Origin of the sequence: Clostridium sp. 7_2_43FAA, assembly GCF_000158375.2 — a bacterium.
Classification (GTDB): Bacteria; Bacillota; Clostridia; order Clostridiales; family Clostridiaceae; genus Clostridium; species Clostridium tertium.
In genome coordinates this window covers 2,456,548-2,551,641 of sequence record NZ_JH815222.1, presented here as the reverse complement: position 1 = coordinate 2,551,641, position 95,094 = coordinate 2,456,548, and the positions used below count along the sequence as shown (strand labels likewise).

Here is a 95,094-nt window from a genome sequence, read left to right as displayed (position 1 = left end):
ATAGTTTATAATCCATTAGAAAAGGGATTTGCAAAAGAAAATATAGCAGCAACAGAACTTAATGGAAATACAAGAGATGGTGCTATAAGCTTTGAAAATATTCGTGATTATACACTTCAAGGTGAAGTTCATGATGAAAAAGCTTATTATTCAATGGATGGAGTTTCTGGACATGCAGGCTTATTTGCCAATGCAGCAGACTTAGCTAAATTGGCACAAGTTATGTTAAATGATGGTGGATATGGAGATAATAAATTCTTCTCTAAAAATACTGTAGAGGAATTTACAAAGAGAAAAGCTTCTAGTCCAACATGGGGATTAGGTTGGTGGAGAGAAGGAGATAATGGTAGAGTATGGTACTTTGGTACACAGTCATCTAGTAATACATTTGGACACCAAGGATGGACAGGGACTTTAACTGTTATAGATCCAGAAAGTAATTTAGTTGTTGTTTTACTAACTAATAAAATTAACTCACCAGTTATAGATAATACTATAAATGCAAATACTTTTGTTGGAAATAAATTTACTACAGCAACTCTTGGTACAATACCAACACTTGTTTACGATTCTATTGAGCATGGTAATGATAGTGCAGTAGATGCTAATCTTGCAACTATGGTAACTGAAAAGTTAAAACTTTATAATCCTTCTAATTACCAAGGAGAAGCAGTTTTAAAATCAGCTTGTTCTATTGTTGAAACAATGGTTACAAGAGCAGAAGAGCGCAAAGTAAAATCTACAGTTGACTATGCTAAGGAATCAGTAAAGGAACTTGAGACTTTAGTTAAAGATAAAGACATTATAGATGAATTTAATAGAAGAATTAATAATATTTCAGTAGGTGAAGAAGCTTCAGTAGATTTATCTAAAATTACTTTCACAAAGTTAAGTGGAGATCCAAGTGCGGAATGGCAAGCAGATATTGCTTTCCCAGATTGCTTAGGATATGTTGATGATACTTTAATAGTAAATAACTTATATACATTCAATGGATATGAAAATCAAGGAAAGCTATATATTAAAGCTAATCCAGGAGTTACATCAGCAAGAATCTTTATAAATGGAGTTGAAATGGATACTACAGAAATTTGTAGTAATTCAGGCTCAACATTCGAAGTAGATTATTCAATGGTTGCTAAAAATGGAAGAAATACTATCCAAGTTACAAATATAGATCCTAAAAACACTGAAGTTGAGTCAGGAATATCAGTGAAAATACCATACCCTGAAGTTATAGATGGAAGTGCAGAATCTGTTGGTATGAATAAAAATACCTTAGATTTAATTGACACTTTAATAAATAATGATGTTAAAAATGGATTTACAAGTGCTCAATTAGCAGTTATTAAAGACGGTGTCATGGTAAAAAACAGCGCTTATGGAACAGTAAATGCTTATAATCAAGATGGAACACCAAAAACTGATTCACCAAAGGTTACAACAGAAACACTATATGATATAGCATCAAATACAAAAATGTATTCAACTAATTATGCTATTCAAAAGTTAGTAAGTGATGGAACAATAAATTTATCAGATAAAATAACTAAGTTCTTCCCAGAGTTTATAGATGGAGAAAATGATCCAATAAAGGGAAAAGCTAATTTAACAATACAGCATATATTAGAGCATCAAGCTGGATTCCCAGCAGATCCACAATATCATAATAATAAGTTCAATCAAGAAACTCAAAAGCCAGATCAAAATGTGGATAATCCTTTGTATTCACAAGATAAGGCAACGACTAAAGAAATGATTTTAAAGACTCCATTACAATATGAACCTGGAACAAAGACAGTTTATTCTGATGTAGATTATATGTTACTTGGATTGATTGTAGAAAAAGTTACAGGAATGGCTTTAGATGAGTATGTTGAAAATACATTTTATAAGCCATTAGGATTAAATAACATAGTTTATAATCCATTAGAAAAGGGATTTGCAAAAGAAAATATAGCAGCAACAGAACTTAATGGAAATACAAGAGATGGTGCTATAAGCTTTGAAAATATTCGTGATTATACACTTCAAGGTGAAGTTCATGATGAAAAAGCTTATTATTCAATGGATGGAGTTTCTGGACATGCAGGCTTATTTGCCAATGCAGCAGACTTAGCTAAATTGGCACAAGTTATGTTAAATGATGGTGGATATGGAGATAATAAATTTTTCTCTAAAAATACTGTAGAGGAATTTACAAAGAGAAAAGCTTCTAGTCCAACATGGGGATTAGGTTGGTGGAGAGAAGGAGATAACGGTAGAGTATGGTACTTTGGTACACAGTCATCTAGTAATACCTTTGGACACCAAGGATGGACAGGGACTTTAACTGTTATAGATCCAGAAAGTAATTTAGTAGTTGTTTTATTAACTAACAAAATTAACTCACCAGTCATAGATAATACTATAAATGCAAATACTTTTGTAGGAAATAAATTTACTACAGCAACACTTGGTACAATACCAACTCTTGTTTATGAATCTATAATTCATAATAATGATGATGCAGTAGATGCTAATATTGCACAAATGGTGTCTGAAAACTTAAAATTATATAATCCTACAAGCTATTTAGGAGAATCAGTATTAAAATCTGTTTATTCAAAGATTGATACAGCTATTACAAGAGCTGAAGAAAGACCAACAGATTTAAATTTAGATTATGCTGAAGAAGCAGTTAGAAGATTAGATGTTGAAAAGAATAGAAAAGAAATAATTAAATTTAATGAAAGACTAGTAGCTATTGGAGCGAATCCGATAGAATTACCAGATTACAGTACAGAGTTAGAAGCATTAAAGACTCTTATTAATGAATCAAAGAAAATAGTTGATGAAGGACAAGATATAGGGGAACATATACATTATCAAACTAGTTCTTGGAGCAAGTTTAATGAAGTTTATGAAAATGCTATTAAGATAGCTGAAAAAGGTAGTGAAGCTAATAGAGAAGAGTTAACTTTAGCAACAGAAGAATTATTAACAGCTAAAGAAGGTTTAGTAAAATTAGATAAAACTAATTTAAATAAGGCAATAGAAGCTGCTAATACTAAAGTTGAAGAAGGAATATTAGAAGATATAGAAGAAGAAATTAAAATTTCATTTAATAAAGCATTGGACTCAGCAAAAGCTGTATATGCAAATAAAGATGCAAGTATTAAAGATATAGCAAAGGCATATAATGATATTTTAGTTGAATATAAGAAAATAGGTATTCCAGTAGGAGATAAGGATAATTTATCCGATTTAGTAAATATGGCTGAAGCTATTAATCTAGATAGATTCTTAAGTAAGGGACAAGAAGAATTCAAAAATGCTTTAAAGGCAGCTAAAGATATTTTAGCTACAGAAGAACCATCTGAAATAGATGTATATAAGCTTTATGAAGCATTATATAATTCAATGATGAATTTAGAATTAAAAGCAGAGAAGGGTGAATTATGTAAGACTATTATTGAAGCTGAAAAAATTAACTTGAATTTATATACTGAAAATAGTAAATCAGAGTTGTTATCAGCAATAGAAGCAGCTAAGTTAGTAAAAGAAAATCAAGAAGCTACTCAAGAAGAAGTTAACAATGCTTTAGAAAGATTAAGCAATGCAGTAAAGGCTTTAATAGAAGCTGCAGATAAGAGTGATCTTGAATCATTAATAAAGAAAGCAGAAGCTATAGATGAAAGTAAGTATACTAGCGAAAGTTTAGATAATCTAAATAAAGCTTTAAGTGCTGCTCATGATGTTATGGTGAATAACAATATAGCAGTTACAGAACAAGGTATTGTAAATGAGGCTGTAAAATCTTTAAGTGATGCAATAGAAGGCCTTAAGTTAAAGGGGTCACACCCAGGAAATAATGGAAATGGGGCTGGAAATGGTAACGAAGAGGATGATAAAAATCAAGAAGATACAACTACAAATAGTAATAATACAAATAACGGGGGTAGCAATAATGGTAATGTAAATAACGGTAGCGAATCTGGAAAAGGTAATTCTAATTTACCAAGTACAGGGGGAAATTCACCTATAGTATTAGGCGCTATCGGAATATTAATCATAGCAGCAGGTATATTTGTATTTAAAAAAAAGAAAACACAAGTATAAGTAAAAGATAAATTAAATATAAAAAATGGGATTTATATTCTTTTTGAGATTAAGCTTAAAGGGTATAAATCCTTTTTTTATAGATAGATATAAGTTAATAAAAAATATAAGTTAAATAAAAGGTTAAAAATTGATAGATTTTATTATAGAATATATAATGAAGAAATGACTGGAGGAAAAGTGTAATGGAAAATTTAAAACTAGTAATATTTGATATGGATGGATTAATATTTGATACAGAAAGACTTTCTTATGAGTCATGGAAAGAAGCTGCAAAGGAATTTAATATAGATTTTGATTTAAATTTATTATATAAATTACTGGGAACTAATCATGAAAGTGTTAGAAATACTTTACATAATGAGTTTGAAAATAAAATAAATGTTGATAATTATATAATGGAAAGAAATAATATTTATTTATCTAAAATAATGAATGGTGAAGTAGAAAAAAAGAAAGGTATCGAAGAGCTATTAAAATATTTAACTGATAAAAATATAAAAAAAGCAGTTGCTACATCTTCAAATAGGGAGATAGCATACAAACTTTTAAAGGATGCAGGTATATATGATTACTATGACTATATATTATGTGGAGATGAAGTTAAAAAATCTAAACCAAATCCAGAAGTATTTTTAAGGGTTGCAGAAAAACTAGATATACCTGCAAATCAATGTATGGTACTAGAAGATTCAGAAGCTGGAACTATAGCTGCAAGTAGGGCAAAAATGACTCCAGTTATTATACCTGATTTAAAAAATCCTAGTGAAGATATCGAAAAATTAGCATTTAAAAAGCTAAATAATTTAGAAGAAGTAATAAATCTAATTGAAGATTCATTTTAATTTTGAAGAAAAATATTAAATTAATAAGTTGCAAAATTATTGCAACTTATATAGCAAAATTATTTGAAATATTATAGGTGGTGTACTAATGGAATATATAAATGATATAAATATACAAGAGGCTGTTATACATATTGTTGATTCTAATGGCGAGGAACCAGTCTTAAATGAATATAAACTTGAACTAAATGAAGATACATATAAGTTTCTTTATAAGCATATAGAAAAGTGTTTTAAAGATGAGGAGTTAAAGTATGCCGTATTTAATCCAGAAAGAAATATAGTAAAAGAAGTAGTTCAAGATTATTTAAATGGGATAGATAATAATTTAATTGGACTATCACAGGAACTTGCAAGACAATTATTTATAATAATGAAGGCTAACGTAAATATCCCTTCATGTGATTTAATAGTAGTTTCATTAATTACAGATCAAGGGCCAATGATTGGGATACTTAAGATGGATTATGTTAAGAATTTTACTCACCAAGTTGGGTTTAAAGAAAATAAAATAGGAATAGATATAGTTCCACAATCAGCAGGGCTTCCGGGTAGTAGTCAAAGGATACAAAAAGCAGCTTTTATTAAACCTATAAGAGAAAATCAAAGATATGATTTAATGGTTATAGATAAGCAGAAAAAAAGTAAAGATGAAGAAGAATATGGAGCAAATTACTTTATAAGCAACTTCTTAGGATGTTCAATAATTAGTAGTGAAAGAGATATGACTAAGACATTCCTAAAAGCAGCTGAAAATTGGACTAGAAGTAACATAGTAGAAGATGCAGATAAAGCAGAGAGAATAAGGACTACTGTTAAAGCAAAACTAAAAGAAGAGGATACTATAAATATAGATGAGCTTTCCAATGAACTATTTAAAGAGAATCCACAAGTTATAAATGATTTTTCAACATTCGTAAAAAGTCACGGTTTGGAAGAAGAAGTTGCTATAGATAAGCAATGGGTTGAAAAAAAATTAAAAAGAGTAAGATTAAAAATCGATAAAGATATAGATTTATATATAAATGAAGAGGCTTATCATGATAATACTAGATTTGAGATACAAAGAAATGGTGATGGAAGCATCAATATGATAATAAAACATGTTATTAATTACTTAGAGAAATAAATTGCGCAACAATTTATTTAGTGAAAAGTTAAGAGTGAAAAGTTGAGAAGGTTTTGCTATGCAAAACTTAAATTACAACTGTTAGAAAGCACTTTCGATAAAAAATGGACAGTAGCTAGATTAGTTTTACATAAATCTAGCTACTGTCCTATTTGTCACTTTTTAAATTTTTATGATTCAACATAGTTGAATTGTATCACTAACTATTTAACTTTATCCTTTTTGCTTAACTAAATATTACCACTGTCCAGGGTAAGCAATAATAGTAACAGTAACCGTTCTTCTTCCAAATGAAAGGCACTCTGCTTCAGAATTCATATATAAGTCTATTTTGTTACCTTTAATAGCACCACCTGTATCAGAAGCTATTGCATATCCATAGCCTTCAACATGGACCTTTGATCCTAGAGGAATTACACTTGGATCAACTGCAATTGTACTTAGTCCATTAGGGTCACGCACTGGTTTAAGACCTGTTGCAGTAAATCCATTTCCAGTATAAGCTGTAGCAGTCATAGAGTAAGTTGCTAAATTATTACTATTACTGACATCCCCCAGAGAATTGGAAGTTGGCGGTGGAGTTTCACTTAAAGCAATTTTTTCATTACCTAAAGCAATTGCATCATTTGCTAATCCTATAACATAATCACTATTAAGTTGAGGTAACATATATTGTAATGTGTTAACTGCGTCCTGAACTTCAGAAATTGATGCAGAATCTGAATTTATAATTGATAATGGATGAGAAATTAACTTCTCTTCATTAGCTTCAATTATACTCATTATTTCATCTTTTCTAGAATTTAAATCATCTAAAAGTTTTTGTTGTTCTTCTTTTTTATTGTTTACTTTACCTAAGCTACTTTCAATTGATTTTTTAAGCTTTTTTAGGTCAGATTGTTTTTTTTCAATTTCTTTTGCATTTTTATCAAGAGTTTCTTTCTTTTCATTTATTTCAATAATCATTTGTTTATCAACTGAAATTATTCTACTTATAGCTTGTACTCTATCAAGCATATCAAAAATATTTTCAGAAGTTACTAAGTAAACAATCATATCTGTAGCCATATTACTTTTATACATGGAACGAACACGTCCATCTATGGTTTTTTGTGTTTCTTCAATTTCTAGCTTTGCTTCTTCAATTTTGTGGTTAATAGTAATTATTTCATTTTCAGTATCTTCTATTTCAGAATTATTTTTAGCCAATTGATTATTTAAATTGTCTATTTCTATATTTAACTTACCAATTTCAGCATCTAATTCCATAGTTTCATCATCTAGTTGTTCATATTTAACTTTATTCTCTTGGATAGCTTGGGTGTCCGAAGAGTTTGGGTCTGCAAATACTATATTGCTATTATTGAAAAGTAATAACAAAATCATACCAACAGATAATAAAGCTTTTTTTGTCAAAAATATACACCTCCAATTAAAACTAAGCAAAGGCTACATTAAATTATACGGTATTGCTCATATAATATTCTTATGATAGTGTATATCCTACAATAAATATTGAATATTGGCAAGTTTTATGGAGATATAATGGAATAAATGGTATATAGTGAGAATTTGTTATAATATATTTTAATTATAATAATAGTTATTCATCAATAGATATTGAAGCAATTTTCCAAGAGGTATTATCAAAGATAAACTTAACATTTAGTGTATATATTCTATCAGAATATTTTGGTTCATTTTTGTATCCAGAATCTAGGATTTCATAAATAGAAATATATTCATTTTCTGATATTAAATCAAAAGCTCTTTGTCTTAAATTTATATCAGTATCTGGAATAATAAATTTAATATTTTTATTTGTTTCTTCATGATTAAATATTATGGAGGAGCCAGTGAACTCACAGTTTTTATAGAAGTTATTTTGAATTGTTTGAAAGTCTTTTTGAATTAAAGAGTTAATAGTAATGTGAAGCATATTATCCAGCTGATTTCTTAAGTCATAAAGCTCATTGCTTTTATCTGATTCATTTTTGAAATTTAGTAAATCATATTCTAAAGCTGATATTTTATTTTTAGCTTTTGATAAGTGATAGACTGTAAATATATTTGTGAGAGTTATAAGTAGTAAGATAATAAAGATAAACTTCCTATTTATAATGCACCTCTTATATAATTAATATATATTAATTATATATTGATTGATGCTAGTGAAGTATAATATTGTTTCGACATATTATTATTGTGACAGTATAGATTATTATATAAATAAAAATATAAAATGAAAAGTCTAAGAAATACTTATGGAATATCTTAGACTTTTTTAAAAATTTACTTTACTAATTTAACTAAAATAGCTTTTTGGACATGAAGTCTATTTTCAGCTTCTTCAAAAATTGTATCTGCATGCTTTTCTAGTATTTCTTCAGTTATTTCTTCTTCTCTATGAGCAGGTAAGCAGTGAAGAACTATAGCATCATCTTTAGCAAAAGACATAATTTTAGAGTTTACTTGATAAGCAGAAAAGTCAGCTAGTCTTTTATTAACTTCATTTTCTTTTCCCATACTAGCCCATACATCAGTTATAACTACATCAGCATCTTTAATAGCATCTTCAGGATTATTAACTATAATAAAATTTAAATTATTATTTTTAGAAAGTTCTTGTCCTTTTTTTATATAATAGTCTTTAACCATATAATTTTGAGGAATGGCTAAAGAAATATTCATTCCAACGGTTAAGCAACCAACTATAAGTGATTGGGCCATATTATTACCATCACCTATATAAGTTACTTTTAAGCCATCAAAAGTATTTTTCTTTTCTCTAATAGTCATTAAGTCAGCTAAAACTTGGCAAGGATGTTCGTCATCAGTAAGGCCGTTTATTATTGGAATACTAGAAGATTCAGCAAGGCTATTTACTTCATCTTGAGCAAATGTTCTTATCATTATGCCATTTAGATATCTAGACAATACTCTAGATGTATCTTGAATAGGCTCACCACGGCCTATTTGTAAATCACTTGAGCTTAAAAATAATGGGTATCCCCCAAGTTGATACATACCAGCTTCAAAAGAAACCCTTGTTCTGGTAGATGATTTTTCAAATATCATACCAAGAGTTTTTCCTTCAAGATGATGATGCTTAATACCATGCTTTAATTCATATTTTAATTGATCCCCAAGATTCAAAATATCAAGAATTTCATCTTTAGATAAGTCCTCCATTTTCAATAAATCTTTATTCATAAAAACCCCCTATTTATACAATTGATAATTGACAATTAATAATGGATAATTATCAATTGATATTATGCATTACTTATTATTTCATTAATTATATCTATTCCTTTTTTTATTTCTTCTTTGGATATTATCAAAGGTGGAAGTAGTCTAACTACATTTGGGCCAGCTGTTAATACTAAAAGTCCTTTTTCTAGTGCTTTTTGCTGGATTTCTGAAGATTGTATTTTTAGTTCTAATCCTACCATTAGTCCTTTGCCTCTAACTTCTTTAATTAAATTTGAATTTATATTTTTGAGTAGATATATGAGATATTCACCATTTTCAGCTATTTCTTTTAATTTAGAATCTGTACAAATGATATTTAAAACAACTAAGGCACCAGAGCAAGCTACTGGATTTCCACCAAATGTTGTACCATGATCACCAGGTTTAAAAACATTTGATAATTTCTCATTACACAAAAAACCTCCAATAGGTAAACCAGCACCTAACCCCTTAGCAATAGTAACTATATCTGGATTTATATCAAAGTGTTGATAGCCAAATAGTTTCCCAGTTCTTCCTATTCCACATTGAACTTCATCAAATATTAAAAGAATATCTCTTTCTTTACATATTTTATAAACTTCTTTAACAAATTCATGATCCAAAGGATAAACTCCACTTTCACCTTGAATTGCTTCCATCATAACAGCACAAACATCATTAGATAATTTATCAATGAAATGATTTATATCATTTGCCTTAAAATAATCAAATCCATCAGGAAAAGGGAAAAAGTAGTTGTGAAATTTATCTTGTCCAGTTGCTGTTAAAGTTGCTAAAGTTCTGCCGTGAAAGGATTGCCTTAATGTAAGAATTTTATTTCTATTAGCTCCATACTTATCAAAACTATATTTTCTAGCTAGTTTTATAGCACCTTCATTAGCCTCAGCACCAGAGTTACAAAAAAATACTTTACTCATTTCTGAGAGATTAGTTATTTTATCAGCTAATTTTAAAGTGCTTTCATTAAGAAAAATATTTGATATATGTTGCAAATTACATGCAGCATTAGAAATTGCTTTAGTCCATTCAGAATTACAATATCCAAGACTATTTACCCCAATTCCACTTGCAAAATCTATATATTCATTGTCGTTATCATCATAAAGCATACAGCCATTGCCCTTAATTAAATTCACAGGCAAGTAAGAGTAAGTTGACATTAAAGATAAATTATTAGACATATAAAAACCCCCTTAATAGTAATGAGAAAAATTAAAGAATTAATAATGAAGAAATTAGAGGAGATAAAAATACTAGTATTTTTATAACATATTTAATTTTATAATTTTACATAGTCAAGTTATTTTATAAATTCTTTCATTCTTTCACTTTTAATATATCATCGTTCCTATTCCTTCTTTTGAAAGTAGTTCTAGAAGTATTGAGTGGGGGAGAGTGCCATCTATTATATGTGCTTCTTTTACTCCCATTCTTATGGCTTCTACACAACAATCAATTTTAGGAATCATACCACTTTTTATTATTCCATCCATTTGTATTTTTTTTATTTCATGTAGTCTTAGTGAAGAGATTAATGTAGCTTCATCATTTGGATTTATCATTAATCCAGGAACGTTTGTAAGTAGCATTAATTTTTCAGCTTTTAGTGCTGAAGCTAATTTAGATGCACAGATATCTGCATTAATATTGTAAGTTTGAGTACAATCTTCATTTGTTGCAACTGATCCTATAACAGGAATGTATCCTGATGATAATAAAGTAGTTAATAAAGTTGTATCGATAGATGTTATTTCACCTACAAACCCGAGATCAACTGAGCCTTCTAATTTTTTTGCTTTTATAAAAGAAGCATCTATGCCACATAAGCCAAGGGCTTTTCCACCAACACTTTCTATTAAGCTTACTATGTCTTTATTTACTTTACCGCCTAGAACCATTTGAACTATTTCTATAGTTTTCTCATCCGTATAACGGAGACCATCTATAAATCTACTTTCTTCACCTATTTTATTTATAAACTCTGATATATGAGGTCCACCTCCATGAACTATAACAGGTTTTATTCCTACACATTGTAATAAGACTATGTCAGTTGCAACGCTTTTCCTTAGCTCATCACTAGTCATAGCATTTCCACCATATTTTATTAATACTATTTTACCTGATAATGATTGTATATATGGAAGTGCTTGAGTTAATACTTTTGCATGTTCAAAATAATTCAAAACTTTTATACCCCCAGTTAACTTCTATAGTCACCATTAATTTTTACATAATCATAGCTTAAATCGCATCCCCAAGCAGTAGAGGAGAAGTTGCCATCATTCATGTTAATATGGATAGTAATCTCATCTTGCAATAGGATTTCTTTTGCTTTGACTTCATCAAAGGAAAGTCCCTTACCACTTTTGCAAACATCAATTTTATCTACAGAGCTTTCAAATGTTAAATCTATTTTGTTTGGATCAATATTAACCCCTGAATAACCAAGAGCACATAATATTCTTCCCCAATTAGCATCACTACCAAACATTGCTGTTTTTACAAGAGGAGAGTTTATAACTCCTTTAGATAAGATTTCTGAATCTTTTGCTGATTTACAATTATAAACTATACATTCAATAAGCTTACTTGCACCTTCACCATCTTTGGCAATCATTTTAGCAAGAGCTATATTAACTTTGTTTAGTGCCTTGAGAAATAAATAATAATTAGAATCTTTTTCTTTAATTGTCTTGTTGTTAGCTAATCCATTAGCTAGTATCAACATCATATCATTGGTACTTGTATCCCCATCTACACTTACTCTGTTATAGCTTATTTTTGTACTTTCCTTTAAAGCTTCATGAAGTAGCTCTCCAGAAATATTCAAATCTGTGGTCAAAAAAGATAGCATAGTTCCCATATTAGGTTCTATCATTCCAGAACCTTTTGCCATAGCTCCAATAGTTATTTTTTTGTTATCAATCGTAAATTCTAATGATAGCTGTTTTTTATAAGTATCAGTTGTCATTATTGCAGTAGCAGCATCATTAAAGCCATCCTTTGATAATCTATCTGTAAGCATAGGAATTCCATTTTTTATAGCATCTATATTTAATGGAATTCCTATAACACCTGTTGATGCAACTAGAACATCACCTGTTTTAAGTTTAAGAGCCCTTGCTTGAATTTCAGTCATTCTTTTAGCTTTTACTAATCCATCATCTCCATTGCATGTATTAGCATTTCCACTATTTATTATTATTGCTTGAGCTTTTTTATTAGATAAATGATCCTTAGTTATATAAATAGGAGCTCCTTTAACTTTATTTTTTGTATATACTCCAGCAGCTGTAGCTGGGACAGTTGAATAAATAAGTGCTAAATCTAGTTTTAAATTATTTTTCTTAAGGCCACAATGAATTCCAGATGCAAGGAAACCTTGAGGAGCAGTGATGCCTTTAGTAGTAATTAATTGCAATTTTAAAACCCCCTTTTTGTAATTGGAAAATTTAAGAGTTAAAAAGTGAAAGAGTTAATGGAATAATCCAGCAAAGCTGAATTATAGGACTATTTTCTTGAAAATCTTGTATAAGCACTAAAAAATCTAAAAATAAAGCGATAGATGATTATATTGCTGAAATTTATAACAATAATTATAGTGAGGTGATTAGGTTGAGTAAAAGTGTAGTATTGGATAAAAGTTTTAATTTTGGATTAAAGATAATAAAGTTATATATGAAATTAAGAAGCAAAAATGAATTTACTTTATCTAATCAATTAGTAAGATCAGCTACATCTATTGGTGCTAATATTACAGAAGCTCAATATGCACAAAGCAGAAAAGACTTCATTAATGAAATGAGTATTGCACTAAAAGAAGCTAATGAAACAGAATATTGGCTCAAATTATTGTCAAAATCAGATATCATAGAAGAAATAGAATATGAAAATTATATTAAAGAGTATCTAGAAATAAAAATGATTTTAATAAGTATAGTAAAATTATCAAAAGACTCATTAATTCACCGAAGGTGAATTATTTCCTAAACTCTTTCACTTTTAACTCTTTCACTTTTTCACTTTAAAATTAATTGTTTGTAGCAATTAATCTAAGCCCTTCTGTTTCTTCAAATCCCATAACTATATTCATGTTTTGCATTGCTTGTCCAGCAGCTCCTTTTATCATGTTGTCTATTGTACTGACTATTATTAATCCATCACCTCTATGGTTTAAATGTAGTGAAATATTGCAGTTGTTTGTGTATTTAACATCTTTTATAGATGCTGTATCGCCAAGTGGAAGTATATTTATAAAAGGTTCTTCTTTATAAAAGGTAGAGTATAAATTATGAATATCTTCAATATTTATTTTTTCTTTTGGATAACAGTATATAGTAGATAAAATTCCTCTATTTATTGGAATTAGGTGAGGGGTAAAGGTAACATTTACAGTATCTTTAGCCATATCTGATAGACATTGTTCTATTTCTGGAGTATGTCTATGAGCTCCTATTCCATATGCAGAGAAGTTTTCGTTTAATTCTGGATAGTGGGATTTTAGTGTAAGACCTCTGCCAGCACCTGTTGCCCCTGATTTTGAATCGCATATTATATTATCTAATTTAATTAATGACTTTTTAAGTAGTGGCATTAGGCCAAGTTCAATTGAAGTAGGGTAGCAGCCAGGATTAGCTATTATTTTATGCTCTTTTATTTTTTCTCTATTATGCTCAGGAAGGGCATAAATACTTTTTTTGTGAAGATATTGGTATAAAAAATCTTTTCCATACCAATCTTTATAATCTTCTGCACTGTTTAATCTAAAGTCTGCTCCAAGGTCTATAAGAACTTTACCTTGCTTATAAACTAAATCTGCAATTTCCTCACTAAGACCATGAGGAAGTGCAGCAAATATAACATCGCATTTATTTATAACTTCATTTTGGTTTTCACAAATTAAATTTGTTACGCCATATAGGTTTTTATATATAGAAGATATTTCTTCACCTTCATAAGAAACTGAACTTATAGATTCAATAGTAACCTTAGGATGATTTAATAAAAGTCTAAGTAATTCAGCTCCAACATATCCAGTTGCCCCAATTATTCCTACTTTAAGCATTTTAAATCCTCCTTAGTATTTTTTATTGATTCTAAAAGCAAATCTAATTGAATTTTTACTGAAGAGGAACTTGGACCACCAAATACTTTTCTTTCTTCAACACAATTTACTAAATCTATTGTAGAATATATATCTTCTTCAAAAATAGGCGAAAAGCTATTAAATTCATCTAATGAAAGATCGTCTATAGCAATATTTTTCTTTATGCAATAAAGAACTATTTCACCAACTATTTCATGAGCGGATCTAAAAGCCAATCCTTTTTTTACTAGATAATCAGCAACATCGGTAGCATTTGTAAATCCATTAGAAGCTCCTTTTTTCATGGTATCTTTATTTATTTTCATAGTATCTAACATTCCAGTGAAGGTTTTTAGTGAGATACTTGTTGTATCTAAAGCATCAAATAATGCTTCTTTATCTTCTTGCATATCTTTGTTATAAGCAAGGGGAAGTCCCTTCATAACTGTAAGAAGTGTTATTAAATCGCCATAAACTCTTCCTGTTTTACCTCTAACTAATTCTGCAACATCAGGATTTTTCTTTTGAGGCATTATGCTGCTACCAGTGCTATATCCATCAGATAATTCTATAAAGCTAAATTCATTTGTTGCCCAAAGAATTATTTCTTCAGAAAATCTTGATAAATGCATCATTATCATAGATAAGGTTGATAGCGCTTCTATTGCATAATCTCTATCTGAAACTGAATCTAAGCTATTTGAAGTAAGAGAAGCAAACCCCAAGTCTTTTGCTATCATATGCCTATCAAGTTTATAAGTTGAAGTAGCAAGAGCACCACTCCCTAGAGGCATTTGATCCAATCTTTTATAGCAATCAAATATTCTACCTAAATCTCTTTTAAACATTTCAGAATAAGCTAATAAATGATGAGCAAAGGTTATAGGTTGTGCCTTTTGCATATGAGTATAGCCTGGCATTATGGTATTTATATTATCATTAGCTTTTTTGTATATAACTTCTTGAAGAGATACAATATCATTTCCTAAATCTTTTAACACATTTTTTAAATATAGCTTTGTATCAAGAGTTACCTGGTCATTTCGGCTTCTTCCAGTATGAAGTTTTTTCCCTTCATCACCAATATAGTATGTTAAAGTTCCTTCTATAAAGCTATGAATATCTTCAGAAGATTCATCTATTTTTATAACTCCATTTTCTATTCTTTTTAATATTGTTTCTAGGCCAGAAACTATTTTTATACTATCTTCTTTAGGAATTATATTTTGCTGTCCTAACATTTTTACATGAGCTAAGCTACCTAAAATATCTTCTTTATACATTCTTGAATCTACTCGTATTGATGAGTTAAAATCATTAACTAATGAATTAACTCCCTTTTCAAATCGTCCGCCCCAAAGTTTCATATTTATTTACCAGCTTTCTTTAATGCTTCATTCATTTTTGCTTTAACTGTTATAGGCAAGCCAAATAAATTTATAAATCCAGCAGAATCCTTTTGATCATATACAGCATCTTCTCCAAAGGTTGCATATTCCTGGCTGTATAAAGAATAAGGAGAAGTCATTCCAGCATTTACAATATTACCTTTATATAATTTAAGCTTTACTTCACCAGTAACAGTTTCTTGAGTTTTTTCTATAAATGATGATAAAGCTTCTCTAAGGGGAGTGAACCATTGGCCATTATATACAATTTCTGCAAATTTTAAAGCTATTATTTCTTTATAGTGAGAGGTTTCTTTATCAAGACAAAGTTCTTCTAAATCTTTATGAGCTTTATAAAGAATAGTCCCAGCAGGAGTTTCATAGACGCCTCTAGATTTCATTCCAACTAATCTATTTTCAACCATATCAATTATTCCAATTGCATTTTCTCCACCTAGCATATTAAGCTTTTCTATTAAATTGACTCCATCTAGCTTTTCACCATTTAATTCAACTGGAATACCTTTTTCAAATTTTAAAGTTATATAAGTTGCCTTGTCAGGTGATTTTTCTAATGTATTTGAAAGCTCTAAAATTTTATCATAGTTTGGCTCATTATTTGGATCTTCTAAATCAAGGCCTTCATGACTTAGATGCCATAAGTTTTTATCTTTACTATAATTAGTTTCATAACTTATTGATATTGGTATTTCTTTATCTAAAGCGTATTTAATTTCTTTTTCTCTAGATTTGATATCCCAAATTCTCCATGGAGCTATTATTTCCATATCTGGTGCAAAAGCTTTAACAGCAAGCTCAAATCTTACTTGATCATTTCCTTTACCAGTGCATCCATGACAAATAGCATCAGCTCCTTCAGCTAAAGCTACTTCAACTAATCTTTTACCTATTATTGGTCTTGCAAAAGATGTACCAAGAAGATATTTTCCTTCATAAATAGCATTAGCTTGAATAGTGGGGAAGATATAGTCATTAACAAACTCATGAGTTAGATCTTCTATATAGCACTTTGATGCCCCAGTTTTAAGTGCTTTTTCTTCTAATCCTACAAGCTCATCTTTTTGACCAACATTACCAACTACAGCAATAACTTCGCAGTTATAAGTTTCTTTAAGCCAAGAAATAATTATTGATGTATCTAGTCCTCCTGAATAGGCTAGTACAACTTTATTGAATTTTTTCATATATTAAAAGCCCCCTTATATATTGCTATAAATAAAATTTATTTATATACAGCAATATTATATTTATTTTACTTATAAGAATAATTTTTAAGATATACATGCATCAAATAAATGTTAAATTATTACTTGTATTTATTTGACTTATAAAAACTATGTTTATAATTATACGGTTATTGGTATAATTATGCAAGGGTAAATTTAAATATTTATTCATTATTTATGTATAAATATTTAAAAGTGCAAGTGGTTATGAGCTGGGTATGCATTTTTATGAAATAGGCTATGAGAAATTTTACTGGAATCATAAAAAAACCATAGCGAAAATAATTTGGCTATGGTCAAGTTTTTACTATTTCTAATAAGCTTTATAGTATTCATAATAAAGACTAAATTCAAATAAGATTAAATTTATAATAAATTTCTAAGATTAGGTTTTTGCAAATCCTTCAAATGTTCAGCTGCATATCTTACTACATGAAGAGTTGCTAATGATTCAGCTTTATCATCACCTTTTATATAAAGGGTTAATTTTAGAGATTCGTTCATTAATGAATCATAATCAACATGATTTAGATATATTGCAGGAATATCAGCTTTTCCTTTTATCAATCCTAATAGTTCGACTGAACTTTCATATGCTAAATATTCTTCATTTTCATCTAAAAGCCCTTCTATTTCTTCACATTTTATCATTATATCATCACAAAGGGATACAAATTTATTATCAAGAAAAAATAGTCCTGTAACTAAAGCTATAAAAAGGAGTACAGAAATAATGCTATTTTTCATTAATTATCCTCCTTATCATTATGAAGTTGGTAAATAAACTTACCTTTAGTGTCTGTCATTGCAATTAATACATCTTTAATTGAATTAACTTTGTGTTTCCTTAATTCATTTTGAACCCATTCATCAGTTTTATTACCAGAAGTTAATGCATTTCTATTTATTCTGCCATCTAAAACATAAATAATAGGTAGCCTTGGTTTTGATGAACTAGTATTTTGAGAATCTGAGCTTCCATCACTAGATTTAGTAGAAGTTAAAAATGACATTTGTCCATTATTTTCTAATATACCAAATTCAATTTCACTTAAGTCAAAATATCCAGCAAGCCTTATTTCTTCCATAAGTTCATCTAAATTAATTTGCTGTCTTTTTAGTGTTTCAAAATTTATTTTTCCTCTATTTATCAATATACAAGGTTCACCTTCTAAAATTTTTCTTGCCTTTTGACTTTTTAGTTGAATTAATGATAGTACTGTTTTAATAAATAATAAAGTTAGAATAGGTATGACACCTAATATTAACGGTAATCTTGTATCTTGCATTGGTAATGCAGCTAAATCTGAAATCATTATAGTAATTACAAATTCATAAGGTTGTAATTCTCCAATTTGTCTTTTTCCCATTAATCTAATTACAAATATAACTAAAGCATAAAGAAAAATTGTTCTTATTAGTACAATAAACATAAAACCACCTCGTATGAGATATTATTTGTATAGATGGATAAATTTATTCTTATATTAATCAAAGGGAGTATTAAATTAGCATAAATAAAGAAAATAGTATAAGAGATATTTTTATAGATTTTTTGAATATTCAGTATATAATATTAAATAAGGATATTTAGGAAATATTGACAAAACTTAGCTGGAGGATGTAAATATGAGCGTTTTTAAAATAAAATACCAGGGCAAAGAATATGATGTGCAAGAGGGTATTACTTACAAGGAATTTATAGACACTTCACTAAATATAAATTCAACTGATGTAGCATTATGCAGATTAAATAGAAAGTATCATGAATTATTTAAAGATATAGATAGCAATGGGGAAATTGAACTAATAATGTTTGATAGTCCAATAGGATATAAAATTTATACTAGAACATTACAATTCATTTTTATAAAGGCTACTTTAGACCTTTTTGATAATTCAGTTATAACAATTGAACATAGTATTGGAGAAGGAGTATTTGGTGAGCTTCATAAGGAAGAAGCTTTAAGTTCTGAAGATATAGATAAGATAAAGTTAAGAATGAAGGAGATTATTGAAAAGGACTTACCTATAAATAAGATAAAAGTAAAAATAGAAAAAGCTATTGAAATATTTAAAGAGTATGGAATGGATGATAAGGTTTCTTTATTAAATCAGGTATCTTTTGAAAATGTAAATCTATATGAATTAGATGGAAGATATGATTATTTTTATGGGCAAATGGCATATTCAACAGGTGTAATTAAGGCTTTTGATTTAATGTATTATGATCCTGGATTTGTATTAAGATATCCAAAGAAAGATGATTTAAATGTTGTATCTAATTTTAAGGAAAATAGGAAGTTGTCTCAAATTTTTATGGAAACAGAAAGATGGCTTAATATTCTAGGAGTTGGCGAAGTTGGATCATTAAATGATAAAGTTAAGAATAAGGAATTTAGAGATCTGGTTATGGTTTCAGAAGCTCTTCACGAAAAGAAGATAGCTCAAATAGCTGATATGATAAATGAAAGAAAAGAAACTAAAGTTGTATTAATAGCAGGGCCTAGCTCTTCGGGTAAAACTACTTTTGCCAATAGATTATCAGTTCAGCTTAGGGTAAATGGTCATGTACCAATTCCCATTTCATTAGATGATTATTTTGTAGATAGGGAACACACACCAAAGGATGAAAATGGAGAATATGATTTTGAAAGTGTTTATTCTTTAGACTTGGAATTATTTAATTCTAATTTAAGCGGTTTATTAAAAGGAGAAGAAGTAGAAATTCCAAGCTTTAATTTTAAAAAAGGTGAAAGAGAATGGGTTGGGCATAAACTAACTCTCCCAAGTAATGGGATATTATTAATTGAAGGAATTCATGGATTAAATCCAATTCTTACATCATCAATTTTAGATAAACAAAAATTTAAAATATATATATCTGCACTAACTCAATTAAATTTAGATAATCATAACAGAATAGCAACTACTGATATAAGACGAGTAAGAAGAATAGTTAGGGATTATTTATCAAGGGGTTATGGAGCAGAAGAAACTTTAAAAATGTGGCCATCTATTAGAAGAGGAGAAGAAAGAAATATTTTTGTTTTCCAAGAAGAAGCTGATGTAATGTTTAATTCAACTTTAGTATATGAATTATGTGTATTGAAAAGATATGCACTAGAAGAATTAGATAAAATTAGTCCAGATAGTTCAGTTTACTTAGAAGCAAGCAGATTAAAATCATTTTTAGGTTTCTTTAAAGAAATAGATAAAGATTATGTACCAATGAATAGTATATTAAGAGAATTCATAGGTGGTAGTGTATTTTATAAATACTAGAAAGGAAGAAGAATGAAAAAATGAAAGAATTGAAGAAAAAATCCTTAAAGGATTTTGAAAGATAAAGTGCAGCGCAGAATTTTAAGATTATTTTGCAAAGCAAAACAATCTTAATTTTTTCATTACTTAATTTTTTCATTCTTTAATTATTATATGGGGGTTTTATGGTATTAAAAAATGACTATAACAAAGTTATTATACAATTAACTAATGATGAGTTTATTTATAAAAGTATTTTTAGACGGGTAAAAATAAAAAAATCAGATATTAGAAGTGTTTTTTATGATGAAGGATATTTAGGAATATTGACTTATAGCGGAAGAATTTATTCATTAAGTTTAGGTTCTCTTTTATGGAGTGAAAGAAATAAGCTTGAAGATTTAAGAAAAGAGTTAAATAAGGAAAATATATTATTTGATTATACTATTTCTAGAGCTATGGGAAAAATTTTTCCTTATTATATTATTTTTATACCTATGTCAAATATGATAAAAGATATTAGAATTAGTATAATAATATTATCGATATATATTATAGGAGTAATATATATTAAAAGAATTTCTATATTTAGTAATACTGTATTCAATATTGATAAGGATGAATTAGAAATTATAAATAGAAGGAATTCATTAAAGTATAAAAGACATGAAATAGATAAAATTGAATTAAAAAGATATTATGATGGTATAACTACTATTGAGTTTAAGAAAAATGAAAATAAGCATAGCATTTCTTTTAAAGATACTCCATATTTAATAAAAATATATGATTTAAGTTTAGTTAAACTTTTTGGTTAATATATTTTAATCTAGTAATTTATATGATTAAATAAGTATATTAAACATATAATATACTTATTTAATTAAAAAGTAAGATATTTATATTTAAGTTTTATATAAATTAGTAAAATACTAAATTTCTTCATATACTATAATTTATTTAGATATTTTATTTGAGTATTAAATCTTATTGTATCTTATATAGATTTTTACTTAATTCCACTATATAATATGTATAGCAAAATTTAATTTAATACTAAAGGAGAAATAAGCATGAGTGGCATGGGTGTTTTTGATATATTAGGGCCTATTATGGTAGGACCATCTTCCTCACATACTGCAGGAGCAGCAAGATTAGGTAAAGTTGCTCGTGCAATTGCAGGTGATGATGTTATAGAAGTCACATTTTTATTACATGGATCTTTTGGAAAAACATATAAAGGGCATGGTACTGATAGAGCTTTAGTTGCAGGAATAATGGGGATGGATCCGTCAGATGAAAGACTTAGAGATTCGCTTGAAATTGCAAAGGAAAAGGGAATAAAAATAACATTTAAGGATGAGGATTTAGGTGATTATCATCCTAATACTGTTAGATTCTTAATGAAATGTAAAAATGGTAAAGAGAGTGATGTTATAGGCAGTTCAGTAGGTGGCGGAAATATAGAAATAGTTGAGATAAACGGGAATAAAGTTAAGTTTACAGGTGCCTATGCAACTATAATAACTTCTCATAGAGATATACCGGGAACCGTAGCAAAGGTTACAAATATTTTATATGATAATAAAGTCAACATTGCATTTTTAAACTTAGGTAGAAGTCAAAGAGGTAAAAATGCAACTATGACATTTGAAGTTGATAGTAAAATTTCAAATGAATTAATAGAGAAAATTAAAAAGGTTGAAGGAATAGAAAAGGTAATCCTTATTAATAAAGTTGAGGAGGGTGAATAGTTTGGATATAGCAAAATCTGGAGAAGAACTTGTACATATATGCGAAGAAAATTCAATTTCATTAAGTGAATATGCAATTATAAGAGAAATGGAAGATAAAGATATCTCAAGAGAAGAGGTATTTCTAAAAATGAAAAAGACTTTAGATGCAATGAGAAACGGTGCGACTGAAGCAAGAGAAAAAGAAGTATTTTCAGTTAGTGGTTTAATTGGTGGAGATGCATATAAAATGCAACAATATTTAAAAAAAGGAAACTCTTTAACAGGGGATACTATGGTTTTAGCAATGGCTATGGCATTATCATCATCAGAAGTAAATGCATCAATGGGAAAAATAGTTGCATGCCCTACAGCTGGGTCTTGCGGAATTCTACCTGCTGTTATTTTAACAGCAGGGGAAAAGCTAGGAAAAAATGATGAAGAATTAATGAGAGCCTTATTTGCATCAGCAGCAGTTGGAATGATTATTGGTAGAAATGCAACTTTTGCAGGTGCAGAAGGTGGGTGTCAAGCTGAATGTGGATCGGCAGCAGCAATGGCATCAGCAGCAGTTGTAGAAATGATGGGTGGAACTCCTAAAATGTCACTAGATGCAGCAGCTATAGTATTTAAAAATATATTAGGATTAGTTTGCGATCCAGTTGCTGGATTAGTAGAAATTCCATGTGCTAAAAGAAATTCTTCTGGAGCTATAAGTGCTTTATGCACAGCAGATTTAGTTATGGCAGGTGTAAAGTCTAAAATACCTTTTGATGATGCATTATCTGCTATGTATAAAGTAGGGAGAAGTTTACCAGCTGCCTTAAGAGAAACTGCTCAAGGTGGTGTAGCAGTTACTAAAGCTGGATTAATGTTAAAGAAAAAAGTCTTTGGAGACAATTAAATATAGGGCAAAGATAAATAGAGTATGATCCATAAGCTATATGCTTATTCACATGCTCTATTTATCTTTATACACTAATATTTATTAATAAAAAGATTAGGAGGTGAAAAGTTAATAGTGAAAAGGTAAGTGTGTTTTTCTGCGAAAAACTAGAAAATTAATTTGTGCAAAGCACAATATAACTTCCAAAATTCTTTAAGGGTTTTTCCCATAATTATTTCACTTTTCATTATTTCACTATTTCACTTTAATTTAGTTTTAATGAATTATTTCCACAATTTTTTCATTCTTTCGATCCTTCATTTTTTCATATTTTAATTTCTCTGTCCATTTTATCAATATATTCTTCTCCATAATTATGCATAGCCTGAAGTACAGGTATTATTTTTTCTCCAACTTCAGTCAATCCGTATTCAACTTTGGGTGGAACTACAGGATAAACTTTTCTATAAATTAAATTATCTTCCTCTAGGCTTCTAAGTTGATTTGTAAGCATTTTTTGAGTAACATTAGGAAGCTTTCTTTTTAAATCACTAAATCTAAGTGGTTCTTTGCATAAATACCATAGTATTAGTATTTTCCATTTGCCAGAGATTAACTTATGTACTAAAATCATTGGACATATCTCATGAGAATTATTTGATTCGTTTATATAACAATCATTATGGTTTATTGAAAATTTCTCCATATAACTTCTCCTTATCTATAACATAAATTTAACAAAAATCAATCATAATAAATATATAAGTTATACTATTAAATTGAGAAGCAGTATCAATTTAGATACTATGTATAAAAAAAGTGTCTACTTGAAAAAAATTTATATATAAATTACTATTTATATTATAGCAAAATACAAGTATATTACCAATGGTAATTACTAATGGGAGGATAAAATGAATAAAGTATTATATATAAAAGCAAACATTAAACCAGAGGGACAATCAAGAACATTTAGAATATCAGACAATTTTATAGAAGAATATAAGAAAAATAATCCAAATGATGAAGTAACAGTTTTGGATTTATATAAAGAAGGAATTGATTTCTTAAGACCAGAAGATTTACAAGCTGTATTTGGAGAAAAAACAGAAGAAAGCAAGAAACATCCAATTTTAAAATATGCGTATCAAATAGCTGAAGCAGATAAGATCGTTATTGCAACACCTATGTGGAACTTAGGAACACCAGCAATAGTTAAAGCTTACTTTGACTATGTAAGTGTAACAGGAATAACTTTTAAATATACAGCTCAAGGTCCAGTAGGATTATGTAGAGCAAGTAAGGCTTTAATAGTTTCAGGTAGAGGTGGAGATTATTCAAATCCAATAACTAAGGAACTTGAAATGGGAGAAAGATATTTAAGAGCTATTTTAACATTCTTTGGTGTTAAGGATATTAAGAGTGTTGCTGCTGAAAACTTAGATGTAATTGGAATTGATGTAGAAAAGATTGTTACAGATGAAATTTCTGAAGCAAAAGAAATAGCAAAGAATTTTTAATTTAGAGATTTAAGAAGAAATTTTAAGAATTGCTAAAATAAATTAAACTCATCACCTTAAAATTGTTTTATTTAATGAATAGTATAATTTATAAAGCTAATAATAACTTTGTAAGGTGGTGATTTTAATGGATAAGAACCCAAGCATAAAATGTACAGTCGAACAATGCAAGTATAACAATACAAGTGAAAAATATTGTACATTATCAATGATTCAAGTTGGAACACATGAAAAAAATCCAACTCAAGTAGAATGTACAGATTGTGATTCCTTTGAATTAAGATAATAAATTTTTAGAATCACAGACTGGATATACAGATTTATATTAAATAAATCTAAGAGAAAAGAGAAAGGATAATTCCTTTCTCTTTTTAAATTGTTGAAAAAACTATATTTTTTAGTAATATAACTAGTTAAGCTAATGCATCTTATTGTAAATATATTAAGTATTATGATAAAGAAAGCAATGTATTTTATAAAGTACTACAAGAAGTATTAAGTTCATAAAATGGATAAAAATAAAGAATATAGGTAAAAATAATATTTGATATAAAAAAATGAAAATGTTATTTAAATTTATAGTTAACATTTTATAGAAATCCTTTTAGGAGGAACTATGAAAGAAATAGAAGATATTTTTGCAGAATTATTAAAAGTAAGTATAAGTAAATATATCATTGCAGGGATAGTTATAATTCTAGCCTTATGTATAAATAAATATATAGTAACTAAGATTTTTGATTATATAATTAGGATAGTAAAAAGAACTAAAACCTTTGCAGATGATAGTCTAGTAAGAGCGTTGGAAAAACCAATTAAGTTATATATAATGTTATTTTCTTTTTATGCATCGTTAAAAATCATAGACTTTGATGGGTTAAATGTTAATGCAGTTACAAGTGATAGATTAAAAAAGATATTTATAGTTATAGTGATTTGTTATTTCTTTTATAATTTAACTCTAGAAAATTCTTTCTTATATACTAGAATGCATAGAAATGATGGTGGAAATACAATAGTATTTCCTTTTGTATCTATAATAATAAGATTAGTTATTATAGTAATAGGAATAAGCTGTATAGCTAGAGAATTTGGTTTTACAGGATTTATAACTGGTCTTGGAATTAGTGGTGTGGCCTTTGCACTAATGGCACAAGATACTTTTTCTAATTTATTTGGTGGAGTTATAATAGTATTAGATAGGCCTTTTGCAATAGGTGACTGGATACAAACATCGCAAGTTGAAGGGATAGTTGAAGACATAACATTTAGAAGTACAAGAATAAGAACTTTCTCTATGGCAGTTGCAACTGTACCAAATTCAAAGCTTGCAAACGAAAATATTATAAACTGGACACAAAGAAAGTTAAGAAGAATACACTTTAAATTTACTATTAAGTTTGATACTGAGGTTGAAAAAATTAAAAATTGTGTTAATAGGATTGAGGAATTATTAAAAAGTCATGAAAAAATAGATAAGGATTTAATTATTGTAAGTTTTAATGAATTATCTACTTATGGATTTGGAGTTTTTGTTTATTTCTATACAAATGAATTAAATTATACTTTATATGAAAAGTTAAAAGAAGAAATAAATATGGAAATACTAAGAATACTTAGAGAAGAAGATGTAGAGCTTATGTTCTTAACTTTTAATTTTGGAAATGGACTTGAGCATAGAGGAGGAAATTGCGAGACTGAGTGTACGGAATTAGAGTCAATAAGAAATATAACTGAAGAAGAAAGAGGAAAATAGGAAAATTCAAAGGAAATGTAAAATTAAATAAATTAGAATAAGCAAGATAGAGGGAATATTATATACTCTTTAAACTTTATAACTTAAGTAGACATATGTAAGTTTCTAAAACATTATAAATAGGATAGAATAGTAAACTTATACATGTCTACTTTTTTTATAAAAATTTAGTGGTATAATTTAATTATTAAGTAAATTATATGGAATAAAATAGATGAATATATAAGAGGTGTTTATATGGAATTAAATAATAAAAAACTTACACAATTATCAACAAGATGTGGCTGTGCTGGTAAGTTTACTCCAGAAGGATTAGCAAAGGTTTTAAGTCATATAGAAGCCAAAGCAGAAGATAGAGATCCAAATTTAATTGTAGGATTTGATAAATCAGATGATGCTGGTGTTTATAAAATATCAGATGATTTGGCATTAGTTCAAACAGTAGATTTTTTTACTCCAGTTGCAAATGATCCATATACATTTGGACAAATAGCTGCAACGAATGCCTTAAGTGATGTTTATGCAATGGGTGGAAAGCCATTAACTGCATTGAATTTAGCTTGTTTTTCAGCCACTATAGGACCAGAAATATTAGCAGAGATATTAAAAGGTGGGGCTGATAAGATAAGAGAAGCAGGAGCAACAATAGCTGGTGGACACACAATTACAGATGAAGAAATAAAATATGGAGTTTCAGTTACAGGAATAGTAGATCCAAAGAAAGTAATAACGAATTCAGGAGCTAAAGAGGGTGATGTTCTTATATTAACAAAGCCTATTGGGTGTGGAGTTTTAACTACAGCTTTAAAGATAGAATTTATTACAGATGAGGAATTTGAAGAAGCAGCAAATGTAATGTCAACTCTTAATAAAATTGCTTCAGAAGAAATGCAAAAAGTAGGGGTTAATTCTTGTACTGATATTACAGGTTTTGGATTTATTGGACATGCATATGAAATGGCAAATGGAAGTGAAGTTGAAATAGAAATAGATAGTAAAAAAGTACCTATAATGAATAAAGTAATAGATTTAATAAAAGAATATTGTCTTCCTAGTGGAGCATATTCTAATGAAAAATATTTTGAAGAATGGGTAGATTTTAGTCCTGAAATTTCTGAACAAATGAAACTTGCACTTTTTGATCCACAAACATCAGGAGGATTATTAATTTCAGTTGAAGAAAATAAAGCTGATGAGTTATTAGAAAATATAAATAGCAGAAGTAAAATAAAAGCAGAAATAATAGGTAAGGTCGTTAAAAAGGGAACTAATAAAAACATAATCACAGTAATATAGATAAAAAATAAGTGAAGATTAAAGTCTTCACTTATTTTTATTATAAAAATTTTAAGTAATATATTGAAAATTATCAATATTAAGGCATATTTATATATCATTTATAGATAAAACTCTATAAAATCTAAAAATTAATAAAAATATGTTCAAATATTTAACAGATATACTATTTATTATATAATTATATTGGAAGAATAAATTATGTAAATAAAAATTAATTAGAATGGGAGATAAATTTAATTGAGTTTAAAGGAAATTATAGGTATAAAAAATAACTCTATAATATCTATAGTTGGATGTGGTGGAAAAACAACTTTAATGTATTTATTAGCCAATGAGCTTAAAACTGACAATAAGGTTTTAGTTTCAACTACAACTAAAATTTTTAGCCCAACAAAAGATGAAGTTGATTATTTAGCTATTGGTGAAAATGAATACAATTCTATGAAAGTTAATATGAAAAATGGAGTATATGCATATGGAAAATCTATAAGTAAAGAAAATAAACTTATAGGTATAGAAAAAAATTTTATAAAAACGTTAACAAAGGATTTTAAATATATATTATTAGAAGCTGATGGCTCTAAAAGAAAACCAATTAAGGGATGGAATGATACTGAACCAGTAATTTGTAAAGAAACGAATTTAACTATAGGAGTTATGACTGTTGAATCATTAGGGTTAGAAATAAATGATGATAATGTACATAGGGTATGTGAATTTAATAGCCTTACTAATAGTTTTCCAGGAGAAATTATAAATATAAATCATTTTCTAAAAGTAATATTTAATAATGAGGGTTTATTTAAATACTCTAAGGGGAAAAGAATATTATTTCTAAATAAGATGGAAAAGATCGATGAAAATAATTTAAAGTTACTTATTAAAGAAATTATTAAAAGAAATGAAAAGGACAAACTATTAGATAAAATAATATATGGAAGCTTAAAAAATAAAATTTATAACAAAATTATCTAATTAATGGTTTATAGGTTATAGATTAGATGATAGTAAATATTAGTTATATTTGCTTAAGTAAAATGATAAAGTTGAAATCATATATTTATTTTAATATAAATCATAAGAAAGATGGTGAAAACTATGGATTTAAGGACTGTAATAGTAAGAGGTGGTGGAGACATAGCATCTGGAACAATACAAAAGTTATATAGAAGTGGATTTAATGTATTAGTTTTAGAAATAGAAAAGCCAACAGCAATTAGAAGAAATGTGGCATTTAGTGATGCTATATATAATGGAGAAGCTACGGTAGAAGGAATAAAAGCAATTCGTGCATATAATTTGAATGATATAAATAATGCATTTAAAAATAAATATATTCCAATAGTGGTTGATGCTAAGGGAGATTTTATTAATAAAATTAAACCATTTGCAGTAGTAGATGCTATATTAGCTAAAAAAAATTTAGGAACAAATAAAAATATGGCACCAATTACAATAGCACTAGGGCCAGGCTTTGAAGCAGGTGTTGATGTTGACGTTGTTATAGAAACAATGAGAGGACATAATTTAGGAAGATTGATATTTGATGGATATGCAATGCCTAATACTGGTGTCCCAGGAGAAATAGCTGGATATTCAAAAGAAAGAGTAATATATAGTGAAGCAAATGGAATTATAAAAAATTTAAAATCTATAGGTGACATAGTTAAAAAGGATGAAGTTTTAGCCTTAATAGATGGTCATAAAGTATTGGCGCCTATAGATGGGTTACTTCGAGGTCTTATAAAAGATGGCACAATGGTTCGAATAGGATTAAAAATAGGAGATATAGATCCAAGACTTAAAGAAATAGATAATTATACTACAATTTCAGATAAAGCTAGAAACATAGGAGGAGGTGTGCTAGAAGCTTTATTAATGATTAAATATAAAAAGGGTATATAAAACCTTTATTAATTATAATTGTGTATAAAAATAATTGCTAATTAAAGTATAAGAATTATACAAGGAAGGTATTGATTTAATGATAACAGCTGGAATAATAACTGTTAATGATAAAGGATATAAAGAAGAGGATGATTATAGAGGGAGAATAATAAAAAGATATTTAGAAAATAGAGGATATCAAATATTAAAATATAAGATTTTAAAAAGTAATCAAGTAGATTTAGAAAATGAAATGAAGTATATGAGTGATGAATTAAAAGTGAATTTAATACTGACAACGGGAGGAATTGCATGCCGTCCTACAGATATTGTTCCAGAGGCAACCAAAAATGTAATTATGAAAGAAGTAAGCGGTATTGCAGAAGGAATAAGATATTATAATTTGCAAAGGAGTAAAAATGTAATGCTATCAAGAGGGGTTTCTGGTATTAGAGGAGAGACATTAATAGTTAATTTACCTGAGAATCCTAAGTATTTAATTTCATCATTAGATTTTGCTTTAGAAACCATTGAATATGGAGTAGAAATGGTAATTAATAAAATAAAAGATTGTGTTATATGATAGAAGAGGTGAACATATGAAGGTTATAGATGTAAGAAAAGCTATAGGATGTACTTTATGTCATGATATTACTAAAATAGTTCCAGGAGAATTTAAGGGTGTAGCCTTTAAAAAGGGACATATAATTGAAGAAAAGGATATAGATGAGCTTTTATCAATAGGAAAAGATCATATTTATATATGGGATGAAGATGAAAATTTAGTTCATGAAAATGAGGCAGCAGAATTTCTTAAGGATATATGTGCAGGTAATGGATTAACTTTTTCAGAAGTTAAGGAAGGAAAAATTGAGTTTTTTGCTGCTATAGATGGCTTGCTTAAAATAGATTTAGATTTGCTAGTTGAACTAAACTCTATAGATGAAATTATTTTATCAACTATTAAAAATAATACAGTTGTCAAAAAGGGAGACAAAATTGCAGCAACTAAGGTTATTCCATTAGCAATTAAGAAAGAAAAGTTATTTGAAGCTCAAAGTGTCACAAGTAAAAAGATAATAAATGTTATTCCAATTAAACCAAAAAAAGTTGCAATAGTTACAACTGGAAATGAAGTTTATTATGGAAGAATAAAGGATGCATTTAAGGATGCTATAGAAAAAAGAGTATATCCATATGGTTGTGAGATTGTTGGACAAACAATAATAAAAGATAATTTAGAAGAAATAAAAGAAGCAATAAATTATTGGCTAGAAAATGGTGCAGAAATGATTCTTTGTACTGGAGGAATGTCAGTTGATGCTGATGACTTAACTCCTAAAGCAATAAGAGAAATTGGAGCAGAAATTGTTTCTTATGGAACGCCTATTTTTCCAGGTGCAATGTTTTTAATTTCTTATAAAGGGAATATACCAATATTAGGATTACCAGGAGGAGTAATCTTCTCTAAAGGTACTACTTTTGATGTAATATTACCAAGAGTTTTAGCTGGAGAAAAGTTAACTAAGAACGATATAGCAAGCTATAGCCATGGAGGTTTATGTATTATTAATGATTACATATAGGTAATAATAAGGATTTAAAATTTTAATAATATATAGTTTGAGCTATAATTAAAATATAATATAAAACAAAGTATAGTAGATTATAAAATAAAGAGGTGGCAGTATGAATATTATAGATTGTAAGGGGCTAGCATGTCCTATGCCTGTTATAAAAACAAAAAAATATTTTGATTTAGAAGATTCAAAGGAAACTTTAGTAATAGTAGATAATGAGGTTGCTAAAAACAATATATTAAGATTAGCTAAAGGGTTAAAGCTAAATAGTAGTTTTGAAGAAGAAAATGGATTATATACAATTCAATTATCAAAAGGTGAATTTACTAAAATAAATCAAGAAGTATATCAAGAAGAAATTGTTAATAAGACAGTTGCTCCAACCATATTAGTTTCATCAAATTTACTTGGTAATGGTGATGATAGATTAGGGGAAACTTTAATGAAAGTTTACATTAATACTTTGGCAGAAGCAGAAGTATTACCAGAAATTTTAATGTTTATAAATGGTGGAGTAAAGCTAACTTGCTCTGGATCAGACGTTTTAGATAGCTTAAATTCTATGAGAGAAAAGGGTGTAAACATAATAAGCTGTGGAGCATGCCTTGATTTCTATAACTTAAAGGAAGAACTTAAAGTTGGAGAAATAGGAAATATGTATCAAATTATAGACTTAATGAACAAAAGCAGAAATACTATAAAACTATAGAGAAATGAAAGAATGAAAAAATGAAAGAGTGAAAGAATTAAGGAAAAAATCCTCGAAGGATTTTTAAATAGAAAATGCGGTGCATTTATATTTTTTAGTTTTGCGTAGCAAAACAACCTTAATTCTTTTATTTTTTCATCTATACATTTCATATTTTAATAGTATAAAGTTATTAGGTTTGGTAAATTTTGTAAGACAGAAAGGGGATCACGTTTTGGTCATAACCCTATTATGTAGACAATCTATTTAATAGAATTGTTTAATTTTGTGATTGAATTTTTCGTAAAGTTTAATCATGTCTAGCTCTGTTGAATAAATTCCAACTTCATCTATTGGTATCCATTTAACACCGCTATTTTCATCCTCTTTTATAATAAGCTCATCATTTTCATCAGCTTCTAATAAATAAGCAATTGATAAATGTAAGTGTGAAGCTATTTCTTTACCTCTTTTTGTATGCGCAGGAACAGGTAAAACATCTAGTGAAAAAATCTTATTATCTAATGCTTTGATATTTTTAACACCTGTTTCTTCTTTAGCTTCTTTTATAGCTACATAAAGTAAATCTTCATCCCCATCAGCGTGTCCACCAGTCCAAGACCAAGAGTTATATATGTTATGATAAATCATAAGGACTTTAGTTTTATCTTTATTCACTATATAACCAGAACTAGTGATATGAGCAAGAGGGTTTTCCCTAGTTAAAAGATTATTAAAACTATCTATTGCATATAAAATTGCTTCTTTATCTGATTCTTCTTGCTTAGTATAAGGTGTATATCTTTTTATTTCTTCTATCCAACTCATAAATTTCTCCTTTGAATTACAAATTTTATTAATTTCAATTATATAACAAAATATGTGATTAAACTATTAATATATAGAAAAATAAATATGTAACATATGAAAATACAGTCGAATAAAATATATAGATGTAATATATATAATAGAAACATCATTATAATTTAAGTTCAGGATGTAAGAGAGGATACAAAATGCAAATTGGTATAAGGGCATTAGACGAGAGCTTGAGCTTGCAGAAAAAAAAGCACCCTCTTATACACTGTATCTCTAATTCAGTTTCAGCAAAGGATTTAGCACAAGGAATTTTATGCTATAATGGTAACCCTATAGTTGCTAATTCTACTGAAGAAGCACCAGATGTAACTTCTAAATGTGATTGTCTATTAATTAATTTAGAAGATTTAAATGGAGCAATAGTAGAGACAATGGAAAAATCAATTAGAGTAGCAAGACGAAAAGGTATTCCTATAGTTTTAGATATAACTGGAGTTAATTTTTCTTTTTTTAGAAAGGAAATAGCATTAAGATTCATAAATAGATACAATATAAATGTTGTTAAGGGAAAGTTAGAGGAATTTAAAGTATTAATCCAAAGTGATGATAAATTAAAGAGCAATGACTTTACTTTATCAAAGGTAAAAGAAAATATAGAGGTTAGAGTGAGCTTAAGAAGTTTTTCGAAAAGATATAACATCATAGTAGTTGTTCAATATGAGGATTATTATTTAACCGATGGCTTTAGTGAATTTTATTTAGAAGGTGATCAAGAGCGGTTTAATAATATACTTGGTATTGAAGTAATATTATGTGGATTAATTTCTGTAGGGGTTGCATCTGCAAGCAACAATGAGCAAATATTTAGAGCCGTCTTAGTTGCTATTATGACTATAGCAGTAAGTGAAAAAACAGCTGTACAAAAGAACTTAGAACCTGAAAAAAAAATATGGTTAAAAGAGTACTTATTAGATGAAATAGAGAATATAAATGCAGATAAGTTAAATAGATTAGCAAAAGTTGAGTATTCATTTGTAAGATAAAAAATGATTAGAAATAATGAAAAAGCTTTGGAAAAATCCAAAGCTTTTTTGGTTGCGGGAGCAGGACTTGAACCTACGACCTTCGGGTTATGAGCCCGACGAGCTGCCAACTGCTCCATCCCGCGATATTAAGTTACTAATTTTAATTAGCAAATTAAGTATATCATTATTATAACAGAAAGTAAAGGAGAATATGTGAAAATTTTTAGAATATTTTTTAAAAAACTACTTGAAAAACGTTTACAGATAGTTTATTATATAGTTAACCGATTTAGTAAACCGATTTACTAAAAATAATTGTTAGGAGAGAGATTTATGAATAAGATATGTGTACTTGGAAGCATGAATATGGATTTAGTTTTAAAGGTTAAGGATATACCACAAGTAGGAGAAACTATTTTATCAAAATCTTTTGAAAAGATATCAGGTGGAAAGGGAGCAAATCAAGCAGTAGCTGCTAAGAGAAGTGGCTCAGAAGTAACAATGATATCTAAGATAGGTAAAGATGATAATGGCTTAATACTTAAAAATAAATTAAAAGAAGATAATATAGATGTAAGTTTTATATATGAAGATGAAAAAGAAGCAACTGGAATGGCAATTATAATGGTAAATGAAAATGGAAATAATTCAATAATAGTTGTTCCAGGATCAAATATGACAATAAATGAAGGAGAAATTGATAAATCAGAAAAGGCATTAAAAGAAAGTGATATATTGATATCTCAATTTGAAACACCAGAAGAAATTACTTTAAAAGCATTTAAAAAAGCTAAGGAGTTTGGAAAAGTAACAATATTAAATCCTGCACCAGCTAAAAAAATAGATGAAGAGCTTTTAAAGGTAACAGATATTATAGTTCCAAATGAAACAGAAGCAGAAGTTTTAACTGGTATAAAAGTAGAAAATTTAGAAGATGCAAAAAAAGCAGCAGAAGTTTTCTTAAATAAAGGAGTTAAATTTGTAATTATAACTTTAGGATCAAGAGGAGCAGCAGTAATAGGAGAAGATTTTAGTGAAGTAGTTCCTGCATTTAAAGTAAATGCAATTGATACAACAGCTGCTGGAGATAGCTTTATAGGAGGATTAAGTTCAAAATTAGATGTTAAAAGCCTTAATAAAGAAAATCTTATAAAAGCAGTGACATTTGGAAATAAGGTTTCATCAATAGCAGTTCAAAGAAAAGGAGCACAACCTTCAATACCATATTTAAAAGAAGTGGAAGAGGTTTATGGAGAGGAGTAATACAAATGAGAAAAACATCATTATTAAATAGTAATTTAAGTTCGGTAATATCAAAAATGGGACACACAGATATGTTAGCAATAGGAGATTGTGGATTACCAATCCCGAGTGTAACTGAAAGAATAGATTTAGCATTAATAAACGGAATACCAACATTTATACAAACTTTAAAAGCAACATTAGAAGAACTACAAATAGAAGAAGTAATATTAGCTAAGGAAACAGAAGATATAAGTCCAAAGCTTTTTGAAGAAATAAAAGATATTATAGGCGATGTGAAGATAACATTTGTATCTCATGAAGAGCTAAAAAGAAGCTTAAAGGAATGCATGGCAGTAGTTAGAACAGGTGAACAAACACCTTATGCAAATATAATTTTAAAATCAGGAGTTGTATTTTAGTTAAGGAGGGTATTTATATGAGTAAAAGAATACCAATGCTAAGAATGGAGGGGGTATCTAAGATATTCCCAGGGGTTAAGGCCCTAGATAATGTTGATATAACAGCTTATGGAGGAGAAGTTACAGCTTTAATGGGCGAAAATGGAGCTGGTAAGTCTACACTAATGAAGATATTAAGTGGAGTTTATCAAAAGGATGAAGGTAAGGTATTTATAGATGGAGTAGAGGCACATATAAAAGGAATAAAATCAGCAGAAGAATATGGAGTTACTATTATCCATCAAGAAATGAGCGTTTTAAATAATTTAACAGTTGCAGAAAATATATTTTTAGGAAATGAAAAATTTCATAAGTTTACAGGAAAAATAAATAAAAAGGAACTTGTGGAAAGAAGTAAATTATTCTTGGATCAAATAGGTGCAAATATAAATCCTAATACTCTTGTTTCTAGCCTTAATGTTGGAGAAAAACAAATGGTAGAAATAGCAAAGGCTTTAACTAAGAATGCAAGAGTAATAATAATGGATGAGCCAACTACAGCTTTAACAGAAGTAGAAACTAAGAATTTATTTAAGGTAATAGATAGTTTAAAGAAAAAAGGTATTGCAATAATTTATATATCCCATAGGATGGAAGAAATATTTGCTATATGTGATAGAGTTGAAGTTCTTAGGGATGGAAAATATGCAGGAAATGCCTTAATAAAAGATATTGATAATGATAAATTAATTTCAATGATGGTTGGAAGAAAAATAGAAGATCAATTCCCTTACAGAGAGGTAAAGAGTGGAAAAGACATTTTAGAAGTTATGAATCTTAACGCAAATGTTGGAATAAAGGATATAAGCTTCAATGTAAAAGAGGGAGAAATCTTAGGAATAGCTGGTCTTATGGGGTCAGGAAGAACAGAAGTTGCAAAAACAATATTTGGAGAATATAAGAAGACTTCAGGATCTATAAAAATAAAAGGAAAAGAAGTTAATATAAAGAATATTCAAGAAGCAATAGATAATGGAATTTGTTATCTATCAGAGGATAGAAAAAAAGAAGGATGTGTTTTAAGTTTATCTGTAGCTGAAAATATGATTTTATCTAATTTAAAAAAATATGAAAGTAAAATGATGTCTATAGATAAAAATAAAGCAATAAAAGATGTTGATTATTATATAGATAAAATTAAGATAAAAACACCAAATAGAGATCAATTAATAAAAAATTTAAGTGGAGGTAATCAACAAAAGGTTATACTTGCAAAATGGCTTATGCTATCTCCAGAAGTACTAATAATAGATGAACCTACAAGGGGGATAGATGTAGGAGCAAAGAAGGAAATATACGAATTACTAAATGAACTTAAAGCATCTGGAAAGGCAATAATAATGATATCTTCAGATTTACCAGAAGTTTTAGGAATAAGCGATAGAATAATTGTTATGAGTGAAGGAAGAATATCAGGAGAATTAAAAAGAGAAGAAGCTTCACAAGAAAGCATAATGAAATTAGCTGTTGGAATGAATAAATAGTTGGGAGGATACAATTATGAATATTAATATAAAAGAAACTGCATCTAAATATAAATCTCTTATAGGGCTAGTGTTACTATGTGCGATAATTACATTTGTTACACCATCATTTTTATCACTATCAAATATTACTAATGTTTTTACACAAGTTTCAGTTAATGCAATAATTGCAGTAGGTATGACTTTTGTTATCTTAACTGGTGGAATAGACTTATCAGTTGGTTCAACTTTAGCAATTAGTGGAGCATTATCAGCATCAATTATTAAATCAACAGGAAGTGTTACATTAGCAATAATAGTTGCAGCATTAGTTGGTATAGCAATTGGTTTAGTAAATGGACTTTTAATATCAAAAGGTAAGTTACAAGCATTTATAGCAACACTTGCAACAATGACAATATTTAGAGGTGCTACTTTAGTATTTACAAATGGAACTCCAATTTCTAAGTTACCAGAAAAATTTGTTAATATAGGTAATGGGAAAATAGGATTTATGCCAATTCCAGTTATAATCACTGTAATCGTTTCTATAATAGCAATTTATGTTTTATCACAAACAAGATTTGGTAGATATCTTTATGCACTAGGTGGAAATGAAGATTCAGCTAGACTATCAGGTATAAATACAGATAAAATTAAGACTTTAGTGTATGTAGTTTCAGGTTTTGCATCATCAATAGCAGGGGTAATTATAACTAGTAGAATAGCATCAGCTTCACCAAATGCAGGAACAAGTTTTGAATTAGATGCAATAGCAGCAGTTGTTATTGGAGGTACATCACTAGCAGGTGGAGAAGGTAAAATAACAGGAACATTAATAGGTGCTCTTATTATAGGAGTATTAAACAACGGATTAAACTTAATGAACGTATCACCATTTTATCAATCAATAGTAAAAGGATTAGTTATCTTAATAGCAGTATTATTAGATAAAAAGAGCAGAAAGAAAGCATAATTGAAATAGGAGGAGATAACATGAAAGGTATAAAAAAGATATTAGCATTTTCTCTAGTAGCCATAATTTCAATGAGTTTCTTTATTGGATGCTCAAATAGAAAGAGTGACAAAAAAGTTGGAATAGTTTTATCTACTTTAAATAATCCTTTCTTTGTCAGTATGAAAGAAGGAGCAGAAAAAGAAGCAGAAAAGCTAGGATTTGAATTAATAGTATTAGATTCACAAAATGACCCAGCTAAGGAAAGATCTAATGTAGAAGATTTAATACAACTTGGTGTAGTAGCTTTATTAATAAATCCAACAGATAGTGATGCTGTTGTTAAATCAGTAGAAGTTGCAAATGAAGCAAATATACCAGTAATTACTTTAGATAGACAATCAAATGGAGGAGAAGTTACAAGTCATATAGCTTCAGATAATATAAAGGGTGGAGCTATGGCAGCAGAATTTGTTTTAGAAAAGCTTGGAACTGAAGCAAATATAAATGTAGTTGAACTTCAAGGTATTCCAGGAGCATCAGCAACTAGAGATAGAGGAGCAGGTTTTCATAGTATCTTAGATGATAAAACAAATGTTAAGTTTGTTTCAAGTCAAGCAGCAGATTTTGATAGACAAAAGGGTTTATCAGTAATGGAAAATATACTACAAGGAAACTCAGATGTTCAAGTAGTATTTGCTCATAATGATGAAATGGCTCTTGGAGCAGCTAAGGCTATTGGAACAAGTAATGTTAAGGCAATGGTTATTGGTTTTGATGGAAACGAAGATGCCTTAGATGCAGTTGAAAAAGGAGAAATGATTGCAACTGTTGCACAACAACCAGATTTAATTGGTGCATTAGGAGTTGAATTAGCATTGAAAATATATAATGGGGAAGCTGTAGATAAAGAAATAGCAGCTGATCTAAAAATTGTTAGTAATCAAAATTATTAGTAAATTTGTCAAATAAATATTAGTAAATTATGATATAATCTTATATGTAAGACTGCAATAAGGAGTGGAATTTATGAGCAAGGTAACTCTTCTAGATATCGCAAAATATGCAAATGTATCTAGGACCACAGCATCGATGGTATTAAATAATAAAGATATAAATGTATCAGAAGAAACAAGAAATAGAGTTTTAGAAGCAGCAAAAGAACTTAACTATATACCCAATTCATTAGCAAGAAGTTTAAGTACGAAAAAAAGTTATACCATAGGTTTTGTTATTCCAGATATAGAAAATCCATTCTTTGCAGAGATGGCAAAAGCTATTGAAATAGAAGCAGAAAAACATGGATATAGTATAATCTTATGTAATACATTCAATAGTAGTAGAAAAGAAGAAGAGTATATAAGATTATTAATAAGCAAACTAGTTGACGGAGTAATAATCGTAGCAAGTGGTAAGAAAAGTAATTCTATAAATATGCTAAAATCTAATGAAGTACCATTTGTTGTTGTTGATAGGCACATTGATGAAGAAGAAAATGTAAATGGTGTCTTTTGTGATAACGAAGAGGGAATAAAAATAGGTTTGGATTATTTAATAGGAAAAGGATATAAGAATATAGCTTTTGTAGGAGCAACTCAAAATGAAGTAAGCTCAAATTCAAGACTTAGATACTTTGAAAAAATATCTAATGAGTATAATATTTTTAATGAACTTTTATTAGAAGAGGATGAAATTTCATTACAAGGGGGAATAAATGCAACTGAAAGACTCATGACGAAAAATAATAATATTGATGTAATATTTTATAGTAGTGATATTATGGCTATTGGTGGAATCAAGTGCCTCATTAGAAAAGGTTTAAAAGTACCAGAAGACATAGGAATATTAGGTTATGATAATATAGGAATATGTTCTTATATAGAGCCAGAACTAACTACAATTGCACAACCCATTTATAATATGGGAAAGGAAGCCTTTAATTTATTAATGGATGTTGCAAGTAATAATAGTAAAGAAAATATTATTAATTTAAAACCGTATTTAGTAGAAAGAAAAACAGTAAAATAGATTAGGTGGTGTAAAATATGAATAAAGAAAATTTAATTTCTATTTCTAAGAATGTTAGAAAAAATATAATAGAAATGCTTTGTGAATCAAAATCTGGACATCCAGGTGGATCATTATCTTGTGCAGATATAGTAACATATTTATATTATGAAAAGATGAATATAGATGTAAATAATCCTAAGTGGGAGCAAAGAGATAGATTTGTATTGAGTAAAGGACATGCAGCTCCAGCACTTTATTCAGTATTAGCTGAAAAAGGATTTTTCCCTAAGGAAGAATTAAAAACTTTAAGAAAAACGGGTGGATTACTTCAAGGACATCCAGATTCTAAACATGTTCCAGGAGTTGATGTTTCAACAGGATCACTTGGACAAGGAATATCTAATGCTGTAGGAATGGCTTTAGGATTAAAAGCTCAAAATAATAATGCTAGAGTTTATGCAGTATTAGGAGATGGAGAACTTCAAGAAGGTTTAGTTTGGGAAGCTTCAATGGCAGCTGCTCATTATAAATTAGACAACTTAGTTGCAATAGTTGATTTTAATGGATTACAAATAGATGGTAAAAACGAAGAAGTTATGGGAATTAGTCCTTTAGATGAAAAGTTTAGAGGTTTTGGATTTAACGTAATTGAATGTGATGGACATGACTATGAAGAATTAGATAAAGCTTTTAAAAATGCAGAAGAAACAAAAGGCAAGCCAACTGTAATAATAGCTAAAACAGTAAAGGGTAAGGGCGTTAGCTTTATGGAAAACCAAGCAGGATGGCATGGACAAGCACCTAACAAAGAACAAACAGAACAAGCTATTACTGAAATCATGAAGTAGGAGGTATTTATAATGGGTAAGGCAACAAGAGAATCATATGGAATGGCTCTAGTAGAATTAGGAAAAGAAAATGAAAAAGTTGTAGTTCTTGATGCGGATCTTTCTAAGTCAACAAAAACATGTGATTTTAAAAATATGTTTAAAGATAGATTTTTTAATGCAGGTATAGCAGAGCAAAACTTAATGGGAATGGCAGCAGGTTTTGCTAATGTAGGAAATATACCATTTGCTAGTACTTTTGCAGTATTTGCTACAGGTAGAGCATTTGAAGTAATAAGAAATTCAATATGCTATCCAAAAATGAATGTTAAAATAGCTGCAACTCATGCAGGAATAACAGTTGGAGAAGATGGTGGTTCACACCAATCTGTTGAAGATATTGCACTTATGAGCGCACTTCCAAATATGACTGTAATAGTACCAGCAGATCATAGAGAAGCTATGCAAGCTACAAAAGCAGCAGCAAATTTTGTAGGACCAGTATATTTAAGATTTGGTAGATGTAATACAGAAGATATATTTGACGATAACTATAAATTTGAAATTGGAAAAGGTGTAGAGCTTAGAGAAGGAAATGACGTAGCTATAATTGCAACTGGAATGATGGTTCAAAAAGCTATAGAAGCATCTGATAAATTAAAAGAAGAAGGAATAAATGCTAGAGTTATTAATATTTCTACTATTAAGCCAATAGATAAAGAATTAATAATAAAGGCAGCAAAAGAAACAAAAGGAATAGTTACAGCTGAAGAACATTCAATAATAGGTGGACTTGGAGCAACAGTTTCTCAAGTTGTAACAAGCAATCATCCTACAGTAGTTAAAACAGTAGGAATAAAAGATACATTTGGTGAATCAGGAACTCCTGATGAATTAATGAAGAAATATGGCTTAACAAGTGATGAAATAATAAAAGCTGTAAAAGAAATTATTTAATATAGGATTAAAATAAAGGTTTAACATTTATATAATTTACTTAAATGGAAAAGATACCTCAATTTACATAGGTATCTTTTTTATTGTATGGGGAAATATAATATTATTAAAATTACAATCAGTTATGAAAAAAAAGAGTTAATGATAATAAGTAAAACTTATAACTTATGATTAAGTCAAAAAGGTTCATTTAGACAAGCTTTTGTTAATAATTGCATTAAAATTAATTTTGTAACAACTAATAAATTCTAATTTTCATATTAAATAGAAAATATATTTTTTATTTTTTAGAATACAATTTAAAAATATGCAATATTATGATAAATTATAAGTAGAGGAATTATTTAGGGGGACAGTCGTAATGGATGTTATAATATATAGACTAGTTTTAAATTACTTAGATGAAAAAGTAACAAGTGACCTGAAGGATGAATTTATAAATGCATCATTACATTTTAATATAAATAATGATATTTATAAAGAGTATTCACCAGTACAAATTGAATGCATGATAAATAAAATATCATCAGAAGAAATAATAGATTATGTTGAGTTATGTTCAGTATATGGCTATATATTATGTAGAGCTATAGAACAAAACAAACTTAATTCTGAAGATAGAATAGAAGTTCTTCAAATAGCTTTAGAAATAAGTAATTCAATTACGAATTATTTAAGAGGGACAATAAATGAAAATGAGTTATTTGGAAAATTGTTAAATATAATAAAAAAACTTAATTTAACTAAGGAACAAAATGAAAAGGTAATTAAAATGTTAAATTAAGATTTATGTAAAGGTTAACGTTATATTTTGCGAAGCAAAATAGTGAAGAGTGAAATAGTTAATAGGGAAAAAGTTAAGGAGAAAATCCTTACAGGATTTTTTTTAATAAAAGATGCTTTGCACTTATAGATTAAATTTTGCGTAGCAAAATAGCCTAAGATTTTCACTCTTTCACTCCTAACTTTTCACTAATAAATTGCTTCGCAATTTACAACTAAGGCGAAGATAAACAGATATGTAAAGAAGTATTAGATATATGCTTATTTCACAGTCTATTTATCTTCGCTATTGTTATATTACAGCATAAATAGCGAAGAATGAAGAGTGAAAGAGTTAAGGGGAAAATCCTAAGGATTTTTGAATGTAAAATGCTATGAATAACTTTAATTTAAGTTTTGCATAGGCAAAACATCCACAATTCTTTCATTTTTTCATTCTTCATTAATAAATAGTGTTTTAATAGTTAAAAAATATGGTAGAATTTTAAGGAGAAAGGAGTGATTAACATTATGAATAAAGCAATGGAAGTTTTAGAAAAATACTTTGGATATAACTCCTTTAGAGAAGGGCAAAGTGAAATAATATCAAATATTCTAAGGGGAAGGGATAGCCTTTGCATTATGCCAACTGGTGGAGGAAAATCAATTTGCTATCAAATTCCTGCTTTAATTTTTAATGGAATTACTTTAGTTATATCTCCTTTAATATCTCTAATGAAGGATCAAGTTGATTCAATTAATGATATAGGAATAAAGGCAGAATATATAAATAGTACTCAAAGTTTAGATGAAATAAAAGAAATATTAAAAAGATGCTATGATGGAGAAGTTAAACTTTTATATATAGCACCAGAAAGATTAGAAAGTGAATACTTCAATAAGATGTTAAGAAAGCTTTGGATAAGTCAAGTTGCAGTAGATGAAGCACATTGTGTTTCTATGTGGGGACATGATTTTAGAAAAAGTTATAGATATATAGCTCCTTTTATAAAAAGCCTAAATGTTAGGCCTGTAGTTACTGCATTTACTGCTACGGCAACTACAGAGGTAAGAAAAGATATTTTGAACCTTTTAGAACTTATTAATCCATATTCATATTTAGGAAGTTTTAATAGGGAAAATTTATCAATATGCATACATAAGGAAGAAGATAAAGCTGAGTTTGTAAAAGATTATATAAGAAATCATGAAGAGGTTTCAGGAATAGTTTATTGTGCAACTAGAAAAGAAGTTGATGCTTTATACTATTACTTAAAAGAAAGAGGAATAGAAGTAGTAAAGTATCATGGTGGATTAAAAGATGATGAAAAAAATTATTATCAAGAAGAGTTTTTAAAAGATAATTTCAATGTAATGATTGCAACAAATGCCTTTGGTATGGGAATAGATAAGTCCAATGTAAGATATATAATACATTTTACTCTATGTAAGAATCTTGAAAATTATTATCAAGAAATAGGTAGAGGAGGCAGAGATGGAGAAAAAACAGAATGTCACCTTCTATATAATAGGGAAGATATAAGAACATTAGAATATTTAATATATACTACAGTAGGTAATACGAGAAAAGAAATTGAAATAAAAAAACTACAAAGTATGGTTGATTTTTGTGAATCTGATAAATGTTATAGAAGCTTTATTTTAAATTACTTTGGTGATAAAGATGCAAAACCGTATTGTAATAACTGTAGCAACTGTTTAAATAATGAAGAACTTAGAGATTTTACAATAGAAGCTCAAATGATTTTATCATGTGTATATAGAACGAGAGAGCAATATGGAATTTCAGTATTAGTTGATATCTTAAGAGGATTTAAAGGGCCTAAGATAATTCAAAATAATTTAGATAAATTAACTACATATGGAATCATGAAGGAATATAGTAGTAAATTCATAAGAGATTTAATTAAAACTTTATTAGACCTAGGATATGTTAATTTAAAAGAGGGTACATATTCAATGCTAAAATTAAATCCTAAATCAATTCGAGTATTAAAATCCCAAGAAAAAGTTATTTGTAAACTAAGTGAAGATATTGAGGAAAAGATTGAAAATAAAGACTTATTTAATAAGCTAAAATTGTGGAGAAAAGAAAAAGCTAATATTCTAGGAATAAAACCATATATTATATTTTCAGATTCAACTCTTATTGAACTTGCTAACAAAGTTCCAAAAGATAAAGAGGAATTGCTAAGAATTAGAGGGATGGGAGAAAAGAAATTTGAAAAGTATGGGGATGAGGTTTTGAATATAATAAATAAATGATTGTATAGAAGTCTTTTAAGTATTGAAAAACTTAGAAGTTTTTTGATTGTATTAAAGTAGAAAAATATTATGGAAATATGCACATAAACTATACAATTGTATATTAGATATATCTATTATCATGTATAATAATAGATAGAAGTTATGAAAATTATATTTTGGATATAGAAAGATATTTAGAATATATAAAGTTTGCTTTATTAATTAAATGTGAATTATATTCAATTAATAAATTTAAATTATATGATAAATAGAAATAAAAATAAAAATTTAAAAATAATATGTAGAAATATTGTACTGTGTACCTTTAGTATGGTAAATTAATAAGGAATGAGTTATATGATAGAAAAATTAATATATAGATTTGTTGACAGTTTAAGTGAATATAATAATTATAATGAAGAGCAAGTTGAACAAATAAAATATTCTCTAAAAGTTATAGTATATGAACTAATAAAAATAATACTTTTAATCATAATATTTTCAATTTTAGGATATTTTAAAGAAAGTTTATTGATTCTTTTTATAATGTCAATTACTAAGCCTTTTATTGGCGGTTATCATGAAGATACACAATTAAAATGTTTTACTGCAACATTGATTTTAATAGTAATTATAATAATTTTATTCGAAAACAATAAATTAAATTTAACTAGTTCAAGTATATTAAATTTTATTAGTATATTTTCTATTTATAATAAGGCACCAATTATAAATGACAAAATGCCTATTACAAGGGAAGACCTTATTAGAAAAAATAGAAAAATTGGAATTACAAATGTAGTATTGCTTGCTCTATTATCACTTATTATGTTTAAAGTTAAGTGGATTTCACAAATAATAGTTTGGACTATTTTAGTACAAGCTATATTAATGTTTAATAAATATAAATATGTAGGAGGGAAAGGTAAATGAAAATGAAAAAGTGGCTAGGATCATTAATGTTATTATTATCAGCAGTTTTAATAAATGTTGGTCCTACATCTGTAATGAGTGTAGGTGTAGAAGAAATGCCAGATTCAATTAAAAAACTAAGATAGGGGACAAAATATGCTTACTGGATTGATCGATATCATAATTAGTATTATTCAAAGTGTTATGTTTATTATTGCATCAAATTATTGTGTGAATAAACAATATAAAAAAAGTAAATTACAATTAATTATTTTAATAGCAATAACATCATTTTTTGTAATATTTAGTACTTATTTATTAGGAAATTCAAGTTTAGGAATAATAGTAATACATATTGGACAATTATTATTAACAAACTTAATGTTTAAAGATGATAAATTAGGAGCTACTATTGGGTTTAGCATAATATATTCAATAATTGGAATAAGTGCTAATTTATCCTTTGTAATATTTACAATATTTAATAATATTTCAACTTATGATAATATATATGCAATTATAATAATTTTGTACTTTCCTCAATTTATTATTTCATATTTTGTATTAAAGAATATGAAGTTTATTCATAAGATAAATTTGATAATTAAATCAAGAGTTTCGTCTATAATTACTTTAATAATAGGAACTGTAGTGTTTGATTTTATAATGTCATTTTCACGTATTATTAGTGATAAAGACAATCCAGTATTCAAAGAAATAATTTTTGTATTATTAGGTGGATTTATTATTTTTATTGCTTGGCATTTTATAAATATAGATAAAAATTCCAAGCAAGTATATATATTAAATGAAGAATTAGAAAGTAAGATTAATGAACTAAAAAAAATAAAGCATGATTATGGTTCACAGATTTCATATTTGTATGGAGCATATCTAATGAATAATTATGAAAAATTAGGTGAATTATTAAAAGGGATAATAGAGGGAAATGATATTTCAACTCAAGTGAAAGTTTTAAGCACTGAGGATTCTATTATAGCTCAAGTAGTTAACTCAACTGATTTAAAAGAAGTAGATGTTCTAATAGATGAAAAGGCTGAATTAAAAGATACTAATATAAGTGAGTTAGAACTTCATAAAATTATTTCTAATATAGTAAGAAATTCTATAGAAGCATTAAAAGGAAGAGGGTTATTAATGATTAATAGTTATTACTCTTATAATCATGTTATAATAAGCCTTCAAAATAATGGACCGGAGATTGATAAGAATATAATTGATAGAATTTTTGAAGAAGGATTTTCTACAAAGAAAAATAAAAATGGAGATAATGGATTTGGATTACATATAGTAAAAGAAATAGTTGATAAAAATAATGGACATATTAGTGTAACAAGTAATAAAGAAGTAACTAAGTTCGTTATAAAACTACCTTTACATATTTAATAGTGATTTAATAGTAAAAAATAAAACATACATAATATAAATAATTAAAAATAGAATGAAAATAATTACTTTAATAAAAATAAGGGAGAAGTACAAAAGCTTCCCCCTTATTTTTATATATTATTAAATTTAATTTTTTATTAATTCCAGACAGAATTATTCCAATAATCAATAATATAGGAAATATGCTTGAGAATAAAATTCCAATCTTTATATTATCATTAAAAATACTAGATAATCTACCTACAATTGTTGGGCCAAGTGAGCATCCTATATCTCCTGCAAGTGCTAAAAAAGCAAACAGTGCAGTTCCACCCTTCTTTAGTATTGATGAAGATATACTAAAGGTTCCTGGCCATAAAATACCAACTGAAAATCCACAAATACCACAGCATATAAGAGATAATAATGCCCAAGGTGATAGGGAAATAATAATATAGCTTATAAAGCAAAGCAAACTACAAAATATCATTGATAGTTTTAGATTTATTTTCTCGCCTAATTTGCCATATACTGTTCTAGATATACCCATCATTATTGCAAAAAACATTGGACCTGCTAAATCATCAAGAGATTTATTACCATTAAGGGTTTTTTCTGCAAAAGTAGATGCCCATTGACTAATAGACTGTTCACTTGCTTCATCACATATCATTAAAAATATCATTAGCCAAAATATTTTATTTGAAAGTAATTCTTTAACTGTTAAACTATTTTCACCATCTTCTATTAAATGCAAAATAGGAATTTTTATGAAAAGAAAAATATTAAATATTGGTATTAGGGACTAGAATATTGCAAGGTACTTCCAATTTAAAATTCCAAATACACTAAAAAATATTGTTGATATTAAAACTACAGAAATGTGTCCCCAGCAATAAAAAGAATGCAATAGGCTCATTGCAGCTTCTTTATTATCTGTTGGACATGCTTCTACTATAGGACTTATTAAAACTTCAATTAATCCACCACCAATAGCATAAATCATAACTGAAATTAGTAATCCAATAAAAGGATCGCTGAAGAGTTCTGGAAGAATAGTTAATGATATTAGTCCTAGTCCAGCACAAATATGAGCTATTATTACAGAAAGCCTATAGCCTATTTTATCTATAAATCCAGCAGAGAGAAAATCAATTAATAATTGAAATCCAAAATTGAAAGTAACTAAAAAAGTTATTTTTGATATTGGAATATTATAAGATGATTGAAAAGTTAGAAATAATAATGGAATAAAATTATTTATTATTGCTTGTACAATATAGCCAATGAAAGAAGCATACATTGTATGTTTATAAGTAAAAGTCATGTTATCCTCCATTTTATAAATTTAAGTTAAAGATTACAAAGTATATTATAGAATAAATGAATATATTTTATTAGTATCATGTTGAAAATATTAACATATTAATAAGTATTTAGTAAAATATATATAATATGAACAATATATGTTGATGTACTTAGCAATGCTTTTAAAAGTATATTCTTATATAAGTTACTACATAAAGAGTGGAATATTTTATTTAGTGCATCTTTGGGATATACAACGCTTAAGATAATTTATGCAAATAAAAATTTAACTGTAGAGTTTGATGCTTATTAAAGATATTGAACAATTCTAAAAGATAAAATAAATACGTCTAGCAATAAAACCTTAATAGGGGGAATTATGAAAACAATTGTTATTTACAAATCTAAATCAGGGTATACAGAAACATATGCAAAATGGATTTCAGAAGATCTAAATTGCGATTTAAAAGTAGCTGATGATATAACAATAGAAGAACTTGAAAAATACGATGTAATTATTTATGGTGGCGGACTTTATGCTGTGGGCATTAACGGATTAGCATTAATAAAGAAAAATTATGATTTATTATGTAACAAGAAAATTGTTATTTGGGCAACAGGGGCAAGCACAGGAAGAGAAGAAGAGCTTCAACAAGTATGGGATTATAATTTTAATAAATAGCAATCAAATTCTATTAAAACCTTTTATTTGAGAAGTGGATTTAATTAGGTATGTAAAAGGGTTAGATGAGTAATAATTTGTCAATTCTATTAATTATAGTAGGATTAATACTTATTGTTATAGGATTCAGAAAAGAAGAAGTTTAATGAATAATTTTAGAATAATACGAAGAGAAAATTAAAAATACTGCATACTCACTCATGAATAATGCGGTATTTATATGATTGTATAGTAGAGGTTATCTAATGAGTTGAAAATGATATCGCTACTTCGCCCTTACCAACTATTGCTATTATTTTTTTTGTTGCAATATTACGGAGATAAAATTTGTAATTATATGGAATTTTGCTAATAAATTCATCAATATTCATTTCTTCATCAAGAATCATAATTTTAGTAGGAACGTTGGTAATTAGTGTTAATCCTATATCAACATCATTTGTATTCTCCTTTGTTTTTTATTAGTTTTTGATAAAAAAAATTATTTATACTTACAAAGTAAATTTCAAAGCTTATTTAGTTCGAAATTTAAATACATTATGCAAATATACATAATGAAATAAAATCATATTTATAAAGGGAAAAAGGGGATTATGTTGTGTTAATTAAAACAAGGGATAATATGAAACTTATAGATATAAGAATGTTATCTATTAAGGAAGAAAGATTAATTGTAAGAAGATATATTCTGGAAGGAACTTATGGGTTTAACTTCTTTTTAGTAGAAATACTATTGAGCTAGGAAACTATGAAAATGAAGAAGAAGCAATAAAAGAATTAGATGAAATTGAAGATTTTTTATAGAAAATCCTAATGGAATTTATAAGATGCCAACATATGCAGATACAGATAAAATTAAATAAATATGAGAGTATAAAGTTAATATATTTAAAGAGTTCTAGCATGTATTAAATTAAAATAAAAATTATAATTTAATACATTATAGAACTTTTTTGTTATGTTAAGATTTATAATATAAAAATAGAAAATATATGATCTTAATTTTGCTACATTACTTCAATAAGTCTATTAATTATTAACGGCATAAAACATTAATGATGTAGATTATTAATTAAAACATATATATAATATTAAGTATTCTAAAAAAGGAGGGGTGTATATGAATTTAAAGGCTATGATGGACTCAGTTTTAAAGTTAAGTTCTAGTATTTCAAAGAATAATGGAATAGCTTTCTTTAAGAAAGGGTTAGTATCTAAGGTTGTAAGTAAAAAGATAAATGATACTTATCATATATATGGTAGAGTTTTAGAAAATAAAGATGAATATAGCACTCATTTAAAGTTTGATTCCAATAATAAAATAATTGATACTAAATGTAGTTGCAATCAATTTGAAGAAAATAGTAAGGAAATGAAGAATTATTTTTGCAGTCATTTAGTAGCAACTATGTATAGATTTTATTATTCAATATTAAATAATAAAGAAAATATTAAAAAAGAAAAAAGTGAAATTAATAAGAGGATATTGAAACTAGATATAAAGATAAAGCAAGTGAAAGTAAATAAAAATGAAGAATATCATTTGGAGTTTAGATCAGGAGAAGAAAATACAATTGCAGTAGAAGCATTAGGAAAATTTTTATTTGATGAAAATAATAAGTTTAATGAAAATGATACTTTAATTATAGATTTTTTTAAGGCAAAATTTAAAGAGAATAAAAGTAGAATTGTAGATAGTAGAAGCTTTGTATTATATAAAAATGAAATTAGAAGCTTTTTGAAGTTAGTAGATAACAATAAGAGTATAGTTTTAACTTATGATTATATGAACTATAATTCAACTATTTATAAGGAAGATATGCCTTTAATATTTACGTTAAAGAAAAAGGGCGAAGCTTTAATAGTAAATCCTCAAAAGAAGAATACAACACCTATTGATGATAAAAAAGAAGTTTGGATATATGATAAAAAAATATATTTACCTACAGAAAAGCAACTAAAATATTATAAGGCAATATATGATAAGTTAGAGCAAAAAGGAAGCTTGATTTATAAAAATACAGAAAATAATTTAAAGAAATTATTATTTATATTAGGTGAAATTTCAAAGGACATAATTATAGATGAAACTGTAAAATTTGAAATAAATAAAGTTAATATTCCAAGATTTTATATAGAAAAAGAAAATGAAAATATATATTGCAGTATTGATATAAATTATGCAAATAGCTTAGATGGCTTGAAAGATAGTAGAGCCAAGGAAAAAATAGAAATGGAGCTAGAAAGATATAAGTTTATAAAGCATAAAGATAAATTTATATTTACAGGAAATGATGAGGATAAATACATATTATTAAGCGAAGGTATAAATAAGTTAAATCAAATTGGAATAGTAACTTTATCTAACGAGTTTGGTGAAATTAAGCTTATAAAATCTAATGATATATTAAGTGAAATAGAAGAAATAGATGATTATTATAAGTTTGATTATAAGATAGATGGGGTAGATTATAACGAAATAGCAGAAATAATGGAACGAATAAAAAATGGAAGTTCCTTTTATAAAACTAGAGAAAATAATTTCTTAGATTTAAAGGATATGGAAGTAGTTGAATTTTTTAAAACAATAGAAGAGTTGAATTTATTTAATAATGTTTATAAAGAAGAAATATATGTGGATAAATTTAATTTATTGCATTTAGAAAATAAGATAAAAAATAAAAGAATTCCATTTATAACTGGAGGAGAAAAAATAAATGAATTAATAGATAATTTGAAGAATAAGGAAGAAAAACATGATGTTCCAAAGGATTTAAATGCAAAGCTTAGAGATTATCAAATTAAAGGATATAATTGGCTAAAGTCAATAGAAAACTTAGGCTTTGGTGGAATATTAGCTGATGATATGGGGCTAGGTAAAACTATTCAAACGATAACTTTATTACTTTCAAATAAGAATAAAAAAAGTTTAATTATAACTCCAACTTCTGTTGTGTACAATTGGAAAAGTGAATTTGAAAAATTTGCAGATACTTTAAATGTAGGAGTAATTCATGGAAGTGTTAGTGAAAGAAATAAAGTTAAAGATGAATATAAAGAATATGATGTTTTACTAACCACTTATGGAACTTTAAGAAGTGATTATCAATGGTATGAAGATAAAAAGTTTGATTTTTGTATAATTGATGAAGCGCAAAATATTAAAAATAAAAAATCTAAAATTTCAGAGTTAGTTAAATCAATAAAAGCAAATTGTAAATTAGCTTTAACAGGAACACCAATAGAAAATAATTTGCTAGAATTATGGTCAATATTTGACTTTATAATGCCTGGATATTTATATAATGAAGAAAGGTTTAAAGGTAAGTTTTTAAGTGGAGATGATGAAAGTTTAAAAGAACTTAAAGAACTAATTTCACCATTTATACTAAGACGTTTAAAAGAAGATGTACTAGATGAATTACCATATAAAATAGAAAAAGAATACTTAATACCAATGACATTTAGTCAAAAACAAATTTATAATTCATATATGAAGGAAGTTAAGAAGAAGATTAAGGAAAATAAAAAAATCAAAGACAATAAAATTGTTATATTATCTTATCTTACAAAATTACGTCAGCTTTGTTTAGACCCATCTTTATTAATAGATGATTTTAAAGAAGAAAGTGCAAAAATAAAAGCAGTTAAGGAAATAATAAAAGAAACTATAGATTCAAATAAAAAAATAATTATCTTTTCACAATTTACATCTGTATTAAAAAAGATAGGAAATAAACTAGAAGAGGATGATATTAACTATTTATATTTAGATGGAAGTATTAAAGCAAAGGAAAGAATAAATTTAGTTGATGAATTTAATAATAGAGATAAAAATATATTCTTAATTTCCTTAAAAGCTGGTGGAGTTGGATTGAATTTAACGTCAGCTAGTGTTGTAGTCCACTTTGACCCTTGGTGGAATCCAGCTGTTCAAGATCAAGCAACAGATAGAGCTCATAGAATTGGTCAAAAAAATATAGTTGAAGTAATAAAGCTTATATCTAAAGATACCATTGAAGAAAAGATTATAAAGCTTCAAGAAGAAAAGAAAGAATTAATTAGCAAGATAATAGATGGAGATGCGTTGAGTGGAGAAACGTTAAATACAATAACAGAGGAAGAATTACTAAAACTATTTAGCTGATAGTTATAAATTGCTAATATAAAAGGCTACGATAAATAGATATGCTCCATAAGCTAAATAGCTTAGCAAAGAAGTACTAGGCTCGGAAAAACTGCTATGCCAAGAGTTTTGGTTAACTCGCTGCGCTCAAACAAACCAATAACACTAAGGCCTAGTAGTTCTTCCTTCACCAAGTCTTTCTAATTGCCCGCTATATGCTTATTCCGCATATTCTATTTATCTTCGCCAACTTATATTTATCATTTATAATTATAATCAAAAAAGTTTTAAGGGATAAAGAGTGAAAAAGTTGAATTTAAGTTTTGTATAGTAGGCATTGAATATTTAGTCAAGTTATATGAAATTAGTATAAAATATGATCTACTGAATCTTGTCTGAAATAGATTTACATTAACTTTTCACTCTTCACTAGATCCAGGAGGTGCAGTTTTAATGGATATATATACAATAGGACATTCAAATTATACAGTTGAAAAATTAATAGAAATGTTAAGATATTATGATATTAATTGTGTTGTTGATATTAGAGGAACACCTTATTCAAAATATAATGTGCAATTTGATAAAGAAACTATAAAATATACTTTAACTAAAGCTGGATTTATATATATTTATATGGCTAAGGAGCTTGCAGCAAAAAGAATAAATAAGGTTTCTTATAATGAAGAAGGATATTCTGATTTTGAAAAAGTTATTCATGAGGAAGACTTTATTAAGGGGATTGAAAGATTAAAGGACGGATGTAATAAAGGGTATAGAATTGCTTTACTTGGAGCAATGCAAGATCCAATAAGATGTCATAGAAGTATATTAGTTGGGAGAGCTTTAAAGGAATCTGGATTTAATGTAATGCATATTTTAGATGATTATTCTACAAAAGATCAAGATTATATTAATGAAAGAGTACTTGATAAATATTTTCCTGATAGATCTCAAATAACTATAGATGCCTTATTAGGAAATGAAATGAGCATAGAAGAAATGATAAATGAAGGCTATAGAATGGCTAATAAAGAAATTGGTTATAGAATTGAATGTTTGCCTGTAGAGAAAAAGCGTTAGGCAAGTGTTATTTATATTAGTAGAATTATTTTAAAAAATCTATTAAAATTTTTAATTTAGCTATTTATGTAAACTAGTATCTTTATTATTTAATATACAAAAAATAAATTATAAAGATTATTAATTTAAATAGGAATTTATTAAAGCAAAGAAACTAATGAGAGGAGAGAAGTTTTTATGAGATATGTTATAGTTTGTGTAGTAAAGGGAGAAGCTGGAGCCTTTAATAATGAAATGAGAAAAGATATATTTCAAAAATTTAAAGCTAAGTCATCAAAGCTACCCGCACATTTTACTATTAAAGCACCCTTTGAATATGATAAAAGTATAAAAGATTTAGAAGATGCTTTATATAAATTCAGTAAAAATGAAAAGAAGGCAGAATTTATAATGGATAAATATAATCATTTTGATAACAGAGTTATTTATATGGATGTAAATATGTCTAATGAAGGTAAAGTTATTCATGATAAATTAATAGATATTCTTGATAATTTTGATTATATTGAATTTAATAAAAAGGATGGAAAAGATAAAATTTTTCATGTTACATTAACTTCTAAAAAGGTTCCATCGATATATAAAGAAGTATGGGAATATGTAAATAAATATCCATTTGAATTTAATTGTTACTTCGATAATATAAGCATATTTAAATGGGTAGATAATACATGGAAACTACATAAAGAGTTTATTATAGAGAATTAAATATAGAAAAATAAGCATTTCAAATTATGAGATGCTTATTTTTTATATGTTTTCACAAGGGTATTTTAACAAAATGCTAATATTTATTTGTATAAAATTATGATTTATTACAATTAGTTAAAATGTTATAATATTTTGTTAAAAATATATTGATTTTATTAATATTTTAATATATTATATATTTAAATATTAATAAGTTATGTAAGTAATGACTTTTTTTAGGGGGCGATTTTATGGAAGAAAATAGAGAACAGTGGGGATCAAAATTAGGATTTATTATTGCAGCAGTAGGTTCAGCAGTAGGACTAGGTAATATTTGGCGTTTTCCATATATAGCATATACAAACGGTGGTGGGGCATTTTTAATACCGTATTTTTTTGCTATATTTACAGCAGGTATTCCATTATTAATATTGGAATATGGACTAGGGCATAAATATAAAGGGTCAACACCACTTGCAATTGCAAAGGTAAAGAAAAAGTGGGAATGGCTTGGATGGTGGCCAACAATAAATGCATTTATAATTTTAACATACTACTCTATGATTTTAAGTTGGGCAGTAAATTATTTAAGATTTAGCATAAATAAAGGATGGGGAAGTGATACGGATGCATTTTTCCATACAGACTTTATTAAATTATCTAGTTCACCATTTGATTTTGGTGGTATGATTTTACCTATATTAATAGGAATAGCAATTATTTGGTTTATAAGTTGGTTTATATGCTATAAAGGTATAAAGGCTGGAATAGAAAAAGCTAATAAAATTCTTCTTCCGGCACTTGTAATTATAATGATTATAATAGCGATTAGAGCTGTTAATTTAGAAGGAGCAGCAGAAGGACTAAATACACTGTTTACACCAGATTGGTCAAAGGTTATAGATCCAAAGGTATGGGTAGCTGCTTATGGACAAGTATTCTTTTCCCTTAGCTTAGCCATGGGAATAATGATGACTTATTCCAGTTATCTACCTAAGAAAACTGATATAAATAATAGTGCATTTATGACTGCATTTGCAAATTGTGGTTTTGAATTTTTATCAGCTATAGCTGTATTTTCTATATTAGGATTTATGGCAAGTGCAAAAGGGATACCGATGAGTGAAGTTGTATCAAGTGGAGTTGGACTTGCTTTTGTAGTATTCCCAGCGGTATTTACAGAAATGGGATCAGTAGGAACACTTTTAGGTGTATTATTCTTTTTATGTTTGTTATTTGCAGGTTTAACATCATCTGTATCATTAATAGAAGCTGTTTCAGCACCATTTATAGATAAGTTTGGTTGGGCAAGAAATAAAGTTGTTGCAATAATTTGCTTAATAGGATTTTCAATTGGAATATTATATTCTACAGGAGCTGGACTTTACCTTTTAGATATAATAGATAACTTTATAAATAATTATGGAATTGTAGTAGTTGGATTATTGGAAGTTGTATTAATTGGATGGATAGTTAATCCTGATATAGTTAGAGAGCATACAAATGAAATATCATATTTTAAAATAGGTAAGTGGTGGAATATTTGCGTTAAGTTTGTAACACCAACTATATTAATTTTTATGTTAGCACAAAGTATAATTACAGAAATCAAAACGCCTTATGGAGGATATGATCTTTCAGCATTATTTGCATATGGATGGAGTATTATTGGCTTTGGAATAATTCTTGCACTTATAATAAGCAAAAAACAATGGAAAAATAGAAATATATCAGAGTAATTAAAAAGGGGGCATTACATAATGACAGGAGTAGCATTAATCTTCTTTTCATTAGGAGCTGTTGTTTTATGGGGAGGATTAGCATTAACCCTTGGAATAACTATATATAATGAAAGAAAAGAAACAATTTAACAAATTTAGGTTTAACTAAAAACAAGGACTGGAGTATTACAAATATTGCTATACTCCAGTCCTTTTAGCTATTCTTCAATTTAAATTGTCAATTGGTCACTCTTAGTTATCCATTATTAATTATCAATTATCTATAGTATTCTCCATGGTTCTTCTATTTTTTCTTGAAGAATTGTATACTCTACTTCCTTTGTTATTTCTCTAGGTAATTTAAGCTTCTTTAATTTATTAGTAAATTCTGAAGAGAAGACTTTTATTGATTTACCTATTTGTTTAGCAGATGAGTTAAATACTTCTAAAGGAGTTAAAAAGTTTTTACTATCTCTAAATTCATCTAAATATCTTGAAGCAACAGTAGATGCATCAATAGCACATGAATTAATTTTATCTATTAATTGTTTATTAAATTCATCTGGGTATGTTAATTCAAGAACTATTCTATAATTAGTTACTCTTGTTTGTTTGCAAGGAATTCTTGTAGTTAATTCATTACCATCAACTTCACCTAGATAATTAATTATATAATCATTTTTTATTTCAGGAATTTCAACAGAAGTTAATACTCTGGTATAAATATTTTTTATACCATCAACTGAGTATTTTTTTCTATTGTTTATCAAAGTTTCTTGGACTGAATCATTTGCTGAAGTTAAATCATTTTCTGAGTCAGAGTCACATTTAGAGTCACTTCTGTAGCATATAAATGAATCTATTCTTCTTAAATCTAGACCAAAGAATACCCAAGTATTTCTAAACCATCTTAAACCAGAAACTGATCTACGATCTACATTTAATAAAAATGCCCAATAGTTTCTACCACTAGTTTCCCATATATAAGTAAATTTGAACAAACAAAAACTAATAGAGCCTGGACTTACTGCTTTAGTTTGAGGGCCACCAGTAGAGCTTAATTTTTGCACACCTGAACTGTTCTTAGATGGAGTAAAATTTGGTGGTGGGCCTATATTTAAATTGCTTCCCATAGGTGGAGCACCTTGAGATCCAGGAAAAGAAAAATTTCCACCAGGACTAGGGGTAGGGCCAGGTGTTGGGAACCCAGGGACTAGATTTCCAAGTGGAGGTGGTCTTAATCTAGAATCATCTGAGTAAAGAATTGAATCATCATCATTAAAATTCATTGATAAACTCCTAATATATTATTTTATAATCATTATAAGTAAAATACTTCAAAATGTTACTTTAAATTATAGAGTTAATAAGGTAACAATACTTCAATATTTTTAATACAAATATTATGAGGTGATGGACTTGGGGTAGAAATAAGACATGCTAAATTAGATGATTATAAATATATAAGTAATATTTCGAAGGAGCTGCACATATTTCATGTCAAAAATAGACCAGATATATATAAAGAAGTAAATAAGACTATATATAAATCATATTTTAAAGAGTTATTAAATGATGAAAATATTGAAATCATAGTAATAGCTAAAGATAAAAAGATAGTTGGTTATGCAATGATAAGATATATAGAAATTAAAAGCATGGATTTATTAAATGACAAGTTCTTCGCGTATATAGATGAAATTTGCATAAAGGAAAGTGATAGAGGGCAAGGCTTAGGAAGAATGTTATTTGATTATTCATATGATTTAGTAAAGAGCAATGGAGCAGAAAGTCTAGAACTTGGAGTTTGGAGCTTTAATGAAGGTGCTATAGGATTTTATAGAGCTATGGGGATGGTGGAGAAGAACATAAGAATGGAGAAAAAGTAAAGACAATGGAAATTTGAGAATGGATAATGGACAATGGATAATTAAGGTGATAATTCAGACGAGCTGAATTATGGAATGAAGAAATTAAAGAGTGAAAGAATTAAGGAAATAATTTAACTACGTTGGATTATGAAATGGAGATTTTCTATAAGACTTTTGAAGGGCGTCGCGTTTCGCGACTCCCTTTATTTTTTATTATATAAAGTATGCTTATTTATAATATATGAGTGCAAATTAGTAATTTAAAATTATTTATAGTATTTATATATGCATTATATAAATACATTTGGTAAAAGATGAAAAATTAGTTTGACTTTTGATGTGTATACTGTATATAGTATACATATACAGACTATACAGTTGTGTGAGGTGAAAAATGAAAATATTAATTAGTAATTCATCTAAGCTTCCAATATATGAGCAGATAGTTAATTCTATTAAAGAAGAAATTATTAATGGAACATTGGAGCCTAATGAAAAATTGCCATCCATAAGGTCTTTAGCTAAGGATTTAAATATAAGTGTTATTACAACGAAAAGAGCTTATGAAGAACTAGAAAATCAAGGCTTTATTGAAACTGTTGGGGGAAAGGGTTGCTATGTATCTTATTTTAACAAGGAGCTTGTTTATGAAGAAAAGCTTAAGGAAATAGAGGAAAAGTTAGAGGGTATTATGCAAATAGCAAGAGCTATAAAGCTAGATAAGAAAGATATTTATAAGATGATAGATTTGTTATATGAAGGAGAATAGTATGATTAGGGTAGATAATATAAGTAAAGAGAGAGGTAAGTTTAATCTTGATAATATTTCTTTTGAGTTAAAAGAAGGATTTATAATGGGATTGGTTGGACCTAATGGTTCAGGAAAAACAACTTTAATAAAGATGCTTCTTGGACTAATTAAAGCTGATAAAGGAGAAATAAAAATATTTGATAAAGATATTTTTAAAGAAGAAATTTATGTTAAAGATAATATTGGCTTTGTATTTGATAATTTAAATTTTTATGGTCATCTAAATGTTAAAGATTTTAAGAAAATAGTTAGTAAGTCATACTCAAAGTTTGATTCAAATCTTTTTGATTCTTACTTAAGACGATTTGGAATTCATAAAAAACTATATATCGGAGAACTTTCAAAAGGTGAAGCTATTAAGCTTATGATAGCTAATGCTATATCTCATGATGCAAAGCTTTTAATACTAGACGAGCCTACAGCTGGGTTAGATCCTATAATCAGAAAAGATATATTAAAGCTACTACAAGAAGCAATAGAAGATGGAAATAGAAGTGTTATTATTTCTACTCATATAACTTCAGATTTAGATGGAATAGCAGATTATATAACTTTTATTAATAAGGGAAAGTTAATTTTCTCACAAGATATGGAGGAAATAAAGGAAAGATACAGAATTTTTAGGGGATTAAAGGAAGAACTTGAAGAAAGTAAATTAAATTTTATTTCTACAAAGGAAACAAAGTACTACATGGAAGGTTTATTTATAAATGAAAAAGGATTAAATAATGAAAATATAAGTATTCCAACTTTAGAAGATATAATGTTTCACTATGTAAAGGAGGAAAAATAATGTTTAATTTAATTAAGAAAGATTTAATAGTAGGGTTAAAAGTTAGATCATTAAAAGCTGCAATACTTACATTTATAGTAGGATTATTTTTATTAACAGCTTTTTCATATGTATTTCCAACCTTACTTCCAATAATGTTTACTTTTATTGTTATGTTGAATAGCTTTTATTATGACTACACGAATAAAAGTGAAAGTTTTATGCTAAGCCTTCCAAATAAAAGAGAAGATGTAGTTTATTCAAAATATATATTAACATTAATAATAATCTTTGCTTCATTAATATTAATGTATGTGCTATATGGGATAAACATATTAAATTCTGCAAGAGTTATGGTTCTTCAAGATATAGTTGTTTCTATTGTAACTATATTACTTAGCTTTGGAATAATAATACCTATTATATATAAATATGGTTATAGAATTGGAAGAATTATTGCTCCTATAATAACTATATTTATAGGTTACATGACTTTTAAAAATAGTAGTGCTTATGAATTTATAAATACAGGAAAAGAAACATTACTTATAAGTTTTTCAAGAAAAATAGGAAGATTAATTTATAATATTTTTAATTTGAAAACTTATGATTATAAGGTTATGTCAATGAATGTTTATCTTATTCTTATATTTGTTATAGCATTAGTTTTATTTATAATTTCAATGTATATTTCTTTAAAAATCTATAAAAATAAGGATTTAGCTTAGGAGGAGATTAAAATGAATAAAAAATTTATAAAAGTAAGCATTAGTATTTTTCTTTTTAGCTTTATCTTTATTTTAGGCTTTAAATTCATTTTGGAAGACAAGCTATTATATGTTGATTCTACTGAAGAAGCCTTTAATAGTGAAGGACCAATAATAAAATATTCAGGATTTGAAGAAGATGAATATACTTATAAGATTAAAGTTAATATAAAAAATAATAGTAAGTATTATGCTAGTTTAAATAATGTGAATTTAGAGTTTTCACATAATACAAAGGATAAGAGTGGATTTAGTTCAAATAATGCTACTCCTGTATTTAAAGGTTATGATAATACTGAGAGAGAATATTTAGTGAATTATAAACCTGTAGATGGAGAGTATAATTTTAGCTCTTTTTTAAATCCTAATGAAGAAAGAGAATATGTATTTGCAGTATCTAAAGGGCTAAAATTTGATAAGGAGTTTTTTGATACAAATAGAATGTCTATATCTTATGGAGTAAACTATTTTAAATACAGAATCGGAAATGATACAGTTATTGGGAATGCATTTTCTAGAGGGGCTTCAGAATATATAGATAATTCAACGATGCCATTTACAATGGAATAAAGTGTTTAAAAAAGGTAGTTAAGGACTATAATTTCTGAAACTTATAAAATAAAAAGTAGAGAAAATAATTTCTCTACTTTTTATGCTATATAGAACTACTTAATATACAAAACTTTCTTTTTAAATTCTCAATTATGTGTTCATTTATGAGCTATATAATAAAATTTATTTAATTATTATTTTCTTTTTCATAAATTTCTTCATAAGTTTTTTGTTCGTTATTCATATTTTTAACTATTTCTTCTGATTTTTCTCTTCTACACTTTTTGCTTAGCATGCATGCTATTCCTTCCATGTACAACACCCCTTTAAATATTCTTTTATTTGTTACTATTATACTATATTATAATCAATTTATCAATAAAAGTTACTAATTAATAATTGTTATTAATTTATCAAGTGTGATAAATATTAAATTAACAAATTTTACATTATAGAGAAAATATTCGCACAAAGTAGTCACTTTTATCAATGAGATTCATATTAGTTTTATTATTATCATTTTTTTATTAATTATTCATTATATGAAAAAAATATATGTTTTTCAAAATTAATATGTGCAAAATTAAATAATTAATAAATTTAAATAAAAGTGTCATATAAAAGATTTTGTCATATATAAAGCATATTAATGAATATATTTTAGTAAAAAGGGGGGGAGTAAATGAACTTCGAAGAATTTATAAAAAGTGATAGGGAAAGCAGAAATAAAGAAAGATTTGAAGGAACATTCCTTGAGTATTTAGAATTAGTAAAAGAGAACCCAGATATAGCTAAGCTTTCACACAAACGAATTTATGATATGGTAGTTAGTAAGGGTGTAGAAGTACTAAAGGGTGAAGAAAACCCTAAAGTGAAAAAGATATATGGAAATGACTCTATAAGAAAGTATGGATTTTTTAAAGATGATTTTTTTGGTATTGACAAGGTAATTATGAAGCTAGTAAATTATTTGCATTCTGCATCAATGAATGGAGAAGAAGCTAGACAAGTACTATATTTAGTTGGTCCAGTTGGGGCAGGTAAATCATCATTAGTTGAAGCTTTGAAAAAGGCACTTGTTGAATGTGCTCCTATATATTCCTTAAAAGGTTGCCCGATGCATGAAGAACCGCTACATTTAATACCCAAGCATTTAAGACCAAAATTTGAAGAGTTATTAGGGGTAAAGATAGAAGGAGATTTATGTCCAGTTTGTAAGTATAGACTTATGAATGAATTAAATGGAGAATATGAAAAGTTCCCAGTTGAAACAAAAGGATTCTCTATTAGATCAAGAAAAGGAATTGGTGTTGTTCCACCAGTAGACCCAAATAACCAAGATACTTCTATTTTAACTGGATCAATTGATATTTCAAAAATGGATATGTATCCAGAAGATGACCCTAGAATTTTCTCATTAAATGGCGCATTTAATGTTGGTAATAGAGGATTAGTTGAATTTATAGAAGTATTCAAAAATGATGTTGAATATCTTCATACAATAATTACTGCAACTCAAGAAAAGTCTATCCCATCACCAGGTAAGGGATCTATGATTTACTTTGATGGACTTATAATAGCTCACTCAAATGAAGCTGAATGGAACAAGTTTAAATCAGATCATACAAACGAAGCTATCTTAGATAGAATTGTAAAAATAGAAGTTCCATATTGCTTAGAACTTGATGAAGAAGTAAAAATATATGAAAAGATTTTAAGAAAGAGTAACTTTAATGCACATATAGCTCCTCATACAATAGAAGTTGCAGCTATGTTTGCTATCCTTTCAAGACTAGCTCCATCTGCAAAGGTAGATCCTATAACAAAGCTTAAGATCTATAATGGAGAAGAAATAGTTGAAAAGGGAAGTACTAAGAGAATTGATATAAATGAATTAAGAGAAGAAGCAGGCTCATATGAAGGAATGAAGGGTATAAGTACTAGATTTATAATTAAGGCAATTGATAATGCCCTTTCAAGTTCAGAATATAATTGTATAAACCCATTAAGTATAATGGAAAGTATTATAAAATCAGTTAAGGAAATGGATATTGCAGCCGAAGATAAGAAGAAATATCTTGGCTTTATACAAGATACAATTAGAAAAGAATATAATAAAATTCTTGAAAAAGAAATTACAAAGGCATTCATCCACTCATTTAGAGAACAAGCAGAAAGCTTATTTGATAATTATATAGATAATGCTGAAGCATTTGTTAATAAGACTAAAATAAAAGATATATCAACTAGAGAAGAGTTAAATCCAGATGAAGAATTTATGAGAAGTATAGAAGAACAAATTGGAGTTTCAGAAAATTCATGCAAAGGATTTAGAGCCGATGTTACTTCATACATGTTCTACTTGGTTAGAAATGGAAGTAAGATAGACTATACATCATATGAACCTTTAAAAGAAGCTATTGAAAAGAAACTTATGGCATCTGTTAAAGATCTTTCAAGAATAATAACTAAATCTAGAGTTAGAGATACAGAGCAAGCCGAAAAATATAACTCCATGGTTGAAGAAATGCAAAATAATGGATATTGCTTACATTGCTGTGATGTAATATTAAAATATGCTGCAAACAACTTGTGGAAGGATTGATAAAAATGGCAATCTTTAGAGACAATGCAGATAATCCATTAGAGCATGATAGATCAATCGAGGATAGAAGAAGACATAGACAATTAGTTGAAAAGTCTATAAAAGAAAATTTGGGGGATATTCTTTCAGAAGAAAGTATAATTGGAGAAAGTAAAAATAAAAAATTTAAGATTCCAATTAGAGGAATAAAAGAATATCAATTTGTATTTGGAAGAAATAATAAAGGGGTTGCCACTGGAGTTGGGGAAGAAAGAAGAGGAGATAAGATTTCAGATGGAAATCCGAACTCAGGAAAAAGTGGTAATCAAGGTGCAGGTAACTCTCCTGGAGATGATATTTATGAAACTGAAGTAACAATGGAAGAACTTATGGATTATATAATTGAGGATTTAGAGTTACCTAACTTAGATAGAAAGAAATATTCTGAAATAGTAACAGAAAGTTCTGGTAGAAAGCGTGGTTATCAAAGATATGGAATAAATCCAAGACTAGCAAAGAAAAAGACTGTTGTAGCAAAGCTTGAAAGAAAGCAAGGTAAAAAGAGAGCCTTACGTGAGGCAGGTTTGGATAGTGATATAAATAGATTTCCGTTTAGAGAAGAAGACCTTAGATATCATAAAGTTAAGAAAAAACCTAAAAAAGAAAGCAATGCAGTAATGCTATTTATTATGGATGTATCAGGATCTATGGATAGTAGCAAAAAATATTTAGCAAGATCATTGTTCTTTGTTTTATCTAGATTCATAAAAAGGAAATATAATAATATAGCTTTTGAATTTATATCTCATACTACTGTTGCTAAAAGGGTAAATGAGTTTGAGTTTTTCCATAAAGCAGAATCAGGTGGAACTTATATTTCAAGTGGACTTAATACAGCTTTAAATTTAATTAAAGAAAAGTATCCTCCAGAAATGTGGAATATCTACCCTATATATGCTAGTGATGGAGATAACTGGAGTGAAGATAATGAAAGAGCAATGAAATCTGTAAAAGAATTATGCAAAATAAGTAATATGTTTGGCTATGCAGAATTATTACCATCCACTTATTCAACGACAATGTATTATAGATTTAATAAAGAGATAAGCTGTAAAAACTTCGTTTCAGTAATTGTTAAGGAAAAAAAGGATTTATGGGATGCATTGAAGATAATGTTATCTAAAGAGCTGAAGGAGGAATAGTTATGGAGTACAATGTTAGCACTTTAGAGAAGTGGAATGAAGTTATAGAAGAAAAGTCAAGAGAGCTAGGACTTAAGTTTTATCCACAAGAGTTTGAGATAATAGGCTTTAATGAAATGTTAGGCTATGAGGCATATGTTGGTATGCCTTCTAAATATCCTCACTGGAGTTATGGTAAAGCATATGATAAAAATAAAACATTGTATTCATTAAATATGACTGGATTACCTTATGAAATGGTAATAAATTCAGATCCTTGCCTTGCATATTTGATGAGAGAAAATACATTGCTTTTACAAATACTAACTATGGCTCATGTATATGGTCATAATGATTTTTTTGCAAATAATAGAATGTTTGTAGAAGGAACTAATGCTAAGGGAGCATTGGAAATGTTTAAGCTAGATGCAGAGATAATTAGGGGATATATAAATGATCCAAGTATAGGTTATGAAAGGGTAGAAAAAATCTTAGATGCAGCACATGCAATTAGATATCAAATACCTAGAGTAGTTGGAGTAAAGGAATTAAGCAGTGAGGAAATTAAAGAAAGTTTAATGGCTGATTACTATTCTAAAAAAGAAAATAGAGGGATTTTAGATGAAAATGATGAAATACCATTTCCTGATATATCTAAAATACCGGTTGAGCCATGTGATGATGTTTTAGGATTTATAATAAAATATAGCTCTTTAGAAGAATGGGAAAAAAATATATTAAGAATAGTAAAAAGAGAAACTCAATATTTTATGCCTCAAATTGAAACTAAAATAATGAATGAAGGTTGGGCAAGTTTTTGGCATTATAATATATTAAAAGAGTTAGATTTAGATGATGGACTACATTTTGAGTTCTTAAAAAGACATAATGATGTAGTAGCACCTATAGTTGGTGGATTAAATCCGTATTATATAGGCTTCAAAGTCTTTCAAGATATTGAAAAAAGATTTGGTAGAGAAAAAATATTTGAAGTTAGAAAAATAGAAAGAGATAGCTCTTTTTTACGAAGATATCTAACGAGGGAGTTATGTGAAGAGCTAAACTTATTTCAATATGCTAAAAAGAGTTTTGAATATGTAGTTGAAGAAGTCCCAGATGAAGTTGGTTGGAGGCAAATTAGAGATTACCTTGCAGATACTTGTGGAGTTGCATCAATTCCATATATAAGAGTAACTAATTTAAATAGAAGAGACTTAACTTTAACATTAGAGCACTTCTTTGATGGAAGAGAGCTTGAAATGTCATATGCTAAAGAAACTCTTAAATACGTTCAAGATTTATGGGGACGCAAAGTTACTCTTGTAACTAAAACGAAAGAAGGCAAACAAATAGAAATAGTTTGCAATGAAGATAGAAAGATTTTTATCAATTAGCTAATAGTTATATTTAAAATAAGAAAGGCGAAGATATAAGATATGAATTTACCACATATTTTATTTATCTTCGCCAATTTATAATTCTTATTTTTTTTAACAACTAAAGGTTTTAAAAGTGAAAAAGTGAAGGAATTGAGAAAAAATTCATAAAGGATTTTGAAGAACAGTGCTTAGTCAAATTTCTGAATTGCGCACTAAAAAATACCGCATATTTTTTGAATAGTACGGTATTTTCATTAATTTGAAATAAATTTTATATTTAATTTATTTTAGTAAAGCTTAATTCTACTTCTCCATCGGTTATTATTACTATAGTATCTTTATTAGTTATTGTACCAGCATTACATTTTCTGTTACAGTTTATATTTTTATAAAGTATGTCAGCATTTTTATCTAGTACAATAATTGCTGAATCAATATCTTTATTAAGAAATTTAAATTGTAATTGATATTTTCCCGCATCATTTTTATTAATCTTATAAATACCTTCTTTATAAACATTATTAATTGGATTAATAGGTGTTTTTGCATATACATTATTTGTTGTAGCAATTAAAACTATTAAAACTAATATTGCTATACTGATTACTTTTTTTTTCATAATTTTCACCTCATAAATAGTGTTTCCTATCTATAAGATTTAATACCGTACTATTCAATTTTCAAAGAGCAAATTAATTTATTTAGTTCGCAATAATATCAATTAGTTCAGTGTAGGAAAAGAATGCAATATAAATAGCCAAAACTTATTGGTCATTTTAGATGATGAATTAGTTAATGAAAAACTGGAGTAAATATAAAAGAAATAAGAGAGTTAAGAAGTTATAGAATTATAAGATGGGATGAAAAAGCTTATCTTATTTTTTATAAATTATTTACCTAATAATTCCTATAATATATAATTATATGTAATTATTGTAAATAAATTGGCTGAAGCAAAGAAATGTCTTTCTGAACTAACATGATTGAATGGGAATTCCTTAAATTTTCAGTAAAAAATTGTTTTGAGGAATTATGTAAATTAAATAAAGAAATAGAATATAAAGGATATATAGAAAGTATTGAACATAGATTTATTATTATATATAAAAAGTAAAAAACAAATTTATGAGATATTTATGAGGGGGCATCATGAAAACTAATAAAAAGAAAAAGATATTAATTACTGTGGGTTTAATTACACTTTTCTTATTAATAATAGGCGGAATATTTATAAATAAAGTATTTAATAGAGTTACTAATTCACCAATAATATCTAGTAGTGATAGAAATGATAAGTGGACAAAAGATATTGAATTTTTAAAATATCATCTACCAAAGAAACATAAGAATTTATTTTTTTATAAATCAAAAGAAGAGTTTAATGAAGAAATGGATAGCCTATTAAAAAATATATCTACTTATACAGATGAAGAAATAAAAGGTGAATTGGTAAGGTTAATAGTATCAATAAATGATAGTCATACTAGAGTAGGATTAGTTAATAATACGATATATCCATTAAAATTTTTTGAGTTTGAAGAAGGAATTTATTTAATAGATGGATCGTTAGAATATAAAGATTATTGGGGGAAGAAATTGATAGCTATAAATGGCTATGAAGTAGAAGAAGTTAAGGAAATGCTTAAGCCTTATATAGCAAAAGATAATAATGCTATATTTAAGGATGAATTTTCAGCAGCATTAAGTAATTTTAATTTACTAAATTTTAGTGGACTAGCTGATAGTGAAGAAATAACATATACATTTGCTAATGGAGATGTTGATATTAAAACTATATCAAATGAAGACGTTAAAGATATATTACTTATATCAGATTATAATGGAACTGATACCTTGCCACTATCAAAACAAAATAAAAGTGATATGTATTGGTTTAAATATATAGAAGATAAAAATATAGTTTATGTTAAATATAATTTATGCATGAATATGGATGAATATTCATTTAAAGACTTTACTAAGGATGTTTTTGATGTTATTGATAAAAATAATCCAGAAAAGTTGATAATAGACTTAAGAGATAATAGTGGCGGAAACTCAATGATTTTCAATAGTTTTTTAAAAGCCATAAAGGAAAGAAATGATATTAATAAAGAGGGAAAACTTTATGCTATTATAGGTAGATCAACCTTTTCTTCAGCAATATTAAATGCAATGGATTTAAAAAATGGTACAAATACCACTTTAGTAGGTGAAGCAACAGGCGGTAAGCCTAATCACTTTGGAGAAGTTAAACAAATACATTTATCTAACACTAATATTGATGTTTATTATTCAAGTAATTATTTTAAAACTACAAGTGAAGAAGTAGATTCAATTTATCCAGATAAAAAATTGATGCTAAAAGCTAGTTCGTTTTTTAAAGGAAAAGATGATTTCATAGAGGCTATAATTAATGAAGGTTTTTGATTAATCTATTATAAGGTGATAAGGATTATTAATAAAAATACAGTTAGAAAAGGAGTTTTTATGAAAATTTTTGATATTATTATTCTAATATTTTTTATTGTAATTATTTTTAAGCAATTATTATATATAAAGGCACTGATAATACCTACCAAGAAAAGCTATTTTGAAATTGCTACTGTATTGTTAGTTATTATTGCTTTAGGTAGCATTATATATTTTTTTGCAAAGAGTTGGTTTCATTATGTTACAGGAATATTAGCTATTGTTATGCTTTTACTTATGTGGATAAAAAGAGGAATTAGCTCAAAAGGCTTTTTATCAATGTATAAATATAAAGAGGTTATACTATGGAGTGAAATTGAAAAAGTTAGTATAATTATTAGATCAAAAGATATAAATGTTAAGGTATTAGGCAGTTTTATGGAACAAACATTTTATTTTAAAAATTGTGATTTTGATAAAGTTAGTACTACTTTAAAAGAAAATCTAGATATAAAAACTTACTTACAGATAGTTAATGAAAAATAAAATTATTATTTAATCGATAAAATATCGAATTATTCAAAGGTGAATATGCGGTATTTTTTAATGTGCAATTCAGGAATTTTACGTATTAAAAATTCCTCGACTTTCTAATTTTTTAGCCTTTAAAATCTTCATTAATAAATTGATTTGTAAAACTCTACTTAAGTTCACATTTAAATAATAAAATGCATAATGTATAAGTGTATAAATTTTTAGGAGATTAGAATGGAGTTCAAGGGAAGTAAAACAGAACAAAATCTTTACAGGACTTTTGCTGGAGAATCTAGAGCAAGAACTAAGTATACATTATATGCTGAAAAAGCAAGGTTAGATGGATATCAATGGGTTGGGGAAATATTTGACGAAACTTCAGGAAATGAATTAGCTCATGCAAGAGAAGTATTTGGGAGGTTTTTAAACAGGATAGGTTGCACTAAGGATAACTTATTAGATTGTATTTTAGGTGAAGAAGATGAGTACGAAAATTCATATAAAAAGTTTGAAGAAGATGCAAGAAGTGAGGGCTTTAATGAAATAGCAGACTTTTATAAAGAATTAGCTGAAACAGAAGAAAATCATGCTAAAAGATTTAAAGCACTATTTGATAAACTTGAAGATGGAACCATGTTTAGGGGTCCAGAAGGCTCATTATGGGTATGTATGAATTGTGGATACATCCATGAAGGTGAAGAAGCACCTTTAGTTTGCCCTTTATGCAAATATCCAAGAGCATACTTTAAACCATACTGTAAAATTACAAATGTTTAAGGGGGTACGTCATGTTTATATCAATACCTAAGGAGTTTTTTGTACCTGTACTTTTTAATGAAGATTTTAGATATAATTTTGAAACAGATTCAATGGAGTATGATACAGAAAGAAAGACAAGTGAATTTAGTGTCCCAAATAGTAGAGCAAAGTTAGCTGATATAGAATATAGTATATCTAGAAATTCTAGAGGTGAAATCGAAGAAGTTTTAGAAAGTGAATTGAAAAATGTAGAGGAAGAAATCATAGAAGAACAAATTGCAAATTATGTAAAAGGATTTATGAGATATATGGAAGAACTCAGAGAAGCAGGTTGTCTTGATATGAGTGAAAGAGAGCGTTTAAAATTACTTAATCTATATGTCAATAAATTTAGAGAATTATACAATAATTATAAAAATATTATTTCCAATATAAGAAGACCTTTGTCAAGGGCAGATATAGATGGAATGATAGATTATTATATTGGGAAAATCGAAGATATTTACAATGAGCATTTAGCATCATTAAAATGTGAAAACTTAAACTATGATTCTATTGAAAAAACAATTAATGAAATAGTTAATGATGCAAAGGAGATATTAAGAGAGCAAATAGAAAGTTTAAATTGTAAACTAATAAATAAAGAAGAGGTTTGTAAAGGTAATAAAGAATTGGAAGAGAGTTCTAAGTATGATTCAGATATATTTAATATGATGGATAATGAATTTGTACAAGAGAGCCAAAAAAATAATAATAGATTTATAGAAGATAAATTTGTAAGAGCAATAAAAAAGAATAGGTTAATAGATAACGAGTCTATTAATGTTAAATCTATGGAAAATGATAATTTAAAAGAAAATAATAAACTTATAGAAGAAAGAGATACAACAACGAGAGAAAACAAAGATGAAGTAGAAGGTAATTCTGAAAAAGAAAATAATATTGAAGTAGAAAACAAAAGTTTAGAAGATACTGAGAGTTTACAATAGGTAAGTGAAGTTATAATTAGATAGTATAATGAGAGGTGGTTAATTGCCATACAGAGATTTAATCAAAAATCAATATGACGAAATTAATAATTTGACTAATTTACTTGGTTCTATGGTCAACTCTTATAGGCTATTAATTGGTGGAGCAAATGAATTAAATAATATATCAGAAGCTAAGAAAAGCCATGTAAGGGATGCTGTAGAAAGAGCAGATGACTTAGGGGACATAATAGACGAAATAATAAAAACACTAGATGAGTGTAGTAGTTCTTACACAAGGTATTGTAAAATGAAAAAACAGTATATAGATGAAAAAACAAATAAAGATAGTATATTAACAGAAATAGATTATGAATTAGATTTTGATAATTCAGAAAGAGAAGATGAAGAGTAAAAAGTAAAGCTATTCCAATATTAATTGAAATAGCTTTTTTGTTTTTACTATCTTTGTGACTAAAGTTTCTTCAATTTAAATGAACTTACCATAAGATAAGATCCTAGTATTAGAAGTATAATTGGAATCCATGGAGTTAATCTATGGTTTAATGTAAAAAATACAAAAACAGCCATGAAACTTCCTGCAATAGTTATAGGAATTCCAGTAAAAACTCCATCAAATGTGGAAGTATTATACCTAGCTAATCTGTAAGCTCCACATATAGGGAAAGCTAATAATACAGCAATACCTATTATTCCAGCTGGTCCTACCTTTGCTAAATCATACATTAAGAATGTAAGTATAGATGGTGCAACTCCAAAGGAAACTAAATCAGCTAATGAGTCTAATTCTTTTCCTAGCTCACTAGAAACATTTAACCATCTTGCTACTCTTCCGTCATATCTATCTACAAGTGCTGCTATTATTATAAAGAAGCAAGCAAATAAATAATTTTTTTCAAAAGTGTATAAAATAGATATTATGCCACATGATAAATTAATAAATGTAAAAACATTTGGAATACAACTTTTTTTCATAAAATCACTCCTGGTTTTAAGACACAAAGATTTTTAGTTCCTTTAATGTCTTATTATCAATGCAATATTATATCATATATTTCTATTAAATATAAGATATTTAAAGATTAATTTAATTATTAAGATAAAATTAAGAAATGAGGCTAATATTTAATTTGATTTATATGTAAAATATAGTAATATACTATATATACTTATTGTATGGAATTATAGAGTTTTTATAATTGGAATATAATATAAAATTAACCTAGGAGGGGTAATGTGAAAAAGGTAAAATTTATTTATAACCCATACTCAGGAGAAAACCTAATATTGGATCAGCTAGATAAGGTTATAAAGATACACCAAGAAGCAGGATACACGATTGTCCCATATAGAATAGATAAAGAAGTGGATGTTATAAATGCTTTTAATGATTTTAAGGAAAATAACTATTATTATGTTTTAATTGCTGGTGGAGATGGGACAATAGACAATGTAGTTAATGCAATGACTAAGTGTGGAATCTCAGTTCCAATAGGAATATTACCAGTTGGAACAGCTAATGATTTTGGAAAATTTTTAGGTATGCCTTCAGATGTTTCAAAAGCGTGCAGACAAATATTATCTTCTGAAGTTACAGCAGTAGATTTAGGAAGTATAAACGATAAGTATTTTGTAAATGTTGCAAGTACAGGTCTATTTACAGATGTTTCACAAAAAACAGATGTAAATTTAAAAAATACAATAGGTAAACTTGCATACTATTTAAAAGGACTAGAAGAGCTACCAAACTTTAGAAAGCTTGATATAAAAATTAAGTCTGATGAAATGGAATATGAGGGCAAGATGTACTTCATGTTAGTATTCAATGGTCAAACAGCTGGTAATTTTAAATTAGCTACAAGAGCAGATGCAACAGATGGACAGCTTGATGTTATAATATTTAAAGCAATACCTATAATAGAATTAATACCTCTATTTGTTAAAGTATTGAAGGGTGAACATTTAGATTCAGATAATGTTATTTATTTTAAAACAAATAATTTATATATTGAATCTCAAGAAGATATTGGAACAGATATTGATGGAGAAAAAGGACCAGAATTTCCACTCCATATAAAATGTATAAAAGGTGGCTTGAAAATTTTAGGCGTAAAATAATATAAAACTAGAATAAAATGAGAATTTTTTTAATAATTATAAGTAGCAGTAATATAAAAGGGTAGGAGTAATAATTGTTAGAGTTTAGCTATTTATGTCTTTTGTTATTTATAATTACATTTATTTTATATCTAGAAAAAAAGAATATAGATTTATCACCAAAGAAAATTAGACTATTTGTAAGTATTTCGTTAATGCCAATAATATTAAGGTGCTTAGTTTTATTAGGTGGAGTAATAATAGAAAAACAAAGGATAATATATTTTTTGAGATACTATGTTTTACTTAATTACTTTAGTATTCCGTTAATTATACTTTCAGCTTTATACATTTTTTTAAGAAATGAAAAGTTAAAGTTTAATAGAAACTATATTTTTATGATAATCTTAGGATTACTATATGTTGTGTTAGTATATACATATAAATTTAGTATAAGTATAACTAATAAGTTTGGGTTTATTATTTCCTTAGAAAATGGAATGATACCAATTTTAATATATTTAATTATATTAGCTTCTTTAGCGGTGTTTATATTAATTAATTTGGATAAGCCGTTTTGTAATAAAGTTGGTATGAGGTTGCTTATAGTAAGTTTAATTTTATATATAGTAGAATATATTTTGCTATTAGGTGGAATAAGTATATATCCTTATCCAATAATTGGTGAAGTGTTAATATTATTTTGTTTATTTAAATCTATATCTACATTTAAATAAATACTTAATTTAGAAAAGGAATTGTTGCAAAAGTTATGTAGCAGTTCCTTTTTTTAGACTGATGACAAAGTAGCATCAGTCTTTTTATTTGAATTTTAAGTTTTGAGAATCAAAATATCCGTAAATTTTAACTATTCATTTTAAATTTTACATTCTTAAAAAGGTTGCCTTTTTAGGGTATTTTAATATAATATAGTATTGGAGATTGTATGTATAATAAAATGAAATAATATTTATTCTAAATAAATAAGGGGTGAATTTAAAATGGAGGGTGTCCCTCAGAGTAGTAACTTATCAAAATTGAATATTAGAGTTTTAGAGGAGATAGACTTCATTATAAATTAATCTTATTAATAGTTGATTCATTGTCTACTCTTCTAAAAGTGAGGAGGAAAAGATATGAAGAAACTATCAGTATTTCTATACACAAATATCTTAGGGAGAAAGATATATGACGAGTTTGATGAAAGCATTGGAGAACTTAAAGATATTTATGTAACTACTGAAGACGGATATCCAAGGGTAATTGGCTACAAAGTCAAAAGAGATGGATATACTTTTCACTATGAGTTTAGGAGTATTAATTTTTATCAACAAGACAATAGGATAAAAATAGTTACAAGAGGCAGCAAAGAAATACTCCCAAGAACATATTCTTACCTTTTATCAGAGCATCTACTAGATAAAAAAATAGTAGATATTAATGGCAAACAAGTAGTTAGAGTTGATGATTTAAGAATAGCTGAAATTGCAGGAGAATATAGGGTAATAGCTGTTGAAACTGGTCCTATGGCAAGATTTAGAAGAATGAATTGCGCAAAGTTTGGTAGCTTTATCTATAAGATGCTTAGAAAAGATTATGAAGATAGAGTTTTAATGTGGGATGATGTTGAATCTCTTGAAATGGTAGACAACAACTTACAAATAGCAGTACCATATAAAAAACTATCAACTCTTCATCCAGCAGACTTAGCAGATATATTAGAAAACTTAGATGCAAGTTCAAGAAAACAAATCTTTGAATCATTAGATGAAGATTTGGCAGCAGATACATTAGAAGAAATTGAACCTGAATATAAAGGTAGTATTATAAAAGATTTAAGTGAAACTAAAGCAGCTGAGCTTTTAGAAAATATGCCTAATGATGAAATTGCAGATATTCTAGACGAACTAGATGATGATGAAAGAGAAAAGATTCTTGTGAATTTAGAAAAAGAAGATGCAGATGAAGTTAAGGAATTATTAAGTTATGAAGATGAAGCTGTTGGTAGTATAATGAGTACAGACTTTATTTCATTTAATTTAGATATAACTGTTGGTGAAATAATTGATATATTAAGGGAAATGGAAGAACTTGAAGAAGATGAACTTTACAGGATTTATATTACTGATGAAGGTGATAGGATATTAGGCGATATAAGTCAATTAGATTTAATATTAAATAAGCCTAATGTTAAAGTTAAAGATATAATGAATGAAAATATTAATGTAATTAGACATGATATTAATATAGATGAAGCAATAGAAATTGCAGCTAAATATGATTTATTAGCTATACCAGTAATCGATGAAGAAGATAAATTAATAGGAGCTGTCAACACTCATGATTTAATAGATGAAATTTTATATCCAGTTTGGAAGAAAAAGATAAAATAGAAAGATTAAAGTGGGTTGACAATTAAAGCTTTAAGAATATAATGATAATATAAAACTTACTAAAATACTCAGAATTAAAAACTAAGAAAAAGAAGAGTAGTATAGAGGAAGGTTACAGAAAGAAAAGGAAGATGAGAACTTTTTACCTGCAATTTATATGAAGTGCACTTTGGAGTTGAAGTTTGAAATATAGTAGAACTTTCCGGTATCATCCGTTATAATGATGATGCATTATTTGCATTTATGAGTGAGATTAATTTATTAATCTAATTAGAGTGGAACCACGGAGCTAACTTCGTCTCTATATTGTTTAGAGACGAAGTTTTTAATTTATAATAGTTAATAAAATAGCGTGAATTAAAGACTATATATTGATATAGTAACTAAGTTTATTTTTTGAGTTTAGCTCAAATAGTAGGAGGAAATGATGATATATAATGGTGTATTAGATTTAGTAGGGAATACTCCTATACTAAAATTAAACAACCTGTCTGATGAAGATAGTGCAGAGGTTTATGTTAAATTAGAAAAATATAATCCTGGTGGAAGTGTTAAGGATAGGGCTGCTTTAGGAATGATTGAGAAAGCAGAAAAGGAAGGATTATTAAAAGAAGGTTCAGTAATTGTAGAGCCAACAAGTGGAAATACAGGTATAGCTTTAGCTATGATTGGAAGATTAAAGGGATATAAAGTTATAATTGTAATGCCAGATAGTATGAGTAAGGAAAGAAGAGATTTGATAAAGGCTTATGGAGCAGAACTAATATTAACTGATGGTGCAGAGGGAATGAATGGGGCTATAGAAAAGGCAAAAGAGCTTTCTAAGCAAGATAATTATTTTATGCCTCAACAATTTGAAAATTTAGCAAATTCAACAAAGCATTATGAAACTACAGCAGAAGAGATATGTTCAGACCTAATCAATTTAGATGTTTTTATTGCAGGTGTAGGAACTGGTGGAACTGTAACAGGAGTTGGGAATAAGCTAAAAGAGAAGATGAAAGAGATTAAAGTTATTGCAGTAGAGCCGATTAAATCACCAGTATTAAGTGGAGGAAGGGCAGGAGCTCATAATATACAAGGTCTTGGATCAGGATTTATACCAGAAATATATAATCCAGAGTGTATTGATGAAATAATAAAAGTTTCGGATGAAGATGCATTTAAGATGACGAAAGAATTTGCGGAAAAAGAAGGAATATTACTAGGTATATCATCAGGAGCAGCTATATTTGTAGCACTTCAAGAAGCTAAAAGACTTGGCAAGGGGAAAAAAGTCTTGGTAATAGCACCTGATGGTGGAGAGAAATATATATCAATGGGGATTTACGATTAAAATTAGTAATAAGTAATTTTAACAAAGGGAGGAAAATAGCTGTGTTTAAAAATTTAAGTTATGATATAAATAATATATTAGAAAGAGACCCAGCTGCAAGAAGTAAAATAGAAGTACTTTTGTTATATCCTTGCATCCATGCATTAATTGCATATAGAATAGCACATTTTTTGTACAATCATAAAAGATTCTTTTGTGCTAGATTATTATCACAATTAGCTAGATTTTTTACAGGCATAGAAATTCATCCAGGTGCTAAAATTGGAAAAGGACTATTTATAGACCATGGTATGGGAGTAGTAATTGGAGAAACAAGTGAAATAGGAGACAATGTCACTATATATCATGGAGTTACCTTAGGTGGTACTGGAAAAGAAAAAGGAAAGAGACATCCAACAGTAGAAGATGACGTAATAATTGGGGCTGGAGCAAAGGTATTAGGTCCAATAACTTTAAAAAAGGGGTCTAGAGTTGGAGCAAATACCGTAGTTTTAAAGGAAGTACCTGAACAAGCTACTGTTGTTGGCTGTGCAGGAAGAAATATCATTAGAAATCTTAATGATATAATTGAGGTAGTAGATGAAGATGGAAATAAAAAAACAATATATAATAACATGGTTATATAAAAGTTTATTATTATATAAAGATTAATTATTATATAAAATTTGATTGTTATATAAAGTTTTATTATTATATAGAACATTGATTATTGTATATGATATTGACTAGTGAAGATAATTTAATTATCAAAGTAGTTAGATATTATATAAGAAAGCAGAATATAAAAAAGAGAGTATGATTATATAGAAGTAATATGTTAAGTAATATAATTATATAGAGGTTCGTTATGATAAAAGAAGATATAATTAATTATTGTAACTCATTAGGGCTAGATACTTTAGGCTTTATAAAATGCAGGGAGTTTGCAGAACTTAAAGATTTCTTTTATGAAAGAAGAAAACAAGGACTTGAAAATGAGTTTGAAGAAAAAGATATTGAAAAGAGGATAAATCCTTTTAATTATATGAGTGATGGGAAAACTATTATATCAATAGCTTTCCCTTATCTTCATGATATAAATTACTTTGATAATGGTTTTTCAGTTTATACAAGAGGAAAAGATTATCATAAAGTAGTAAAATCATATTTAAGTAAAATATGTGAATACATAGAAAGTATTGGTGGAAAGGCCAATTCATTTGTTGATAGCAACTTTTTACCTGAAAGATATATAGCTTATTTAGCGAAGGTTGGATTTATAGGTAAGAATAATATGATTATTACAGAAAAGTATGGATCATATGTTTTTTTAGGAGAAATAATAACTGATTTAGAAATCAACTGTGATAATGAAAGAGGTTTTAATGAAATTTCTCTTTTTAAAGAATGTGGAGAATGTGATAAGTGTTATAAAAGTTGTCCAAGTAAATCTATAAATGCATATAGAAAAAATAGTAATATATGCGTTTCATATTTTACTCAAAAGAAGGATTTAGAGGATAAGCATATAAAATTATTAAAGGGAAGAGTTTTCGGCTGTGATAGTTGTCAAAACTGTTGTCCATATAATGAAGATATAAGTTTTTCAAGTATAAGTGATTTTTATCCTTTTGATTTTATGAATAAGGAAAATGCACTTGAATTAGCAAATATAAATAATAGAGAATTCAAAGAAACATTTCTAAATACTTCTTGTGGATGGAGAGGAAAAAATGTTTTGAAAAGGAATGCTTTAATTAAAATTAGGCATAATAATGGGGATATAAGTGATATAAAAACTGATTCTCCCTATTTAAAAGATTATGTTGATAGACTTTTAAATAGTAATAAAATATAATATTACATATAACAATAGGAAGTGAGGGAGATTAATGTTATCACCAACATTAGTAAAGGTAATAAATGTATTACCAGAATCATTAGTAGTAAAGATAACAAAAGTTATTGTAAACAAATATTTTAAAAAATATGCAAATATTAAAATAGAAGGATTTGAAAACATAGAAAAGGCAAGTGGACCTAAAATATTTATATGCAATCATTTAAGTAATGCTGATGGGTTAATCTTGGATAAAGTACTTAGAGAAAAGTATGATCCAACATTTGTTGCAGGAGTAAAACTTTCAAATGATCCTGTAACTAGATTAGGAACAGCTATGATTAAGAATGTTGGTATTAAGCCTAACTCAGCTGATAAAGAGGCCATTACAAAGATAGTTAAGCTTGTTAGAGGTGGAGAAAACTTAGTTATTTTCCCAGAGGGAACAAGAAGTAGAACTGGATCAATGATTGAAGGGAAAAAAGGAGTGCTGTTAATTGCAAGGCTTACAAAAGCTCAAATAATACCAATTGGTATGTATGGAACTGAAGTCCTTTTACCTATAAATAAAGATGGTGATATGGGTGGAGAAAAGTTTAATTATGCAGATGTAAATATTAAAATTGGTGATCCTATCACATTACCAGGAAAAGAAAAGGATGAAGATAAGCATGAATTTGATGAAAGATCTATGCAATATATAATGAAGTCAATTGCAAACTTGCTGCCTGAAAAATATAGAGGAATATATAAATAGGTGATTTTATGAAGCAAAGAACAAAAACAATATTAGAAACATTGAAGGAAGATTATCCAGATGCAAAGTGTGAATTAAATCATGAATCAGCATTTCAGCTTTTAGTTGCTACTATACTATCAGCTCAAACAACTGATAAAAAAGTAAATGAAGTAACCGAAACTTTGTTTAGGGATTATCCAGATTTAGATTCATTTTTAACTCTTACAGTGGAAGAGCTAGAAAAAAGAATAAAACAAATTGGATTATATAGAAGTAAAGCAAAAAATCTAATAATGATGTGTAATCAACTTAAAGAAAAGTTTAATGGAGAAGTGCCAAACACTATGGAAGAAATAACTTCATTAGCTGGAGCAGGTAGAAAAACTGCTAATGTAGTTTTATCAAATGCTTTTGGAGTGCCATCGATAGCTGTAGATACTCATGTATTTAGAGTTTCAAATAGATTAGGACTTGCAGATTCTGATAATGTATTAGAAGTAGAAAAGCAACTACAAAAAGAACTGCCTAAAAGGGAATGGAGCTTAGCACATCATTTATTAATTTTTCATGGAAGAAGATGCTGTATTGCTAGAAATCCAAAATGTGAAATTTGTAACTTAACAAAGCAATGTAAGTATTATAAAGAAGTTAATAAAAAGGAAATTAAAAAGAAATAATCAAAGAAAGTTATAAAGCTAAATTGAGTTTTAAATTAAAAAGTAATAAAAATGATTATGAAGATAAATTGAGTTTGTAATTAAGCCTAATGAATTAGAAAAATAGATTTAAAGTTAACATAAATTTAAAGATGAGATGGATAAGAACATAGCTATCAAATACCATTTAGTTCAAGACTAAAGGTATCTGATGATGATCTTATTGAGGCTTTTAAGTTAGTTTTATAACAATATTTTAAAATAAATTCATTAATACAAGTATAAAGTTCCTACATAAATAAATCTATAAATGTAATCATAAAAAAGATGTAAAACTGAAATTTGAATATAGCAAGATAGATATAGGATAATTAGTGTAATAAATAATAAATCCTATATCTTTTTTTATTTTTAAAGAAATTATATTAACTTTAAATTTAAGGATAATTTTATGAGGATAATAATCCTTCATAGTATGAGAGTGGAATTTTAATTTTAAGTTTACTTTTATTACTTTAATCATAGACTGTATAGTGATATAATAATTAAAGATTTAAATCAGTAAATTTTATAGTAAAATGGAGGACTTGTTATGAAAGTTGGAGTTTTAATGGGGGGAATATCTTCAGAAAGAGAAGTATCATTAAATAGTGGAAATTCTATGATGCAACATATAAATAAGGAAAAGTATGAAGTTATTCCAGTTATTATAGATAAGAAGGAAGATGTAATAGAAAAAGTAAGAGATATAGATTTTGCATTATTAGCTTTACATGGAAAATTTGGAGAAGATGGTACAGTTCAAGCTGTATTAGAAACTTTAGGAATACCATACTCAGGTTGTAATACATTAAGTAGTTCATTATGTATGGATAAGGATTTAACAAAAACGATTTTAAAAGCTAATGGAATAAGAACTGCAAGATGGCTAAATGTTAGATCAATAGAAGAAATTGATTATGCTGCAATAGAAGAAATAGGATATCCAGTGTTTATAAAGCCAACTAATGGGGGATCAAGTGTTGCAACATTTAAAATAACAAAAAAAGAAGATGTTGAAAATGCAGTTAGAGAAGGTTTAAAGTGGGATAATGAAGTTATGATCGAAGAATTTATAAAAGGTGATGAAATAACTTGCCCTGTATTTGAAAATGAAATGTTCCCAGTACTTGCTATAAAGGCTAAAACTGATTTCTATGATTATGAGCAAAAATATTCTGCAAATGGAGCTGAACATTATGCAATAAACTTAGAAAAAGATATTCATAGTGAAGTAGAAAAGATGGCTCTTGACACATACAAGGCATTAAAATGCTCTGTATATGCTAGAATTGATATGATAATTACAGAAGAGGGTGTTCCATATGTATTAGAAGTTAATACTTTACCAGGTATGACAGCAACTAGTCTTTTCCCTCAAAGTGCAGGAGAAAAAGGAATAAGCTATTCTGAGTTTATAGATATGATAATAGAGCATTCATTAAATAAATAGAACGATAGTAGATAGGTATGATTTTTAAGGCGAAAATCATACCTATTTTTTATTGAGATCTGTTTTAACTTATAAGAAAGTATTACTGATATATCTAGTAATTAGCTAAAAAGGGTATAGTGACTAAAATTACTCCAAATATAATTTTAGATATTATATTTAGTTTGTATTTTGATTTGTAATTTTTATATACTAAAACATCATAATTTAAATTCTTAAATAAAGACATCAATTAATTGTTCAATACTTTATATTAAATTTCTATTAGATTAGAGTATTTTCCTAAAGTTTGAAACGTATAATAAAGTGAAGCTAATATATTTATATTAATATAATAGGAGGAATTATAATGAATTTCATTTTCTTAGTTTTACTTGGTTCTGTCTTGGGTTTAATCTTTGCAGCTTATCAAGCATACTCAATATTAAAAGAAGATGAAGGCGATGAAAATGTAAAAAGTATTTCAATTAAGATTAGGAAGGGAGCAAATGCATATCTGACAAGACAATATAAAGGAGTAGCAATATTTTTTGCTTTAATGTTTATTATCTTTTTAGTATTAAGCCTCTTTGATTTTGTATCAATATTTGTACCCTTCTCTTTTGTAGTTGGAGGATTTTTATCAGGACTTAGTGGGTTTATTGGAATGAAGGTTGCAACAAATGCAAATGCAAGGACAACTACTGCAGCTAAAAAGAGCTTAAATGGAGCATTAAAGGTTTCTTTTAAAAGTGGCTCTGTAATTGGTATAGTGGTTGTTTCTTTAGGATTACTTTATATAGGACTTGGGTATTCCTTCTTAGATTGGTATTATAGAGATTTGATTGAAGCAGAACGTGTAGTTAAAATTACAACAAATATACTAACATTTGGTATTGGGGCATCTTCTATGGCGTTGTTTGCAAGAGTTGGGGGAGGAATATTTACTAAAGCAGCAGATGTTGGAGCAGACTTAGTTGGAAAGGTTGAAATAGGAATTCCAGAAGATGATCCAAGAAATCCAGCGGTAATAGCAGATAATGTAGGTGATAATGTTGGAGATGTTGCTGGAATGGGTGCAGATTTATATGAATCTTATGTAGGTTCATTAGTTTCATCTTGCGCTTTAGCAGTAGCAGCAGGTTTATCTACTAAGGGGGTAGCTGTTCCTTTATTAGTTGCAACTTTAGGAGTAGTGGCATCTATTTTTTCTACATTCTTTGTTAAGACTAAAGAGGATGCAACACAAAAGAATCTTTTAAAAGCATTAAGGAGAGGTGTATATATATCATCAATTATTGTAGCTATAGGTTCATTCTTCATAGTTAAAACTGTAATAGGAACTGAGAATATAGGAATTTATTTTAGTATATTATCAGGTCTTATAGCTGGAATACTAATAGGATTTTTCACAGAATACTATACTTCAGATAATTATAATCCAACAAAAAAATTAGCTGATATGACTAAAACTGGACCTGCAACTACTATAATAGGCGGTTTGTCATTAGGAATGGTATCAACTGCAATTCCAGTTATAATAGTTTCTTTATCAGTTTTAATAAGTTTCAAGTTATCGGGTGGATCAAATGATTTCAACTTAGGATTATATGGGATAGCTATTTCAGCAGTGGGTATGTTATCAACCTTAGGAATAACACTAGCAACTGATGCTTATGGTCCAATTGCAGATAATGCAGGAGGAATAGCTGAAATGTCAAATCAAGATCCAGAGGTTAGAAGAAGGACAGATGCATTAGATTCACTAGGAAATACGACAGCAGCAACAGGAAAAGGATTTGCTATAGGATCAGCAGCACTTACTGCTCTTGCATTTATAGCAGCATATAAGGATTCTATTGAAAATATGGTGAAAAGTGGAGCTTATGAATTTGAATTTAATTTGTCTATATTAAATCCTCAAGTGCTTATAGGCTTATTTATCGGAGGAATGGTTACATTTTTATTTTCTTCAAAGACAATGGATGCGGTTGGACGAGCTGCTTCTAAAATAGTTGTAGAAGTAAGAAGACAATTTAAAGAAATACCTGGGCTTATGGATGGAAAATCAGAACCGGATTATGCTTCTTGTGTTGATATTTGCACAAAATCTGCTCAGAAAGAACTTGTAACAATAGCTATAATAGCAATTTTAACACCACTTATAGTTGGATTATTATTAGGGCCAAATGGTGTTGCAGGATTATTAGCAGGTTCTACAGTTACTGGTTTTGCAGTTGCAATTATGATGTCCAATTCAGGTGGAGCATGGGATAATGCTAAAAAATATATAGAATCAGGAGTGTTAGGTGGTAAAGGGTCAGAGTGTCATAAAGCTGCTGTAGTAGGAGATACAGTAGGGGACCCGTTTAAAGATACTACAGGACCATCAATAAATATATTAATTAAGCTTATGTCTATGGTATCAATAGTATTTGGTGCTTTAGTACTAGCTTTTGGAATGCTTTAGATTTATTATTATTTCGAGTTTAAAGAAGTACTGACTAAGAAAAATTAATCTTAGTTGGTGCTTCTTCATTTTTTATATATTTACAAAACTTTAAATAATATTAATTAATTTTTTGCGGATTAAGAATCCAATAATATATAAATGTTTTTTATAGTATTTAAAAATAACAAAATATTTAAAAGTTATATAATGTTTAAATACTATATTGTTTTAAAAAATTACATAATGATTAAAGTGTGCAGAATATTTAAAGGATAAATAATATTAAAATTTATATAACAATAATAAATATAAAATAATGTTAAGAAAATATTTACATGTGTATATTGACAGTTAAGGATTACATTTGTAAACTAAGATTATGAATTACATATGTAATTAAAGATGGGGGAGAGATTTATGGGGAAGTTACCTAAAATATCTGATGCAGAATGGGAAGTTATGAAAATAATATGGGCTTTAGGGGAAGCAACATCAAGTGAAATTATTGAAGAGCTTAAAGGAAAGCAGCCTTGGAAAAGCACAACTGTAAAAAGTCTTATAAGTAGATTATTAAATAAAGATGCTATAAGTTTTAAAAAACTTGGAAAGGAATATTTCTATTTTCCTCTTGTATCAGAAGAAGAGTGTATTAAAGAGGAAAGCAATTCCTTTATAAAGAAAGTATTTAATGGATCACTAAATGAAATGATATTAAACTTTGTAAAGTCAGATAACCTAACTAAGGAAGATATAAATGATCTAAGAAGCCTATTAGATGAAAAATTTATATCGGGGGAAAAATAATGGATTATCTTAAAATAGTTAATTATATTTTAGAGACATCTTTAGTTGGAAGCTTATTAGTAGTTTTAATTTTAGCATTAAGACTACTAATAAAGAATCATATGAAAAAGTCAATAGTATATTATTTATGGTTTATTTTAATATTAAAGTTATTAATTCCATTTAGTCCTGAAAGTAAATTTAGTATATATAATTTTGTGAACATTAATACAGAAGAGTCTCTAATATTAGAAGGAAAAAACATTCAAAATCAAACCGATAACAAGCCTATAAGCGACATTTCAATTATGCCTAATTTAAATTCCTTAGAAATAAATGATAAAACGGATTACGAAAAGAATGAAGATGGAGATGCAGTAAGTAAAAATTTGAATAATAGCATAACCGAAAGTGGTAAAAATAATTTTCAATTCAAGCAAATTTTATTTACTATTTGGTTAATTACTTTTTCAATAATTTTGATTAAAATAATCACTTCATATATAAAACTTCAGATGAATCTTTTAAGAGAATATAAAAAATACAACAACTATGATCTAAATATATCAATAGAAGAAGAGATAAAACTTTTATCTATAAATAATAAATTAAATAAATTAAAGATAAGAATATCTAATGAAATAGGAAGTCCATGTATCTGTGGAATTCTAAATCCTAAAATACTAATTCCACTTAAATTAGCTAGTAATATTAATGAAAAGGAAAAGAAATATATAATATTACATGAATTATGCCATTATAAAAGAAAAGATGTATTTATAACATGGTTAAGTTCTTTTATAAAAGCTATACATTGGTTTAATCCTATAATATATTTAGCTTTAAACATTATGAGAAGCGATTGTGAAGAAGCATGTGATGAGATGGTTTTATCAAAACTAAATAATAATGAGAATAGAGATTATGGTAATGCGGTTTTAAATGTACTTCAATATGTGAATATTAAAAGTCATGAGCCTGGGACGATATCAATGATTACAGGCAAGAAAAAGTTAAAAGAAAGAATAAGAAGTATATCTAAAAATAAGAAGTTTAGTTTCAAAACTGTTCTTGTTGGAGGAGTTATTATCATAGCTTTAGGAGTAGTAGGATTAACGAGTAATATTAGTAGCAAGCATATAGATGAAATAGATAAAAATAAAGTAACAAGTATTAATATTAAAGTAATGCCTTCGCCACCTAAGCAAAAAGTAATATCCAAAAAAGAAGATATCGATAAAATAGTAAAATATTTAAACTCAATAAAGATTAAAGATAAAAAACAAGAACTTTATAAAGGGTGGGAAGTTGCTATATCAATTTCAGGAAAAGAAAAGTATGACATTAGCTTTATAGGTGAATATATAAATGTAAATGGAATTGAGTATAAAGTAAGTAAAGATGAAATGAAAAAATTAAGAAGACTATACAATTCCTTAAAATATGAAGAACAGGATTTAAAAGATGATAAGAAGGAAAATGAAGAAAATAAAAATTCAAATCAAAAAGGATATCAAGAGTTTGTAGATAAAGTAAATTCAGATAATTATAAAATTGTAATAAATAGCAGCTTTGGGGGATTTATATCATTACCAAGCAATATTGATACATCGAGTGTATTATACGATGGTTTTAATAAATCAAAAGAAAATGGATATGATTTGACACCTTACCTTGGAAAGCCAGCAGAAGCATACTCCTTTTCTTTAGATATAGTAGATGGACTTCAAGAAGTAGTAGGAATTATATGTGAAGATAAATTAGTTGCCTATTGGTTATCTCCTATATTTACAAGCAAAGGAGATAATGAAATTAATAAAATTCTTGAAGCTTTAAAATATGAAAAAGCAGAAGAGGGCATAAGCTATAATTATATAATTAAGAGATTAATTAGTAATGGAATAAAGGTAGAAGAAATAAGTAAAGAACTTTCTAAAACTAAAGATGGTGGATACAGTGCAGAGTTATATAATATAAAGATAAATGGGGATAATGCCACAATTTATGAATACAGTGATGAAAAAGCCGCATTAAGTGAAATAAGTCTATTTAATGATGATGACTATTATGAAGTAAATTATTCTGATGAAAATATAGTTATAGATATAGGACAACTTACTTCAAGTAAAAATGTATATTTAAGGGATAATGTTATTTTTTTATACAATGGAGATTCAAATGAAGTGAAAGATGAATTAACATTAAGCTTAGGTGAAGCTTTAAAGAAACAGCCCAAAGATCAAATAGTAATATCAGAACAGGATTTATTTCTTAGATATCCGTCACAATGGCTGAATCTAAAAGAACCTAATGAAGTGATTATTGGAAATGAATCTTATAAAATAGATACTAGATTTATTAAGCAATATAAAAATGTATGTGAAGTCCCAGTTAAAAGAGATGATTTACTTTATAGAATGAGAAGCTTTGATGATGAAATTTTATATGTAAATTGGGATGATAAAATAATTAAAGATAAAATTATAAAAACTAAAATAGCAAGAGATGAATTTATAAGAGTTGTTAAAATAAAAAATGGATATATAGATGCAAGTAAAGTCTATCCTGAAATAGAAATAGATACGGATGATAAAACTCTAATTGGTAAGAAACTTTTTGAAGAATATATAAAAATTCATACAACTAATTGGTTATTTAATTTAAATAATGATTTAAGAAAAAAAGCAGAAATAACGGTAGCAGATAGTAAAGTATATGATGTGATTTTATCTGAAGACGGAAAAAATATATTTACTGTCAGTATATCATATGATATAAAACTAGCAAAAGAAGGTAAGGGATGGATTGCAGGAACTGGAGTTATAGATGGAGATTGGATAAGAGAAAAATGTAATATGGTTGACATAGAAAAAACTGGTGAAAATAAATACAGGATTATAAGTATTTATAATTGATAATTTGTAAAATAAAGATTTCTTATAAATATTATTAAAAACTTTCTATAAATATCATGTAAAGATATTAAAAAATAATAAATAGAATAATAAATAGAAATACCTCATTATTTAAAAATTAAATGAGGTATTTCTTTTATTTTGATTTAATTAGAAATATTTTGACATCAATACAGAGATATTAATAGTTAAATAAACTATATGAATGTGTTTTAAAAAATTGTTGTTAAAATAATTATATAGTTTTTGCTAGACTATTATTTAAATTTATAAAATTATAGTTAATAATAGCATTTTGAAAAAAAGTTTATTATTTATTATTAGAATCCTTTTATCAAATCAAGAAATACCTTAAATTAATGTATTGATATACAATTGTTTTGCATAAAAACAAATAGTCTAAATAAATGATTCCATTTAATATTTAAAGAAAATAATTATAATGTAAGAGGAAAAAAATTAATAGTTGCCGGTTGAAGTATATTGATATATTAATTTGTAGTTAGGAAAGTTCTTTATTTTTATATAAGTTGATTTTAAGGATAAACTTTTAAATAGTAAAAGCTGATTTAATGAATAGATTTTATAATCATTTTTGAAATCAAGAATATGCCAGTTTAAATAGTTTTCTAAATACTTAGTTGCAACACCTTTAAACCTTACTAACCATCTTTTTATATTTAAAGAAAATTTATGTATAAAGATGCTATTAGAAGGTAATGTTTCATTTATATTTTTTAATGATAAAATGTTTGAATTCGTTAGATTATTAGAATCTAACTGATTAATTACTTTTGAAATAACTTGTGAAGATAGTGGAAAAACAGTATTATTATGATTTTTTGCATAAATATCAAAGTACCTATCATTATAAGCAGATATAATTGAAGATTTATCGATGTTTTTAGAAAAGTTTTTGTTAATAGCTACTAAAGATATGGATCTTCTACTAATTGCTTTTGAAATAAGTGATTTGTTACTATCCATTGCACAAGCTATAAAAATATTTTCTTTATTATAATATCTAGCTTTTTTATCCCCTTTAAAATTTTCTTTAATAATTATTTTACTTACTTCTATATAATTTTTTAATACACTATAGTTATTTGATATTTGAGTGACTAAGAATTTATGCCTCCAATAGAAAGAAGTAGCCAAATTAATTCCTAAAATAGATGAGCACTTTCGTAAAGAAAATTTATTATTCATAAGAATTAAATATTTTAACCAAAGCTCCAATGGCTTTTTTGAGTTACTAAATATGGAGTTTGTTTTTTGGGAAAAGGTTTTACAACAATCTTTATTGAGACATTTAAATCTCTGTAGTCCTCTATATTTTCCATACTTTATGAAATTGTTAGAATTACAATTAGGACATGCCTGTATCTTTTTATCTTTTAGAATATCAATTATGGATAGTTCATTAAGATATAATTCGACTTGCTTAAATTTATTACTAATCTCATTATTAATTTCATAACCATAATAATTATTATTAATATTACTATTATAACTATAACGATATAGTGTTGATGGTATTTCCATATTGCTATCTCCTTTAAATAAAAAGTTATTTGTACCAGATTTGCAAACAAATATATATATAATTTGTTTATTTAAATTTTTAACTTAAAATTTGAACTTTAATCAAAAAAATATGATGTCTTTAAAATTTGGTTATCAAAAACAACAATTTTTTAAAACAGATTGCTATAGAGATAAAAACTATATATGAGTAGTCGGATGTATAATTATGAAATCATAATGACTAATAATAAATAGGGTTTAGAAATAATAGGTATTAATTTTAAAAATATCTAGGTTGGTTTTATAAAAATTAACATTATATATTTTTTAATAGATAAATTCATTTATTAATTTATTTATGTACATGAAAGTATATAAATAATCTTTCTAAACTGTTTTTAATAGATACTGATATATTAAGGTTTTTTTAAGAAATTATAAAGTTTAAAATTAAGATATTTTAATTACAATGTAGATAAACAGTGAGAGTATAAATTAAAAGAATTCTTCTTTTGTGGTAAACTAATTTTAGAAGTAGAGAGGAGTGGATTTTTTTGAGTAAAGAAAGAATACTAATAGTTGATGATGAAAAGGAAATTAGAGATTTAATTGATATATATTTAAAGGGTGAAGGATACGATACAATAAAGGCAGAAAATGGTGAGGAAGCATTAAACATACTTTCAAGCAATGATGTGGATTTAATAATTTTAGATATAATGATGCCTAAGGTAAATGGCATTGAAGCTTGTTTGAAAATAAGAGAAGAGAGAGAAATGCCTATAATAATGTTATCTGCAAAGTCTGAGGATATGGATAAGATATTGGGGTTAAATACTGGAGCTGATGATTATCTAACAAAACCATTTAATCCATTAGAATTAGTGGCTAGGGTAAGATCACAACTTAGGAGATATAAGAGGTTTAATAATACATTAGCAAAGGAAGAATTAGTAGTTAAGCAAGATAATGTATTAGAAATTGATGAAATAAGTATAAATCTAGAAACTCATGAAGTTTTTAAAGATGGGGAGGAAATAAAGCTTACTCCAACAGAATTTGATATATTGGTCTTGCTTGGTGAAAATAGAGGGAAAGTGTTTAGTATTGAAAATATATATAACAGCGTTTGGAAGCAAGAGTTTATGCAGTCTGATAATACAGTTATGGTGCATATAAGGAAGGTAAGAGAAAAGATAGAAGAGGATCCAAGAAAGCCAAAGTTCATAAAGACTGTATGGGGGGTAGGCTATAAAATTGATAGGTAAAAAGAAAAAGGAGAAAGTTAAAAAGGAAAGAGTTGGGCTTATAAAGGGAATAAGAAACTTAATTTTAAAGATTTTTTATAAACTTTATAATTCAAGATTAGGAGTTAAAATTAGAGAAATTTTAGAGTGGATCTATAGGAGAATAGAAAAAAGTATAAGGTTTGAATTAATGCTTGTTTTTGCTATATGTTTTTTAGCAGCTTTTATGTTTTATGGATTTGCTAACAATGTTTTATCTAAAAATAAAACAATAACTAATCTTGAATATGATACTGGAGAAGTTCAGTCACAGGCTAATTCTATTGCAAAGGAATTAAGTGGGGAATATGGATATGAAATAGAAAGTATTAAAGAAGAAGAACAAATAAAAGAAGTGTTAAATAGATATAATGATGGAAAAGCTAAAATTTATTTGACGGATTTAGATGGCAAAATATTATTTAAGGTTAATGGTGAATTTCAAGAAAAATTAGACATATATGCAATAATAGATAAAAGTAATTCTGTAGCAGAAGACGGAAGTGAACGAGTTTTTCTTTATCCAGTAAATATAGGAGCTGATAGGGCTTATCTTATATATTCAAAGATACCTGTTCCTTATATATCATATGACTATTATGTAGATGAAAATTCATTTTTAGCACTTGTATTAGCTGTTATTATGTTTATATCTATATTTATTATAGTAACGAATAAGAAAATGAAGTATATAGAAGAAATAGCCTCGGGGGTAAGAATTATATCAAATGGAGATTTATCATATAGGATAGAAGAAAAGGGAAAAGATGAAATAAAAAAATTGGCTGAAAATATAAATAATATGGCATCTGAAATAGAGAGTAGAATTGATGGTGAAAGAAGAGCTGAAAAGACTAAAAGTGAGCTTATAACAAACGTTTCACACGATCTAAGAACCCCTTTAACATCTGTAATGGGATATATAGGACTTATTAAAGAGGGAAAATATGAAGATGAGAATATGATGAAGGAGTATTTGAATATAGCTTTTAATAAATCAAATCAACTTAAGGAATTAATAGAAGATCTATTTGAATATACAAAACTTAATAATAAAGGAATAGCTTTAGAAAGAACTAAAGTAAATATAGTCGAATTTTTATCTCAAATAATAGAGGAGTATATTCCTGTATTTGAAGAAAATGAAATAGAAGTAGTTAAAAAGTTTGTAGATGAAAAATGCATGGTAGAAATAGATGCAGGGAAAATGGTTAGAGTATTTGAAAATTTATTTTCGAATGCAATTAAGTATTCATTTAAGCCTGGAAATGTAATTGTATCTTCATATGAAAATAACGGATTTGTAAATATTGCTATAAAAAATAGAGGGGAAAATATACCACAAGAAAAAGTAGAAAGATTATTTGATAGATTTTACAGAGTAGATGAGGCGAGAAATTCTAATACTAAAGGAAGTGGTCTAGGTCTTGCTATATCTAAAAATATAATAGAACTTCATAACGGAAGTATATGGGCTGAATGTGATGGTAATGATGTGAGTTTCTTTATAAAGTTAAAAGTAATTAGATAATAAATACAAGTAACCTTTAAGAATAATTGTAATAAACTAATATAGAGAATATTTTTCTTGGAGGAAAAATGCAAAATAAAAATCCCAATAGTAGATTTGGAATAGACATAAATGAATACACACAAGATGTTAATTTTCAAACTCTAGCAAGAACAATAGATTTTTTGTATTTAAGAGCATCTGGCTCAGGATCAGGAAGATTTAGGGTTGATAGGAAATTCTTGGAATTTGCTAAAGCAGCTAGAGATTATGGAATACCAGTAGGAGCATATCATTATGCTTTACCTTCATATGATTTGACTACTGCAGATTCTCAATGTGACGAATTCATAGACATATTACAGGAAGGTTTTGGAGAAAAAGATTACGGAGATTTATTTCCAGTAGTAGACGTTGAAGCACCAATAGATAACAAAATAAGCACAAAAGCATTAATTGATTGGGTAGATAGATTTAGGAAGAGGTTCGAGAGAAAAACTAGAAGAAGATTAATGCTATATACAGGAGCTTTCTTTATAGAACTGTATAATGATTTTAAATTACCTAATGGAACACAGCCACTAAAAAATATGCCTTTATGGATAGCTATGTACACAAATGTTCCAGTCAATCCACCATATCCTCCAAACTTAGGCGGTTGGACAAGATGGAGAATATGGCAATTTAGTGAAGGTCAAGTTGTTAATGGGGTAGGAAATCCTGTTGATGCTAATTGGGGGCCTGATAATTTAGATTTGCTTATGCAGCCAAGGCAAGTAAGAGATTTAAGAGCTGTTAAGGAAGGCGGATTATTAAAGGTTTCATGGAGAAAAAATGATGATGTAGATTTATTAGGATACAATATTTTTGTAAATGGATATTGGATAGGAACGGTGGGAAAAGACGACACAAGTTTCCAAATAAGATTATCTGAATTGCCTGTTAAAACAACTTCACCTGTAAATGTAACTATAGAAGCTTTTGATTATGATGGAGAAACATCTCGAATTAGAACTAAAGTTACTGTATAGTATGTTCTATATTAAAAAAATAGAACATTGAAAACATTAGAAATAAAATTAGTTAAAAAAGCTTATAATATTAAAGTTATTATAATATTATAGGCTTTAATTATTTTATATTTATTTGGTAAAAAAATATGAAAAAACTTATTAAGTATTTAATTAAAGTTTGTTATTTTATTCATATAAATATATTAAAATAAACTGTAGAATATAATATAATATTAATGATATAGTAATATTATAATTATAGGAAAAATATTATTTTCATAATTTATATTATGCTTATTTAGAAAAGGAGTGGGGCAGTTGGATGGACAAAAAAAAGACAATAAAAAAATAATATCTCCTAAAAATAAAAATACAATAATAGCTGCAATAATTATAACTATAGTAGTTATAATAGGAATCATAGGTTATATTTTTTCAGTAAATAATAGAGTAGCAGCATGGGAGAATAAGGTTTATCCCGGAATTACTGTATATGGTGTTGATTTAGGTGGCTTAAGCAAAGAAGAAGCTATTAAATCTTTAAATGAAAAACTATCAGGTCTTATTATGGACAAGAAGCTAAATGTTTTAGTTGGTGACAAGAAGGTAGAATTGTCATATAGTCAAATAAAACCTAAGTATGACACAGAAGTAATAGCTGAAGAAGCTTTTAATTATGGTAAAGATGGTGGAATGTTTGCTAAAAATTCATTAATTAAAAATGATGATAATATTAACATGGAAGCTAAGATTACATATGATGAAGAAAGTTTAAAAGCTTTTGAAGAAAAAGTTAAGACAGAAGTAAATGTTGCACCTAAAGATGCTACCATAGAAATAAATTCAGGAAACATAGTTGTTACACCAGAAGTTATTGGGAAGAAAATAGACGAAGAAGAGCTTCATAATAAACTAATAGAAAGTATTAATGGAGATCCAACTAGTATTGTTGAATTAACATTTGAGTTAAAGGAAGAGCAAGCAAAGGTAAAAGCAGAAGATTTAAACAAAATAACTGGAAAGATAAGTGGTTATAGCAGTAGTTATAAAGATACTGGAGATGGTAGAGTTAAAAATATGCAAATTGCAACTCAAATTGTTAATGGAACTATAGTGATGCCAGGAGAAGAGTTTAGCTATAATGAATTAATTGGAGATACAACTCCAGATAAGGGATATGAAAAAGCTAATACATATGTTGGCAATGAAATTGTACCGGATTATGGTGGAGGAATATGCCAGATATCAACAACTCTTTATAGAGCAGCAATGAGAGCAAATCTAAGATCAACTGAGAGAATGAATCACTCCCTAACTGTTTCTTACTCAGAACCAGGATTAGATGCAACAGTTGCAAATGGTGTGATAGATTATAAATTTAAGAACTCATACGACTTCCCAGTTTATATTCAAGGATATGTAGGTGGAGGAACAGCTTCATTTAATATATATGGTAATGTAGAAGCTATGGGTGGAAAGACTTATGAACTTGTAAATGAAGTTCATGAAAAATATAATCCAGAAGTTAAGTATGAAGATGATCCAACTATGGAAGCAGGTACTGAGAAAGTTGTATCTTATGGAATGCCAGGATATAAGGCAAGCTCTTATCAAATAACATATAAAAATGGTGTTGAAGTTGATAGAGAGTTTATAGCTACAGATGTTTATTTAACAACAGATACAGTTATAAAAAGAGGAACTAAAAAGAAAGAAACACCTCAAAAACCAGCTGATAAACCACAAGCTCCAGCTGGAGATCAAAAACCAAATCAATAAGTAAGAGGAGAATGGATTAAATAAATCCATTCTTTTTTTTGTATTTAGAATACCACAGGTTCGACCTGTGGTTCCGGAAAGCTTCTAGCGGTGAGTAGAAATAAAAAAACCTCCGTTGTAAAATTATAGTAGGTTTGCCGACCACAACTATAATACAAGGAGGTATCCAATATGGATAATAGTAGTTTAGCACATAGTAAATGGAATTGTAAATATCATATAGTTTTTGCACCAAAGTATAGAAGACAAATAATTTATGGAAAAATAAAGATTGATATAGGAGTAATATTGAGAAAGTTATGTGAGCAAAAAGGAGTAGAAATAATAGAAGCAAATG

Annotated in this window: 89 protein-coding genes, 1 tRNA gene and 1 other annotated feature; of the genes, 68 read left to right on the top strand and 22 right to left on the bottom strand. The window is 27.4% G+C overall.

Annotation, left to right across the window (positions count from 1 at the left end; translation table 11 throughout):
• The 3 genes from pbp4b to CSBG_RS13440 form a co-directional block, all read left to right on the top strand.
• The coding region (pbp4b, locus tag CSBG_RS17805; RefSeq protein ID WP_051005291.1) for a penicillin binding protein PBP4B at positions 1–4,101 on the top strand (4,101 nt) is incomplete at its 5' end.
• A 185-nt stretch (positions 4,102–4,286) separates the two neighbouring features.
• On the top strand, positions 4,287–4,946 hold the full coding sequence (locus CSBG_RS13445) for an HAD family phosphatase (RefSeq protein WP_008680362.1): 660 nt from the start codon (positions 4,287–4,289) through the stop codon (positions 4,944–4,946).
• 88 nt (positions 4,947–5,034) lie between these two features.
• Positions 5,035–6,075, top strand: coding sequence for a nucleoid-associated protein (locus CSBG_RS13440; RefSeq protein ID WP_008680360.1), 1,041 nt, complete (start codon positions 5,035–5,037; stop codon positions 6,073–6,075).
• Between the two features lie 237 nt (positions 6,076–6,312).
• On the opposite strand, the gene CSBG_RS19005 is transcribed toward CSBG_RS13440, so the two are convergent.
• The 6 genes from CSBG_RS19005 to argJ form a co-directional block, all read right to left on the bottom strand.
• Positions 6,313–7,491, bottom strand: coding sequence for a 3D domain-containing protein (locus CSBG_RS19005; protein ID WP_008680357.1), 1,179 nt, complete (start codon positions 7,489–7,491; stop codon positions 6,313–6,315).
• Positions 7,492–7,678: 187 nt separating this feature from the next.
• Positions 7,679–8,014 (bottom strand): hypothetical protein, encoded by a 336-nt coding sequence (locus tag CSBG_RS13430; protein WP_008680355.1) that lies wholly within the window; start codon positions 8,012–8,014, stop codon positions 7,679–7,681.
• Positions 8,015–8,367: 353 nt separating this feature from the next.
• The gene (gene argF, locus CSBG_RS13425) at positions 8,368–9,288 is read right to left on the bottom strand and encodes an ornithine carbamoyltransferase (protein ID WP_008680354.1); all 921 of its coding nucleotides are present in this window, start codon (positions 9,286–9,288) and stop codon (positions 8,368–8,370) included.
• A 62-nt stretch (positions 9,289–9,350) separates the two neighbouring features.
• Complete coding sequence (locus CSBG_RS13420; protein ID WP_008680353.1) at positions 9,351–10,514, bottom strand: aspartate aminotransferase family protein; 1,164 nt, start codon at positions 10,512–10,514, stop codon at positions 9,351–9,353.
• 150 nt (positions 10,515–10,664) lie between these two features.
• Positions 10,665–11,519 carry an acetylglutamate kinase gene (gene argB / locus CSBG_RS13415; protein ID WP_035285420.1) on the bottom strand — a complete coding sequence of 285 codons (855 nt, stop codon included), beginning with the start codon at positions 11,517–11,519 and terminating at the stop codon, positions 10,665–10,667.
• 17 nt (positions 11,520–11,536) lie between these two features.
• Positions 11,537–12,757, bottom strand: coding sequence for a bifunctional glutamate N-acetyltransferase/amino-acid acetyltransferase ArgJ (argJ, locus tag CSBG_RS13410; protein ID WP_035285418.1), 1,221 nt, complete (start codon positions 12,755–12,757; stop codon positions 11,537–11,539).
• A gap of 194 nt (positions 12,758–12,951) precedes the next feature.
• Between argJ and CSBG_RS13405 the strand changes: the two genes are divergently transcribed.
• Positions 12,952–13,314 carry a four helix bundle protein gene (locus CSBG_RS13405; protein WP_008680352.1) on the top strand — a complete coding sequence of 121 codons (363 nt, stop codon included), beginning with the start codon at positions 12,952–12,954 and terminating at the stop codon, positions 13,312–13,314.
• Between the two features lie 52 nt (positions 13,315–13,366).
• Here CSBG_RS13405 and argC read toward each other — a convergent pair whose 3' ends face one another.
• The 5 genes from argC to CSBG_RS13380 form a co-directional block, all read right to left on the bottom strand.
• On the bottom strand, positions 13,367–14,401 hold the full coding sequence (gene argC / locus CSBG_RS13400; protein WP_008680351.1) for an N-acetyl-gamma-glutamyl-phosphate reductase: 1,035 nt from the start codon (positions 14,399–14,401) through the stop codon (positions 13,367–13,369).
• On the bottom strand, positions 14,389–15,789 hold the full coding sequence (gene argH / locus CSBG_RS13395; protein WP_008680350.1) for an argininosuccinate lyase: 1,401 nt from the start codon (positions 15,787–15,789) through the stop codon (positions 14,389–14,391). The genes argC and argH overlap by 13 nt, the downstream gene beginning before the upstream one ends.
• Before the next feature lie 2 nt (positions 15,790–15,791).
• Entirely contained in the window at positions 15,792–17,015 is a 1,224-nt protein-coding gene (locus CSBG_RS13390; protein ID WP_008680349.1) for an argininosuccinate synthase, read from the bottom strand.
• 408 nt (positions 17,016–17,423) lie between these two features.
• Positions 17,424–17,804, bottom strand: coding sequence for a DUF4363 family protein (locus tag CSBG_RS13385; protein ID WP_008680348.1), 381 nt, complete (start codon positions 17,802–17,804; stop codon positions 17,424–17,426).
• Positions 17,804–18,490, bottom strand: a complete 687-nt coding sequence (locus tag CSBG_RS13380; protein WP_008680347.1) for a DUF421 domain-containing protein — start codon at positions 18,488–18,490, stop codon at positions 17,804–17,806. The genes CSBG_RS13385 and CSBG_RS13380 overlap by 1 nt, the downstream gene beginning before the upstream one ends.
• Positions 18,491–18,686: 196 nt before the next feature.
• Here CSBG_RS13380 and CSBG_RS13375 point away from each other — a divergent pair, with 196 nt between their 5' ends.
• From CSBG_RS13375 to sdaAA, 4 genes are all read left to right on the top strand, one after another.
• Complete coding sequence (locus tag CSBG_RS13375) at positions 18,687–20,342, top strand: nucleoside kinase (protein WP_008680346.1); 1,656 nt, start codon at positions 18,687–18,689, stop codon at positions 20,340–20,342.
• Positions 20,343–20,506: 164 nt separating this feature from the next.
• A complete protein-coding gene (locus CSBG_RS13370; protein ID WP_008680344.1) occupies positions 20,507–21,139 on the top strand; it encodes a hypothetical protein in 633 nt (210 codons plus the stop codon).
• 255 nt (positions 21,140–21,394) lie between these two features.
• A complete protein-coding gene (gene sdaAB / locus CSBG_RS13365) occupies positions 21,395–22,075 on the top strand; it encodes an L-serine ammonia-lyase, iron-sulfur-dependent subunit beta (protein ID WP_008680342.1) in 681 nt (226 codons plus the stop codon).
• Between the two features lies 1 nt (position 22,076).
• Positions 22,077–22,958 carry an L-serine ammonia-lyase, iron-sulfur-dependent, subunit alpha gene (sdaAA, locus tag CSBG_RS13360; RefSeq protein WP_008680341.1) on the top strand — a complete coding sequence of 294 codons (882 nt, stop codon included), beginning with the start codon at positions 22,077–22,079 and terminating at the stop codon, positions 22,956–22,958.
• Between the two features lie 307 nt (positions 22,959–23,265).
• Here the strand turns inward: sdaAA and CSBG_RS13355 are convergent, their stop codons facing one another.
• Positions 23,266–23,646 (bottom strand): helix-turn-helix domain-containing protein, encoded by a 381-nt coding sequence (locus CSBG_RS13355; protein WP_008680339.1) that lies wholly within the window; start codon positions 23,644–23,646, stop codon positions 23,266–23,268.
• Between the two features lie 208 nt (positions 23,647–23,854).
• Between CSBG_RS13355 and CSBG_RS13350 the strand changes: the two genes are divergently transcribed.
• The 9 genes from CSBG_RS13350 to yedF all read left to right on the top strand — a co-directional run bounded on the left by CSBG_RS13350 (position 23,855) and on the right by yedF (position 31,691).
• On the top strand, positions 23,855–24,460 hold the full coding sequence (locus tag CSBG_RS13350) for an NAD(P)H-dependent oxidoreductase (RefSeq protein ID WP_008680337.1): 606 nt from the start codon (positions 23,855–23,857) through the stop codon (positions 24,458–24,460).
• Between the two features lie 127 nt (positions 24,461–24,587).
• Positions 24,588–24,746, top strand: coding sequence for a DUF1540 domain-containing protein (locus CSBG_RS18095; RefSeq protein WP_008680335.1), 159 nt, complete (start codon positions 24,588–24,590; stop codon positions 24,744–24,746).
• Positions 24,747–25,076: 330 nt separating this feature from the next.
• Positions 25,077–26,216 carry a mechanosensitive ion channel family protein gene (locus CSBG_RS13345; protein WP_008680334.1) on the top strand — a complete coding sequence of 380 codons (1,140 nt, stop codon included), beginning with the start codon at positions 25,077–25,079 and terminating at the stop codon, positions 26,214–26,216.
• Positions 26,217–26,453: 237 nt separating this feature from the next.
• Positions 26,454–27,512: a selenide, water dikinase SelD gene (gene selD / locus CSBG_RS13340; RefSeq protein ID WP_008680332.1), complete on the top strand. Its 1,059-nt coding sequence runs from the start codon at positions 26,454–26,456 to the stop codon at positions 27,510–27,512.
• Positions 27,513–27,752: 240 nt separating this feature from the next.
• Positions 27,753–28,490 (top strand): selenium cofactor biosynthesis protein YqeC, encoded by a 738-nt coding sequence (gene yqeC / locus CSBG_RS13335; RefSeq protein ID WP_008680330.1) that lies wholly within the window; start codon positions 27,753–27,755, stop codon positions 28,488–28,490.
• A gap of 123 nt (positions 28,491–28,613) precedes the next feature.
• Positions 28,614–29,420, top strand: a complete 807-nt coding sequence (gene yqeB / locus CSBG_RS13330) for a selenium-dependent molybdenum cofactor biosynthesis protein YqeB (RefSeq protein ID WP_035285413.1) — start codon at positions 28,614–28,616, stop codon at positions 29,418–29,420.
• Between the two features lie 79 nt (positions 29,421–29,499).
• Positions 29,500–29,985, top strand: a complete 486-nt coding sequence (locus tag CSBG_RS13325; RefSeq protein WP_008680326.1) for a molybdopterin-binding protein — start codon at positions 29,500–29,502, stop codon at positions 29,983–29,985.
• Positions 29,986–30,001: 16 nt separating this feature from the next.
• Positions 30,002–30,988, top strand: a complete 987-nt coding sequence (locus tag CSBG_RS13320) for a molybdopterin-binding protein (RefSeq protein WP_008680324.1) — start codon at positions 30,002–30,004, stop codon at positions 30,986–30,988.
• Between the two features lie 103 nt (positions 30,989–31,091).
• Positions 31,092–31,691 (top strand): sulfurtransferase-like selenium metabolism protein YedF, encoded by a 600-nt coding sequence (gene yedF, locus CSBG_RS13315; protein WP_008680323.1) that lies wholly within the window; start codon positions 31,092–31,094, stop codon positions 31,689–31,691.
• 246 nt (positions 31,692–31,937) lie between these two features.
• Here yedF and CSBG_RS13310 read toward each other — a convergent pair whose 3' ends face one another.
• Positions 31,938–32,498, bottom strand: a complete 561-nt coding sequence (locus CSBG_RS13310; protein WP_008680321.1) for an NUDIX hydrolase — start codon at positions 32,496–32,498, stop codon at positions 31,938–31,940.
• A gap of 188 nt (positions 32,499–32,686) precedes the next feature.
• Between CSBG_RS13310 and CSBG_RS13305 the strand changes: the two genes are divergently transcribed.
• A complete protein-coding gene (locus CSBG_RS13305) occupies positions 32,687–33,532 on the top strand; it encodes a hydroxyethylthiazole kinase (RefSeq protein WP_008680319.1) in 846 nt (281 codons plus the stop codon).
• A 49-nt stretch (positions 33,533–33,581) separates the two neighbouring features.
• Here CSBG_RS13305 and CSBG_RS13300 read toward each other — a convergent pair.
• Positions 33,582–33,657 (bottom strand) — tRNA-Met (locus tag CSBG_RS13300).
• A 190-nt stretch (positions 33,658–33,847) separates the two neighbouring features.
• Between CSBG_RS13300 and rbsK the strand changes: the two genes are divergently transcribed.
• From rbsK to CSBG_RS13240, 13 genes are all read left to right on the top strand, one after another.
• A complete protein-coding gene (rbsK, locus tag CSBG_RS13295; RefSeq protein WP_008680316.1) occupies positions 33,848–34,777 on the top strand; it encodes a ribokinase in 930 nt (309 codons plus the stop codon).
• A gap of 5 nt (positions 34,778–34,782) precedes the next feature.
• Entirely contained in the window at positions 34,783–35,178 is a 396-nt protein-coding gene (rbsD, locus tag CSBG_RS13290) for a D-ribose pyranase (protein WP_008680315.1), read from the top strand.
• A gap of 17 nt (positions 35,179–35,195) precedes the next feature.
• Entirely contained in the window at positions 35,196–36,701 is a 1,506-nt protein-coding gene (locus tag CSBG_RS13285; protein WP_008680312.1) for a sugar ABC transporter ATP-binding protein, read from the top strand.
• A 16-nt stretch (positions 36,702–36,717) separates the two neighbouring features.
• Positions 36,718–37,656, top strand: a complete 939-nt coding sequence (locus CSBG_RS13280; protein ID WP_008680310.1) for a ribose ABC transporter permease — start codon at positions 36,718–36,720, stop codon at positions 37,654–37,656.
• Positions 37,657–37,676: 20 nt separating this feature from the next.
• Positions 37,677–38,591 (top strand): ribose ABC transporter substrate-binding protein RbsB, encoded by a 915-nt coding sequence (rbsB, locus tag CSBG_RS13275; RefSeq protein ID WP_008680308.1) that lies wholly within the window; start codon positions 37,677–37,679, stop codon positions 38,589–38,591.
• A 73-nt stretch (positions 38,592–38,664) separates the two neighbouring features.
• Positions 38,665–39,663, top strand: coding sequence for a LacI family DNA-binding transcriptional regulator (locus CSBG_RS13270; RefSeq protein WP_008680305.1), 999 nt, complete (start codon positions 38,665–38,667; stop codon positions 39,661–39,663).
• Positions 39,664–39,680: 17 nt separating this feature from the next.
• On the top strand, positions 39,681–40,493 hold the full coding sequence (locus CSBG_RS13265) for a transketolase (RefSeq protein WP_035285408.1): 813 nt from the start codon (positions 39,681–39,683) through the stop codon (positions 40,491–40,493).
• A gap of 12 nt (positions 40,494–40,505) precedes the next feature.
• Positions 40,506–41,429 (top strand): transketolase family protein, encoded by a 924-nt coding sequence (locus CSBG_RS13260; protein WP_035285407.1) that lies wholly within the window; start codon positions 40,506–40,508, stop codon positions 41,427–41,429.
• A gap of 361 nt (positions 41,430–41,790) precedes the next feature.
• On the top strand, positions 41,791–42,213 hold the full coding sequence (locus CSBG_RS13255; RefSeq protein WP_008680302.1) for a hypothetical protein: 423 nt from the start codon (positions 41,791–41,793) through the stop codon (positions 42,211–42,213).
• A gap of 509 nt (positions 42,214–42,722) precedes the next feature.
• The gene (gene recQ / locus CSBG_RS13250) at positions 42,723–44,477 is read left to right on the top strand and encodes a DNA helicase RecQ (protein WP_008680300.1); all 1,755 of its coding nucleotides are present in this window, start codon (positions 42,723–42,725) and stop codon (positions 44,475–44,477) included.
• 339 nt (positions 44,478–44,816) lie between these two features.
• On the top strand, positions 44,817–45,392 hold the full coding sequence (locus CSBG_RS13245) for an accessory gene regulator B family protein (RefSeq protein ID WP_008680299.1): 576 nt from the start codon (positions 44,817–44,819) through the stop codon (positions 45,390–45,392).
• Entirely contained in the window at positions 45,389–45,517 is a 129-nt protein-coding gene (locus CSBG_RS19000) for a hypothetical protein (RefSeq protein WP_008680297.1), read from the top strand. The genes CSBG_RS13245 and CSBG_RS19000 overlap by 4 nt, the downstream gene beginning before the upstream one ends.
• 10 nt (positions 45,518–45,527) lie before the next feature.
• Positions 45,528–46,778 (top strand): ATP-binding protein, encoded by a 1,251-nt coding sequence (locus CSBG_RS13240; RefSeq protein WP_008680295.1) that lies wholly within the window; start codon positions 45,528–45,530, stop codon positions 46,776–46,778.
• 70 nt (positions 46,779–46,848) lie between these two features.
• Here the strand turns inward: CSBG_RS13240 and CSBG_RS19045 are convergent, their stop codons facing one another.
• Positions 46,849–47,517 (bottom strand): MFS transporter, encoded by a 669-nt coding sequence (locus tag CSBG_RS19045; protein ID WP_338079895.1) that lies wholly within the window; start codon positions 47,515–47,517, stop codon positions 46,849–46,851.
• A gap of 48 nt (positions 47,518–47,565) precedes the next feature.
• The gene (locus CSBG_RS19040) at positions 47,566–48,087 is read right to left on the bottom strand and encodes a hypothetical protein (protein ID WP_338079894.1); all 522 of its coding nucleotides are present in this window, start codon (positions 48,085–48,087) and stop codon (positions 47,566–47,568) included.
• Between the two features lie 360 nt (positions 48,088–48,447).
• Here CSBG_RS19040 and CSBG_RS13230 point away from each other — a divergent pair, with 360 nt between their 5' ends.
• Complete coding sequence (locus CSBG_RS13230) at positions 48,448–48,750, top strand: flavodoxin domain-containing protein (RefSeq protein ID WP_008680293.1); 303 nt, start codon at positions 48,448–48,450, stop codon at positions 48,748–48,750.
• 242 nt (positions 48,751–48,992) lie between these two features.
• Here CSBG_RS13230 and CSBG_RS18090 read toward each other — a convergent pair whose 3' ends face one another.
• Entirely contained in the window at positions 48,993–49,139 is a 147-nt protein-coding gene (locus CSBG_RS18090; protein WP_235840838.1) for a hypothetical protein, read from the bottom strand.
• A 209-nt stretch (positions 49,140–49,348) separates the two neighbouring features.
• Here CSBG_RS18090 and CSBG_RS18370 point away from each other — a divergent pair, with 209 nt between their 5' ends.
• The 6 genes from CSBG_RS18370 to CSBG_RS18365 all read left to right on the top strand — a co-directional run bounded on the left by CSBG_RS18370 (position 49,349) and on the right by CSBG_RS18365 (position 56,520).
• Positions 49,349–49,492, top strand: coding sequence for a hypothetical protein (locus CSBG_RS18370; protein ID WP_156804383.1), 144 nt, complete (start codon positions 49,349–49,351; stop codon positions 49,490–49,492).
• 378 nt (positions 49,493–49,870) lie between these two features.
• Complete coding sequence (locus tag CSBG_RS13225) at positions 49,871–52,897, top strand: SNF2-related protein (RefSeq protein ID WP_008680291.1); 3,027 nt, start codon at positions 49,871–49,873, stop codon at positions 52,895–52,897.
• A 432-nt stretch (positions 52,898–53,329) separates the two neighbouring features.
• Positions 53,330–53,959, top strand: coding sequence for a DUF488 domain-containing protein (locus CSBG_RS13220; protein ID WP_008680290.1), 630 nt, complete (start codon positions 53,330–53,332; stop codon positions 53,957–53,959).
• 177 nt (positions 53,960–54,136) lie between these two features.
• Complete coding sequence (locus CSBG_RS13215) at positions 54,137–54,667, top strand: 2'-5' RNA ligase family protein (protein ID WP_008680287.1); 531 nt, start codon at positions 54,137–54,139, stop codon at positions 54,665–54,667.
• 233 nt (positions 54,668–54,900) lie between these two features.
• Positions 54,901–56,388 (top strand): sodium-dependent transporter, encoded by a 1,488-nt coding sequence (locus tag CSBG_RS13210; protein WP_008680284.1) that lies wholly within the window; start codon positions 54,901–54,903, stop codon positions 56,386–56,388.
• A 21-nt stretch (positions 56,389–56,409) separates the two neighbouring features.
• Entirely contained in the window at positions 56,410–56,520 is a 111-nt protein-coding gene (locus tag CSBG_RS18365; RefSeq protein ID WP_008680282.1) for a MetS family NSS transporter small subunit, read from the top strand.
• Positions 56,521–56,651: 131 nt separating this feature from the next.
• Here the strand turns inward: CSBG_RS18365 and CSBG_RS13205 are convergent, their stop codons facing one another.
• Positions 56,652–57,659 carry a hypothetical protein gene (locus tag CSBG_RS13205; RefSeq protein WP_008680280.1) on the bottom strand — a complete coding sequence of 336 codons (1,008 nt, stop codon included), beginning with the start codon at positions 57,657–57,659 and terminating at the stop codon, positions 56,652–56,654.
• Positions 57,660–57,800: 141 nt separating this feature from the next.
• Between CSBG_RS13205 and CSBG_RS13200 the strand changes: the two genes are divergently transcribed.
• The 5 genes from CSBG_RS13200 to CSBG_RS13180 all read left to right on the top strand — a co-directional run bounded on the left by CSBG_RS13200 (position 57,801) and on the right by CSBG_RS13180 (position 61,161).
• Positions 57,801–58,259, top strand: coding sequence for a GNAT family N-acetyltransferase (locus CSBG_RS13200; protein ID WP_035285383.1), 459 nt, complete (start codon positions 57,801–57,803; stop codon positions 58,257–58,259).
• 376 nt (positions 58,260–58,635) lie between these two features.
• Entirely contained in the window at positions 58,636–59,010 is a 375-nt protein-coding gene (locus CSBG_RS13195) for a GntR family transcriptional regulator (RefSeq protein ID WP_008680276.1), read from the top strand.
• 1 nt (position 59,011) lies between these two features.
• The gene (locus tag CSBG_RS13190) at positions 59,012–59,845 is read left to right on the top strand and encodes an ABC transporter ATP-binding protein (protein WP_008680275.1); all 834 of its coding nucleotides are present in this window, start codon (positions 59,012–59,014) and stop codon (positions 59,843–59,845) included.
• Complete coding sequence (locus tag CSBG_RS13185) at positions 59,845–60,552, top strand: ABC-2 transporter permease (protein ID WP_008680273.1); 708 nt, start codon at positions 59,845–59,847, stop codon at positions 60,550–60,552. Before CSBG_RS13190 ends, CSBG_RS13185 begins: the two co-directional genes overlap by 1 nt.
• A gap of 12 nt (positions 60,553–60,564) precedes the next feature.
• Positions 60,565–61,161: a hypothetical protein gene (locus CSBG_RS13180; protein WP_008680270.1), complete on the top strand. Its 597-nt coding sequence runs from the start codon at positions 60,565–60,567 to the stop codon at positions 61,159–61,161.
• Positions 61,162–61,330: 169 nt separating this feature from the next.
• Here CSBG_RS13180 and CSBG_RS18995 read toward each other — a convergent pair whose 3' ends face one another.
• Positions 61,331–61,456, bottom strand: a complete 126-nt coding sequence (locus CSBG_RS18995) for a hypothetical protein (RefSeq protein WP_008680269.1) — start codon at positions 61,454–61,456, stop codon at positions 61,331–61,333.
• A 369-nt stretch (positions 61,457–61,825) separates the two neighbouring features.
• Here CSBG_RS18995 and CSBG_RS13175 point away from each other — a divergent pair, with 369 nt between their 5' ends.
• From CSBG_RS13175 to CSBG_RS13165, 3 genes are read left to right on the top strand one after another with little or no spacing between them, the layout of a single operon-like run.
• A complete protein-coding gene (locus tag CSBG_RS13175) occupies positions 61,826–63,748 on the top strand; it encodes a PrkA family serine protein kinase (RefSeq protein WP_008680267.1) in 1,923 nt (640 codons plus the stop codon).
• Between the two features lie 5 nt (positions 63,749–63,753).
• A complete protein-coding gene (yhbH, locus tag CSBG_RS13170) occupies positions 63,754–64,929 on the top strand; it encodes a sporulation protein YhbH (RefSeq protein WP_008680266.1) in 1,176 nt (391 codons plus the stop codon).
• Positions 64,930–64,931: 2 nt separating this feature from the next.
• The gene (locus CSBG_RS13165; RefSeq protein WP_008680264.1) at positions 64,932–66,302 is read left to right on the top strand and encodes a SpoVR family protein; all 1,371 of its coding nucleotides are present in this window, start codon (positions 64,932–64,934) and stop codon (positions 66,300–66,302) included.
• Positions 66,303–66,564: 262 nt separating this feature from the next.
• On the opposite strand, the gene CSBG_RS13160 is transcribed toward CSBG_RS13165, so the two are convergent.
• A complete protein-coding gene (locus CSBG_RS13160; RefSeq protein WP_008680262.1) occupies positions 66,565–66,906 on the bottom strand; it encodes a hypothetical protein in 342 nt (113 codons plus the stop codon).
• A gap of 530 nt (positions 66,907–67,436) precedes the next feature.
• Between CSBG_RS13160 and CSBG_RS13155 the strand changes: the two genes are divergently transcribed.
• From CSBG_RS13155 to CSBG_RS13135, 5 genes are all read left to right on the top strand, one after another.
• Complete coding sequence (locus CSBG_RS13155) at positions 67,437–68,717, top strand: peptidase S41 (protein ID WP_008680260.1); 1,281 nt, start codon at positions 67,437–67,439, stop codon at positions 68,715–68,717.
• Between the two features lie 60 nt (positions 68,718–68,777).
• Positions 68,778–69,245, top strand: a complete 468-nt coding sequence (locus tag CSBG_RS13150) for a hypothetical protein (RefSeq protein WP_008680257.1) — start codon at positions 68,778–68,780, stop codon at positions 69,243–69,245.
• A 222-nt stretch (positions 69,246–69,467) separates the two neighbouring features.
• Positions 69,468–70,010: a rubrerythrin family protein gene (locus tag CSBG_RS13145; RefSeq protein ID WP_008680255.1), complete on the top strand. Its 543-nt coding sequence runs from the start codon at positions 69,468–69,470 to the stop codon at positions 70,008–70,010.
• Positions 70,011–70,021: 11 nt separating this feature from the next.
• Positions 70,022–70,981 (top strand): hypothetical protein, encoded by a 960-nt coding sequence (locus CSBG_RS13140; protein ID WP_008680253.1) that lies wholly within the window; start codon positions 70,022–70,024, stop codon positions 70,979–70,981.
• A gap of 43 nt (positions 70,982–71,024) precedes the next feature.
• On the top strand, positions 71,025–71,375 hold the full coding sequence (locus CSBG_RS13135; RefSeq protein WP_008680252.1) for a hypothetical protein: 351 nt from the start codon (positions 71,025–71,027) through the stop codon (positions 71,373–71,375).
• A 59-nt stretch (positions 71,376–71,434) separates the two neighbouring features.
• Here the strand turns inward: CSBG_RS13135 and pssA are convergent, their stop codons facing one another.
• The gene (gene pssA / locus CSBG_RS13130; protein WP_008680251.1) at positions 71,435–71,956 is read right to left on the bottom strand and encodes a CDP-diacylglycerol--serine O-phosphatidyltransferase; all 522 of its coding nucleotides are present in this window, start codon (positions 71,954–71,956) and stop codon (positions 71,435–71,437) included.
• 261 nt (positions 71,957–72,217) lie between these two features.
• Between pssA and CSBG_RS13125 the strand changes: the two genes are divergently transcribed.
• The 12 genes from CSBG_RS13125 (at position 72,218) to CSBG_RS13070 (ending at position 87,642) form a co-directional block, all read left to right on the top strand.
• Positions 72,218–73,099 carry a YegS/Rv2252/BmrU family lipid kinase gene (locus tag CSBG_RS13125; RefSeq protein ID WP_008680248.1) on the top strand — a complete coding sequence of 294 codons (882 nt, stop codon included), beginning with the start codon at positions 72,218–72,220 and terminating at the stop codon, positions 73,097–73,099.
• 74 nt (positions 73,100–73,173) lie between these two features.
• On the top strand, positions 73,174–73,815 hold the full coding sequence (locus CSBG_RS13120) for a hypothetical protein (RefSeq protein WP_008680246.1): 642 nt from the start codon (positions 73,174–73,176) through the stop codon (positions 73,813–73,815).
• 399 nt (positions 73,816–74,214) lie between these two features.
• Positions 74,215–75,471 carry a CBS domain-containing protein gene (locus CSBG_RS13115; protein ID WP_008680243.1) on the top strand — a complete coding sequence of 419 codons (1,257 nt, stop codon included), beginning with the start codon at positions 74,215–74,217 and terminating at the stop codon, positions 75,469–75,471.
• A gap of 74 nt (positions 75,472–75,545) precedes the next feature.
• Positions 75,546–75,777: a binding site (T-box leader), on the top strand.
• Positions 75,778–75,898: 121 nt separating this feature from the next.
• Complete coding sequence (gene cysK / locus CSBG_RS13110) at positions 75,899–76,807, top strand: cysteine synthase A (protein ID WP_008680241.1); 909 nt, start codon at positions 75,899–75,901, stop codon at positions 76,805–76,807.
• 41 nt (positions 76,808–76,848) lie between these two features.
• A complete protein-coding gene (gene epsC, locus CSBG_RS13105) occupies positions 76,849–77,433 on the top strand; it encodes a serine O-acetyltransferase EpsC (RefSeq protein ID WP_008680240.1) in 585 nt (194 codons plus the stop codon).
• Positions 77,434–77,654: 221 nt separating this feature from the next.
• The gene (gene queG, locus CSBG_RS13100; protein WP_008680237.1) at positions 77,655–78,644 is read left to right on the top strand and encodes a tRNA epoxyqueuosine(34) reductase QueG; all 990 of its coding nucleotides are present in this window, start codon (positions 77,655–77,657) and stop codon (positions 78,642–78,644) included.
• A gap of 34 nt (positions 78,645–78,678) precedes the next feature.
• Entirely contained in the window at positions 78,679–79,383 is a 705-nt protein-coding gene (locus tag CSBG_RS13095; RefSeq protein ID WP_008680234.1) for a lysophospholipid acyltransferase family protein, read from the top strand.
• A gap of 8 nt (positions 79,384–79,391) precedes the next feature.
• Positions 79,392–80,042, top strand: a complete 651-nt coding sequence (nth, locus tag CSBG_RS13090; protein WP_008680233.1) for an endonuclease III — start codon at positions 79,392–79,394, stop codon at positions 80,040–80,042.
• 571 nt (positions 80,043–80,613) lie between these two features.
• The gene (locus tag CSBG_RS13085; RefSeq protein WP_008680230.1) at positions 80,614–81,513 is read left to right on the top strand and encodes a D-alanine--D-alanine ligase; all 900 of its coding nucleotides are present in this window, start codon (positions 80,614–80,616) and stop codon (positions 81,511–81,513) included.
• Positions 81,514–81,862: 349 nt separating this feature from the next.
• Positions 81,863–83,962, top strand: coding sequence for a sodium-translocating pyrophosphatase (locus tag CSBG_RS13080; protein WP_008680229.1), 2,100 nt, complete (start codon positions 81,863–81,865; stop codon positions 83,960–83,962).
• A gap of 399 nt (positions 83,963–84,361) precedes the next feature.
• Positions 84,362–84,748 carry a BlaI/MecI/CopY family transcriptional regulator gene (locus CSBG_RS13075; protein WP_008680227.1) on the top strand — a complete coding sequence of 129 codons (387 nt, stop codon included), beginning with the start codon at positions 84,362–84,364 and terminating at the stop codon, positions 84,746–84,748.
• Positions 84,748–87,642, top strand: a complete 2,895-nt coding sequence (locus tag CSBG_RS13070; RefSeq protein ID WP_008680225.1) for a M56 family metallopeptidase — start codon at positions 84,748–84,750, stop codon at positions 87,640–87,642. The genes CSBG_RS13075 and CSBG_RS13070 overlap by 1 nt, the downstream gene beginning before the upstream one ends.
• 459 nt (positions 87,643–88,101) lie before the next feature.
• Here CSBG_RS13070 and CSBG_RS13065 read toward each other — a convergent pair whose 3' ends face one another.
• Positions 88,102–89,187 (bottom strand): hypothetical protein, encoded by a 1,086-nt coding sequence (locus tag CSBG_RS13065; protein ID WP_008680223.1) that lies wholly within the window; start codon positions 89,185–89,187, stop codon positions 88,102–88,104.
• 536 nt (positions 89,188–89,723) lie between these two features.
• Here CSBG_RS13065 and CSBG_RS13060 point away from each other — a divergent pair.
• From CSBG_RS13060 to CSBG_RS13040, 5 genes are all read left to right on the top strand, one after another.
• Entirely contained in the window at positions 89,724–90,437 is a 714-nt protein-coding gene (locus CSBG_RS13060) for a response regulator transcription factor (RefSeq protein ID WP_008680221.1), read from the top strand.
• Positions 90,427–91,986: an ATP-binding protein gene (locus CSBG_RS13055; protein ID WP_008680220.1), complete on the top strand. Its 1,560-nt coding sequence runs from the start codon at positions 90,427–90,429 to the stop codon at positions 91,984–91,986. Before CSBG_RS13060 ends, CSBG_RS13055 begins: the two co-directional genes overlap by 11 nt.
• Positions 91,987–92,054: 68 nt before the next feature.
• Complete coding sequence (locus CSBG_RS13050; protein ID WP_008680219.1) at positions 92,055–92,996, top strand: glycoside hydrolase family 25 protein; 942 nt, start codon at positions 92,055–92,057, stop codon at positions 92,994–92,996.
• A 300-nt stretch (positions 92,997–93,296) separates the two neighbouring features.
• Positions 93,297–94,757 (top strand): VanW family protein, encoded by a 1,461-nt coding sequence (locus CSBG_RS13045; RefSeq protein WP_008680218.1) that lies wholly within the window; start codon positions 93,297–93,299, stop codon positions 94,755–94,757.
• Between the two features lie 171 nt (positions 94,758–94,928).
• Positions 94,929–95,094, top strand: a 166-nt coding sequence (locus CSBG_RS13040; RefSeq protein ID WP_008680217.1) for an IS200/IS605 family transposase, incomplete at its 3' end; no start/stop codon positions are given.

Excerpts from the sequence above, each read along its gene's own strand:
- argC (WP_008680351.1), bottom strand. The coding sequence starts at position 14,401 with ATGCTTAAAGTAGGAATAATTGGGGCAACTGGATATGTTGGAGCTGAA.
- CSBG_RS13285 (WP_008680312.1), top strand. The coding sequence starts at position 35,196 with ATGAGTAAAAGAATACCAATGCTAAGAATGGAGGGGGTATCTAAGATA.
- argH (WP_008680350.1), bottom strand. The coding sequence starts at position 15,789 with ATGAAACTTTGGGGCGGACGATTTGAAAAGGGAGTTAATTCATTAGTT.
- rbsD (WP_008680315.1), top strand. The coding sequence starts at position 34,783 with ATGAGAAAAACATCATTATTAAATAGTAATTTAAGTTCGGTAATATCA.
- CSBG_RS13155 (WP_008680260.1), top strand. The coding sequence starts at position 67,437 with ATGAAAACTAATAAAAAGAAAAAGATATTAATTACTGTGGGTTTAATT.
- CSBG_RS13255 (WP_008680302.1), top strand. The coding sequence starts at position 41,791 with ATGGATGTTATAATATATAGACTAGTTTTAAATTACTTAGATGAAAAA.
- CSBG_RS19040 (WP_338079894.1), bottom strand. The coding sequence starts at position 48,087 with ATGACTTTTACTTATAAACATACAATGTATGCTTCTTTCATTGGCTAT.
- CSBG_RS13075 (WP_008680227.1), top strand. The coding sequence starts at position 84,362 with ATGGGGAAGTTACCTAAAATATCTGATGCAGAATGGGAAGTTATGAAA.
- CSBG_RS13265 (WP_035285408.1), top strand. The coding sequence starts at position 39,681 with ATGAATAAAGAAAATTTAATTTCTATTTCTAAGAATGTTAGAAAAAAT.
- CSBG_RS13230 (WP_008680293.1), top strand. The coding sequence starts at position 48,448 with ATGAAAACAATTGTTATTTACAAATCTAAATCAGGGTATACAGAAACA.
- CSBG_RS13175 (WP_008680267.1), top strand. The coding sequence starts at position 61,826 with ATGAACTTCGAAGAATTTATAAAAAGTGATAGGGAAAGCAGAAATAAA.
- rbsB (WP_008680308.1), top strand. The coding sequence starts at position 37,677 with ATGAAAGGTATAAAAAAGATATTAGCATTTTCTCTAGTAGCCATAATT.
- CSBG_RS13370 (WP_008680344.1), top strand. The coding sequence starts at position 20,507 with ATGGTATTAAAAAATGACTATAACAAAGTTATTATACAATTAACTAAT.
- CSBG_RS19000 (WP_008680297.1), top strand. The coding sequence starts at position 45,389 with ATGAAAATGAAAAAGTGGCTAGGATCATTAATGTTATTATTATCAGCA.
- CSBG_RS13180 (WP_008680270.1), top strand. The coding sequence starts at position 60,565 with ATGAATAAAAAATTTATAAAAGTAAGCATTAGTATTTTTCTTTTTAGC.
- CSBG_RS13205 (WP_008680280.1), bottom strand. The coding sequence starts at position 57,659 with ATGAATTTTAATGATGATGATTCAATTCTTTACTCAGATGATTCTAGA.
- pssA (WP_008680251.1), bottom strand. The coding sequence starts at position 71,956 with ATGAAAAAAAGTTGTATTCCAAATGTTTTTACATTTATTAATTTATCA.
- nth (WP_008680233.1), top strand. The coding sequence starts at position 79,392 with ATGAAGCAAAGAACAAAAACAATATTAGAAACATTGAAGGAAGATTAT.
- CSBG_RS18095 (WP_008680335.1), top strand. The coding sequence starts at position 24,588 with ATGGATAAGAACCCAAGCATAAAATGTACAGTCGAACAATGCAAGTAT.
- CSBG_RS13260 (WP_035285407.1), top strand. The coding sequence starts at position 40,506 with ATGGGTAAGGCAACAAGAGAATCATATGGAATGGCTCTAGTAGAATTA.
- CSBG_RS13190 (WP_008680275.1), top strand. The coding sequence starts at position 59,012 with ATGATTAGGGTAGATAATATAAGTAAAGAGAGAGGTAAGTTTAATCTT.
- CSBG_RS13320 (WP_008680324.1), top strand. The coding sequence starts at position 30,002 with ATGAAGGTTATAGATGTAAGAAAAGCTATAGGATGTACTTTATGTCAT.
- CSBG_RS13355 (WP_008680339.1), bottom strand. The coding sequence starts at position 23,646 with ATGGAGAAATTTTCAATAAACCATAATGATTGTTATATAAACGAATCA.
- CSBG_RS13385 (WP_008680348.1), bottom strand. The coding sequence starts at position 17,804 with ATGAAAAATAGCATTATTTCTGTACTCCTTTTTATAGCTTTAGTTACA.
- CSBG_RS13445 (WP_008680362.1), top strand. The coding sequence starts at position 4,287 with ATGGAAAATTTAAAACTAGTAATATTTGATATGGATGGATTAATATTT.
- CSBG_RS13165 (WP_008680264.1), top strand. The coding sequence starts at position 64,932 with ATGGAGTACAATGTTAGCACTTTAGAGAAGTGGAATGAAGTTATAGAA.
- CSBG_RS13225 (WP_008680291.1), top strand. The coding sequence starts at position 49,871 with ATGAATTTAAAGGCTATGATGGACTCAGTTTTAAAGTTAAGTTCTAGT.
- CSBG_RS13345 (WP_008680334.1), top strand. The coding sequence starts at position 25,077 with ATGAAAGAAATAGAAGATATTTTTGCAGAATTATTAAAAGTAAGTATA.
- queG (WP_008680237.1), top strand. The coding sequence starts at position 77,655 with ATGATAAAAGAAGATATAATTAATTATTGTAACTCATTAGGGCTAGAT.
- CSBG_RS13375 (WP_008680346.1), top strand. The coding sequence starts at position 18,687 with ATGAGCGTTTTTAAAATAAAATACCAGGGCAAAGAATATGATGTGCAA.
- sdaAB (WP_008680342.1), top strand. The coding sequence starts at position 21,395 with ATGAGTGGCATGGGTGTTTTTGATATATTAGGGCCTATTATGGTAGGA.
- CSBG_RS13420 (WP_008680353.1), bottom strand. The coding sequence starts at position 10,514 with ATGTCTAATAATTTATCTTTAATGTCAACTTACTCTTACTTGCCTGTG.
- CSBG_RS13270 (WP_008680305.1), top strand. The coding sequence starts at position 38,665 with ATGAGCAAGGTAACTCTTCTAGATATCGCAAAATATGCAAATGTATCT.
- CSBG_RS13305 (WP_008680319.1), top strand. The coding sequence starts at position 32,687 with ATGCAAATTGGTATAAGGGCATTAGACGAGAGCTTGAGCTTGCAGAAA.
- CSBG_RS13185 (WP_008680273.1), top strand. The coding sequence starts at position 59,845 with ATGTTTAATTTAATTAAGAAAGATTTAATAGTAGGGTTAAAAGTTAGA.
- CSBG_RS18995 (WP_008680269.1), bottom strand. The coding sequence starts at position 61,456 with ATGGAAGGAATAGCATGCATGCTAAGCAAAAAGTGTAGAAGAGAAAAA.
- CSBG_RS13310 (WP_008680321.1), bottom strand. The coding sequence starts at position 32,498 with ATGAGTTGGATAGAAGAAATAAAAAGATATACACCTTATACTAAGCAA.
- rbsK (WP_008680316.1), top strand. The coding sequence starts at position 33,848 with ATGAATAAGATATGTGTACTTGGAAGCATGAATATGGATTTAGTTTTA.
- recQ (WP_008680300.1), top strand. The coding sequence starts at position 42,723 with ATGAATAAAGCAATGGAAGTTTTAGAAAAATACTTTGGATATAACTCC.
- CSBG_RS13160 (WP_008680262.1), bottom strand. The coding sequence starts at position 66,906 with ATGAAAAAAAAAGTAATCAGTATAGCAATATTAGTTTTAATAGTTTTA.
- CSBG_RS13240 (WP_008680295.1), top strand. The coding sequence starts at position 45,528 with ATGCTTACTGGATTGATCGATATCATAATTAGTATTATTCAAAGTGTT.
- CSBG_RS13215 (WP_008680287.1), top strand. The coding sequence starts at position 54,137 with ATGAGATATGTTATAGTTTGTGTAGTAAAGGGAGAAGCTGGAGCCTTT.
- argF (WP_008680354.1), bottom strand. The coding sequence starts at position 9,288 with ATGAATAAAGATTTATTGAAAATGGAGGACTTATCTAAAGATGAAATT.
- CSBG_RS13080 (WP_008680229.1), top strand. The coding sequence starts at position 81,863 with ATGAATTTCATTTTCTTAGTTTTACTTGGTTCTGTCTTGGGTTTAATC.
- yqeB (WP_035285413.1), top strand. The coding sequence starts at position 28,614 with ATGGATTTAAGGACTGTAATAGTAAGAGGTGGTGGAGACATAGCATCT.
- CSBG_RS18090 (WP_235840838.1), bottom strand. The coding sequence starts at position 49,139 with ATGATTCTTGATGAAGAAATGAATATTGATGAATTTATTAGCAAAATT.
- CSBG_RS13350 (WP_008680337.1), top strand. The coding sequence starts at position 23,855 with ATGAATAAAGTATTATATATAAAAGCAAACATTAAACCAGAGGGACAA.
- CSBG_RS13210 (WP_008680284.1), top strand. The coding sequence starts at position 54,901 with ATGGAAGAAAATAGAGAACAGTGGGGATCAAAATTAGGATTTATTATT.
- CSBG_RS13115 (WP_008680243.1), top strand. The coding sequence starts at position 74,215 with ATGAAGAAACTATCAGTATTTCTATACACAAATATCTTAGGGAGAAAG.
- CSBG_RS13070 (WP_008680225.1), top strand. The coding sequence starts at position 84,748 with ATGGATTATCTTAAAATAGTTAATTATATTTTAGAGACATCTTTAGTT.
- CSBG_RS13065 (WP_008680223.1), bottom strand. The coding sequence starts at position 89,187 with ATGGAAATACCATCAACACTATATCGTTATAGTTATAATAGTAATATT.
- selD (WP_008680332.1), top strand. The coding sequence starts at position 26,454 with ATGGAATTAAATAATAAAAAACTTACACAATTATCAACAAGATGTGGC.
- CSBG_RS13280 (WP_008680310.1), top strand. The coding sequence starts at position 36,718 with ATGAATATTAATATAAAAGAAACTGCATCTAAATATAAATCTCTTATA.
- cysK (WP_008680241.1), top strand. The coding sequence starts at position 75,899 with ATGATATATAATGGTGTATTAGATTTAGTAGGGAATACTCCTATACTA.
- yhbH (WP_008680266.1), top strand. The coding sequence starts at position 63,754 with ATGGCAATCTTTAGAGACAATGCAGATAATCCATTAGAGCATGATAGA.
- CSBG_RS13050 (WP_008680219.1), top strand. The coding sequence starts at position 92,055 with ATGCAAAATAAAAATCCCAATAGTAGATTTGGAATAGACATAAATGAA.
- CSBG_RS13150 (WP_008680257.1), top strand. The coding sequence starts at position 68,778 with ATGAAAATTTTTGATATTATTATTCTAATATTTTTTATTGTAATTATT.
- CSBG_RS13380 (WP_008680347.1), bottom strand. The coding sequence starts at position 18,490 with ATGTTTATTGTACTAATAAGAACAATTTTTCTTTATGCTTTAGTTATA.
- CSBG_RS13245 (WP_008680299.1), top strand. The coding sequence starts at position 44,817 with ATGATAGAAAAATTAATATATAGATTTGTTGACAGTTTAAGTGAATAT.
- CSBG_RS13220 (WP_008680290.1), top strand. The coding sequence starts at position 53,330 with ATGGATATATATACAATAGGACATTCAAATTATACAGTTGAAAAATTA.
- CSBG_RS13085 (WP_008680230.1), top strand. The coding sequence starts at position 80,614 with ATGAAAGTTGGAGTTTTAATGGGGGGAATATCTTCAGAAAGAGAAGTA.
- CSBG_RS13440 (WP_008680360.1), top strand. The coding sequence starts at position 5,035 with ATGGAATATATAAATGATATAAATATACAAGAGGCTGTTATACATATT.
- yedF (WP_008680323.1), top strand. The coding sequence starts at position 31,092 with ATGAATATTATAGATTGTAAGGGGCTAGCATGTCCTATGCCTGTTATA.
- CSBG_RS13140 (WP_008680253.1), top strand. The coding sequence starts at position 70,022 with ATGTTTATATCAATACCTAAGGAGTTTTTTGTACCTGTACTTTTTAAT.
- CSBG_RS13430 (WP_008680355.1), bottom strand. The coding sequence starts at position 8,014 with ATGCTTCACATTACTATTAACTCTTTAATTCAAAAAGACTTTCAAACA.
- CSBG_RS13390 (WP_008680349.1), bottom strand. The coding sequence starts at position 17,015 with ATGAAAAAATTCAATAAAGTTGTACTAGCCTATTCAGGAGGACTAGAT.
- CSBG_RS13095 (WP_008680234.1), top strand. The coding sequence starts at position 78,679 with ATGTTATCACCAACATTAGTAAAGGTAATAAATGTATTACCAGAATCA.
- CSBG_RS13145 (WP_008680255.1), top strand. The coding sequence starts at position 69,468 with ATGGAGTTCAAGGGAAGTAAAACAGAACAAAATCTTTACAGGACTTTT.
- CSBG_RS13195 (WP_008680276.1), top strand. The coding sequence starts at position 58,636 with ATGAAAATATTAATTAGTAATTCATCTAAGCTTCCAATATATGAGCAG.
- CSBG_RS13325 (WP_008680326.1), top strand. The coding sequence starts at position 29,500 with ATGATAACAGCTGGAATAATAACTGTTAATGATAAAGGATATAAAGAA.
- CSBG_RS18365 (WP_008680282.1), top strand. The coding sequence starts at position 56,410 with ATGACAGGAGTAGCATTAATCTTCTTTTCATTAGGAGCTGTTGTTTTA.